We start from the raw sequence: 115,343 nt of genomic DNA, 5'->3' as shown, positions 1-115,343 counted from the left end.
GCCCTTCGGCGGGCCTGGGCGGTTGATCGGAAGTCATACGTCCGGCCACGTTCCGTTCCCCTATCGCTACAGAACTCACACATCCGCGAACTCGCGGAGTTTCACCGTGCAGCGATCCGGAAAATCCCGTGGATCTTGGTCCAAAACTGTGGACAACTCAATGGTTGTGAATATCCCAGTCACCTATACCGGCGACCTTGTAAGCTCCCTCAGAGCAGCGCGACGACTACCCAGAGTGACGCGACATCGGATGCCGGCGAGCCCTGGCCGGGCGATGAAGGGGAAGCGGCCGATCCGCCTCGGACGGGCAAAAACGCGTCCGGACATGCGACGACCCCCGCCGGGGGGGAGAGCGGGGGTCGTCCCCACGGCCGACTCGGGGGGGGAGGAGTCGGACCGGGTTAGCACGGTCGCGAACGATCCGTGACTTCCATGGTGTACCCGAGAGCCTTCTCAGGCAAACCCACGCGCCACACCTTACGCCGAATGGTGGGCGCCTATGCTCGCCCCGTGGAAAACCACTCCGTGCCCCACTCGGCGACTCACTCGACACCCCGCACAGCCGCGTTCTTCGACCTGGACAAGACAGTCATTGCTAAGTCGAGCACGTTGACCTTCAGCAAGTCGTTCTACCAAGGCGGCCTGATCAATCGCCGGGCCGTACTGCGCACCGCCTATGCCCAGTTCGTCTTCCTCGCCGGCGGCGCCGACCACGACCAGATGGAGCGCATGCGCGCCTACCTGTCGGCACTCTGCCGGGGCTGGGACGTGGCCCAGCTCCGCGAGATCATCGCGGAAACCCTCCACGAACTGATCGACCCGCTCATCTACGACGAGGCCGCCTCGCTCATCGAGGAGCACCACACCGCGGGCCGCGACGTCGTGATCGTCTCCACCTCGGGCGCCGAGGTCGTCGAGCCGATCGGCAGACTGCTCGGCGCCGACCGTGTGGTGGCCACCCGTATGGTCGTCGGCGCGGACGGCCGCTTCACGGGCGAGGTGGAGTACTACGCCTACGGCCCGACCAAGGCGCAGGCGGTCCGGGACCTCGCCGCCTCCGAGGGCTACGACCTGGCGCGCTGCTACGCGTACAGCGATTCGGCGACCGACGTACCGATGCTGGAGGCGGTCGGCCACCCGTACGCCGTCAATCCGGACCGCGCGCTGCGCCGCGAGGCCGCGAACCGGGGCTGGCCGGTCCTCTCCTTCACCCGGCCGGTCCAGCTGAAGCAGCGGCTGCCGTCCCTGGGCATGCCGTCGCGTCCGGTGCTGGCCACGGTGGCCGCCGTGGGCGCGGCAGCCGCGACCGCGGGCCTCGTCTGGTACGCGAGCCGGCGGCGCCCGGTTTTTGCCCGTATCACCCGAGTTTGAAGGGAAAAGTAAAGAACTGTGGCGAGGGGTTCCGCTTCCCCCGCGGCAGGAGTACAAAGGACGTAACGGCCCGCGAGACCGAGGACATCCGAGAGGAAGACCTTCTACGCAGCAAGGCCCCACGGACCGAAGCACGGAAACCGGGCACCCACGCGACGCCGACCCGTCGATTACGGGCCAGCCGAACCAGGTAACGGGCGAAGTCTCCGACCTGATCGGCACATACGGAGCGCGCTTGGTAACCCGATGGACGTGCCAGCGGCGGTACCGGAACGACTGGGTACCGCCGCAACCCTTTGCCCGGGCGCGCTAGAAAGCCCCCGGAAGAACCTCCGTCACGCCGCCCCGCGCTGCATCGCCTCGCACACCGCCGTGCTCTCCCGCGCGCCCAGCTCCGCCGCCCGGCCGCAGTGCGCGATCCACGCCGCCACGCCCTCGGGGGTGCCGGACACATAGCCCTCCAGCGCCGCCACGTACGCGGCCCGGTCCTGTTCCGCGTGGCCGACCTCCGCCGGGCAGACCGACTTCGGGTCCAGCCCGCTGCCGACCAGCACAATGCGCTCGGCGGCGCGCGCGACCAGGCCGTTGTACGAGCCGAAGGGCCGCAGCGCCAGCAGTTCGCCGTGCACCACGGCAGCCACCACCAGAGCCGGCGCCTCACTGCCCGCCAGCAGCAGCCGCGCCAGCCCGTCCAGCCGTCCGGCGACCTCGTCGGCGTCCGGCAGTGGCAGCTCCACCAGGGGCTCGTCGACCGGTTCGCCCGCCAGTCGCGGCCGCCCCACCGACTCCTGCGTCGCGTCACCACTCGCCGCCACCAGGTGCAGCCGGGCCAGCACCCGTAGCGGCGACTGCCGCCACACACTGAGCAGTTGCCCGGCCTCGGCGGTCAGTCGCAGCGCCGCGCCGACCGTACGCGGTTCGCCCTCGACGCCGAAGTCGGAGCGCCGCCGCACCTCCTCCAGCGCCCAGTCGGCACCGGCCAGCGCGGCGGAGGCACGCGCTCCGCGCAGTGCCGCCTCGGAGGTGATCTCGTTGCTGCGCCGCCGCATGATCCGGTGCCCGTAGACCCGGTCCACGCTCTTGCGCATGGAGTCCACGGAGTCGGCGACCCCCGGGAGGGAGGCCAGGGTCGCGAGCGGATCGGCTGTCGTACTCATGGGTACGACCCTACGCACCCCGGACGCCGCAAGACCGAACCGCTCGAAGGAGTGGTCTTCTTCACCCGAACCTCTCACCCCAGGCAACTCGGCGATTACGCTTCGTTACCATGAAGATCGCGTTCGTGGGCAAGGGCGGCAGTGGGAAGACCACGCTGTCCTCCCTGTTCATCCGCCACCTCGCCGCCGCCCGCGTCCCCGTGATCGCGGTGGACGCCGACATCAACCAGCATCTGGCCACCGCCCTCGGCATGGACGAGGCGGAGGCCGCCGCGCTGCCGGCGCTCGGCGCACGGCTCCCGCTGGTCAAGGACTATCTGCGCGGCACCAACCCGCGTATCGCTTCCGCCGAAACGATGATCAAAACGACGCCGCCCGGTGACGGCTCCCGGCTGCTGCGGGTCGTCGAGGACAACCCGGTGTACGCGGCCTGCGCCCGGCCCGTACTCCTGGAGGGCGAGCCGGTGCGCCTGATGGCGACCGGCCCCTTCGCCGAGTCCGACCTCGGGGTGGCCTGCTACCACTCCAAGGTCGGCGCGGTCGAACTGTGCCTGAACCACCTCGTGGACGGCCGCGAGGAGTACGTCGTCGTCGACATGACGGCCGGCTCCGACTCCTTCGCCTCCGGGATGTTCACCCGCTTCGACCTGACCTTCCTGGTCGCCGAGCCCACCCGTAAGGGCATCGCGGTCTACCGCCAGTACAAGGACTACGCACGGGACTACGGCATCGCCCTCAAGGTCGTCGGCAACAAGGTCCAGGGGCCGGACGACGTCGCCTTCCTGGCCGACGAGGTGGGCGAGGACCTGCTGTTGACGGTGGGCGACTCCGCGTGGGTACGGGCCATGGAGAAGGGCCGGCCGCGCCGCTTCGACCTGCTGGAGGCCGACAACCGGCAGGCCATGAAGGAACTGCACGCCGCCGCTGACGAAACGTACGAGCAGCGCGACTGGGAGCGATACACCCGCCAGATGGTGCACTTCCACCTGAAGAACGCGGAGAGCTGGGCGAACGCGAAGACGGGCGCCGACCTGGCAGCCCAGGTCGACCCCGCCTTCGTTCTCGCCGAGGCCGCAGGGACCCCGCAGCCTGCCTGACTTCCCCTCAGGCGAGGTGCGGGTGCGCGACGACGCGCGCGCCCGCCACTTCGCGCCCCGCTACTCCGCGTCCCGCCGCGCCGGCTCGGCCGGGCCGGCGGGCCCGCCCGGATCACCGGGCTTCGCGGACGGGGCGCCGGGCTTCGCCGAGGGGCCGCCGGGCTTCGCGGACGGTGCCGTCAGATAGCTCCTCCAGCCGCCCTTCGGGGCCCCGCCCACCGGCAGCCCGCGCAGCTTCTCCACCACCTGCGGGTCCTGCGCGTCCAGCCAGTCGGCCAGCTGCTTGAAGGTCACGCAGCGCACGCCCTGGCGGGGGCAGATGGTCTTGATCGCGTCCTCGACGGCGCGCATGTACGTGCCGCCGTTCCAGGACTCGAAGTGGTTTCCGACGATCAGCGGTGCCCGGTTGCCCTGCTCGGCACGGTCGAACGCGGCGACCAGGCCGTCCCGCATCTGCCGGCCCCAGGCGGCGTGCTTCGCCGGGTCGCCCCTGGTCGTACCGGACTGGTTGGCCAGGAAGTTGTAGTCCATCGAGAGCGTCTCGAAGGCCCGGCCGGGGACCGGGATCTGCTGGAGCGGGAAGTCCCAGATGCCGTCGATCTGCCGGGGCCACAGCTGCCGGCCGCCGACGGAGCTGGAGTCGTAGCGGAATCCCATCGACTTGGCGGCGGGGATGAGATTGCGCTGCCCTTCGAGACAGGGGGCGCGGCCGCCGACGAGTTCCTTGCTGTAGTCGAAGGGCAGCGGCTTCTCGGTCTTCAGCCCGGTGTGCGTCTTCCAGGTCTTGACGAACGCCTCGGCCTGCCGGATCTCGCTCCGCCACTCCTCCGGCGACCAGGTGCCCACGCCGCCGTTGGACCCGCAGAAGTGGCCGTTGAAGTGCGTGCCGATCTCGTTGCCGTCCATCCAGGCGCCGCGGATCTGCTCCACGGTGGCCCGGACGCCCTTGACGTCGTTGAAGCCGATGTCGGAGGCGCCGGGGCTGTGCTTGGGCGGGTGGTACGCGTCCTTCCGGTTGCCCGGGAGCAGGTAGACGCCGCTGAGGAAGTACGTCATCCGGGCGTTGTACTTCTTGCCGACCGCCCGGAAGTGCGAGAACAGCTTCTGGCTGTCCTCGCCGGCGCCGTCCCAGGAGAAGACCACGAACTGCGGCGGCCGCTCACCGGGTCTGAGGCGTTCGGCCTTCGGCTGCATCGGCTGGGTCCCGGTGTACGCGGTCGAGCCGTCGCCGATGAGTTTGGCCTGCTGGGCGGTGCGCTGCGGCGCGGCCTGGCCCCCCTGGGCGCCGTTCGGGCCGCTCCCGTTGCCACCGGCGCAGCCGGCGACCGCCGCCAGCGCCATCGTCGTGACCAGACCGGCCGTGACCCTTGCTGCGGCTGCCATCAGCCACCTCACTCCCTGAGCTGCGAACTGCGAAACGGGAACATCGAAAAAACTGATTAACCGTTTTGAAGCTCGCATAAGCCATGGAATGGGCCGTAAGAGACAAGCGACTCGTCGTGGCATTCACTCGAAAGACGGAACGGCGGACCCGAATGCCTGAAATAGCTTCTCTATGCCTTTACGTGTCATTACGCTTCGTTTACCGATGCTTGAGAGTCACCGGACCGTCACGAACCGTGACACCAGCCGGCCGGCTCGCGTCCCGCCGCAGTACACCGCCGCCCACGATCGCGCCCCGCGCGACCGCGCCGCCCCGGAGGAGACGGGAATGTCGCAGCTCCAGAAGCCGCCAGAGCCACCCGGTGCCCCGAGCACACCCCGTACGCAGTCCCCGCCGCCCGCCGGCCGGGCCGCGCCCTGGCACGGCGACCTGTCCGCCTCGGTCGTCGTCTTCCTGATCGCCGTACCGCTCTCGCTCGGCCTCGCCCTGGCCACCGGCGCGCCCCTCCAGGCGGGCCTGGTCGCCGCGGCCGTCGGCGGCATCGTGGCCGGGCTGCTCGGCGGCGCGCCCCTCCAGGTCAGCGGAGCGGCAACGAGCCTGCTCGTGGTCACGGCCGAGCTGGTGCAGCGGTACGGCTGGCGGGCCACCTGCGCCGTCACGGTCCTCGCCGGCCTGGCCCAACTGGCGCTCGGCGCCGTACGGGTGGCCAGGGGCGCGCTCGCGATCAGCCCCGCGATCGTGCACGCCATGCTCGCGGGCATCGGCGTCACGATCGCCGTCGGCCAACTGCACGTGGTGCTCGGCGGCAGTCCCGACAGTTCGGCGGTCGACAACGTCGCCGCGCTGCCCGGCCAATTGGCGCATCCGCACCTCGCCGCCCTGCTCATCGGCGCCGTCACGGTCGCGGTGCTCGCCGGTTGGCAGCGGCTGCCCGGGCGCGCCGGACGGGCGCTGGGCAAGGTCCCGGCCCCGCTGGCCGCCGTGGCCGCCGCCACGGCCGTCGGCGCGGCGCTGCCGGTGCCGCGCGTCACGCTGCCCGACTGGTCGCTGCAGGCCCTGCCCGCCCTTCCGGACGGTCCGGTCCTGGGCATCGCCGCCGCCGTCCTCACGGTCACCCTGGTCGCCAGCATGGAGTCGCTGCTGTCGGCGGTCGCGGTCGACCGCCTCGCCACGGACCACGCCGTACCCGCGCCCCGAACCGACCTGAACCGCGAACTGGCGGGCCAGGGCGTCGCCAACGTGCTGTCCGGACTGCTCGGCGGACTCCCGGTGGCCGGCGGCGCGATGCGCGGCTCGGCGAACGTGCGGGCGGGTGCCGTCAGCCGCCGCGCCACCGTGCTGCACGGCGTCTGGGTGGTGCTCTGCGCCGGCCTGCTGGCCACGGCCCTGGAGCTGATCCCGCTGGCCGCGCTCGCCGCGCTGGTGATGGTCGTCGGGGTACGGATGGTGAGCTTCGCACACATCAGGCATGTGCAGCGGCACCGGGAGTTCCCGGTCTACGCGGTCACCCTGGGCGGCGTGGTGCTCTTCGGCGTCCTGCAGGGCGTGACCCTGGGCATCGGGATCGCGGTCTTCCTGTCGCTGCGGCGGCTGACCCACACCCGGGTCACGGTCGGTGCCGAGGACGGCCGCCACCGGGTGCGCGTCAATGGGCAGTTGACCTTCCTCGCGGTGCCGAGGCTGACCCGGGCGCTCGCCCAAGTGCCCGCCGGCGCGGACACCGTCGTCGAACTGGGAGGCTCGTTCATGGACCATGCCGCGTACGAGGCCCTGCGGGCCTGGTCCGACAGGCATCGTGCGGGCGGCGGCTGGGTGACGCTCGGCGGCCGCGCCGGACGCCCGATCGCGGAGCCGGCCAGCGTCCACCACTGCCGCCCGTGGACCCCGTGGCGCAACCACCACTGCACCCGTCCGCCCGAGGAGTCCGCGGCCGCGCCGCGCACTAGCGGTGATCAACTGCTTGGCGGGGTCAGGGCGTTCCAGCGCCACACGGCCCCGCTGGTACGCGACGAGCTGGCGCGGCTGGCCCACGAAGGCCAGCGGCCCACCCAGCTCTTCCTGACATGTGCCGATTCCCGCCTGGTCACCAGCATGATCACCGCCAGCGGCCCGGGCGACCTGTTCACCGTGCGCAACGTCGGCAATCTGATGCCGCCGCCCGGTACGGACGCCGCCTGCGACTCGGTGGGCGCGGCCATCGAGTACGCGGTGGAGGTGCTGAAGGTCGGCTCGCTGACCGTGTGCGGGCATTCGGGGTGCGGTGCGATGCAGGCGCTGCTCGGCGCGGACCACGAGCCGGGCGCGCAGACCCCGCTCGCGCGCTGGCTGCGGCACGGCCGTCCGAGTCTGGCGCGGATGCAGCGGATCGGCCGACTGGGGCGGGGCGAGGTCGCGCTGGCCGAACGCCCGGTGGCCGACGATGTGGAGCGGCTCGCGCTGGTCAACGTCGTCCAGCAGCTGGACCACCTGATGTCGTACCCGTGTGTCGCCCACCGCGTCGCCGAGGGCGCGCTCACCCTGCACGGCATGTACTTCCATGTGGCCGAGGCCCAGGCGTACGTCCTCGACCGGGCCACGGGCACGTTCTGCGCGGTGGGGCCCCGGGCGGCGGCGGTGACGGCGTAGCCGGCCGGTGACCGGGCGTCAGCCCGCACCATCCGTCCCACCCCTTCCGGTGCCCTCTTGCCCGACCCGTAAACGGCACTTGACCTGCGCACAATAAAGGTCTAAACCAATTTTTGTCCACAGGCCTTGTCAGGCCGGGTGGTGGGCTGATGAGCTATGGCCGGGAGAGACATCGCACGCCCCTGGGAATGGGAGATGACGTGAGCAACGAAAGCCTGGCCAACCTTTTGAAGGAGGAGCGGCGATTCGCGCCGCCCGCCGAACTGGCCGCGAACGCCAACGTCACCGCCGAGGCGTACGAACAGGCCGCGGCGGACCGGCTGGGTTTCTGGGCCACCCAGGCCAAGCGCCTGACGTGGGCGAACGAGCCCACCGAGACGCTCGACTGGTCCAACCCGCCGTTCGCCAAGTGGTTCGCCGACGGCAAGCTCAACGTCGCGTACAACTGCGTGGACCGTCATGTGGAGAACGGGCTCGGCGACCGCGTCGCCATCCACTTCGAGGGCGAGCCCGGCGACACCCGCTCGATCACCTACGCCGAGCTGCAGCGGGAGGTCTCCCAGGCCGCCAACGCGCTGACCGAGCTGGGCGTCACGGCCGGCGACCGGGTCGCGATCTACCTGCCGATGATTCCCGAGGCCGTCATCGCCATGCTGGCCTGCGCCCGGCTGGGCGCGCCGCACTCGGTCGTCTTCGGCGGCTTCTCCGCCGACGCGCTGGCGACCCGCATCAACGACGCCGACGCCCGCGTGGTGATCACCGCGGACGGTGGTTACCGCCGCGGCAAGCCGTCCGCCCTCAAGCCCGCCGTCGACGAGGCGCTGACCAGGCCCGGTACGGAGAACGTACGCAGCGTCCTGGTCGTACGCCGCACCGGCCAGGAGGACGTGGCCTGGACCGAGGGCCGCGACGTGTGGTGGCACGACATCGTCGGGCGGCAGAGCGGGACCCACACCCCGGAGGCGTTCGACGCCGAGCACCCGCTGTTCATCCTCTACACCTCCGGCACCACCGGTAAGCCCAAGGGCATCCTGCACACCACCGGCGGCTACCTCACCCAGGTGGCGTACACCCACCACGCCGTCTTCGACCTCAAGCCGGAGACCGACGTCTACTGGTGCACCGCCGACGTCGGCTGGGTGACCGGCCACTCGTACATCACGTACGGGCCGCTGGCCAACGGCGCCACCGAGGTGCTCTACGAGGGCACGCCCGACTCCCCGCACCAGGGCCGCTGGTGGGAGATCGTGCAGAAGTACGGCGTCACGATCCTCTACACCGCGCCGACCGCGATCCGCGCCTGCATGAAGTGGGGCGACGACATCCCCGCGAAGTACGACCTGTCCTCGCTGCGGGTCCTCGGTTCGGTGGGCGAGCCCATCAACCCGGAGGCGTGGATGTGGTACCGCAAGCACATCGGCGCCGACCAGGCCCCGATCGTCGACACCTGGTGGCAGACGGAGACCGGCGGCATGATGCTCAGCCCGCTGCCCGGTGTCACGGAGACCAAGCCCGGTTCGGCGCAGCGCCCGCTGCCCGGCATCGCGGCCACCGTCGTCGACGACGAGGCCCACGAGGTGGCGAACGGAGGCGGCGGCTACCTGGTCCTGACCGAGCCGTGGCCGTCCATGCTGCGCACGATCTGGGGCGACGACCAGCGTTATCTGGACACGTACTGGTCGCGCTTCGAGGGCAAGTACTTCGCGGGTGACGGCGCGAAGAAGGACGAGGACGGCGACGTCTGGCTGCTCGGCCGGGTGGACGACGTGATGCTGGTGTCCGGCCACAACATCTCCACCACCGAGGTCGAGTCCGCGCTGGTCTCGCACCCGAAGGTGGCCGAGGCCGCCGTCGTCGGCGCGACCGACCCGCAGACGACCCAGTCGATCTGTGCCTTCGTCATCCTGCGTGGCACCGCGGCGGAGGACGAGGGGCTGGTGGAGGAGCTGCGGGCGCACGTCGGCAAGCAGCTCGGCCCGATCGCCAAGCCCAAGCGCGTGCTGCCGGTGGCCGAGCTGCCGAAGACCCGCTCCGGCAAGATCATGCGGCGGCTGCTGCGCGATGTCGCCGAGAACCGTGACCTGGGTGACGTCTCGACGCTGACGGACTCCGGCGTGATGGACCTGATCCAGGCGAAGCTGCCCGGCGCGGCGAGCGAGGACTGACCGGGGAAGGGGCCGTCCGCCGGCCGATCAGAAGCACCACAGGACCCACCGCGCGCTCCGGGAGAGCGCACCCGGTGGCCGGGCATCGGCGCCTCGCGCTCGTACGCATGTGCCGATGACTGACCACCGCTCCGAGGGGCACCCGTCCGCAGGCCGGCCGGGTGCCCCTCGCCTGTTCCGGGCGCCTCCGCACCCGCCGCCGGGCGGCCGATCGCACCATATGCCCGTAAGGTGAAGATCGCCGGATTGTTCCCCCCGCAGCCCGGGTACAGTAGGGATCGCGTCAAGAACGCGACAAATACCAAAGGTGCGCCGGGAAGTCTGGTCGGCAACTGCAACAGCCGTATCCAGCTGCCGAAACACCGGAGGTCCTCGCGTGAGCGCGCCCAACAACCGCCGATCCATATTCCTCGGGCGGATGTCCCTGCCCGAGCGGAACTTCATCGCGGATGCCCTGCGCGCCGAGACCGTGGGCGGCGTCCTGCTGCTCGTCGCCGCCGTCGTGGCCCTCGTCTGGTCCAACACCCTGGGGGACAGCTACGAGTCGGTACGGGGCTTCCACCTCGGCATCGGCTCCATCGGACTGGACCTGTCCGTACAGCACTGGGCCGCCGACGGCCTGCTCGCCGTCTTCTTCTTCGTCGCCGGCATCGAACTCAAGCGCGAGCTGGTCGCGGGTGACCTGCGCGAACCCAAGAAGGCCGCCCTCCCGGTGGTCGCCGCGCTGTGCGGCATGGCGATGCCCGCCCTCGTCTACTTCGTGGTGAACACCGTCGGCGGCGGCTCGACGGACGGCTGGGCGGTGCCGACCGCCACCGACATCGCGTTCGCACTGGCCGTCCTCGCCGTCATCGGCACGTCCCTGCCGTCCGCGCTGCGCGCCTTCCTGCTCACCCTGGCCGTCGTCGACGACCTCTTCGCGATCCTGATCATCGCGGTCTTCTTCACCTCGCAGCTCAACTTCCTGGCGCTCGGCTTCGCCGTCGTCGGCCTCGCCGTCTTCTACCTGCTGCTGCGCAAGGGCGTACGCGGCTGGTACATCTACGTACCGCTCGCCCTGGTCATCTGGGGCCTGATGTACAACAGCGGCGTACATGCCACGATCGCGGGCGTCGCCATGGGCCTGATGCTGCGCTGCCACCGCCGCGACGGCGAGGAGCAGTCCCCCGGCGAGCACATCGAGCACCTGGTGCGGCCGCTCTCGGCCGGCCTCGCGGTGCCGCTGTTCGCCCTCTTCTCGGCGGGAGTGTCGGTTTCCGGCAGCGCGCTGCACGACGTGTTCACCAAGCCGGAGACGCTCGGCGTCGTCCTCGGCCTGGTCGTCGGCAAGGCGGTCGGCATCTTCGGCGGCACGTGGTGCGCGGCCCGCTTCACCAAGGCGGAGCTGAACCCCGACCTGAAATGGCCGGACGTCTTCGCCGTCGCATCGCTCGCCGGCATCGGCTTCACGGTCTCGCTGCTCATCGGCGAGCTGGCCTTCACCGACGATCCGCTGCTGACCGACGAGATCAAGGCGGCCGTCCTGACGGGCTCGCTGATCGCCGCGGTGCTGTCCGGGATCCTGCTGAAGATCCGTAACGCCAAGTACCGCAAGCTCTGCGAGGACGAGGACCGCGACGAGGACCAGGACGGCATCCCGGACGTGTACGAACTGGGCAACCCGGAGTACCACCTGCGGATGGCGAAACTCCTCGAAGCGAAGGCCGCGGAACACCGCCGCCTTGCCGAAGTGGCCTCCGGCGCGAACGCCGGGGACGATGGTCCGGCATGATCTGAGAGGCTTTGCATCCGGGAGAAGACAAGAGGGAGACGTCGATGAGCACTGCCGACGACGGCGCGGACCGCAGCCTCGGGCAGCTGGTGGCCTCGGCCACCGCCGAGATGTCCGCGCTGGTGCACGACGAAATCGCACTGGCCAAGGCCGAGCTGCGGCAGGACGCCAAGCGGGCCGGCATCGGCAGCGCCGCGTTCCTCGTGGCCGGCGCGCTGGCGCTCTTCGCGCTGCCGGTCCTGAGCTTCGCCGCCGCCTACGGCATCCACAACCTCGGCCTCGGCCTCGCCTGGTCCTTCCTGATCGTCGGCGGCGCATTCCTGGTCGTCGCGCTGCTGCTGGTCCTGATGGCGGTCAGCAAGCTCAAGAAGATCAAGAAGCCGGAGAAGACCATCAGTTCGGCCAAGGAGACGGCCGCCGTACTGGGGAACGTCAAGCCGCATCCGCGCGCGGTCCCCGCGGACCACCCGGTCCTGGAGTCTGTGACACGCTCCTCCGTATGACGGCTCCCGACAGTTCCGACTCGGTCGTACGTCCCGACGGGCCCTGGACCCACCGGGACGTGGCGGCCAACGGCGCGCGTTTCCACATCACCGAGATGGGTGACGGCCCGCTGGTGCTGTTGCTGCACGGCTTCCCGCAGTTCTGGTGGACCTGGCGCCACCAGCTCCCGGCGCTCGCCGGGGCGGGATTCCGTGCGGTGGCGATGGACCTGCGGGGCGTGGGCGGCAGCGACCGCACGCCCCGCGGCTACGATCCGGCCAACCTGGCCCTGGACATCACCGGGGTCGTACGGTCCCTCGGCGAGCCGGACGCCGCGATCGTCGGGCACGACCTCGGCGGTTACCTGGCGTGGACCGCCGCGGTGATGCGCCCGAAGCTCGTACGGCGGCTGGCGGTGTCCTCGATGCCGCACCCGCGGCGCTGGCGCGCGGCCATGCTGGCCGACTTCAAGCAGAGCCGGCAGAGCTCCTACATCTGGAACTTCCAGCGGCCGTGGCTGCCCGAACGCCGCCTGATGGCGGACGACGCCGCCCTGGTGGGAAGGCTGATCCGGGACTGGTCCGGGCCCCGGCTGCCCGAGGACGAGGACGTCGAGACCTACCGGCGGGCGATGAGCATCCCCTCCACCGCGCACTGCTCGATCGAGCCGTACCGCTGGATGGTGCGGTCGATGGCCCGGCCGGACGGCATCCAGTTCAACCGGCGCATGAAGTGGCCCGTACGGGTACCGACGCTGCATCTGCACGGCTCGCTCGACCCCGTGATGCGCACCCGCAGCGCGGCCGGTTCCGGCGAGTACGTGGAGGCCCCGTACCGCTGGCGGCTCTTCGACGGGCTCGGGCACTTCCCGCACGAGGAGGACCCGGCGGCGTTCTCCACCGAGCTGATCAACTGGTTGCGGGACCCGGAACCGGACCGGTAGTCCGCGGGGGCGCGGCAGGTGGCGCGGGTGCCTGATGGCGCGACACGCCGACCGGATCCGAACGCACGTATGACGAACAGCCAATTGCCGCCCGCATAGGCCAATTGACGGGCCGCCGGGCGATTACGGGCCCCGGGGCACGGGCAGAGTCGTGGGTATGGGCTGGACGCACGACTACCGTGACGTGGCACGCAACCGCCGCAGCAACGCCGCTGCCGTGGGCACTCAGGAGAGGGGAACCTCGGACCTTGTGTCCGGTGAGTCCCCCGGCTTCGACCACCCGCTGGGCATTCCGCACATCCTGCGCCGCCGGGCGCGCTGGATGACCGCGCGCCTCAAGCATCCACGGACCTGACCCCGCCGGAGCCCCGGGCCCGGGCGCGGGCGTCCGCCTGCCCGCCCGGCCCCGTGCGGCCCGGCGTCCCCGTCACATCGCGCATCCCTGGCTGTCGACCGGCCGCTCGGACGTACGCCCCTTGGTGATGTCCTCGCGGATCTCATCGGCGGTCAGCGCGTAACCGGTGTGGGCGTCGTCCAGGGACTTGGCGAAGATCACTCCGTACACCTCGCCGCTCGGCGTGAGCAGCGGGCCGCCGGAGTTGCCCTGCCGGACCGTGGCGTACAGGGAGTAGACATCCCGGCCGACCGTGCCGCGGTGGTAGATGTCCGGGCCCTTGGCCTGGATACGGCTGCGGATACGGGCCGCGCGGACGTCATAGCCGCCGTTCTCCGGGAAGCCCGCGACGATGGCGCCCTTGCCGGTGCTCGCGTCGCCCTGCGCGAAGCGCAGCGCGGGCGCGGACAGGGACGGCACGTCGAGCACCGCGATGTCGCGCTCCCAGTCGTACAGGACGACCTTCGCGTCGTACGTACGGCCTTCGCCACCGATCTGGACGGTCGGCTCCTTGACGCCACCGACCACGTGCGCGTTGGTCATGACCCGGTGCGGCGCGAAGACGAAACCGCTGCCTTCGAGGACCTTGCCGCAGCCCGGGGCCGTACCGACGACCTTGACGATGCTCTTGCGCGCCTGCGCCGCGACCGCGCTGCGGGCCAGCTTGGGGTCGGGCGCGGGCACCGGGTGGATCGGCTCGTTCGAGAACGGCGTGAAGACCTGCGGGAAACCGTTCTGCGCGAGGACCGAGGAGAAGTCCTTGAACCAGTTGCTCGCCTGCTGCGGCATCACCTGCGAGACGCCGAGCAGCACCTTGGAATTGCGGACCTCCTTGCCCAGCGTCGGCAGCGAACTGCGCGCCAGCATGGAGCCGATGAGCCAGGCGACCAGCAGCATTGCCAGGACGTTGACCAGCGCGCCGCCGGTGGCGTCCAGGGCGCGCGCCGGTGACCAGGTGATGTAACGCCGCAGCTTGTTGCCCAGGTGGGTGGTGAGCGCCTGCCCCACCGAAGCGCACACGATCACGATGGCGACCGCCGCGATCGTGGCGAAGGTGCCCGGTGTGGCGTCGTCGGTGACCTGGTTCCAGATCACGGGCAGCAGATAGACCGCGACCAGGCCACCCCCGAGGAAGCCGATCACGGACAGGATGCCGACGACGAAGCCTTGGCGGTAGCCGACCACGGCGAACCACACGGCCGCGAGCAGCAACACGATGTCCAGCACGTTCACGCCCGCCACCGTCTCACGCGCGCCGGTCGAGCGGGACCTGCTTGGCACGGTCCCACGGCAGCTCCCACCCCGCGTAGTGCAGGATCCGGTCAATCACCCCGGCGGTGAAACCCCAGACCAGGGCGTCATCGACGAGGAAGGCCGGGCCCACGTGGCCGCTCGGATGACGGGCCGTGACGCGGTGCGCGGGGTCCTTGAGATCCGCCACGGGAACCGTGAAGACCCGGGCGGTCTCCGCCTCGTCCACCGCCCCCACCGGGCTCGGCTCGCGCCACCAGCCCAGTACGGGCGTGACGACGAAGCCGCTCACCGGGATGTACAGCCGCGGCAGCACCCCGAAGACCTGGACGCCCGACGGGTCCAGGCCGGTCTCCTCCCACGCCTCGCGCAGCGCGGCGCGCACCGGGCCGTCTCCCTCGGGGTCGCCGTCCTCGGGGTCGAGGGCACCGCCGGGGAACGAGGGCTGGCCGGCGTGCGAGCGCAGGGTGCCGGCGCGCTCCATGAGCAGCAGCTCCGGGCCGCGGTCGCCGTGCCCGAAGAGGACCAGTACGGCGGACTGCCGGCCGCCGTCGGCGGGCGGCAGGAACCGGCTGAGCTGGTGGGGCTCGATCGTGGCGGCGGCCCGGGAGACCGGCGCCAGCCACTGCGGCAGCCCGTCGGCGCTGACGGCAACCTCGTCGACGGCAACCTCATACGCCGCGGTCTTCCCGTACTGCTCCCGTGCGCTCGTCATACGCGCCCCCTCAGGCCTTGGATCGGTGGGATCGATGGTCATGCGGCCGTGGCCGGTCCTATTCGAGCTGAGTCCGAAAACGACCGGTTCGGTTCCCCTCCGGCGTGTGACGGTTTCGTCCCGGGTGGAGTGGCGGTGGATGAGCGGGCGCCGGAAGGCCGGGCGCCGACAGGCCGGACGCCGGAAAGACGGTCGCCGAACGGCCGGAGCCGGGCGCTCCGGGCACGCCGGGCGTGCACGGCGCTCAACGGCCCGCCAGCGGCGGCGCGGGCTGCCCCGGATAGTCGGCCGGGGGCCGCAGCCGCTGACCCGGCTGGCCGCCCATCTCGTACTTGAGCAGCTTCTTCGCCTTCTCCGGGTCCAGCTCCCCCTCGCCGTACGACGGGCAGTCGTGCGCGATGGGGCAGGCGCCGCAGGCGGGCTTGCGGGAGTGGCAGACCCGGCGGCCGTGGAAGACGACCCGGTGCGAGAGCATCGTCCACTCGCTCTTGGGGAAGATCTCGGCGATCTCCGCCTCGACCTTCTCCGGATCCTGCTGCTCGGTCCAGCGGAAGCGCCGGACCAGCCGGCCGAAGTGGGTGTCGACCGTGATGCCCGGTACGCCGAAGGCGTTGCCCAGCACGACGTTGGCGGTCTTGCGGCCCACGCCCGGCAGCGTCACCAGGTCCTCCAGGCGGCCGGGCACCTCACCGTCGAAACGGTCCCGTAGCGCCGTCGAGAGGCCCAGCAAGGACTTCGCCTTGGCCCGGAAGAACCCCGTGGGCCGGATCAGCTCCTCCAGCCGCTCCGGCTCGGCGGCCGCCATGTCCTCCGGGGTGGGGTACGCGGCGAACAGGGCGGGGGTGGTCTGGTTGACCCGCAGGTCGGTGGTCTGCGCGGACAGGACCGTGGCGACCAGCAGCTCGAAGGAGTTGCGGAAGTCCAGCTCGGGGTGGGCGTACGGATACACCTCGGCCAGCTCGCGGTTCATCCGGCGGGCACGGCGCACCATGGCCGTACGGGACTCGGGGTTGGCGGGCTTGGGGACGGCCTTGGCGGCGGTCTTCTTCGCCGTGGTCTGCTCGGCGGCGGTCGCGGATGCGGTCTTCTTTGCGGCCGTCTTCTTCGCGGCTGTGGTCTTCGCGGCCGTGGTCTTCTTCGCCACCGCCTTCTTCGCTGCGGCCTTCTTGGCCACCGTCTTCTTCGCCGTCGTCTTCTTCGCGGCAGAGGCTCCGGTTGCCCCCGTGGCGGCGGACTTCTTCCGGGTCGTAGCCGTACGTACCTTTTCCCCGGATTTCACCGCCTTTGCGGCCTCGGCGGGCTCCTGTTCGCCCACAGCGGAATCACGGCCCGCGCTCACTCGCTCAGCCCCCTTGTCCTGTGCTCTCACCGGCGTATTGGACACTCGGCCAGACTAAGGCCACCCACTGACATCCGGTCCGATCGCCGGTGCCCGTGGGTCCAATCGGCCCCCTGCCGTATGGCTTGCGCCACGGGTCCGGCATCCTTGTGATTGATCGCACTGTTTTGCATTCCGGCATGATGGGGACCAAGGTCCCTTTGAGCATGTCGACAAGGAGAGATCTCGTGGACGACGTTCTGCGGCGCGCACCGCTCTTCGCGGCGCTCGACGATGAGCAGGCGGCCGAGCTGCGCGCCTCGATGGGAGAGGTCACGCTCGCCCGCGGCGACGCCCTGTTCCACGAAGGGGACCCGGGCGACCGCCTGTACGTGGTCACCGAGGGCAAGGTGAAGCTGCACCGCACCTCCCCCGACGGGCGGGAGAACATGCTCGCCGTCCTCGGCCCCGGTGAGCTGATCGGCGAGCTCTCCCTCTTCGACCCGGGCCCGCGCACCGCCACCGCCACCGCCCTCACCGAGGTCAAGCTGCTCGGCCTCGGCCACGGCGACCTCCAGCCCTGGCTGAACGCCCGCCCGGAGGTTGCCACGGCGCTGCTGCGCGCCGTCGCGCGCCGGCTGCGCAAGACCAACGACCAGATGTCCGACCTGGTCTTCTCCGACGTTCCGGGCCGTGTCGCTCGTGCGCTCCTGGACCTGTCGCGCCGCTTCGGCGTGCAGTCCGAGGAGGGCATCCACGTCGTGCACGACCTCACGCAGGAGGAGCTGGCCCAGCTGGTCGGCGCATCGCGCGAGACGGTCAACAAGGCCCTCGCGGACTTCGCGGGCCGCGGCTGGCTGCGCCTGGAGGCGCGCGCGGTGATCCTGCTGGACGTGGAACGGCTGGCGAAGCGTTCCCGCTGACGCACACCGGCTGCCCACACCGGGCGGCGCTGCACACCGGGCAGCACCGAAAGGGTCCTTCTCCTGCGGGAGCGGGACCCTTTCGCGTGAAACCGGCCGGACGGGCCCTAACCCGCCCTCGGCAGCTGGCCGGCCGGACGGGCCCTACGCCACTCTCGGCAGCTGCTGCGTGGCGCAGTGGATACCGCCCCCGCCCTCACCGACCGCGTCGATGGTGATCTGCCGGATGTCGCGGCCGGGGTGCAGTTCGCGCAGCACCCCGGCGGCCCGGTCGTCGGCCCGGCGGTCACCGAAGCGCGGGAGCACCACCACGTCGTTCGCCACGTAGTAGTTGAGGTACGAGGCGAGGAACTGCTCCCCCCGGTCTCCGATCGCGTACAGGTCGGGCTCCGCGATCTCGACGATTTCCAGCGGCCTGCCCCGGGCGTCCCGTGCCTTCGCGAGGACGCCACGGGCCTGCTCGTACACCCGCGTCCAGACGTCCGGGCCGTCCCCCTGCCAGGGGCGGTTCAGGGCGACGACGCCCGGCTCCACGAAGCGCGCGACGGTGTCGACGTGGCAGTCGGTGATGTCCTCGCCGCGCACACCCGCGATCCAGATCACCCGGGTCACGCCCAGGACACGCTTCAGCTCCCGTTCGATGTCGTCCCGCGTCCTGCCGGGGTTGCGGTTGTCGTTGACCAGCGAGCTTTCGGCGGCGAGCAGCGTGCCCTCGCCGTCGACCTCCAGGGAGCCGCCCTCGGCCGTGATCCCGGCGTCGATACGGGCCGTCTTCGCCCGCTCCAGCAGCGTCCGGGCGACCTTGGCGTCGTGCGGGTGGCGCTGCTTGCCGCCCCAGCCGTTGAAGTGCAGGTCGACGCCCTCGCGGGCGGGCCCGGGGGACGCGTCCGGCCGGGTCACGAAGACCGGCCCGGTGTCCCGTATCCACAGGTCGTCGACCGGGATCGGCAGGATCTCCACCGCCGCGCCGCACGCGCGGCGCGCCCGCATCTGCTCCTCCGGTCCGGCCAGCAGCACGACCGGCTCGTATGCGGCGACGGTACGGGCGAGCCGGGCGATGTCGCGCTGCACGGCGGGGGCCTGCCCGCCCCAAAGGGAGTCGGCCGGCGGCCAGGCGAGGTACGTCGCGGCGTGCGGTCGCCATTCGGCGGGCATCCGGGCCGGGGCGGACGCGGCGACGGGCGCGGCAGGCCCGGCGGCCCCGTGGGCCCCGGCAGACCCGTCGGCCCCGGCGAGCCCGTCGGACCGGGGCGCCCACGCGGCGTACGCGAGTCCCGTACCCGCCATAGCTCCCAGGCCGCCGAGGCCGAGCAGCCCGCGGCGTGACAGATGACGTCGAGGTCGGTTCATGACCGGCTGTTCTCCTTTCCGGGCCGCCCATCGGTGCCGGACGCCCCCCATTCCTGACTGAAATTTCAGTCAGGTTCGTGGACCGAACGTAGCACCGGCAAGAACCGATGGCGACCGGTTACCGGTGAGCGGGCACCGAGTACGGTGGGTGACTGTGTCCGAACGCCGACTGCAGATCCTGGAAGCCGCCACCCGCACCATCGCGCGGAGCGGCGTACGCGGCCTGCGGGTGGAGGAGATCGCGGCCGCGGCCGGCGTGTCCACCGGGCTGATCTACTACCACTTCGGCGGCCGGGCCGAACTGCTCCGCCGCACCCTGGACTTCATCGGCGAACGCGCCGAGCGCAGCACGGCACCCGACCCGGAGACCGTCCGCACGGGAGGCCCGCGCACACAGTTGGAGGAGATGCTGCTGCGCGAGCTCCAGGACACGCCCGAGCTGGTGGAGAACAGCACCGCCTGGGGCGAGTTCCAGTCCAGCGCCATCTTCGACGCCGGGCTGCGGGAGCAGTTGCGCGAGGCGACCCGGCAGTGGACGGACGACGTGGCCGACCTCGTACGGGAAGCGCAGGCCGCCGGCACGGCCGACCGGAATGCCTCGGTGGCCGACGCGGCCGAGCGGCTGACTGCGCTCGTGGAAGGGCTCAGCACCCGCTGGCTGAGCGGCTCGATCCCTCTGGAGCGCGCTCGCGAGCTGCTCCGGGGCGGCATCGAACGCGAGCTGGGACCGGCGGAAGAGGCCTGAGGGGCCGGCGGCAGAACCCTGAGGGTTCGCGGAAGGAACCGGACGCCGACCACGGCCGCCCGCCGCCCCCTCGGCTCAGATCAGCCCATGCTCCCCGAGGTAGTCCAGCTGCGCCCTTACGGACAGCTCGGCCGCGGGCCACAGTGTCCGGTCCACGTCCGCGTACACGCTCGCGACGACCTCCGAGGGCGTCCGGTGCCCCGCCTCGACCGCTGTCTCGACCTGGGCCAGCCGGTTGGCGCGGTGCGCGAGGTAGAACTCGATCGCGCCCTGGGCGTCGTTCAATACGGGCCCGTGGCCGGGGAGCACGGTCGTGACGCCGTCGTCGACCGCCAGGGACCGCAGCCGCCGCAGCGAGTCGAGATAGTCGCCGAGCCGGCCGTCCGGGTGTGCGACGACGGTGGTGCCGCGGCCCAGGATCGTGTCGCCGGTCAGTACGGCGGCGTCGGCCGGGAGGTGGAAGGAGAGCGAGTCGGCGGTATGGCCGGGCGTCGGTACGACCCGCAGTTCCAGCCCGCCGGTGGTGATCACGTCCCCGGCCGCCAGCCCCTCGTCGCCCAGCCGCAGCGCCGGGTCCAGGGCCCGTACGGACGACCCCGTCAGCTCGGCGAACCGTTCCGCCCCCTCGGCGTGGTCCGGGTGACCGTGCGTCAGCAGAGTCAGGCCGACCCGCTTGCCGGCCTGCTCGGCCGCGTCCACGACCGCCTTGAGGTGGCTGTCGTCCAGCGGTCCCGGGTCGATGACGACCGCGACGTCCGAGCCGGGCTCGGCGACGATCCAGGTGTTGGTGCCGTCCAGGGTCATCGGGGAGGGGTTCGGGGCGAGCACGCACCGGGCGCGTTCGGTGGCGGGCCCGGCGATGTCCCCTCCGCGGGGCTGGCCGGGAAGGGCGGCTGCGTACGTCATGCGGGGGACTCTCCCGTGGTGGTGGGCGGGGCGGGGGCGGTGCCCCGGGGCGTGGGCGCCGCGCCGGGGGTGATGTGTTTGGTGAACTCCTCGTGCCCCGGCCAGCTCAGGACGATCTCCCCGTCCTTGAGCTCCGCCTGTGCGAGGACCGGCGTCAGGTCCCGGCCGCCGGCCGCCGCGAGGGTCTCGGCGGCCGTCCCGTACGCCTCCAGGCCGCGCAGTGTCGAGATCGTCGGCGGCATCATCAGCAGCTCGCCGCGGTCGTATCCGGCGGCGGCCTCGGCGGGGCGGATCCACACCGTGCGGTCGGCCTCCGTGGAGACGTTCCGGGTACGCTGCCCCTCGGGCAGCGCGGCCACGAAGAACCAGGTGTCGTAGCGGCGGGGTTCGAACTCCGGGGTGATCCAGCGGGCCCACGCGCCCAGGAGGTCGCTGCGCAGGACCAGGCCGCGGCGGTCCAGGAAGTCCGCGAAGGACAGTTCGTGGGCGACCAGCGCCGCGCGGTCCGCCTCCCAGTCGTCGCCGGTGGTGTCCGCGACCACGGTCCCGGCCGAGGACCCGGCGAGCAGCACGCCCGCCTCCTCGAAGGTCTCCCGGACCGCCGCGCAGACCACGGCCTGTGCCGCGGCCGCCGCCTCCTCGCCCGCTCCGAAGCCGAGCCGGGCGGCCCACTCGGCGCGCGAGGGCCCGGCCCAGGCCACCGGCCGCTCGTCGCGCGGGTCGACGGACCCGCCCGGGTATGCGTACGCGCCGCCCGCGAAGGCCATGGAGGTACGTCTGCGCAGCATGTGGACGGCGGGGCCGCCCGCGTCGGTGTCCCGCAGCAGCAGGACGGTCGCGGCCCGGCGGGGCGCCGCCGGGGTCAGCTCGCCGTGCGCGAGGGCCCGGATGCGGGCCGGCCATTCCGGCGGATACCACTGGCCATTGGGGGTCGACGACATGGCCGGATGCTATGCGCTTGCGCGTGGATGTTCGAGGGGGCAAGTGCTGCCGGGGCGGCCCGGAACCCGGTGTTCATGCGCGCGGGGCGGGCCGGGTTTCCCCGGCCCGCCCCGCGAAGTCACGTATGCGGCCGCTCAGCGCCGTATGCGGCCGGGCGACGGCTGTACGCAGCCAGATGACGCCGTACGCGGCCGGATGACGGCCGTACACAGCCAGGCGACGTCAGTCCACAGCCGTCCACAGCCGTCCGCAGCCGGGCGACGTCAGTCCGCGACCTCGACCTGCATCTCGACCTCGACCGGCGCGTCGATCGGCAGTACGGCCACGCCCACCGCGGAGCGGGCGTGCACGCCCTTGTCGCCCAGGACCTCGCCCAGCAGCTCACTGGCGCCGTTGATGACGCCGGGCTGGCCGGTGAAGTCGGGGGCCGAGGCGACGAAGCCGACGACCTTCACGACCCGCACGATCTTGTCGAGGTCGCCGATGACGGACTTCACGGCGGCCAGCGCGTTCAGCGCGCAGGTCGCGGCCAGCTCCTTGGCCTGCTCCGGGCCGACCTCGGCGCCCACCTTGCCGGTGACCGGCAGCGCGCCGTCCACCATCGGCAGCTGGCCGGAGGTGTGGACGTACGCGCCCGAGCGCACCGCGGGCTGGTACGACGCCAGCGGCGGCACGACCTGCGGCAGCTTCAGGCCCAGCTCGGCGAGCTTCTCCTCCACCGCGCTCATGCCTGCTTCTCCCGCTTCAGGTAGGCCACCAGCTGCTCGGGGTTGTTCGGCCCCGGCACGACCTGGACCAGCTCCCAGCCGTCCTCGCCCCAGGTGTCCAGAATCTGCTTGGTCGCATGCACGAGCAGCGGCACGGTCACGTATTCCCACTTGGTCATGGGGCCGAGCGTAATGCCTGTCCCCGCGGCGTGCGGACGCGGCGGGGCGGCCCGGGGGACCCGGCGGGCACCCGGTCCCGCACACGTGGGGATCCAGCCTTCCGCAAGCGGCCCCCGCCCTTTCCGCGGTACGGCGCGGGCGCCCCGCACACCGCGTGTCGTGACTGTTTCACGCCCCCGGCGCACAACCTGACGCCGGTCCCGTGCGTAGCCCGCCACCGGACTGGTTAGGCTCCTTGGCGTGAGCAGGCTCCATGTCGTCAGCGGCAAGGGCGGTACCGGCAAGACCACGGTCGCCGCTGCCCTCGCCCTCGCCCTGGCCACCGAGGGACGCCGTACCCTCCTGGTCGAGGTCGAGGGCCGGCAGGGCATTGCCCAGGTGTTCGAGACCGAAGCGCTTCCCTACGAGGAACGCAAGATCGCGGTGGCGCCCGGGCCCGATGGCGGCAGCGTGTACGCGCTGGCCATCGACGCCGAGCGGGCGCTGCTGGACTACCTCCAGATGTTCTACAAACTCGGCGGCGCGGGCCGCGCCCTCAAGAAGCTGGGCGCGATCGACTTCGCCACGACCATCGCGCCCGGACTGCGGGACGTCCTGCTGACCGGCAAGGCGTGCGAGGCGGTGCGCCGCAAGGACAAGCGCGGGCGGTTCATCTACGACGCCGTGGTGATGGACGCCCCGCCCACCGGCCGCATCACCCGCTTCCTGAACGTCAACGACGAGGTCGCCGGCCTGGCGAAGATAGGCCCGATCCACCATCAGGCGCAGGCCGTGATGCGGGTCCTGAAGTCGCCGGAAACGGCCGTCCACCTGGTGACGCTGCTGGAGGAGATGCCCGTCCAGGAGACCGTGGACGGCGTCGCGGAGCTGCGCGCCGCCGGGCTGCCGGTGGGCGGCGTGGTGATCAACATGACCCGGCCCGAGGTGCTGGACACCGGCGAGGTCGACATCGCCGCCAACGGGGCACGCCGGGGCATCGCCGAGGCGCTGGCCGAGGCGGGCCTGCGCGGCGGCCGCCGTGGCGCGGCCGGTGTGAAGTGGGCCGACGGGCTCATCGACCCGCTCCTCGAAGAGGCCCGCGAACACGCGCAGCGCGTCGACCTGGAACGGGCCGGGCACGCCGAGCTGGCCGGACTCGACCTGCCCAGTTACGAGTTGGAGCTGCTCCCCGAGGGAGTGGACCTCGCCGGGCTGTACCGGCTCGCGCGAGACCTGCGGAAACAGGGGCCCATATGACCGCGGACGCAAGCACCCGGGACGACAGCGCCGCACCGTCCCGGCGCACCGCGCAGCCCGCCTCCGGGCACGGCGCGCTGGACTCCCCCGCCGCGCTCCTCGAAGTGGACCCGCTGCTTGACGACCCGCGCACCCGCATCGTCGTGTGCTGCGGTTCCGGCGGCGTCGGCAAGACCACGACCGCCGCGGCCCTCGGCGTACGCGCCGCCGAGCGCGGCCGCAAGGCCGTCGTCCTGACCATCGACCCCGCCCGCCGGCTGGCGCAGTCGATGGGCATCTCGGAGCTGGACAACGTTCCCCGCCGGGTCAAGGGCGTCGACGAGAGCGCGGGCGGCGAGCTGCACGCCATGATGCTGGACATGAAGCGCACCTTCGACGAGATCGTCGAGGCGCACGCGGACGCCGACCGGGCCCGCGCCATCCTGGAGAACCCCTTCTACCAGTCCCTGTCGGCCGGTTTCGCGGGCACGCAGGAGTACATGGCCATGGAGAAGCTGGGCCAGCTGCGCAGCCGCGACGCGTGGGACCTGATCATCGTCGACACCCCGCCCAGCCGCTCCGCGCTCGACTTCCTGGACGCGCCCAAGCGCCTCGGGTCGTTCCTGGACGGCAAGTTCATCCGGGTGCTGATGGCGCCCGCGAAGGCCGGCGGGCGGGCCGGCATGAAGTTCCTCAATGTCGGTATGTCGATGATGACCGGCACCCTCAGCAAGATCATGGGCGGTCAACTGCTCCGAGACGTGCAGACGTTCGCCGCCGCCATGGACACCATGTTCGGCGGCTTCCGTACGCGCGCGGATGCGACGTACCGGCTGCTCCAGGCACCCGGCACCGCGTTCCTCGTCGTGGCGGCGCCGGAGCGGGACGCGCTGCGCGAGGCCGCGTACTTCGTCGAGCGGCTGGCCGCCGAGCAGATGCCGCTGGCCGGGCTCGTCCTGAACCGGGTGCACGGCAGCGGCGCCGCCCAGCTCAGCTCGGAACGGGCACTGGCCGCCGCGGAGGCCCTCCTGGACCGCGACCGGGCCGCCTCCGAGGACGATGAGACCTCGGATGACGCACCGAACGATGCGTCGGCCGACGGCCCGGGTGACGGCCCGCGCGACGGGCACACACCGGGTGCGGGGAAGCCGTCCGACGGCCGGTCTGAAAATCTTGGCGGGAACGGCATTGTGGATCTAGCGGACGGGAAGGCTGATTCTCGTACCGCCGACGGCCACTCCCCCGCCGCGGCGGACCCACGAACAACTGACGACACCCCGTCGGCGGCGCGGCTCGCCGCCGGGCTGCTGCGGTTGCACGCCGAGCGGATGCAGGTACTGGCACGCGAGCGGCGTACGCGCGACCGCTTCACCGCGCTGCATCCCGAGGTCCCGGTGGCGCAGATCGCCGCGCTGCCCGGCGACGTGCACGACCTGGCGGGCCTGCGGGCCATCGGCGACCGCCTCGCCGTACAGGAACCGGCGCGCGAGGACGACCGACAGCGGCAGCACACCGAAGACTGACGCGCGCTGGCGAGGGCTGGCGGCCGCTGAGGTGAGCTGACGAGGACTGAACCGGGCCGCACGCCGTACCGGTCAGCACCGGGCCGCCACAGGGGCCGAAAGGCCCGTACAGGGACCAAGAGGCCACAGAGCCAAGGGACCAACGCCGACACGGCCTCGGAGCCCTGGGACACGGCAAAACCCGGAACCGGTGCCGGAGAGCCAGGCATGGGGGAAGCCAGCCACGGGGGAGAGTCAGGCATGGAGGAGCCAAGCACCGGCCACTCCGCACCGAGCACACCCGTACGACCAGAGCTCACACGGCCACGGCTCACATGGCCACAAGCTCAGACGGCCCCAGCTCGGACGCCCGCGGCACGACTGCATCCGTCCTCGGCATGCTCACGCACGGCCGCAGCCCGCGCCGGAAGCACCCACGGCCCACACCGGGCCGCAAGCCGACCGCACCGGACCACATCCGTCCGCATGCCGATCACATCCGCATGCCAGCCACACCGGTCCGCGTCGGATTGACCCGCGGACCGCCCGGCCTACGGCAGACGGCTACAACCGCCTAGCCAACCGCGGCGTAGTCCTCGTACGTACCGTCGTAGCGGTTGCCGTACGCGTTGTCGTAGGTGTTCTCGTACGTCTCGTCGTCCTCACAGTCCACGGGCAGGATGCCGGTGCTGCGCTCGTATTCCGTACGCGCCGTCTCCAACAGCCGGCGCCACGAGGTGACGGTCGGGCGGCGGCGCAGCAGCGCCCTCCGCTCGCGCTCGGTCATGCCGCCCCAGACTCCGAACTCCACGCGGTTGTCCAGGGCGTCGGCCAGGCACTCCGTCCGCACCGGGCATCCGGTGCAGACCGCCTTGGCACGGTTCTGGGCCGCGCCCTGAACGAACAGCTCGTCCGGATCGGTGGTGCGGCAGGCTGCCTGTGTACTCCAGTCGGTTACCCAGCTCATGCTGGCGCCGTCCTCTCCCGAATCGAGGCTCCCCCACGGCGGCAAGCGGCATATTCACCGTTGCCAGTTGAGGACGTTACGGAAGGCGAGCAGGGCGCAACACCCCCTTCGGGCCCAATCTTGAATGGCCCGAACGGACTATGCGTACGAGGCAGATCACCCAACGGAGTGAGCCGGTGGCATACGCCACGTTCCCGGCACCATGGGGCAGTTCGCCACTGCCACAACGGATTCACTGCAACAGAGGGGGACGTACGGGACAGGCTTCGCGCACGGAGGTGGGGTTGACGAACCGGCGTGATCCCTCGGCCGCGCCGGACGGGATCAGGTTAAACGAACAGATGCGCCCCTGTCCGGCGATTGAGAACGTAGCTACATCATGAAGTCGTAGCGGCCGGTCGCCGGTGCGAAGCCCCCCCGGAGGCATCGAAACGCAACCGACGCCCTCCCGGAGCCACAGCCCCCAACCCGCACGTTCGAATCCCCACCCGCCCTCACCCTCATCGCTCCCGCCCCCCTGCCTCCTCCTCCACCCCCTCCCCCGACTGTCCGGACGGCCCGGCCGCGCCCCGCTACGCCCCGCTCCCTCAGCACGTGACACCCGAGGGCTTAGGCTGCCCTCATGGGTAAGAAGCGCGACGGCGGGGGTCTGACCAAGACCCAGCAGGCCGCTAAATTCCTGGGTGTCAGCGTGCTGGCCGGAGCGGTGCTGGCGGGCCTGGCCCTCCCCGCCGCCGGCGCGCTGGGACTCGCGGCCAAGGGATCGGTCGAGGGATTCGACGAAATCCCCGCCAATCTCAAGACTCCACCGCTGAGCCAGCGGACCACCATCCTCGACGCGAGCGGCGGCGAGATCGCCAAGGTCTACTCGCGCGACCGCACCGTGGTCGGCCTGAAGGACATGTCGCCGTACGTCCAGAAGGCGATCGTCGCCATCGAGGACGCGCGTTTCTACCAGCACGGCGCGATCGACCTGAAGGGCATCCTGCGCGCGCTCAACAAGAACGCGCGGTCCGGCGGCGTATCCGAGGGTGCCTCGACGCTGACGCAGCAGTACGTGAAGAACGTCTTCGTCGAGGAGGCCGGCGACGACCCGGACAAGGTCGCGCAGGCCACCCAGCAGACCATCGGCCGCAAGGTCAAGGAGCTGAAGTACGCGATCCAGGTCGAGGAGGAGCTGGGCAAGCGCAAGATCCTGCAGAACTACCTGAACATCACCTTCTTCGGGCAGCAGGCCTACGGCGTCGAAGCCGCCTCCCAGCGGTACTTCAGCAAGCACGCCAAGGACCTGACCCTGGACGAGTCCGCGCTGCTGGCGGGCATCGTGCAGTCGCCGAGCCGGTACGACCCGGTCAACGACCCCAAGGAGGCGCAGCGCCGCCGTAACACCGTGCTGCAGCGGATGGCCGACACCAAGGCCGTCACGCAGGCCGAGGCCGACGCCGCCGCCAAGAAGCCGATCAAGCTGAAGGTCAGCCGGCCCAAGAACGGCTGCATCACGGCCGGTTCGGGCGCCGGGTTCTTCTGCGACTACGTCCGCGAGGTCCTGCTGAACGACCCGGCCTTCGGCAAGACCCGCAAGGAACGCGGCAAGCGCTGGAACCAGGGCGGCCTGACGATCCGTACGACGCTCGACCCGCAGACCCAGAGGTCGATCCAGTCGGCCGTCACCGGCCGCGTCTACGCCAACGACCCGGTCGCCACCGCGGCGACGATCGTCCAGCCCGGCACCGGAAAAATCCTGGGCATGGGCCAGTCACGCCCGTACGGCTTCGGTCAGAACCAGACCCAGATGAACCTTTCCGTCAACCAGAAGATGGGCGGCGGCGCGGGCTACCAGCCCGGCTCGACGTTCAAGCCGGTGATCGCGGCGGCGGCTCTGGAGGCGGGCAAGAGCCCGGACCAGTCGTACTCGTCGCCGTACAAGATGCCGTACCCCAGCCCGGTCCCCACCTGCACGGGGCAGTGGACGGGCCGGGACGTCGTCGGGAACGAGAACACCTCCGAGGTCGGCCCGTACGACATGAAGGAGGCGACCGCGAAGTCGGTCAACACCTACTTCGTGCAGATGATCAGCGACATCGGCATCTGCCCGGTCGTCAAGATGGCCGAGAAGATGGGCATCCAGCGGTCCAACGGCAACCCGGTGGAGCAGAAGCCGTCCATCGCCCTGGGCTCCCCCGAGGTGTCCCCGCTGACCATGGCCGGCGCGTACGCCACCTTCGCCAACGGGGGCGTCGCCTGCTCGCCGGTCGCCATCGAGTCGATCACGGAGGCCTCCGGCAAGGCACTGACAGTGCCGAAGACCAGCTGCCGGCGCGCGATGTCGGAGAAGACCGCCAAGACCATCAACGCCCTGCTCAAGGGCGTGGTCGAGGACGGCACGGGCAAGCAGGCCGGACTCCAGGGCCGGGACAGCGCGGGCAAGACCGGCACCACCGACAACCGGTACGCGGCCTGGTTCACCGGCTACACCCCGAACATGGCCGGCGCGGTGTGGGTGGGTGACCCGGCTCACAAGCGCCGGATGTTCGACATCACCATCGGCGGCACCTTCCACGACAAGGTGTACGGCGCGGACACCCCCGGCCCGATCTGGCGCGAGGCGATGTCGGGCGCACTGTCCGGCAAGCCCGCCCCGACCCTGCCCACCGTCCCGCTCGGCGACTCCGGCAAGGACAAGGGCGACGGCAAGAACGGCGGTGGCGGCGGCCACGGCCGACCCGGCGGAGGCGGCCACGGCGGCGGGCACGGCGACGACAAGCCGGGCGGCGGCTGGGACATCCCCGGCTTCCCCGGGCTCTTCGGGGGCGCGGGCGACTGACGCGGCGGGCGACTGATTCGGCGCGGGCAGGCAGAGGGGCGGGGACTGCGAGCGGGAACTCCGAGCGGGAGATACGAGCGGGGACTGCGAGCAGGAACTGTGAAGGGGCGCTCCCACCAGACGGTGGGGCGCCCCTTCCGTACGGGAGGCGGGGGAAACGCCCGGCTGGGACCTCCGCCCCGCGCCTTCCCTCCCCTCGCCCCTCCCTCAGTCCCTCAGTCCTTCAGTCCTTCAGTCCCTCAACCCGCGAGCAGCTTCTTGACCACCGCGGCCACCCGGCCGCCCTCGGCCCGGCCCGCGATCTTCGGGTTCACGATCTTCATGACGGCGCCCATGGCCCGCGGCCCCTCGGCGCCGCCGGCCTTCGCCTCGGCCACGGCCTCGGCAACGATGTTCTCCAGCTCCTCGTCCGAGAGCGGCTTCGGCAGGTACTCGGCGAGCACCTCACCCTCCGCGCGCTCCCGCTCCGCCGACTCGGCGCGGCCGCCCTTGTCGAACGCCTCGGCGGCCTCCCGGCGCTTCTTCGCCTCCCGCGCGATGATCTTTTCGACCTCGGCGTCCGACAGCACGCGCGCCTCGGTTCCCGCGACCTCCTCCTTCTGGACGGCGGTCAGGGTGAGACGGAGGGTGGAAGAGCGCAGTTCGTCACGGGCCCTGATGGCCGTGGTGAGGTCGTCCTGCAGCTTCGACTTGAGCGTGGTCATGACGTCGAGTATGCCCGTACGCGGCGCCGGACGCTTCACCATTACCCACCGGCAAGCGGCCCGAGCACCTCCCCGGCCCTCCTCGGCCTTCCGTGGCCTCCTCCCCCCTCCGCAGCCGGCCACCGACGCACCGATGGGCGGCACCCCCGCTCCCTCTGCAACGATGGGAACCATGCGCGCCCGTTACGGAGTCCCCCTGTCCATCGCCGCGGCCGGTGCGGCGGGCCTGGCCTACGCCGCCGGATTCGAAGCCCGTTCCTTCAGACTGCGCCGGGTCACCGTGCCCGTACTGCCGCCCGGCATGCGGCCGTTGCGTGTCCTCCAGGTCTCCGACATCCACATGGTCAGCGGCCAGCGCAAGAAGCAGCGCTGGCTCCAGTCGCTGGCCGGGCTGCGCCCCGACTTCGTCATCAACACCGGTGACAACCTCTCCGACACCGAAGGCATCCCGGAGGTGCTGGACGCGCTCGGCCCGCTCATGGAGTTCCCGGGCGCGTACGTCTTCGGCTCGAACGATTACTACGGTCCAAAGCTGCGCAATCCCGCCCGCTACCTGATCGAGAAGGCCCAGAAGCGGCACGGTCTGAACGGCAACGCCCCTGCGGTCGGCGTCGTCCACAACCCGTGGGAAGACCTGCGCGACGCCTTCGACACGGCGGGCTGGGTCAACCTCACCAACACCCGCGGCCGCCTGAAGCTGGACGGCTCGGCCGGCGGCTTCGAGATCGCGCTGACCGGCCTGGACGACCCGCACATCAAGCGGGACCGCTACTCCATGGTCTCCGGCGGCCCGGAGCCCGACGCCGACCTCTCCCTGGCCGTCGTACACGCCCCCTACCTGCGTGCCCTGGACGCCTTCACCGCCGACGGCTACCCGCTGGTCCTGGCCGGCCACACCCACGGTGGCCAGCTCTGCATCCCCTTCTACGGAGCCCTGGTCACCAACTGCGACATCGACACGCAGCGGGTCAAGGGCCTGTCCACCCACACCACGGGCGGCCACACCTCCTTCCTCCACGTCTCCGCGGGCTGCGGCACCAACCGCTACACCCCGGTCCGCTTCGCCTGCCCCCCGGAGGCGACGCTGCTCACACTGACCCCCCGGAACTGATCCCCCGGCCCCGCCCTCTGCAGGGCGGCGCTCCTCCCCTCAATTCGCACACACGCTCTGCATCACCCCCCACTCCCGTCTAGCGTGGGGGGATGATCGACCCCACCAGCGCTCGCGTCCCCAGTTCCCGCCCACCCCAGGCCACGTCCCACGCCTCCACCCGGTACGCCCGGGGAGCGGCGGCCGCCTCGGCCCAGACCCCGGCCTCCGCGGTCGTGCCACCGGTCCGACGCCCGCTGGCCGCCGCCTTCCGCCTGCTGATCGCGCTGGCCGCCCTGACCGGCCTGGTCCTGGACATCGCGATCACTCCGGACCTGGGCCGGCTCTTCAGCTACTTCACGGTCCAGACGAACATCGCCGTGGCCGTCTTCTTCGCCTGGTCCGCCTACCGCGCCTGGGCCGCCCGCCCCCCGATCTCCACGCGGATCAGCGGTGGCGTCCTCCTGTACATAGCCATCACCGGTCTCGTCTTCCACCTGGTCCTCACCAACGACTCCAACAGCTTCTCGATGACCGGCACCCCGGAGCACGACGCCGTCCGCACCGTCTCCACCCAGCTCCTGCACACCGTCACCCCCATCGGCGCCGCCCTCGACTGGCTCCTGCTCACCGCCCCCCGCGGCTTCCGCTGGCGCTACGCCGGACTGTGGCTGGCCTACCCCTTCCTCTACCTCCCCTTCGCCCTCATCCGCGGCGCCCTCCTCTCGCCCGGCACCGAGGGCCGCTACCCGTACCCCTTCCTCGACGTCGACCTCCACGGCTACGCCGGCATCGCCCTGAACACCCTCATCTTCGGCTCCGCCTTCTACGCCCTCGCCCTGATCCTCGTCGCGATCGACCAGGTCAGGCCCCAACCGCGTCGCCCGGAGAACCGGATTTCACCTATGGGGATCGGTCCGCTAAAGTAGAGCTCGTTGCTTCGGGGTGTGGCGCAGCTTGGCAGCGCGCTTCGTTCGGGACGAAGAGGTCGTGGGTTCAAATCCCGCCACCCCGACTGAAGGAACACCAGGTCAGGGGCCTGATCCGCTAGAGCGGGTCGGGCCCCTGACTCGTTTCGCTTTCATTTGGGAGCCACGCAGGGGGCCAGTCCTGGAGCTCGCCTGTCGGGTCCCCCTCAGCGACACCCGAGGGGAACGCGTGCCGAGGAATTCCAGAGCACGCAATGCAGTGAGCCAGGACACGTTTCCGGCGGGGCCAGGGGAGCAGTAGGTGCCTCCTGCTGCCACTTGAGTCACCGCGCTTCGTCGCTTCGTTCGCCCCGCAGACCAACGTGTGTGCCGACGAGCGGTACAGGGATGAGCGCGGCAGAGCGCGGCTGAGCAGCCTGCCGCCTGAGCACGGGGCCGGGGCAGAGACTTGCCGGATTGCGCAGCTGTGCCGCCTGCTGATCCGATGGGATCGGCGAGGCGGCGATCACAACGCGGCTTATCGCGTCGGTCGTTGCGCAGTGGATGAGGGGGCGGGCGACACCCCCGTACTGCATATCCCGCCCGCCCCCTCAATCTCTCATCGCAGCTCGGCTCATTCGTGAGCCGCTGCGGGGCCAGGATTACTGCCGCCTTCGTCTATGGCGGTTTGCTTCCACTTCGGCGGCGAAGCGGAGCCACTGTTCGGCGCAGCTTCGTGCGGCTCGTGCCACTGTGTCCACGCGGTGCCTCGGGACGGCCGCGGCCATGTGCTGCCATCTGCGCTCGTCGCCCGTGGCCTGCATTCTCAGAAGTTGCAACAGTGCCCGGCCGGCATCTGTGCGCATGGCGGGGTCTTTCAGCAGCCTGTCCAGTGCGGTCTCGATGGCAGTCGAGGTGATGTGTGGGAGCAGGCTCAAGGGAGCTGTTGGCGGGGTGTCTCGGGCGGTGGAGTTGTCCGGGCCGGGGGCCGGGGTGAGGGAATGCGCGCGGCCGTTCTGCACCATGCTTTTCTTCATTTTCCCGATCCGTTCGGTTGAACGGCTGCGCGACTGCAACGCCACCCATCTGGGAGGTGCCATGGGTGGCGGTGCTCCGCTCCGGCCGCTGCGACTGGGTGCCGGTCGACCGCCGCGGTGACGGCCCTCCCGGCTTGGCTCGGCGGAAGAGGATGGGTCTTCCGCCGAGCCTTGCTACCTCGCCCCCGTGGGCACCTGGCAGCGTGATGTGCCACCGCTGTCCCCCGTGCGCATCCCGCCGCCCCGCCCCCTGGCGCGTACGGCATGGGTCTGCGCCCGATCGGGTGACCGCATCACGTTGCGTTGCCCTGGTCTCATGATGGTCCGTTTCCGGGTGATCGCCAGAAAGAGGAAACGACGTTTCCCCTTGGGGGAGGTGGGGGCGGCTTGGGGTGGTAAGGGTGAGTTGGTCTGCGGGTGAGCGTGGGTGGGGGCGGGCCTGCGGGGGGTGGTCGGCCGCACAGCTTTTGGGGCATGGCGGGTAGTCACTGCGTATGGCGGGTCAGGAGTGCTCCCAGCTCCGTGCGTTGGTGGAGTACGGACCGGCCGTCGCGCGTCGTGGTGAGCAGCCCGGCGCCGCGGAGGGCCGCCGCGGGGGCGGAGGCGGTGGCGTTGCTTACATTGAGTCGGCGGGCCAGGCCGGTAGTGGTGTGGGGTGTGGCGAGGAGGACGAGGATTTCGGTGCGGGTGCGGCCGAGGACGGCGGCCAGCGCTTGGGATGGGTCGAGCGGGGCGGACGGGCCGGACGCGTCGGGGCGCGGGAGGGGGAGGCCGGGGCCGGCCGGGTAGGTGATGGTCAGAGCGTGGCGGGTGAACTCGGCGCGGTGGAGGTCCTGTACGAGTGGCCACACGGGGCGCAGGAGCGTTTCGAAGGCCGTGTTATGGGCCCTTCGCAGGAGGTTCCAGGCGTCGGTGTCGTCGCGGTACAGGTCGCGGATCCAGGGCGGTGGCGGGCACGTACTGCCCTCGTACACGCGCCGCATTTCGGAGCGGAGCACGTCCTGCCGGGTGGCCCGTACGGTGTCCAGCCCCTCCTCCAGCGAGTCGCTGAACACGTCGAGGAAGCGGGGCGCCCGGCGTGCGGTTGCCGGCGCCCACCGGGGTGCATCCGGTCGGGGCGGCCACGCTGTATCTGGTCGATGAGAAGCGGGCGGATCCGTGGGAGGCGATCGCCGTACGTGAAGTGCTGGTCACGGTGTTCTATCCGGCGCGGGCTGTCCAAGGCGCGCCGCTCCCGCCGCAGGTACGCCCGGAGTTGCCGCGTACGGGCGTGGACTGAGCGGCCACCAAGACCCATGCGTACGTGGACGCGCCCGCGCAGTGCGTGCGGCGGCCGGTGCTGCTCCACAGTCCTGGCGGCGCTGATCCGCGCGCGCTCAATACCTCCGTGGCCGAGGACTTGGCGAGCCACGGGTGGGTGGTGGTGACCGTCAATCACCCGGGGGACGCGCTCGCCGTCGAGTTCCCGGTGGCGCGGGAGGGCCGGGAGCTGGTGCGCACGACCGTGTTCCGGGGGGACCCCCGGGCGGTCTCGGAGCAGTTCCGGACGATGATCGCGACGCGGGTCGCCGACCTGCGGTTCGTGCTGGACCGGTTGGCGGAGCTGGCGGCCGGGCATGGTTCTGACGCGGCGGGGCGGCCCGTACCGGAGGGGCTGGCGTATGCGCTGGACCTGCGACGGGTGGGTGTGTACGGGCACTCGGCGGGTGGCACCGCGGCCGCCCAGGCGCTGTACGAGGACCCCCGTATCGGCGCGGCGGTCGACTGGGAGGGCTTCCTCGACCAGGCGCCGGACGCGGCCGGGCGCCCCGGTGACCTGCTTCCGGTCGCCCGGGACGGGGTGGATCGGCCGCTGCTCCTGGTGGGCACGGACGGCTTCACCGGCCGGGCGCGGCTGGAACGTTCCTGGGCGGCCATGCTCGCCCACCCGGGGAGACACACGCGCCCCCACCATCTGCCGGAGCGTTGGTTGACGGACGTCAGGAAGTCGCGGCGTACGGCGCCGCGGTCTTAGGGCCGTACGCCGTGGGACGCTATGGTCGGAGCGCAGGCCAGAGGGACGAGGGGGCGGCCGCCGATGATGCCGGACGAGGCAGTGATCGGCTGTGCCGGGGAGCTGGTTCTCGGGACCCGTGGCGCCGCCGGGCCCGGTGAGGTCCTGGTGAGTGTCAGGGGTGGGACCGAGACGTTCCTCGCCTGGTCCGACGATCCCCTGCCGCGGGGGACGGCCGTGCTCGTGGTCGAGTCCCGGGGCAGTCGCCAGGTCGACGTGATCAGATGGGCCGATCCATTGGACGCGTTGGCCGGTGACACCGGCGACGCCGGTTGAGGAGACGACGAAGGATGTTCGGTTACCGCGTTCCCGCCCCCGACGAGGCGATGCTGATCTCGGGTGGCAGGCGTGGGCTCGGGGGTGCGCCGTTCCGCGTCGTGACCGGCCACGGCAAGTTCGTCCTGCCGGTCTTCCGCAAGACCCGCTTCCTGACCCTGGCGATGTGCGAGTCGGAGGTCGTCGAGACCTGTGTGACCCGGCAGGGCATCGCCCTGACGGTACGGGCCGTGATCGCCTTCAAGGTCGGCAACGACACCGAGAGCATCGTCAACGCGGGCCAGCGGTTCCTCTCCGACCAGGACCAGATGTCGGTGCTGACCGGCCGGATCTTCGCCGGTCACCTGCGGTCCATCATCGGGTCGATGACGGTCGAGGAGATCGTCACCGAGCGGCAGAAGCTGGCCACCGAGGTGCTGGACACCTCGAAGTCCGAGATGGCGAAGATCGGGCTGCATGTGGACTCGTTGCAGATCCAGTCGATCGACGACGGCGACACCGGCTACATCGACGCCATGTCCGCCCCGCACAAGGCGGCCATCCAGCGGCAGGCGCAGATCGCGCAGGCGCAGGCCACGCAGGCCGCGGCTGAGGCGGAGCAGGAGGCGGCGCGCAAGCAGGCCGAGTACGCGCGGCAGACCGCCGTCGTCCAGGCCGAGTACTCGGCCCAGGTGGACCGTGCGCAGGCCCAAGCCGCGCAGGCCGGGCCGCTGGCCGAGGCCCACGCGCAGCAGGAGGTGCTGGACGCGCAGACCGAACTGGCGGAACGGGCCGCGCAGCTGCGCCAGCAGCAGCTGGTGGCCGAGGTCGTCAAGCCCGCGGAGGCGGACGCGGAGCGCATCCGGGTGCTCGCCGTGGCCGAGGCCGAGCGGATGAAGATCCAGGCGGAGGCCGCCGCGTCGTACGACCGGGTGGCGCTGGACCGGATGCTGATCGACCAGCTCCCGCAGATCGTGAAGGAGGCCGCGGCCGGCCTCTCCGGCGCCAACGTCAACGTGCTCAACGGCGCGGACGGGCTGGGTGAGATCGCGGCCGGGCTGGTCGGGCAGGGGCTGACGATCCTGGATTCCGTACGGCGCAATCTGGGGGCGCCGGAGGAGGGCTCGGCTGACGGGCGGGTGCCGGAGCAGGGCAGCGGGCGGGTGGAGATCGAGTAAGCGCGTCGGCAAGTGGGGGGCGGGGTCGTACCGGCGGGCGGGCACGCGCCGTACCCACCCGCCCACCGGTACGGATCAGTGGCGCCGGCCGGCCTGGGCGCGGGTCCCGGCGACGGCCAGGGAAGCGGCGGAGATGCCGACGGCGGTCATGGTCGCGGTGACGGCGCTCTGCCGGGTCAGGCTGTCCGCCGTCAGCAGGACGGTGGCGGCGATCACCGAGGCGACGATGTTGCCGGGTAACAGGTAGAGCAAGAACGTCAGTTGGGCGCGGGCCGGACTGCGTGGCGGTGCGGGCTCGGGGGCGTCGGGGCGGCCTTGGTGGAGGGTGGTCCAGCGCTGGGTCTCCTCGTGCTGTTCGCGGGAGCGTTGCAGGCGGGCGACGAGCAGGAGGGCCGCGGCCGTGAGCGCCCCGGCGGCGATGACGGCGCCGAGCGCGGGCCAGGGGGCCGGGGTCAGCAGCAGGACGGCGACCAGCGCGGGCGTGGACCAGAAAGTGACGCAGGACGCGGCGGCGATGCGGTGCGAGTACGGGCGGTCGGGGCCGGCGCGCAGGGCGGCGGCCGCGGGGAGGTACCAGACGCAGCCGGCGGCGAAGAGCGCGGTGGCGCCGAGGGCGAGGGTGGCGTGGGACACGGGGATTCCTCCCTCGGGGGAGAGGGGTGGGTGGCGGTGCGGCGGACGGGTTCTCTGGGACGGGCCGGGCCCTGGAGCGGTGCCCACGGCTGCGGGGGCGTCGGCGTGCCCCCGCAGCCGCGGGCCGGGGACGTCAGGTGCGGCTCGATTCCAGCGCGGCGACCTCCGGGTGGTGCAGGTCGAAGGCCGGGGATTCGCTGCGGATACGCGGCAGCGAGGTGAAGTTGTGGCGGGGCGGCGGGCAGGAGGTGGCCCATTCCAGTGAGCGGCTGTAGCCCCAGGGGTCGTCGACGGTGACCTTCTTGCCGTATTTGGCGGTCTTCCAGACGTTGTAGAAGAAGGGCAGGAAGGACAGGCCCAGCAGGAAGGAGCCGATGGACGAGAGGGTGTTGAGGGTGGTGAATCCGTCGGCGGCGAGGTAGTCCGCGTACCGCCTGGGCATTCCTTCGGCCCCGAGCCAGTGCTGTACGAGGAAGGTGAGGTTGAAGCCGACGGTGAGGGTCCAGAAGGTGATTTTGCCGAGCCGCTCGTCGAGCATCTTGCCGGTGAACTTGGGCCACCAGAAGTGGAATCCGGCGAACATCGCGTACACGACCGTACCGAAAAGCGTGTAGTGGAAGTGCGCGACGACGAAATAGGTGTCCGAGACGTGGAAGTCCATGGGCGGGGAGGCCAGGATGACGCCGGTCAGGCCGCCGAAGACGAAGGTGACGAGGAAGCCGGTGGCCCAGAGCATCGGGGCCTCGAAGGACAGCGACCCCTTCCACATGGTGCCGATCCAGTTGAAGAACTTCACTCCGGTCGGCACCGCGATCAGGAAGGTCATGAAGGCGAAGAAGGGCAGCAGCACGCCGCCGGTCACATACATGTGGTGGGCCCATACGGTGACGGACAGGCCCGCGATGGAGATCGTGGCGGCGATCAGCCCGATGTAGCCGAACATCGGTTTCCGGGAGAAGACCGGAATGACCTCGGAGACGATGCCGAAGAACGGCAGGGCGAGGACGTAGACCTCGGGGTGCCCGAAGAACCAGAAGAGGTGCTGCCAGAGCAGTGCGCCGCCGTTGGCCGCGTCGAAGATGTGCGAACCGAATTTACGGTCCATTTCGAGGGCGAACAGGGCGGCGGCCAGTACGGGGAAGACCATCAGGATCAGCAGCGCGGTCAGCAGCACGTTCCACGTGAAGATCGGCATCCGAAACATCGTCATGCCGGGGGCGCGCATACAGATGATGGTGGTGATGAAGTTGACCGCGCCCAGGATCGACCCGAAGCCGGAGAGCGCCACGCCCATGATCCACATGTCGGCGCCGACGCCGGGCGAGTGCACCGCGTCCGAGAGCGGCGCGTACGCGAACCAGCCGAAGTCGGCGGCGCCCTGCGGGGTGAGGAAGCCGGCCGCCGCGATCAGCGAACCGAACAGGAACAGCCAGTAGGCGAGCATGTTCAGTCGCGGGAAGGCCACATCCGGCGCGCCGATCTGCAGCGGCATCAGCCAGTTCGCGAAGCCGGTGAACAGCGGCATCGCGAACAGCAGCAGCATCACCGAGCCGTGCATCGTGAACGCCTGGTTGAACTGCTCGTTCGACATGATCTGCGTGCCGGGGCGGGCCAGTTCGGCCCGCATCAGCAGCGCCATCAGGCCGCCCACCAGGAAGAACACAAACGCCGTGACCAGGTAGAGCGTCCCGATCTTCTTGTGGTCGGTGGTGGTCAGCCACTCCAGCGGGATCCGGCGGCGGACCGGGCGGGGGCCGAGTACGGCGGGCGGCGGGGCGGCGGCGGCAGGCGGTGGGCCGGTGACGGTGCCGGACCCGGCCCCGGAGGCAGACGCGGACCCGGTTCCACTCCCGGACCCGGTCCCGCTCCCGTCGGCCGCGCCCCGGTGCCCGCCCGTATCCCGGTGGGTGTCCGTCCCGGTGGCGGACCCGGCCGGGGTGCCGGGGTTTGCCTCCGATCCGGGGTCTGACTGCGTACGTGTATCCGATCCGTCCACCGGGCTGTGTCCTTCACCTCTGGCGCATGACTCCGACTCTGGCCGGGAAGAGCCTCAGCACGGGGGAGAGACCGGCTCTTCCCGGCCTCACCAGGGTCGTTCGCGGCGCGTCCGCCGCCATAGGGCCGGGCGGGCCGGGACGGCCGCCGACGGTCCCTCTCCTGATCGGCCTACCGGCCCGGCGCCGGGCCGGGCGCGGCGGGCTCACGGCGCAGCGCATGCCAACCGGCCTCGTATCGCACGCTTTCCGGCCCGTTGGCGCACCGCCTACCGCCCGCCCCGCTGCTGCTCCTGCTGCCCCCGTATCCGCCCGGCGATCACCGCGGCCTGCACCCGGCGGCCCACACCCAGCTTGGACAGGATCGTGGAGATACGGTTCTTCACCGTCTTCTCCGCGAGGAACAGCCGGTCCGCGATCTCCCGGTTGGTCAGGCCCTCGCCGATCAGCTCCAGGATCTCGCGCTCCCGGGGTGCCAGCCGGTCCAGTTCGGACTGCGGGGACGCCTCGGGCTGCTGCGGGGCGCGCAGCCGCGCCATCACGCGGGAGGCCGTGCGCGGGTCCAGCATCGACTTGCCCGCCGCCACCGTCCGTACGGCGTTCACCAGGTCGGACCCGTTGATCTGCTTGAGGACATAACCGGCGGCGCCCGCCATGATGGCGTCGAAGAGGGCTTCGTCGTCGTCGAAGGACGTCAGCATCAGACAGGCCAGTTCGGGCATCCGGGCGCGCAGTTCGCGGCACACCACGATGCCCTCGTGGTCGCCGCCCGACGGCTCGCCCCGCTCCCCCAGCCGGACGTCCAGCACCGCCACCTGCGGGCGTACGGCCGGCACCCGGGCCAGCGCCTCCGGGCCGCTGGACGCCTCCCCCACGACCTCGATGCCGTCCTCAGCGTCGAGAAGGTCGCGGACGCCCCGGCGGACCACCTCGTGGTCGTCGAGGATGAAGACGCGCAGCGGCTGCGCGTCCGGTGCGGTGGGTCCGGTGGTTTCCATGGGGCCGGTGGATCGGGTGGACCGGGTGGCTCCCGCGAATCCGGTGGTTCCTGTGGGTCCGGTGGTTCCCATAGGTCCCGTGGCTCCCGTGGTTCCCGTGGGTCCGGTGTGCTGGTTCATGCGGCTCTCGATCTGTCGGCCGGGCGTGCGGGGATACCGGTCCGGGACCGGGGGACGTGCGGTCCGGCGGGGCGGGCCGGTCGGCGGCCGCCCGGACCGGTGGCCCGCCGCCGCCGTAATACCCCCTGAGTCCGCGCGCGTCGGCGCACCGCCCAGCTGGAGATGGGCGAGGTACGCGATACGCGCGCAAAGGGGTGCGAGGGCACCACACACCTGGTCACCGGTGTGCGGCGAGGGCCGAAAGTCCCGGGGGAATAGGGCCGTTTGGGCACCTTTGCCTGGTGCCATACTGACGCGCCCCATCCCCTTCAGGAGGTCCGCTCATGCCACGCCTCGCGTCGTACGCCGTCACGGTCAGAGCGCTCCGAGCCGTTCCGGCCCTCCCGGTCTCCCCCCTCGTCCCGTCCTGCCCGTCCTGCCCGTCCTGCCCGGCCGCCGCGGCCCGTACGTCCCCGCGGGCCAGCGTCGCCATGGGTGCCGGTGCCGCCGCCACGATCCCGGCCGTACGTTCATGAGTGGCGTCAACGACGATTACCACGCCCTGCTCGCCCGGCACGAGGCCATGCGGCTGCGCCGCCGTATCCTTTCGCCGCGTTCGGAGCGCGAGGAGACCGCCGCCCAGGAGCGCCCGGCCTACGGCGGCCCGTCCGACGGGCCCCGAGCGATCGGCCGGCCCGCGATCCACTCCGGGAACGTGTCCGGGTCCGCGGGACCGTACCCGGCCGCTTCGGGCACCGACGCATACGACGGTGCCGCCGACCAGCGGGTGATCACCGAGTACCTGGAACTCGTCACGCCCTTCGGCGAGCTGATCACCCGTCTCTACGAGGCGATGTTCCGGCGGTGGCCCTACCTGCGGTCGCTGTTCCCGGAGTCGATGGAGTTCCAGCGCGCTCATCTGGCGCGCGCCTTCTGGTACTTGATCGAGAACCTGCACCGGCCGGACGACATCGCGGAGGTCTTCGGCCGGCTCGGCCGCGACCACCGCAAGCTCGGGGTGCGCCCGGTGCACTTCGAGGCGTTCGAGGCGGCGCTGTGCGAGGCGCTGCGCCGTACGGCGGGGCCGCGCTGGGCCGAGGCGGTGGAGCAGGCGTGGGTGCGGATGCTGCGGTTCGCCGTCGCCGCCATGGTCAGCGGCGCCGAGGCCGCCCTCGCCGAACCGCCGTACTGGCAGGCCACGGTGACCGCGCACGAGCGCCGCCGCCCGGACCTCGCGGTGCTGCGGGTGCGGCCGCACGAGCCGTATCCGTACCGGGCGGGGCAGTACGCGGCGCTGGAGTCGCCGCGGCTGCCGCAGGCGTGGCGGCAGTACTCGATCGCCTGCGCGCCCCGGACCGACGGCGAGTTGGAGTTCCACGTACGGCAGACCTGCACGGGCGGCGTCAGTGAGGCCCTGGTGGCGCACACGCGGGCCGGTGACGTCCTGCGCGTCGGTCCGCCGCGCGGGTCGATGACGCTGGACGACGAGCTTGCGAGCGACCTGGTGCTGGTGGCGGCCGACACCGGCTGGGCGACGGTGAAGGCGCTGCTGGAGGAGTTGTCGGCGCGCCGCGGCCACCGCAGCGTACGGCTGTTCCTCGGCGCGCACAGCTTCGCCGACCTGTACGACGCGGGCGCGCCGTCGGAGCTGGAGCGCGGGCGGCCCTGGCTGCGGGTGACGCCCGTGATCGGCCGGCGTCCGGAGACCGGCGGCGCCTTCGAGGCGGACGCGTACGGCCACGACGCGCTCGCCGAGGCGGTGGCCGACGCCGTGACGCGGCACGGCGACTGGTCGGGGCATCTCGCGTACGTCAGCGGGCCGACCGCGGTGGTCGGCACGACCGTGGCGCGGCTGACCGCCGCCGGGCTGCCGCCGCACAGCATCCGCCACGACCCGCTCTCCGACATCCTGCGCCCGCCGTCCCGCCCCGGGGAGGCGGCCGACGATCCGGCGGCGGGCGGGCCCGCCGTGGTGTCCCGGTCCCGGGGTGCCGCGGCCGGCCGGACGACGACCGCGAGCACCGCGTTCGAAGGAGCCGACTCATGAGTGTGCCGACGACCGCCTCCACCGTACGTACGGGGACCGAGGCCGAGCCCGGTCTCGCGACCGGCCCTGCCGTCATCTCCGGCCAGGCCGCCACGGCCGGCCCGGCGCTCGCGCGGCACATCGTCGTCATCGGCGCGGGCATCGCCGGGCTCGCCGCCGCGCACCGGCTCACCGGCGCCGGACTGCGTGTGACGCTGCTGGAGTCCACCGGCCGGGTCGGCGGCAAGCTGCGCTCGGGCGAGATCGCCGGGACGCCGGTCGACCTGGGCGCCGAGGCGCTGCGGGTGCCCCGGCCGGAAGCCGTCGACCTGGCGCGCGAGGTCGGTCTCGGCAACCGGCTGCGTGTCCCGGCCACGACGGACGCCGCGCTGTGGACGCGGGGCGCGCTGCGGCCGATCCCGAGCTGCCGCGGGCGGGACGTCCTCGGCAGGGCCCGTACGGCCGATACGTACGAGGTGTCGCTGCGGGCCGCCGTACCGCAGCTCTTCGAGGCGGCGCGGCACGATGGCGCGCTGCTCACCGGCGTACGGAAGGTGCGGCGGCGGTCGGCCGAGCAGCAGCGGCGGATCGCCGAGGAGCGGCAGGCGCTGGAGCGGCGGCTCGCGGAGGAACGGCGGATCGCCGAGCAGCGGCGCCTCGCCGACCGGCCGGGGGCCGCGGGCCGGACGCGGTCCGGGCCGTTCGTCCCGCGCCCCCGCTCGGGGTTCACCCGGCCGGAACCGGGCGCGGGCCGGGCGGAGCGGGAGTTCACGGGCGGGCTGTCCGGTGCGGCCGGGAGCATCTCGCCCGAAAGCTCCGGAGGGGCCCGCACGATCCCGGACCTGTCCCGCGGCGGCCCCGACTACCTGGGCCTGGACGGGGGCGCGGGAACCCTGGCGGGCGCCGTGGCCGAGGCCGTACGCGCCGCCGGCGGCGAGATTCTGCGCAACACCCCCGCCCTGGCGCTGACCCGGGGCCCGTATGGCTGGGAGGTGCGCACGGCCGCCCGCACCCTGCTCTGCGACGGCCTGGTCCTCGCGACCCCGGCCTGGACGGCGGCCACCCTGCTCGCCGCCGAGTCGCCGCTCGCGGCGGCCGAGCTGTCCGAGGTCGCCTATGCGTCGATGGCGCTCGTCACGATGGCGTTCCGGCGCTCGCACCTGGAGGGGCTGACGGCGTTCGACGGGCGGTGCGGCTTCCTCGTGCCGCCGGGGGACGGGCACACCATCAAGGCGTCCACGTTCCTGACCCGTAAGTGGGACTGGCTGTCGGAGCGGGCCAGGGATCTGTTCGTGCTGCGGACGTCCATCGGCCGGTACGGCCAGGAGGAGACCCTCTACCTGGACGACGCCGATCTGGTGAGCGCCGCGCTGCGCGACCTGGGCGAGGCCACCGGGCTGACCGCGCGGCCGGTGGCGACGGACGTGACCCGGTGGATCGGCGGGCTGCCGCACTACGCGGTCGGCCACCCGGCGCGCGTGACCCGGGTCCGCAACGGGCTGTCCGCGCTGCCGGGGCTGCGGCTGTGCGGTGCGGCCTACGACGGCGTGGGGGTCGCCGACTGCGTGGCGAGCGGGCAGCGGGCGGCCGACGAGATCATCGCGGCGGCCGTGGCCTGACACCGCCGGCCCGGGGGCGCCGGGGCGGGTACGCGCACATCGCAGCGCGTGGGTACGCGCCCCGGCGCCCGCACCACATCTCACGCGCGCGCACGGCCGGGCGCGCCCTCGGCCGACGCCCCTGCCGCCCCAAGTGTCCCGCCTGATACGGCGTCAAGCGGTGGCGTTCCGTGCCAAGATGGCCACATGGGGTCGCCACGAGGCGCTCCTGGTGTGCCGGGAAGTCTGGTCGGCGGTCGGTTCGACGTGCGAGCAGGGCCGGGTGCCCGGGGCAGGTGGCCATGGCAGGCATCGATGAGACGCTGCGGGACCTGGCGGGGCTCAAAGGCGTCCTCGGCGCCTCGATCGTCGACTACTTCAGCCGTCTGACACTCGGCGCGGTCGGCGATCCGGCCGGCCCCGACCTCGAAGCGGCGGCCCGCGGGGACACCGACGTGGTGCGCGCCAAGCTGTTCACGCTGGAACTGATCGGCTACCGCCCCGAGCGCATCGAAGACATCATCGTCACGCTGGACGACGAGTTCCACCTCATCCGCCCGTTCACCCGCCGCAGTTGCCAGGGCATCTTCGTCTACCTCGTCCTGGACCGGGCCAGAGGCGACCTGGAGGCCGCGCGGGAGAGCCTGCGCAAGGTCGAGTCGGAGCTGGACGTCTGAGACACCCACCACTCTGCCGGAACGGTCCGCCGCATCCACCGGGCGCGTTGAGCCGCCGGAACGCGGCGGACGGGGAAGAGTGGGTACGCGCAGGACCGGCGGAGCCGCGAGGCGGCGGCCACGACACGGTGAGGGCACGCCGCTCGGCAGCACGCTGCCGGGACGGCGAACCGGAGGAGGCGGACGATGCACGTGGGACTGCTGCGTACCGTGGGCGCGACGACGGCGGTGTACGGCCTGGCGGTCACCGCCTGGCCCGGCCTGCTGGCCAAACCCTCCGGCCTGGCAGCGGCGGACGGCCGGACGGCCCCGGCCACCCGTACCGCACTGCGCCCGCTGGCCTGGCGCGACGCGGCCTGCGGCCTGGCACTGGCCCTGGCGCCTGCGGGACCGGCACTGCGGACCGCCGCCTGCCTGCGCATCGCGGCGGACTTCGGCGACGCGGCGCTGCTCGGTGCGACACTTCCGGGCCGGGCCCGGCGGCGGGCGGCGGTGGCCGTATCCGTGGGGTGGGGCGCGCTGTCGGTCGCGGGGGTGCTGTGGCCGGCGCCCGATGCGCGTGCGCCGCGTACGCGCTCCTGACCCGCACGCCCCTCCCCTCCCCCCACGAAGCCCGGAGCGACCCGCGTGAGCACTGTCTCGATCGCCCTGTTCACCTCCGACCTGCGGGTCCACGACAACCCCGTCCTGCACGCCGCCGCGAAGGGCACGGGCGGCGTCGTACCGCTGTTCGTCCTCGACGACGGCGTACGGGCCGCCGGCTTCGACGTGCCCAACCGCCGCGCCTTCCTGGCCGATTCCCTGGCGGACCTGGACGGCGCGCTGCGCGCACGCGAGGGCCGGCTCGTCGTCCGTACGGGAGACGTCGTCGAGCAGACCGCCAAGGCCGCCGCCGAGGCGGACGCGCGCGACGTGCATGTGGCGGGCGGGGTCAGCGGCTACGCACACCGCAGGGAGGAGCGCCTGCGCCGGACGCTGGAGGCCGACGGGCGGCGGCTGCACGTCCACGACGCGGTGGTCACCGCCCTCGCGCCGGGTGAGGTCACCCCGGCCGGCAAGGACCACTTCGCGGTCTTCACGCCGTACTTCCGGCGCTGGCAGGCCGAACGCCTCCGCGACGTACTACGGGCGCCCCGGCGGGTACGGGTGCCCGAGGCGGTCGGCTCCCTTCCCGTACCGCGGCGGCGTGACGTGTCCGGGGGGTCGCCGGGGCTGGCGGCGGGCGGCGAGGCGGAGGGCCGCCGCCACATGTCGGCCTGGCTGGGCAGCCCCCTCCGCCGCTACGCGCAGCGGCAGGACGACCTCGCGGGGGACGCGACATCCCGCCTCTCCCCGCATCTGCACTTCGGCACACTGTCCGCCACCGAACTGGTCCACCGTGCCCGCAGTGCGGGCGGTGACGGTGACGGCGCCGAGGCCTTCGTACGGCAGCTGGCCTGGCGGGACTTCCACCACCAGGTCCTCGCCGCCCGCCCGTCCGCCGCGCACACGGACTACCGGACGCGGCACGACCTGTGGCGCCGCGACGAGCAGGAGGCCGAGGCGTGGCGCACCGGCCGTACCGGCTACCCGATCGTGGACGCGGCGATGCGGCAGCTCGCGCACGAGGGCTGGATGCACAACCGCGCGCGGCTGCTGACCGCCGCCTTCCTGACCAAGACGCTGTACCTGGACTGGCGGCTGGGCGCGGCGCACTTCCTGTCGCTCCTGGTGGACGGCGACCTCGCCAACAACCAGCTGAACTGGCAGTGGGCCGCGGGCACCGGCACCGACACGCGGCCCAACCGCGTCCTCAATCCCCTGGCCCAGGCGAAGCGTTTTGACGCCGACGGCGCGTACGTACGGCGCTGGGTGCCCGAACTGGCGGACGTACCGGGCTTGGAAAAGGGCGCGATCCACCAGCCATGGAAACTGACGCCGGCCGCGGCCAGGGCGAAGCTGGGCTACCCGGAACCGGTGGTCGACCTGGCCGACGGCTTGGCGCGCTTCAAGCGGGCGCGGGGGCTGGACTAGGGCGCTGTCGCCGGAAAACTTTTCCGGGGAAGTGCCCCGAACCGGCCTGCCCCCGAGCCCTTCTCCTACGACCGTCTTCCAACGGGAACAGTCGAGGGAGAAAGACCATGAATCGGAGGCTGCTGCCGGGAGTGGTGCGGGTGGCACTGCTGGGTGGGGTGATGGCACTGGCAGACCTGGTACTGCCCGCGGGCACGCTGCGGGACCTGCTGGTGCTGTGCGCCGACGCCGTCATCGGCGCCATCGCGCTCCGTCCACGCCCCCCGCACCACCGTGCGCGGTTCCTGCCCGCCCGTGCGCCCCGCTCGTGGCGGGCCGCCGTGCAGTCCCGCGTGCGACGCTCGTGCTCCGGCCACGGGCCGGAGCGCACGGGGGTGAAGCAGTGACGGCATCAACCAGCATCAGGCAGCCGGCGACCGGCAAGGACAGCACCGACTTGGTCAGGCGCTTCCAGGCGGCCACGGACCGGCGGGCACGCCGCGCCATCTTCGAAGAGCTGCACCAGGCATACGACGAACGCCTGTACGGCTTCTGCCTCAAGCGGCTGTTACCCGACCGGGACGCCGCGCAGGAAGCGCTCCAGGAGACCTTTCTGACGGCCTGGGTCCAGTTGGAGCAGCTGCAGCATCCGGAGGCCCTGGAGTCCTGGCTCTATCAGATCGCCTGGCGGCGCTGCGCACAGCAGCGGCGGAAGAAGGCCCGGACCACCGCGGCCATCGGTGCCCCCCTGGAGAACTGGGAGGAGACGATCGGCCGGAAGACGGCCCACCGGCTGCGGCAGATCGCGGCGGACGACACCGACTTCACGGCCCGGCGCAGCCGCGCCCTGGCCCTGATCAGGAACATCGCAGCGGCGCAGGGCCCGGTCCGGCAGCGGTTCCACGAGCTGTACGCCGGTCAGGAGCTGACCGGCGACCTCTTGGCGCAGGGGCTCGGACTCGCCAGCGGGAACACCAAGGACCACATGGAGGCGCTGCAGAAGGCCTTCAAGTCCCATGTGCTGGCCAAGGATCCCCGTAACCGGGCCGCGTGCGGCGGGCTCGACAGACTCCTGAACGACGCCGTGACGTCCCGGAAGGCCGCTGCCCTGGCCGCCGAGGCGCAGGGCGACCACGCGGCGGCCGAACGGAACCGGCGGGAGGTAGCAGCCCTGGAACGGTTCCTCGCCGCCCCGGGCAGTACCGAAGCCCTGCCGCACTCCGTGTGCGGTTCCGTCACCCGCCACACCGGCAAGTGCCGTACGTGCAAGGGCAACGGCACGCGCAGTGTCGCCCGCTGGTTCCCCGTCGCCGCGCCCTTCGCGTTCGCCGACCTCCTGGCGGACCTGGCTCGGGAGCGGTTCGACCGGTCCGACCTGGTCGCCGCCGGTTCGCCGGCCGATGGCGGGTTCACGACGGAGGTCAAGAGCCCGTCGGCCGCGCGGAGCGGCCGGCGGTCACGCCAGGCGCGCCGCAGCGGCCGGAAGACAGCGCGCAACGGTGCCTACGGTGGTTGCGCCGGCGGCCGGAACAGGCCGGGCGGCGCACCGGGCATCGGGCGCCGCATCACGGTGAACACCCTCGTGGCGTTCGCGCTGGGCCTGGGCGTCGCGTACGGAAACGGCGGCGGCCTTCCGATGGCACAGCTTCCCTGGAGCTCCACGGCCCCGCCCGGGGAGCCGCGCGGCACCTCGCCGGCGTCCGCAGGCGGCTCGGCCCGCCATCCGGGCCCAGGGCATACGAAGGCCGCGCCGGCGCCGAGCGGGTCGGCCGCCACGGCCCCGGCCCCCGGGGCCGCTCCGGAGGCGGGGAAGGCGGCGGGTCCGGCTGCCGGTCCATCGGGAGACCCCCGTCCTCCGGTTTCCGCGAAGGCCCCCATCGGAACCGCACCGTCCACGACCGAGGAGCTGCCCCAGGAACAGCCGCCGGACGAGAAGGTGACGGAGGACGAAGAGGTGGCGGAGGACGAGAAGGTGGCGGGAAACGAAAGCGTGACGCAGCCGTTCGAACAGGTGCCGGTCGGAGACGGCGCGCGCGTCGGGCCGTCCGAGCCGCAGACACCGACGGACGGACCGATATCGGATGGGCCGGCATCGAACGGACCGGCATCGGACGGGCAGCCCGGAACCGGCCCCTTTGTCGAACGGCCCGGTCACTACCAGGATTTCCGCACCCGGTCGACGACTCCCGTCGACGAGCCCGGTTAGTTCGCATGCCGGGCGCCGTGACGGCACGGTGATCCGTCAGAAGCGTTCCGGGGGGGGCCGCCCCGCCCGGCGGGCCCCCGCCAGTGGTTCCCCGATGTCGCTCATGGCCGGGTATGACCGGCGGTTCCGGTCAATCGGCCGAGCCGTGTTCTCGGGCGCCGTTCCCGTGGCTAGCCTGTGCGCCGACCTGCTCCACTCGTACGCACGAAGGAGAGCGATCATGGTCGACATCCCCACCACACCCGGCATGGCCTGGGACGAGGTCTCGTCCCTGCACGGGCAGATCGTCGGCAATCCCTCCGTGGCCCCGAACGCCGACGGCCGGCTGCAGGTGTTCGCCCGCGGCAAGAACGAGCAGGCCCTGTGGACCATCTGGCAGAAGCGCGACGGCGGCTGGAGCGACTGGGAGAACCTGGGCGGCTCGCTGGGCAGCGAGCCCAACGCCATCCGCGGCCTGGACGGCCGTATCTCGGTCTTCTACAAGGGCGCGGACGGCCACCTGCACCACGTACGGCAGGGCGTCATCGACGGCGGCTTCAGCCCGGAAGAGGTCATCGTCCGCAACGTCGGCGGCGACCCGGTCCCGGCCGTGAACGCCGACGGCCGCCTGGACGTGTTCTTCCGCGGCACGGACACCCAGCTGTGGCACGTGTACCAGCAGAACGTCGACTACGAGAACTGGGTGGCGCCGTCCAGCCTGGCCGGCGGCGTCCAGGGCAACCCGGCGGTCGCGCGGGCCGGCGACGGCAAGCTGGAGGTCTTCCACCACAGCACCAACGGCAACCTCTACGACAACCAGCAGAAGGTCCCCGACTCCAGCGACTCGTGGAGCGGCCACTTCGAGCTCGTACGCAACATCGGCGGCGGCATCGAGGCCGGACTCGACTCCAACCAGCGCATCCAGGTGTTCTTCCGCGGTACGGACACCCAGCTGTGGCACATCCAGCAAAAGGCCGGGTACGACTCCTGGACCTCCGCGTCCAGCCTGGCCGGCGGCGTCCAGGGCGCCCCCGCGCTGGCGCGGGCGGCCGACGGGCGGCTGGTGGTCTTCCACCACAGCACCAACGGCCACATGTACGCGGCCGAGGAATCGAAGATCAACGGAGTGGACTGGAGCGGCCACTTCGAGCTCGTACGCAACGTGGGCGGCGACCCCGTGGTCGGCACCAACCGGGACGGACGGCTGGAGCTGTTCTTCCGCGGCACCGACGAGGCGCTGTGGCACCGGCCGCAGAAGTTCGTGTGAACCGCCGGGCTCCGGTGAGCCCTACGGGCACGACGCCCGAGACCGTGGCGCCTACGGGCGCGACGCCTTGAGCGAGTACATGAGCGGGACGCGGGGACGGTCGGCCGGCAACCGGTAGCAGCCGTCGTCCCCGCGTTCCAGCGAGCCGAAGCGCTGGAACAGCGTCATGTCGTGCTCGTGCAGGAAGTCGATGCGCAGCCCGGCCGCCGCCAGGGCGGACACCACGTCGCCGAGGGTGTGCTGCCACTCGACACGGCGGTTGTTGACCGTGGGGGCCGCGAAATCCGTGTACGTACCCGGGCTCTCGTCCACCCAGGCGTCCCGGCTGAAGTAGTCGTACGTGACGCGCGAGGCGCTCGCGTCGTCCAGGACGTCGGTCAGCGGGTGGAACTCGGCGAGGTAGAGGAACCCGCCGGGGGCGACGAGCGACGCCACCGTCCCGGCCCAGCGGCGGATGTCCGGGAGCCAGCAGAGCGAGCCGATGCCGGTGTAGACGATGTCGTACGCGGGGAAGGCCGCGATCGTGTCCGCGGGGGCGGCCCCGGGGGCGTTGGCCAGGGTGTTCGCGGCGGCGACGGCCTCGGCCGCGTCATACACGTCGGCCGCCACGAAGGAGGCACGGTCCGGGCCGATGCCGAGTTCCGCCGCCAGGGCGCGGGCGGCCTCGATGGCGGGCTCGGAGAAGTCCAGGCCGACGACGCGGGCGGCACCGCGGTGGGCCCAGGACAGCGTGTCCTGGCCGATGTGGCACTGCAGGTGCAGGAGTGACTTGCCGGAGACGTCACCGACCTCCGCCACCTCGAAATCACGGATGACGTCGCGGCTGCGGCGGAAACCTTCCTGGTCGTAATAGTCACTCGCGAGGTGGATGGGAACCCGCTCGTCCCACATGGCCCGGTTGGCCGCACGCCAGTCGTCAGGTCCCGTGTGTGTCATCATCCGGCGAAGTTATCCACAGGCTGAGGGCCGTGTCAGCGGATTTTTTCCGGGCCTGCGCAGAATGGGGCCATGACTGACGAGACCACCAACGCCAACACAGACGGTTCCGGGGCGGACGCCCCTGGGGAGGCCGGTTCTCCCGGGGCCGCGCCGGACTGGGAGAAGCGCTTCCGGGCACCGCGGGTCGGCCTGCCCGAGTGGGCCGAGGACGCCCCGGACCGCTCGCTGTTCGTCTCCAACGCCACCGGCACCTTCGAGCTGTACGCCTGGGACCGGGCGAGCGGCGAGCAGCGGCAGGCCACGGACCGGCCGAACGGCACGACGGACGGCACGCTGACGCCGGACGGCGAGTGGATCTGGTGGTTCGCCGACACCGACGGGGACGAGTTCGGCGTCTGGCGGCGGCAGCCGTTCGGGGGCGGCGCGGACGAGCCGGCCGCACCGGGGCTGGAGGCCTCGTACCCGGCGGGCCTGGCGCTCGGCCGGGACGGCACGGCGGTGATCGGCCGCTCCACGGACGAGGACGGCACCACCCTCCACGTCGTACGGCCCGGGCAGCAGCCCGTGGAGATCTACCGGCACCGCGAGTCGGCGGGCGTGGGCGCCCTGTCGCACGACGGTTCGCTGATCGCCGTCGAGCACACCGAGCACGGTGACGCGATGCACTCCGCGATCCGGGTGGTGCGGCCGGACGGCTCGACCGTCGCCGAGCTGGACGACACCAAGGGCGGCACCGAGGAGCTGGGCCTGGCGGTGATGGGCTTCGCGCCGGTGGACGGCGACTCCCGGCTGCTCGTCGGGCACCAGCGGCGCGGCCGCTGGGAGCCGATGATCTGGGACCCGCTGTCGGGCGAGGAGAGCGCCCTGGACATCGACCTGCCGGGCGACGTCGCCGCCGACTGGTATCCGGACGGCGCGGCCCTGCTGGTGGAGCACGAGTTCCGGGCGCGCGCCGAGCTGTGGCGCTACGAGCCGCTGACCCGGCAGCTGACCCGCGTCGAGACGCCCGCCGGGACGGTCGCCGGGGCGACGGCGCGGCCGGACGGCGCGGTGGAGTACCTCTGGTCGTCGGCCGCGCAGCCGCCGGAGGTGCGCTCGACGAACGGGCAGGTCGTCCTCGACCCGCCCGGGATGAAGGCGCCGGGCTCGGTGCCGGTGACCGACGCGTGGGTGGAGGGCCCCGGCGGCACCGTCCACGCACTGGTGCAGCAGCCGGCCGGCGCTGGCCCGTTCCCGACGGTCTTCGAGATCCACGGCGGCCCGACGTGGCACGACAGCGATGCTTTCGCGTCCGCGCCCGCGGCCTGGGTGGACCACGGCTTCGCCGTGGTGCGGGTGAACTACCGCGGCTCGACGGGTTACGGCCGGGAGTGGACGGACGCCCTCAAGCACCGCGTCGGGCTGATCGAGCTGGAGGACATCGCGGCGGTGCGCGAGTGGGCCGTCTCCTCCGGGCTGGCCGACCCCGAGCGGCTGGTGCTGTCCGGCGGCTCGTGGGGCGGCTACCTCACCCTGCTCGGCCTCGGCACCCAGCCGGAGGCGTGGGCACTGGGCCTGGCGGCGGTCCCGGTGGCGGACTACGTCACCGCGTACCACGACGAGATGGAAGCCCTGAAGGCGATGGACCGCACGCTGCTGGGCGGCACGCCGGAGGAGGTGCCGGAGCGCTTCGAGGCGTCGTCGCCCCTGACGTACGTGGACGCAGTGCGCGCGCCGGTCTACATCTCCGCCGGCGTCAACGACCCCCGCTGCCCCATCCGCCAGGTGGAGAACTACGTCGACCGCCTGAAGGAGCGCGGCCACCCCCACGAGGTCTACCGCTACGACGCGGGCCACGGCTCCCTGGTGGTCGAGGAACGCATCAAGCAGGTCCGCCTGGAACTGGACTTCACCCGCCGCCACCTGGGGCTGGGCGGCAACGGTGAGCTGAAGGGACAACAGACCGGCTGAGCAGGCAAGTAGGCGGGCCCCGCACCATCACGCGGGGCCGCCCCGGCCTCCGGCCTGCTCCGCCTCACCGGACGCAGGGCTCGCGTTCTTGCCGTGACGCTTCTCGTCGGGGCGCGGGTTTGGGCGCTCGGCGTCCGCCGGACGGGACGGCTCGGGCACTCGGCGTCCGCCGGGTGGGGCGGCTCGGTCTCCGGCCGGGGCATCGGGGGAGCCGTCTCGCCGTCGGTGTGCCGGTGCGCCCCCCATGGCCTCGATGGGAGCGAGGGCCGCCCCGGGCCCCTGCCCGCCCCGCATCCCACCCCGTACCCATCCCCCGTCCCCGTTTCCCGCCCCCCTCTCCCATCCCGGACAATGGAGGTTCGTACGTGGAACGGAGCGGGGGAAAACTCCCGCTCGTCTTGTGGCAGGAGAGCACTCGCGGTGTCCCAGAAGCATGAAGCCCCCTCGGCCGGCGGCGACCGTCTCGACCTGCAGGCCGACTGCGGCAGCTGCTTCGGTCTGTGCTGCGTCGCGCTGCCCTTCGCCGCCTCCGCCGACTTCGCGGTCGACAAGCCCGCCGGCAAGCCGTGTACCAACCTCCAGCAGGACTTCAGCTGCGGCATCCACGCCCGCCTCCGCGACAAGGGCTTCTCCGGCTGCACGGTCTTCGACTGCTTCGGCGCGGGCCAGAAGGTCTCGCAGGTCACCTTCGGCGGTCGGGACTGGCGCAGCGAGCCGGGCACCGCGCGGCAGATGTTCGACGTGTTCCCCGTCGTGCGCCAGCTCCACGAGCTGCTCTGGTACCTGACCGAGGCGCTGGCCCTGCCACCCGCCCGGCCCATCCACAAGGAGCTGCGCCGCGCGCTCAAGGAGACAGACCGGCTCACCCGCGGCAGCGCCGACGCGCTCGCCGAGGTGGACGTCGCGGCCGTACGGCAGGACGTCAACGCCCTGCTGCTGCGTACCAGCGAACTGGTGCGGGCCGCCGTTCCCGGCCGTAAGAAGAACCACCGGGGAGCCGATCTGATGGGCGCCCGGCTCAGGGGAGCCGATCTGCGGGGCGCCAATCTGCGCGGCGCCTATCTCATCGCCGCCGACCTCAAGGGCGCCGATCTGCGGACCGCCGACCTGATCGGCGTGGACTTCCGTGACGCGGACCTGAGCGGCGCCGACCTCACCGGCAGCATCTTCCTCACCCAGGCCCAGCTCAACGCGGCCAAGGGCGACGCGGCGACCAAGCTGCCCGAGGACCTCAGCCGACCGGGGCACTGGAAGCAGCGGGCCTGAAGCGGTAGGGGCCGAACAGCGGGCTTGAAGCAGCGGAGGCGTATCCCGGCGGGACGGTCAGGGACGCGGCGCGTCGGCCGCCTTCGCCGTCTCGTCCGCCTCCGGCACCAGCCCCAGCGCCACGTCCCTGGCCGCCTCCGCCTCCCGGCGGAAGAGCCGGAACCACATGAAGATCACGAACCCGGCGAAGACGAACCACTCGCCGGTGTACCCGAGGTTCTGGAACGCCTTCAGGTCCAGCCCGCTGCCCTCCGCCGCCACCGGCGGTACGGCCACCAGCGGCGCCTCGGCCTTGGTCACGGTGATCCAGGCGTCGTACACGTCGTACGGCACGATGTTGACCAGCGACGCCGCGCTGATCATGCCGAGCTGCCCGGACGGCAGTCCGCCGCCCGCGTGCACCCCGTCGGTGCCCTGGTTCTCGGACGCCTGCAGGGCCCCGGTGACCGTCACCGCACCGCTCGGCGGCGCGGGCACCTTCGCCTTGGTCTCCGGCGCGTTCGCGTCTCCGGGCAGCCAGCCCCGTACGACCGGCAGCGCCTTGCCGCCGTCCGTACGCAGCAGCGCCAGCACGTAGAAGCCGCTCCGGTCGTCGAGCCGGCGGTCCGGTACGAGCAGCTGGTGCCCGGTGTCGTAGCGGCCGGTGGCGGTGGCCTGGCGGCCGGAGGTGACCTTGTCCACCGGCAGCAGCTCGTCCAGCGGCCGGGCGGCCGCGGTCTTCGCCTCGGCGGACCGGTCCTCCTGCTGGTGGTGCGTATCGACGCGGTCCTCGAAGCGGCTCAGCTGCCAGCTGCCCATGAAGATGCAGAAAGGGATCGCCAGTACGGCGAAGACGTTGATTCCCCACCACCGCGGGGTCAGCAGGAACCGGTACACAAGGCCAACGGTACGGGGAGCACCGCCCGGCCCGGACGGCGGGGCCGGACCGCCCCTGCCCGCCACGGCCCCGGCCGACCGGCCCGGGCCGCCTGCCCCTACTGCGCGGGCAGCGCCTCGGTGCGGTAGACCGTCCCGGCGCAGACGTCCGGGATCTTGGCGTCCGACGCCGCGGGCTCGCCGGCCTCCGGAGTGTGGTTGAGCACGATGTTGCCCGGCGGGTTGGAGCCGCCGCTGCCCGGGGACCCGTCGTTGCCACCTGCCTGGCCGCCGCCGGTGGTGGTGCTCGCGACGCCCTCACCGGAGGACGACGAGGCGCCCGGCGACTTCTCACCCGGTGCCTTGGAGGGCGCCGGGGACGGTGACGGGGGCGGCGCGGTACAGCCCGTGGTGCCGCCGCCCTCCGCGGGCACCCACGCGAACTTGACCTCGTACGCCTGGCCCGGCTTCAGCACCAGCTGGTCCGGGGTGGTGATCGGGTCGGGCAGGCCGGGGGCCGCGTCGCCCGCGGTGTGGTCGACGACACTGACCCGCGAACTGTCCGTACTGCCCTGGGCGAGTACGCCGACCTCGCCGCCGCCCTCGACCGAGCAGGTGGTGTCGGAGGTGTTCATCACGCGGAACGAGCCGTAGACGCGGCCCGCCGAGTCGGCGTGCCCGACCGAGCTGACACCGTTGCCGAGCTGCGCGCGCGAACAGGCGGGCGAGGTGACGTCCATCGTCCCGGACGGGTAGGGCGTGCCGGTGCTGGTGCCCGACGGCTTGCCGTTCTTGTCCGGGCTCTTGCCCGGCTCGGCGGGCTTGCCCTCTTCGGTCTTCTTCCCGCCGTGGCCGGCCGGCGGCTTGCCACTGTGCTCCGTGCCCTCGCCGTGCGTGCCCTCGGTGCTGCCCGGCGTGCGCTGCGTACTGGCGGCGTTGGCGGGGCGGTCCTCGGGGCCGTCGGCGAAGTCGGCGACATGCACCATCGCGGGGATGGACGTGCCACCGAGCAGGATGGCCGCGGCGGCGCCGACCACGGCATGGCGGCGTCGCCGGCGGCGGGCCGGGACCGCGCGGCGCAGCTGTTCGAGCGAGTCGGGGGCGGGCTCCAGGTCGCCGACGGCGGAGCGCAGCAGCCGCCGGAGGTCGTCCTCACCGACACTGCCGCCGAGACCGCCGAGACCGGCGGGACCGGCCGGGTCGTCCCCGCCGCGGTCGGCGTCGTGCCCGGCCTGGCCGGTCCGGTCGGTCTGACCGGTCCGCTCGGTCTGGCCGGTCCGCTCGGTCCCCTGCCGTTCCTGCGGCTCGTCCTTCGGGGTCTGAGGGTTCTGCGGGTCCTGAGGGCCCTGGGAGCTGTGTGAGTCCTGGGTGTCCTGCGGGCTCTCTGCGCCCTGCGGGCTCCGTGTGGTGTGCGGGTCCTGTGCGCCCTGCGGGGCTTTCACGTCCTGCTGGTGCTGCGGATGCCGCGGCTCCCCCGGGGTACGGGAGTTCCGCGGGCCTTGCGGGTCCTGCGGGTCGTACGGGCCGAACTGCTTGCCACTCATGCGGGAGCCTCCATGGCGACGCGCAGCGCCGCGATACCCCGTGAGCCGTACGCCTTCACCGAACCGAGCGATATCCCCAAGGTCTCGGCGACCTGGGCCTCGGTCATGTCCGCGAAGTAGCGCAGGACGAGGACCTCGCGCTGGCGACGCTGCAACCCCCGCATCGCCTTGATCAATTGGTCGCGCTCCAGGAGGTCGTACGCGCCTTCCTCGGCGCTCGCCATGTCGGGCATCGGCTTGGAGAGCAGCTTCAGCCCGAGGATGCGGCGGCGCAGCGCCGAACGGGAGAGATTGACGACTGTCTGGCGCAGATAGGCGAGGGTCTTCTCGGGATCGCGCACCCGGCCCCGGGCGGAGTGCACCCGGATGAAGGCTTCCTGGACGACGTCCTCGCACGAGGCGGTGTCGTCCAGCAGCAGCGCGGCCAGGCCCAGCAGTGATCGGTAGTGCGCGCGGTAGGTCTCGGTGAGATGGTCGACAGTCGTGCCCGCAGCCATCGCGTCGTCAGTGTCCCCACGCTGAGAGGAGATCTGCGCGGGCTGCGCGGCGGGCCACGGGGCGATCACCGGCATACCCCCGGGCATGCGGGGCCGCAACGGCCGCACTGCTGTGCCGCCGGAGCCCCCTGGGGCGATCGCGATGCCGAATACCTCTGCCACGCCTGTTGGACACGTTTCCCCCCATCAGGGTTGTACGCGCACGACACCGTCTTTGACGGCGGGTCAAATGCCCTCATGCGTACCAGCTCTTCCCCAATACCCCATTTGTCCCACAGGTCCATGGACACCCTTGAGGGGCGGCCACAAAGACGCTCCCCGCCCAACTACCGGTTGCAGTAAGGGGGGAGCGAATAGTCGAACACGGCGTCGGGCCAGTTCAAGTGGTTTGGACCAACGAGTCGCTCACAGGACCTTCACACAACTCACAAGGTATCTCCTGAGCGGATCAGTGACAGCACCAATCGGGGCAGTAACCGTCCCGAAGCGGTGCCCCTCGGCCACGAACGACGCTTCCCGGCCATCGAGCGTCGCACATCGGCCCCATATACCGCACGCCGGGCCCCGCGTACCGGCCGCCATGCACCAGGCACCGGCCCCAGTCCTCGGCCCAGCCCTCAGAGCCCCGGCCTACGCCGTCATCTCCCCCGCGACCACCTCGGCGATCTGCACGGTGTTCAGCGCCGCGCCCTTGCGCAGGTTGTCCCCGCACACGAAGAGCTCCAGCGCCCGGGGGTCGTCCAGCGACCGCCGTACCCGCCCGACCCAGGTGGGGTCCGTACCGACCACGTCCGCGGGCGTGGGGAACTCGCCGGCCTCCGGATCGTCGCAGACCACGACGCCGGGCGCGGACGCCAGGATCTCGTGCGCCCCGGTGACCGTGACCTCGTTCTCGAAGCGCGCGTGCACGGTCAGCGAGTGCGTGGTGATCACGGGGACGCGTACGCAGGTCGCGGAGACCCGCAGATCGGGCAGCCCGAGGATCTTCCGCGACTCGTCACGGACCTTGAGCTCCTCCGAGGACCAGCCGTCCTCCTCCAGGGACCCGGCCCACGGCACGACGTTCAGCGCGACCGGCGCCGGGAACGGCCCGAGCGTGTCGCCCATGGCCCGCCGTACGTCGCCGGGCGTGGTGCCCAGTTCCGTACCGGAGACGGCGGCGAGCTGGGAGCGCAGGGTGTCGACGCCGTCCTCGCCCGCGCCGGAGACGGCCTGGTACGAGGAGACGATCAGCTCGCTCAGCCCGTACTCGGCGTGCAGGGCGCCCAGCGCGACGATCATCGACAGGGTGGTGCAGTTCGGGTTGGCGACGATGCCGCGCGGGCGTACCCGTGCCGCGTGCGCGTTGACCTCGGGGACCACCAGCGGCACGTCCGGGTCCATCCGGAACGCCGCGGAGTTGTCCACGACCACCGCGCCCTTGGCGGCGGCGATCGGCGCCCACTGCGCGGAGACCTCGTCCGGTACGTCGAACAGTGCGATGTCGATGCCGTCGAAGACCTCTTCGCCCAGCGCGAGGACCTCGACCTCCTCGCCCCGTACGGTCAGCTTGCGGCCGGCCGAACGGTGGGGGTCCCCCCTGCTCGAACGCAGTCGAGAGCTCGGGGGAGAGGCAACGAGCCGGATCTCGCCCCAGATGTCGGCCCGCTCGGAGAGGAGACCGAGCAGGACCGTGCCGACGGCGCCGGTGGCGCCGACGACCGCCAGATGCGGCTTACGGGCCGCGCGGTCAGCCGCGCGGCCCGTAGCCGTACCCGAGAAGGGTGTGGTCATCGACCGGTGCCGCCGTAGACCACGGCCTCGTCGCTCTCGCTGTCGAGGCCGAAGGCGCTGTGCACGGCCTGCACGGCTTCCTTGACGTCGTCGGCGCGGGTGACGACCGAGATGCGGATCTCGGAGGTCGAGATCAGCTCGATGTTCACGCCCGCGTTGGACAGCGCCTCGAAGAAGGTCGCCGTGACGCCGGGGTTGGTCTTCATACCGGCGCCGACCAGCGAGATCTTGGCGATCTGGTCGTCGTAGCGCAGCGAGTCGAAGCCCACCGACGCCTTGGTCTTCTCCAGCGCCGCGACGGCCTTGCGGCCCTCGTCCTTCGGCAGCGTGAAGGAGATGTCGGTCAGCCCCGTCGAGGCGGCCGACACGTTCTGCACGACCATGTCGATGTTGACCTCGGAGTCCGCGATGGCGCGGAAGATCGTCGCGGCCTCGCCCGGCTTGTCCGGGACGCCGACGACCGTGACCTTCGCCTCGGAGGTGTCGTGCGCGACGCCCGAGATGATCGCCTGCTCCATGGGCTGGTCCCCTTGCGGTTCGTTGCTGACCCAGGTGCCGCGCAGTCCGGAGAAGGACGAGCGGACGTGGATCGGGATGTTGTAACGGCGGGCGTACTCGACGCAGCGGTGCAGCAGCACCTTGGAACCGGAGCTGGCCAGCTCCAGCATGTCCTCGAACGAGATCCAGTCGATCTTCCGGGCCTTCTTCACGACCCGGGGGTCGGCGGTGAAGACGCCGTCCACGTCGGTGTAGATCTCGCAGACGTCCGCGTCCAGCGCCGCGGCCAGCGCCACGGCGGTGGTGTCCGAGCCGCCCCGCCCCAGCGTGGTGATGTCCTTCTTGTCCTGCGAGACGCCCTGGAAACCGGCGACGATGGCGATGTTGCCCTCGTCCACGGACGTCTTGATGCGGCCCGGCGTGACATCGATGATCCGTGCCTTGTTGTGGACGGAGTCGGTGATGACACCGGCCTGGCTCCCGGTGAAGGACTGCGCCTCGTGACCGAGGTTTTTGATCGCCATCGCCAGCAAGGCCATGGAGATCCGCTCTCCGGCGGTCAGCAGCATGTCGAACTCGCGCCCCGACGGGATCGGGGACACTTCCTGCGCGAGATCGATCAGCTCGTCCGTCGTGTCGCCCATCGCGGAGACCACCACAACCACCTGGTTGCCGTTCTTCTTGGCCTCGACGATTCGCTTGGCAACGCGCTTGATGCCCTCGGCATCCGCAACGGATGAGCCGCCGTACTTCTGCACGACAAGGCCCACGTGCGCTCCTCGCAACTGTCTCTTCGGGAGTTTCCTCCCGGACCCCCGGAACTGGGGGTACTGCGGTCGGCTCAGTCTAACGAGCAGGCGGAATCCGCCTCGCCAATACCACATGGTGAGACACAGTGCTCACGTCACGAACGTCCGTGGACCGGCGCGGGCGCGTCGTTGCGCCCCGCTCGGCCAGCACATGCCCGCTTCTCACAAGGACACACGGAAAGGTAACCCAGGTCACACCGGGCATCAGGGCACACCGGGCCCGGGTCACACCGAGCCCAGGTCACATCGACCCCCGGATCACACCGGACTCGGTGCCCGCCCCGGCTGCCGTGGGGGACGCGTACCCGGCCGACGGCCCGGATCACGTCCGTACGACCCCGAGTCCCGGACCCGCCCTCACACCTCGCGCAGCCCCAGCGGCCCGGCGATCTCCGCCGCCATGACCTTGCCGGCCTCCTCGGCGAGCCGCTCCTCGTCGCCGTCCGCCGCGTCGCTGTCCGTGTCCAGGCCGTCCAGCTCGTCCAGCGGCTGGTCCAGCCGTACGTGGGCGACCAGCGACTGCAGCGCGCGCAGCGCCGCGCTCGCCGTCGGTCCCCAGTTCGACAGGTATGAGAACTGCCACCACCACAGCGCCTCGCTGACCCGGCCCGAGCGGTAGTGCGCCAGGCCGTGCCGCAGGTCCGTGATGATGTCCGCGAGGTCGTCGGAGATCCGGCAGGCGACGGGCGCGCTGCGCGGTACGTACGGGTCGAAGACCTCGGAGTACACGTCAATCGGGTCCAGCAGCAGCGCGAAACGCTCCCGCAACTCGTCGACGTCCGGCTCCGGGCCGACATCGGGCTCGTACCGCTCGTCCGGCACGATGTCCTCGTGCGCCCCCAGACGGCCGCCGGTCAGCAGCAGCTGGGAGACCTCCAGCAGCAGGAACGGCACGGCACTGTCCGGCTCGTCGCCCTTCGCCACCTCGGTGACCGCGACGATGAAGCTCTCGATCGAGTCGGAGATCTGTACGGCGAAATCGTCCGGGTTCCGCGTGGCGTCGTGCAGCGTGGCATCAGACATCGAGAAGTCTCCTCCCTTCGAAGGCCCGCCCGAGCGTGACCTCGTCGGCATACTCCAGATCGCCCCCGACGGGCAGTCCGCTGGCCAGCCGCGTCACCCGAAGGCCCATCGGCTTGACCATGCGCGCGAGGTACGTGGCCGTGGCCTCGCCCTCCAGATTCGGGTCGGTGGCCAGGATCAGCTCGGTGATCGTGCCGTCCGCGAGCCTGGCCAGGAGTTCCCGTATCCGCAGATCGTCGGGGCCCACGCCCTCGATCGGGCTGATCGCCCCGCCGAGCACGTGGTAGCGGCCGCGGAACTCCCGCGTCCGCTCGATCGCCACGACGTCCTTGGGTTCCTCCACGACGCAGATGACCGCCGGATCGCGGCGCGGGTCCAGGCAGACCCGGCACTGCTCGTCCTGCGCGACATTGCCGCACACGCTGCAGAACCGGACCTTCGCCTTGACCTCCATCAGCGCGTTCGCGAGCCGGCGGACGTCGGTCGGCTCGGCCTGAAGAATGTGGAAGGCGATCCGCTGCGCGCTCTTGGGACCGACGCCGGGCAGTCTGCCCAGCTCGTCGATCAGATCCTGGACCACGCCTTCATACACGGAACGTCTTCTCTCTCTTCTGCCGTGCTGCGTACGCTAGTTGGCTCCTCCCCGGAAAGGGAGCCCCATCCTGCGACGACTTCGGCCCCGTGGTTGCGGAACGGTGGTTCCACAACCGGCGCCGAAAGCCGGACCGGTGCCGGTTTCCGCCGGGTCGGTGGCGGATTGCCGCCGGGCCGGTGCCGGTGGCCCGCCGGGCCTGCGGCGGTGTCCCACCGGCCAGGCGGCTCATGACTGCTCAGAAAGGCAGGCCGGGGATGCCCCCGCCGCCCAGCCCCTGGGCGAGCGGGCCGAGCTTCTGCTGCTGCAGCTGCTGCGCGCTGGCATTGGCGTCCCGTACCGCGGCCATGACCAGGTCCGCGAGCGTCTCGGCGTTCTCCTCGGCGGTCCCCGCCTCGGGGTCCACCGCCTTCGGGTCGATGACCAGGCCCTGGAGCTCGCCGGAGCCGTTCACGGTCGCCTTGACCAGGCCGCCTCCCGCCGAGCCCTCGACGGGCGTTTCGGCCAGCTCCTGCTGGGCCGCCGCGAGATCCTGCTGCATCTTCTGGGCCTGCTGGAGCAGCTGCTGCATGTTGGGCTGACCACCGGGGATCACTACGTGACTCCTGCCGTACGACAACGATTGGTGCGGTAGCCCGAGCCTACGTGCTCGAACGGCGCCACGCCCTACGCCGTACGGAGGAGCACGGCTGTACGCCCGGACCACGGTCGTCCGGTACCCGCCCGTACGCGATCAGCACGACCGGTCAGTACTCGTTGGTGAACTCCTCGACCACCGTCGCGCCCAGCTCGCGGACGATCAGGTCGTGCCCGCTCAGCGCGGAGTCGACGAGGTCGGGGTCGTCCTCGGCCGGCATGTCGTCCTCGATCGACACCGGCGCGGGCTCCGGCTCCCGGTACGCGGAGTCCGCGGCGGCACCGCCCGAAGCGCCCGAAGCACCGCCTCCGGCACCGTAGGACCCGCCGGCGCCGCCAGAGCCACCACTGCCACCGCCACCGGAGGGCCCGGCCTGCCAGGTCTGTCCGGCCTGCCCGGATCCGGCCCCGTAACCACCGCCGCCTGCCGCGGCACCCGTCGGCGCCACCGCCTGCCGCGCCATCTGCGCACCCTGGCCGCCGCCCGACACGCCACCACCGGCGTCATACCCGGCACCGCCGCCCGGCGCGCCACCGGACGGGCCGCCCGGCCCGCCCTGGCCACCGCCCTGCGCCGGAGCACCGGAGGGGCCACCGCCGAAGCCGCCGCCACCGCCGAAGCCGCCACCGCTGTTGCCGCCGAAGCCGCCGCCCTGCGGAGCGCCCCCGCCGGGACCGCCACCGGGAGGATTGGCGCCCCCGGACGGGTCGACGATCGCCTCGACCTTCCACTGCACGTTGAACTTCTCGGCCAGCGCCTGCCGCAGCACGTCCTCGCTGCCGCCGTTGGCGAAGCTGTCCCGGGCACCGGCGTTCGGGAAGCCGATCTGCAGCGTCGTGCCGTCGAAGCCCGCGACCTGCGCGTTCTGGCTGAGCAGGATCCAGGTGAAGCGCCGGCGGCCCTTCACCGCCTCCAGAATCTCCGGCCACAGCTGCCGCACCTGCGCGGCCCCCTGCGCCATGCCCCCGCCGCCCGGCGCGGGCTGCTGAGTCTGCTGACCGTGCTGTACGGGTACGGACTGCCCCGAAGCCGACGGCATACCGCCACCGGACCCCGCGGCCCCTGCCGGCCCTCCGGAACCTGCTGCTCCCCCGGAACCTGCGGGCCCTCCGGAACCTGCTGGGCTGCCAGGCCCTCCGGCTCCTCCCGGACCGCCCTGCCCCGGCGCCGCAGCCGTGGGCCACCCACCGGGCTGCCGCCCGGCCGCGCCACCGGCCGTCTGCTGCCCCTGCTGACCGGGCCAGGCCCCAGGCTGCCGCTGCCCCGCTCCCGGGCCGCCACTCTGACCGGGCCAAGCTCCAGGCTGCGCCACCTGCTCAGCTCCCGAACCGGCCCCCGCACCAGCACCGGCGTCCGTTCCCGCACCCCCCGCGCCCGTACCCGCACCCGAGCCCGCGTTCGCAGCCCCCGGCCAGGCCCCAGGCGCAACAGCCGCAGCCTCCGTCCCACCGGCCCCCGCCTGCACACCACCAGCAGACCCACCACCGACAGGCCCGCCACCAACAGACCCATCACCAGAAGCCACACCAGCCGAACCCGCCCCGGCCCCCGCAGGCACACCACCCCCAGCTCCAGCCCCAGCCGCAGCTCCAGCCCCCGCTTCCGCTCCAGCGCCGTTCATCCCCCGCACCGCGGCGCGCGCGGCGGCGGGGCCGGCCGGGCCGGCGGGCGGGCCCGAAGGCGGCGTGACCGCATGGGCGCCCGGTCCCGGCACGTACTCGACCTCAGGGCCACCGACCCCCGTCGTCACCGGCCCGCCGAGGTGCAGCCCGGCCGTGCTCGCCCCGCGCTCCAGGCGGTCGAGGCGCGCCTGCACCGAACGCTCGTCGTCGTACGCGGCAGGCAGCAGCACCCGTGCGCAGATCAGCTCCAGCTGGAGCCGCGGCGACGTCGCTCCGCGCATCTCCGTCAACCCGACGTTGACCAGATCCGCGGCCCGCGCCAGCTCCGCGCCCCCGAATACGGACGCCTGGGCCTGCATCCGCTCCACCACGTCCGCAGGCGAATCGATCAGGCCCTTCTCCGCCGCGTCCGGCACCGCAGCCAGGATCACCAGGTCCCGCAGCCGCTCCAGCAGGTCGGCCACGAACCGCCGTGGGTCGTTGCCGCCCTCGATGACCTGGTCCACGACCTCGAAGGCCGCCGCCCCGTCGCCCGCGGCGAACGCCTCCACGATCGAGTCCAGCAGCGACCCGTCGGTGTACCCGAGCAGAGCCGTGGCCATGGCATACGTCACACCGGCGTCGCCCGCTCCGGCGAGCAGCTGGTCCATCACCGACATCGAGTCACGTACCGACCCGGCCCCGGCCCGTACGACCAGCGGCAGCACGCCCTCCTCGACGGGGATGGCCTCCTCCCCGCACACCTCGCCCAGGTAGTCACGCAGGGTCCCCGGCGGCACCAGCCGGAACGGGTAGTGATGCGTACGCGACCGGATCGTCCCGATGACCTTCTCGGGTTCGGTCGTCGCGAAAATGAATTTCAGATGCTCCGGCGGCTCCTCGACCACCTTGAGCAGCGCGTTGAAGCCCGCCGACGTGACCATGTGGGCCTCGTCGATGATGTAGATCTTGTACCGGCTGCTGGCCGGCCCGAAGAAGGCCTTCTCGCGCAGCTCACGCGCGTCGTCGACACCACCGTGGGAGGCCGCGTCGATCTCGATCACATCGATGCTGCCGCGCCCGTTCCGGGCGAGATCCTGACACGACTGGCACTCCCCGCACGGATCGGGAGTGGGACCCTTCTCACAGTTCAGGCAGCGCGCCAGGATGCGCGCACTGGTCGTCTTGCCGCAGCCGCGCGGCCCACTGAACAGATACGCGTGGTTGACCCTGTTGTTCCGCAGGGCCTGCTGGAGCGGATCGGTCACGTGCTCTTGCCCGATGACCTGAGCGAAGGTCTCGGGACGGTAGCGGCGGTACAGCGCAAGGGACGACACGCATACGACGATATCGGCCCGCACTGACAACCGGGCCGCCCCCGATCCCGGAAACGCAAACGCCCCCCACGCACCCGCCAGAGCTCACTTACCCTTGCTGCCTTCCGGCCCTGGGGGAGTTCGGTGAGATAGCGCCACGTGAGGGGCTGTGCCCAACCCTAGCGGATCCCCGCCCCCACGCACGACCCCACCCCACTCCAAGATCACTCCACCCTCCCTCGCGACTCCTCCCCGCCCCCCTTCCGACCCCCTCCGCCGGATCATGTTCGCGAGCACCCCTCAACGTCTTGTATTGTTTGCGGCGGAGGATTCGCCTAGTGGCCTAGGGCGCACGCTTGGAAAGCGTGTTGGGGGCAACCCCTCACGAGTTCGAATCTCGTATCCTCCGCCAGTGCCTCACCGGGCACTACGTCGAAGGCCCCTACCGTCCGCGGTGGGGGCCTTCGACGCGTGTGGTCTCAGTTTTGGTCTCAGTTGCGCAGGACGGACAGCCGTGGACTTCCGTGGGCAGGCTCCGGCTGCTCCATGCCCACGATCAGGGCCACCGGGGCCATGGTCGTCGACCGCATCGAGACCAAGATTCCTCTGGGATCCGCATGAGGCTTCGCGGCAACCGGCGGGCCTCACCAACCCAAGTCGGCTCCTGAACCAGCCGACGGAGAGACCGACCACAGCCTCACTGCCAGAGGGACAAAATAGGATGCCCAGCGGAAGCTCCACGGCCCTGAGATCGCTATCCGGACACGAGCAAGGACACCCCCAACTGATGGCAGTGACCCAGCAGGAGATCGAGAACCGGTTGTGGGACGCCGCCGATGAGCTGCGCGTGGCGATGCCCGAAGCGCAGTACTCCTCGGTCGTCTTCCCTCTGATGTTCTGGAAGTACCTGTCGGATACCTGGGAGCACACCCACCAGATCTTCCTCAAGGAGAACGAGGACCTGGACCTCTCAGCCGAGGAAGCCGACGAGGTTGAGTACAGCAACTACCAGACGTTCAAGATCCCCGTCATCTTCCCTGGCACCGTCGCCGAGATCCGCGCCTCTTGGTCAGCCATCCTCTCCACCGTCGCCCAGCACGGCCTCGGCCAGCGGGTTCGCGCTTCCCTCCAGGCCATCGAGTCGGCAAACCCTGACAAGTTCTCCCGACTGTTCGGGTCCATGACCTGGACCTCCGAAGCGGTGCTGCCGGGGGAGGTGCTGGCGTCAGTCATGCGGACGATGGACCGCGTCCCCAAGATGCACGAGGGCAATATGTCCCACGATGTGCTCGGCGGGGCGTACGAGTACCTGCTGAAGCGGTTCTCCGACGGGTCTGGCATCCGCGCCGGCCAGTTCTTCACTCCTCGCGAGGTCGTCGAACTGATCATCGAGCTACTGGACCCCAAGAACCATGAGTCGGTGTACGACCCGACCTGTGGGTCGGGCGGCATGCTCATCGCCTCCGCGAACCTCCTGAAGGCTCGCGGAGGCCGCGGATACACACTCAGCCTGAACGGGCAGGAAGCGGTAACGGATACCGCGGGTGTGGCCCGCATGAACCTCTTCATGCACAATCTGACCGAGTTCAAGGTCGAAGTCGGCGACACTCTGAGAGACCCGCGCTTCAAGAAGCCGGACGGGTCCGTCAAGCAGTTCGACATGATCGTCGCCAATCCCCCCTACAGCCTGAAGTGGAAGCCTTGGACCAATGACCCGCGCGCCATCGGCGGGGTCGCCCCACAGTCGTCGGCGGACTGGGCATTCGTGCAACACATGATCGCCAGCATGGACCCGCAGAAAGGCCGCGCCGGCGTCGTCCTGCCCCACGGCGTCCTCTTCCGAGGCGGCCAGGAAGCAGCCATCCGCAAGCGCGTTCTCGACGACGACCTGCTCGAAGCGGTCATTGGCCTACCTGCGAACCTCTTCTACTCGACCTCCATCCCCACAGCGATCCTGGTGTTCCGTGCACCTGGAACCAAGGCCAAGGAGCGACAGGACGGCGTGCTGTTTATCGATGCCTCCAAGCGGTTCACCAAGGCCAAGAACCGCAATATCCTCACCGACATCGACATCGCCGACACGGTGGCCGCCTACCACTCGGGCTTCGACGCCGACGGCAACCCGGTGAATCCCGACGGAGAGGGTGGTCTATCGGCGCGGTTCGTCCCCATCACGGAGATCGTGACGAACGGGTACGACCTCAACATCGGCCGCTACATCAAGCACGCCGCCGCCGAACAGGAAGACCTCGGCACCCTCATCGACGCCTACAACGTCGCCCGTGCAGAGCGACAGAAGACCGAGCAACACATGCTCGCCGTCCTCTCCGCCGCAGGGATCGAGGGCTTCGATGAGTGACGCGGTGCGAAGCGCGCAGGTCACCAACGTGACCAAAGGCTGGGTTCAAACACCCCTGAACATCACGTCTCTACCCGTGCAGGAGCGGGTCGCCGAAATCATCGGTGCAGTCGACGGCCAGACCACCGAACCTGGCACCGGTGCGGAGGCGGAGACGGCAAGCCTCCAAGCCGGCTTGCGCGCTGATTCCCTCGCTGCCAGCCAGTGTGATGAGTGGGAGGAAGTACGCCTCAGCGAGGTTTCGTTCCCGCTCGCTGGTCCCGCATTCAAGGCATCTACTTTCGCGTCGACACCTGTTGGGCCTCGACTCTTGCGAGGCATCAATCTCGGGCGGTCTGGAACGCGCTGGAACGATAGTGACACGGCCTTCTGGCCTGAGGCCGACAGCGGAGCATTTCTGAAGTACCTGTTGGAGCCGGGCGACGTCTGTATCGCCATGGATCGGCCGTTCACTCGTGATCGCGTTCTCCGGTGCGGGCTGATCCAAAGCGCCGACTTGCCAGTGCTGCTTGTTCAGCGGGTGACAAGGCTGAGAGCGAACCTCAAACGGATCATGCCCGAGTTCCTGCTCTTTGTGGTGCAGTCGCCGAACATGGCAGATCGCCTTGCTGGTCGGCAGACGCCCGGGGGCTACGCCCCACATATCTCGGGGCGGGACATCAGTGAGTTTACGTTCGCCCTGCCTCCGTTGTCGGTCCAGGAGCGGATCGTCGAGGTCATCGGCGCGGTAGACGCCCAGATCATCGCACTCGACGCCGAGGCCGAAGCGCTGGTAGGCGTATACCTGGCAGCAACATCGCTCCTCTGGCTCACCTCACAAGGCGGTGAGGCCGAGTCCAGGTCCCTCGGCGATGTGATGCACCTCGACATCCTTCGGACGCCAATGGAAGCGGGAATTACCTACCATCTCGCCGGAGTGCTCAATGCTGGCAAGGGACTCGTAGACAAAGAGGCGTTCGACGGGGCAGATACTGAGTACACCGCGATGAACGTCCTCCGGGAGAACCAGGTAGTGATGCGGAAGCTGACCGCTTGGGAGGGACCAATCACGGTAGTTCCAACGGAGTTCGACGGCTTCGTGGCGTCCAATGAGTTCCCGACCTTCACACTCACCGGTGATATCGCCCCGGAGTGGATGAAGCACGTCTGTCGAACACCTCGCCTGTGGGTTGAGATGCAGAGCAGGGTTGTCGGAACCGTGCAGCGCCGTAAGCGTCTCAATCCCGACCAGCTCCTGTCGGTGGCGCTTCCCGTCCCGTCCCGACCTGAGCAGGAGCAGGCAGCGAAGGCCCTGGACGCGTTCGAGGAGCAGATCGCGGTGATCCGTACCGAGTCCACCCGGCTCCACCGAGTCCGGGCGGGGCTGTTGTCCGGTCTGCTGGATCGAACCATCGACATCGAGTCCGCCGAGCTGGAGGTCTGATCCGTGGCAAAAGGCATACGGGAGCGCGAGTTCCAGAACTCGATGATCCAGTGGTCCCTCCCTATGGGGTGGGGATACAAAGCGGGCAGGTCGCTGCCGCGTGAGACGACGCAAACGGTGCTCGCCAGCCAGTTGCGGGACGCCATCGTCCGGCTCAACCCTGAGGTGATCGACGGGTTCGACATGAACGCCGTGGTCGAGGAGATCATCGCCATGGTCAACGCCGTAGACGGCGGGCTGGTGCGAGCCAACGAGCAGGTGCTGGAACTGCTGCGCGGGCACAAGGAGTTCCGGGGTGCCGACGGTGTGTGGCATGCCTTGAAGGTCATCGATTTCGAGCGCCCGACCAGCAACACCCTGATCGTGTCGGACGAGGTGACCATAACCATCCCCGGCAAGACTCCCCGCCGGTTCGATCTCGTGTACTGGGCCAATGGCCTCCCCCTCGTTGTCGTAGAGGTGAAGTCACCGACCGCCAAGTCCGGGTGGGTCGACGCCGCACGCGAGATCAACGACGTGTACTCCACCGAGTACCCATGGTTTTTCACCCCCAATGTCTTCGCTGTCGCTTCCGATGGGCTGAAGCTGAGGTTCGGTGCCGCTGGTGCGCCCCTGAACCTGTGGCAGCCGTTCCGTTCCACTGACGACGACGAGAACCTGTCCGGGCAGGCCGACGTGCAGCGCTCCGTCGAGCTGCTGCTCAACCCGGTCACGGTCCTGGACATGCTCGCCAACTTCGCCCTCTTCGACACCTCTGGAGGCGGGGCGGACAAGAAGTACCTGCCCCGCTACCCGCAGATGGAGGCCGCCCATCTGATCCACAGGCGGGTCCTGGCCAACGGCAAGAAAGGGCTGGTCTGGCACCACCAAGGCAGCGGGAAGACGCTGCTGATGGTGTTCGCTGCTTCGCTGCTGCTGGCTGACACCCGCACCGAGTCGCCCACGATCATCCTGCTCTCGGACCGAGCCCAACTCGTGCGCCAAACCTCCGGGGTATTCACCTCCGCGATGGGCGACGCCTACTTTCACCAGCCCTCCACCAGCAGAGAGTTGCGTTCTCTGCTGGCTGACGACGTGCGCGGCGTCATCTCCACGACTGTCCACAAGTTCGCCGACGCCGGCAAGAACCTGTCGACCCGCCGCAACATCATCGTGCTGGTCGATGAGGCACACCGCACCCAGTCATCCGAGGAAGAGTCCCTGGCGGGGCAGATGCGCGCAGCGTTGCCGCACGCGAAGTTCTTCGGTATGACCGGCACACCCATCAGGAACCTCGCCACCAACACCTTCGCCCTCTTCGGTGAGGAGACCGACCCGAACAGGGTGCTGCACCGGTATTCGGTGTCCCGGTCTCTCCAGGACGAGGCAACCGTTCCAGTCATGCTGGACCCACACCCGGTCACCTTCGAGATGAATGACCGGGCCCTACAGGCCGAGTTCGACCAGTTCGGCGACGAATTCGACCTCGACGACCCCGATCGTGAAACCTTGTCCCGCAAGTTCGGGCGCCTCACCTCGGTGTTTGCCAACCCCGAACGCATCGACACGGTCTGCCAGGACATCGTGGACCACTACCTGGCCGGCACCTATCGCAACGGGCTCAAAGCGCAGGTCGTCGCCTACAACCGTGAGCTGGCCGTGGCATACACGGACAAGATCAACGAGCTGCTTGCCGGTTTTGAGGCGTCGCAGGTGCTCGCCGAGGTCGGCAAGCATGATCGGATCACCGCAGAGGTGAATATCCACGTCTCGGACGCCAAGACCGAGGAAGCGGCCATGCGGCCCTACCGGCTCTCCGAGGTCGACGAGGAAGACCAGAAGCGGCGATTCCTCACGCCCGATGACCCGCTGTGCTTCCTGGTCGTGACAGCCAAGCTGATGACTGGGTTCGATGCCCCCAACGAGGGCGTCCTCTACCTGGACAAGCCGATGAAGGCTCACAACCTGTTCCAAACGATCACTCGGCCGAACCGCACTTGGGTGTCCCCGGCCGGATTCGTGAAGACCACCGGCGTGGTCGTGGACTACATCAGCCTGGCCGAAGAGGTCCAGCGTGCCGTCGTCGACCCCACCTCGGAGGGGTCCGCCAGCAAGGGCGGCGGGTTCGTTACCGACCTGACCGACCTGGTCGCCGAGTTCCGCACCACCTTCGCCTGCATCGAAGACCTTCTCGCAGATGTGGACAGCCTCGATCTCACGGCCCACGGGTACGAATCCGTACGTGTCATCAACGGCTTCCTGGACGCCAACCCTGAGGCCGCCGAGGTCTTCAGCAAGAACTACCGGCTTCTGGCCCGCCTGTACCCGCTCATCAACACGGACAAGCGGGTCGCCAAGTACCAGGAGGGGTTCGGGCTCTTCGGGTCTGTGTACACGACCCTGTTCAAGAAGTCTTCCGATGAGGAAAGGAAGGAGCGACTGGGCGAGTTGGGGCCGATGGTCCTGGAGATAATCAACGCCCACGTTCACTCCTTCTCGGTGGCCGCCTCCCAGGAAGAAGCCCTTGTCCTGGATGCCCAGGGCATCACAATCCTCAGGGAGCTGCTGGCCCTCGTCCGTCCCAAGCCCGACAAGAACGATAGCGAGGACAAGAGGCCGCCGTCTGCGGCGGAGATCCTGGCTCACATCAAGGCCGCCCTCGAGAAAGGCGTCGAACCGGGGTCCGCGAAGTACACCGCCCTGGCAGAGCGGATCAGGCAGCTGCGGGACCGGATCATCCAGAACGCCCAGGATGCCCTGGAGTTTCTGGCCGAAGCACTCCGGGTCGCCCGTGCCATCGTGAACGCCGAGAAGCACCCCGACGAAGCCGTCGTACTGGACGACGACCATGTGGGTGTCCTGTCGCGGATAATCCACGAACACGCACCGCCCGGCCTCACCGTCACGGAGCAGAACCTGGCCGAGGAGATCGACCAGGTAGTCAAGCGCACCCTCGCCCAGTCATGGGACAACGCTGAGGCCCGCAACCGCGGCGTCCGCCGTGCCACCGCCGCAGTCTTCCGCCGTTACATGTTGAAGCCGGTGGGAGAGCCGTACGGCTCCACCGTCGCCTACGTCGAAGCCCACTATCTGGTCGACTGATGTGCGCGCTGAGGCCCGGCAACCTGGGACGGTTGCCGGGCTCCGTCGCGTTAATCGGCCCTTGAGTTGACCCCTGGACCGCACTTGATGGCAGGTCAGTAGCAGCCGATGTCTCCGTACCTTTCCGGGTTCCTCGCCCGGTCCACAGCCCGTGCACAAGCCTCACCGAACGCAGCGGCGACAGCGTCCTGGTCCGTGCCGCGGACCTGGGCCTCGACCTCTTGGCCGGGGCGCCGCGTGGTGTGCCACCGGACCGGCAAGTCCGTGTAGAGATCGGTCTCGAACTCCCAGACCAGCACGGACCATTGCTCAGGGCGGCCTATGTTGAGGCGTTCGCCGTCGGGCAGGAATACGGCGTGGGCGTGGTGGACGAGCCGGCGGTCGGGCATCCGGTCACGGATAGCCCGGGTGCCCCCCGGTCCCTCGTGCTCCCACTGTGGCCGGTCCCAGTTCTCCACATGCGCAGGCTTGCCGGGATGATCGGCGCCCCATTGGGAGGCCACAGCCTGGGCGTGCTCGTGGTGCCGGAACGCGACGATTCGGCCCGACAGGTGGGCTACGTGGACCGGCCCGTCGTGTGATTCAGGACACTGGGGCGATTCAGAGGTTCCGGCCTTCAGCTCTGAGGCGTCCGGCTTGCCCCACAGCAGGCCGCCCACCTTCGCCGCCGTCTGCTGGAGCACCTGGCCGGTGAGGTGCTGATAGCGGCGACGCATCCGAGCGGACTTGCCGGGTTCCCAGCCCATGATGCGGTCGACGACCGCTTCGGGGACGCCGAGGATGAGAAGAACAGTCGCGGCGGTGTGACGGGCGTCGTGGAGGCGGCCGTCGCGGACCTTCGCTGCCTTGAGCAGGTCCTTCCACCGGTGGAAGTCGGTGTTGGGGTTGAGCGGCTCGCCGGTCGGTGAAGTGAACACGTACCCCTTCTCCACCCATAGGTCCCGGGCGAGGAGTCGCTCGCGCTCCTGCTCCTCCTTGTGCCGCTTCAGGAGCTTCAGCAGCTCCTCGGGCATGCCGATCGGCCGCTTGCCAGCGCGCGTCTTGGTGTCCTTCGTCTCGCGCCGCACGTTGATTTTCTGCGGGCAGTAGCCGGGCTTACGGCCGCACTTGTCGCCGCAACCGTGCTGGTAGCGCGGTCGCAAGCGACCCCGGCGTACGAGGATGACGCCCACCTCGAAGTCGACGTCCTCCCACTTCAATCCGAGGACCTCGCCTTGGCGCAAGCCGAGTGCGAGGGCGATGACCCAGCGTGCGGTGTTGCGCACCTTGGCGGACTCGGCGAGGAGGCGCTGGACCTCGTCCAGCGAGTACGGCTCGACCTCCTCCTCTTCAAGCTTGGGGGCCTTGGCGACCGAGGCCGGATTGACGGTGAGGTGGCGGCGGCGTACCGCCTCGTTGAGCGCGGTCTTGACCGTTCGGTGCGCCTGGTGGGCGGTGCCGGCGGAGCTGCCGTTCGCCTGCATCTTCCGGTAGAGACGCTCCAGGTGCTCGGGCTCCAGCTTCTCCAGCCGATGGGCGCCCAGGCCGGGGATGAGGTGGTGATAAACCGCGACGCGGTAGCCGTCGATGGTGTTCTCGCCGACGTTGGGTGCGGCAAAGCCAGGTCTCGACCGTCCAGGTCTGGCCGGCCTTGCGGACACCGGTGGAGTCGCGCTGCTTCTCCAGCTCGCGAACCACCTTGGTGACCTCGGCGCGGGTCTTGCGCCCGACGTGGCGGCGGTCGGGGGTGCCGTCGTCCTTGACGCCGACAGTGACGCGGCCGTGCCAGCGGCCGTCCTTGCCGAGGTAGATAGAGGATGCCCCATTGGGCTGACGGTTCTTTGCCATGCCCGCCCCCTTCAGGCCGCAGCCGTGAAGTCGACGGCGCTCGCACGCCTGGCAAGGAACTCGTTCACCGCCTCGGCGGGTACGCGGCGAAGGCTTCCGATCTTGACCGAAGGTATCTCCCCGGAGGAGACGTACTCGTACATCTTGGTCCGGCCGATGCCGATCCGTCGGGCGGCTTCGGCGACGGTGAGTCCGACAAGGGTGGAGTCGCCCGTGGAATCGCCGCGCTGGGCCATGAGTGCGCGGAGGGCGTCCTCGGGGACGCCGAGGACGTGGGCGATCTGGGAAACGGGCAGGGGGAACTGCGACAAGGGGCACTCCTCCCCGGCGCTCGGTCGCGGGGGCGGCAACCCCCGTTGACAGGCCGGTGGTGATGTCAGGGATGGGCGGTGTCGGGTTCTGGCCCCGTCGGGGGCGTTCCTCGGCGTTCGCAGCACCGAGGACGGTCATAACGGGGTTTCAGTTCAGCGGAGGGGGCAGCTTGCCCTGCTTTCTGAGCCCGGAGAAGGCGGGATGGGTGCGCTTGGCCCAGGCTTCGTCCTCAGCGACCTCGTGAGTCCTGAGCAGCTCCTCGATCTCGTCTTGCTGCTCTGGGTGGTCGTCCGTGTAGGCATAGAGCGCCAGTCGGGCTTCGCGCACTTCCTCGTACAGCTGGTCCAGCGCGTCCTTTTGGGCGAGGTACTCCTTCGACTTCTCCGTAAAGAGGCGGATGAGCTGCCGGGCAGCCACGCTGATCTTGAGCGGGGGCCCGGTGAGGTCGGACATGGAGATGCCGAACACCGTGCAGAAGCCGAGCGCCTCGTCGAGGTTCACCCGGCGTCGCGGCTTACCGCTCTCGATGCGCCAGATGGCGGATTGATTGATCGGGTGCCCGGCTTCGGCCATCTTCTCGGCGAGGGTGACGGTGCTCCAGCCGAGGGCTTCGCGCTCCAGTTTGATGCGCGCAGCAACGTTGTCCTCCGGCTCCGGACGACCGGGGCCGACGCGCATCGCGCCTTCCTCGCTGCTCACTCACACCTCCCCGCGGGTGACGGCTGGGGCCACTGCGGCCAGGATTAAGAGTGAACCGCATTGCAGAGAGAAATGCAACCCGTTGCATTATCGAATTTCTTGGGTATGGTGATCGTCCACCTCCGGACGGAGGCGGACGGCAAGACGCACAAAGCCCCCGGTGCTGCGAACACCAGGGGCCAAAGCGAAGTCCTCCACATAACCGCCCATCCCTGAACGATTCAACCGACTGACCGAGGTTGCCGCCTCATATGGCCAGCCGGGTGAGGAGCTCCATGGCCCAGAGTAGGGCCCCGCGACAGAAGAATCCATCCGGTCACGGCCCCGACGAGGCCAACGCGTACGCCGCTCCCGGCGGTGAGCCTCCGCACGCCGTCGACGCCGAACGCGCCGCCTTGGGTGCGTGCATGTTCCACCGCGACGCGGTGGTCGAGGTGCGCGGTGTGCTGGATGGCGCCGACTTCTACCGGCCCGCGCACGAGACGGTGTGGCGCGCTCTCCTCGCGCTGTACGCCGACGATGCGCCCACGGACCCGATCGCGCTGACCGAGTTTCTCGCCGGAACCGGGGAACTCAGCCGAATCGGTGGCGCCGCCTACCTTCACCAGCTCGTCGGCGCCGCGACCACGACTGGCAGCGCCACCTATTACGCCGACATCGTCCGGCGCAAGGCAGACCTGCGGCGCCTGCGCGAGAACGCGCTGCTTCAGTACCAGCGCACCGAGGAGCCAGGGGCCGATCCGGACGAGATACGCAGCGCCGCCGAGTCCGACCTGCGTACCGAGCGCGAACGCGCCCTCGCTTCCGACACCGGGCGGCTCTCCCGTTACCTGACCAACGGCTGGGACTTCGTCACCAAGGCCGCCGACACCCAGTCGATCTGGGGCACCCGGGATCAGACCGCCTGGGCGTCCGGCGAGAGCCTGATGATCGTCGGCCCACCTGGGGTCGGCAAGACGACTCTCGCCCACCAGGTCGTCCTCGCCCGCATCGGCCTCAAGGACTCGATCCTCGACATGCCGGTCGTCCCTGGCAAGCGGGTGCTGTACTTGGCTATCGACCGGCCCACCCAGATCGCGCGGGCCCTCGCACGCGGGGTCAGCGACGAGCACGAGGCCGCGCTGCGCGACCGGCTCGCCGTCTGGCAGGGCCCGCTGCCCGCAACGCTCGACAAGGAGCCCGACCTCCTCGCCGACCTCGCCTCCGCCCACCAGGCCGACACCCTGGTGATCGACAGCCTCAAGGACGCCGTCAGCACCATGGTCGACGACGCCCTCGCGGTCGCGTACAACAACGCCCGCGGACGCGCCCTCCAAAATGGCGTCGAGGTCCTGGAGCTCCACCACCAGCGCAAGTCCGGTGCGGAGAGCCCCAAGGCCCAGCGCCCTGCCCTGGACCAGGTCTACGGCTCCACCTGGCTGACCTCGGGCGCCGGCAGCGTGCTGTTCATCAACGGCAAGCCCGGCGACCTGGCCGTCACCGTCCACCACCTCAAGCTGGCGACCGGAGAGATCGGCCCGCTCCAGGTCATCCACGACCACGAGCGCGGCACCAGCACCGTCGACCCCACGCTCGACCCGATCACGCTCCTGCGTGCCACGAGCAGCGGGCTGACCGTGCGCGAACTGGCCGAGGTGCTCTCCGGCGAGCCTGAGCCGGGCCGTGGCGATGTCGAAAAGGCACGGCGCCACCTGGAACGGCTCGTCAGGGCCGGACTTGCCACCAAGGCCGAAGGCGCCGCAGGCGGCAACGGTGGCGGCCAGCAGACCCGCTACCACGCCTCCACACGCCACATCGGCGTCGTCTCCTGACCGCCTGGACCAAGGCCGGGACCGTACACGCCCCCGTACACGCGCCCCCTGCGTGTACACGGCCCTAATTAGGGCGCGCAGCGTCCACGGCCATGGCGAAACCCCTGGTCAAACGGTCACGCGACCGTACACGCCGTACACGCGCCCAGGCGTTCACGCGCGAGGCCCCCCTTAAAGGGGGGCTCGCGTGTACGCCCCCGCCGTGAACGCCTCTCCACGCCTCCCCACGAACCACCGCACCACCCTGGAGAACCCCGACTTGCATTCCCGTGCCTCCACACCCCTGACCGCCATACGCGGCAGCCGGGCCACTTGCGCTGCCATCACCCCGCTCCCCCTAGCTGAGACCAGCAGCAGCTGGCGTTCCACCGTGCTTCCGGATCTCAGGCTCGTGCCGACCGCGAGCAAGCACGACATGGCGAAGGTTGGGAAGTGATGACCAAGCACGCTACCGAGCGGTATGCGCTCATCGCAGCGGGCGCCGTCATCGTCGCCCTCACCATCGGCGGGTTCTGGCTCTCGTACGCGCACCTCGCCGAGGTCGCCGGAGCACATGGGCTCGGCGGCTCTCCCACTCGCCGCTGGGCCTGGCCCGCGACCCTGGACGCGTTCATCGTCGCGGGCGAGCTGCTGATGCTTCGCGCGGGCCTGCGTCGGGCCACCGACGGCTGGGCCATCGCGCTGACCTCCATCGGGTCAGTCGGCTCCATCGCGCTCAATGTTGCCGGGGTCAGCGGAGCGAGCGGCGCCAGCAGCGTTCCCCTGCTCGACTACGTGGTCGCTGCGGTGCCACCGACCGCCGCCCTACTGGCCTTCGGTGTCCTGATGCGCCAGATCCATCGGCTCGTCGACCGTCCTGCCGACCGGCCTGAACCAGCTTCCGGCCAGGCGTCGGAACTACCGGTCACCCTGCCACAGGCAGTCGCTTCCGCCCGCCACTCCGGTCCGCCTACCGCCCCTTCCGTACAGCCGCCGGAACCACCTCCCCAGGTTTCGGAGAGCAAGCCGCGCGGTGGTCGTCCGGCGGGCGCCTCTATCGAGGAGCTCGTGGACATCGGCCGGATCGCCGCCGCTGAGCACGGCAAGCTCACCCGGGACCTACTCCGAAAAGCGGTCAAGGACAAGGGACTGACGATCGGCAGCGGGCGGCAGACCAAGGTGATGGAGATCCTCCGGCCGGAACTCGAAGCCGCTGGGATCACCGTTGCCGCCAGCGGCTGACCGCCTGTCCCGCCGGGTGCGCGGAACCCATCCCGGTCACCCGGCCAGCCGGTCATCACCCCACTCGTCTCCCACCTACCCCCACCTGTGGACGAGGCGGCGACCACCCACGCTTCAACGGACCTCCCCGCCCGTCTGTCTTCCGTCCCGCGCTTTCTGGAGTACCGCTCATGACACACGACCCGCACCACCCCGAGGACACTCCCGACGAGCCGCTACCGCTGACGAAGTCCCCTAAGCTGATGGACCGATTGCGCCGCGCGTTCGGACGGGCTGCCCCGGGCGGAGCCAGTAGTACCCCGAGTCCGACTCAAGGCCGGAATCGGGGAATCTCCGCCCCGGGGGTGGCGGAGACGGCCCAGCGCCAGGGGACGCCGGGCCAAAAGGTCGGGTCCGCGGGTGGCCCCGAACCGGACACGCTCCACGCTGTCCAGCGCGAGATCCTGCGCCCCGTGCAAGCTGACGTCCTCGCCGCCGAAGAGCCCACCGCGCAGAGCGTGCAGAGCGTACAGCCCACGATCCGCCGTTTCACCGGCACGAAGCGCACCGTCCGCGTCGGCCCGCTGCGGTTCACCGGTGACGAGCACGCCCAGCTCCAAGAGACCGCCGACGAGCACGGCTACAAAGGCGAATCCGGCTTCGCCGCCGACATCGTCCTCGCCTTCCTCACCGGCCGGTTCACCGCCAACCTGCCCCTGTCCGAGGACCGCCGCCGCACCCACATCTTCCGAGCCCAGGTCCTGCGCCAGCTCAACCGTATCGGTGTCAACGTCAACCAGATCGCCCGCGCCCTCAACAGCGACATCACCCCACCCGAGATACGCCAGCGCCTCGACGATCTCCATCACCTGCTGGCCATGATTGCCGATGCCCTGCGCCAGCCCGCCGACCCGGAAGAAGAAGTCTCCGCATGATCGCCGCCATCAAGCGACCGGGCTCCAAGACCCGCGGTCTGCTCGCCTACCTCTACGGGCCCGGCCGCGCAGACGAACACCTCGACCCGCACATCGTCGCCGGCTTCGCCATGCTCGGCATGCCCGACCCCGGCCGCGACGAGAACGCCACCCTCACCGAACTCGCCGACTACCTCGACGAGCCCGTACGGCTACGTAACAGCGAGTTCGGCAAGAAGGTCACCGACCACGTCTGGCACTGCGCCGTCCGCGCCGCACCCGAAGACCGCTACCTCTCCGATGCCGAATGGGACGAGATCGCCCAGCGCATCGTGGCCGCCGCCGGCATCGCCCCCGACGGCGACGACCTGGCCTGCCGCTGGATCGCCGTCCGCCACGCCGACGACCACATCCACATCCTGGCCACCACCGTCCGCGAAGACGGCCGCCGCCCCAAACTCCACAACAGTGGCATCCACATCGGCGACGAATGCCGCCAGATCGAGAAGGACTACGGTCTGCGGCGCCTCAAGAAAGGCGACGGCACCGCCGCTCGTCGCCCCACCCAGGCCGAGATGCACAAGGCCGAGCGCCTCGGCTGGGAGCAGACCAGTCCCGAGTGGCTCCAGAGCCGCATCCGTGCCGCCATTCCCCACGTGACCAACGACGAGGAGTTCATCGCCTACCTCGAAGCCGACGACATCGAGGTCCAGGTACGGCGCGGCCCGTCAGGAGATCTCCTGGGGTATGCCGTCGGCCGCCCCGGCGACCACAACGAGGCCGGCGAGCAGATCTTCCACCCCGGCGGAAAGATCGCCTCCGACCTCTCCCTGCCCCAGATCAAGGCCCGCCTCGAATCCAGTCGGCCCGAAGATCACCCCACCGCCCGCCGCAACCGCCCGAGCACCCCATGGCACCAAGCCACCGATGCCCTCGACGCTCTCCACACCGATCTCGCCGACGACGCACGCGCCCAGGCGCACATCGCCGCCCTCGACGAACTGATCGAATCCACCGCCCAGAAAGCCCCCACCGCCCTGCACTCCGAACTCCACGCCGCGGCCACAGCGTTCTCGCGCGCCCAGCGCTCCCAGGGCCGGGCAGAGGACCGAGCCGCCCGCGCCCTGCGCACCGCGGCCCGCGACATCGCCCACACCGCCACCGGCCCTGACGGCAGCGCCCTCGCCGCCCTGGTCGCAGGGCTCGTCTGGGCCGCGGCCCTCGCGGGACGCTGGCACGAGGCCAAGCGCCATGCCCACCAGGCCGACGCTGCCCGTCAGGCCCTCCAGCACCTTCAGACCGCCGCCGACCGCGCCTTGGCCCCGACGCTCACAGACCTCGCGCAGCGCCAGCCGAAGGAGGAGACCCGCCATACCCTGGCCAGCGACGTACGCGCCGCCATCCCCGAGAACGCCGAGCGGATCCTCACCGACACCGGCTGGCCGGCCCTCGCCACCGTCCTCGCCGACGCCGAAGCCCGCGGCCACACACCCCACCAGCTCCTCAAGGAAGCAGCCGCCCAACGCGAACTGGCCACCGCCTGCCAACCCGCCCGCGTCCTGATCACCCGCATCCAGCACACCAGCCGTAACCCCCTTCCCCACCGCCGCGCCGCAGCAGCACCACCATGGCGTCAGCCACCGCCTCCGGGCAGGTCCAGGCCCCGCAGCCCGCAGCGGCCATGGGCCCCAACGGCCAGCGCCATCGACCGCGTCGGTAGGCCCCGCCACCCTTGCGGGGCCGGTCGTCGGCCCTACGAACGGCCCCTAGAAGAGCTCTGGCCCAGAGCTGGGCCGGTGCATGCCCCAGCGCTTCGGAGGCTTGCGAGATGCCGATGCCGGTGAGGATGCACCGCTTGCGCCGTGGCTGGATTGCGCCACCGCCGAGGCCGTTGTCAGTGCTGTGTGCCATCGTCACTAACCGTGAGCCGTGCGGCTCGCGACGGGTTATGAGAAGAGAGCAAAGGGGGAGGCATGGCCAGCGACGGCTTCGACGTAGATACCGACCAACTCAAGTCTGCCGCTCCGACATTCCACCGGGAGTCCGCTGCCCTGCAACGGGCGACGGCCAAGCTCCGGCACACGCTCGACGGGTTGGGGGAGCCATGGGGCGGTGACGAACAGGGCAAGAAGTTCGAGCACGCCTACGCCCCACACCGAACGGAGATCGAGAAGGCGGCCGCGGCCCTGGTCAAGGGCTTGTCCAGCATCACCAAGGCGATGAACGACATGGCAGCCAATCACGACGAGGCGGACCGGTCGGCCAAGTCCGGCTTAGAAGGTGGTAAGTGATGGGCGCCGCCGACAAGGCCAAAGAAATTGTCCAAGATCTCACTGGCATGTGGTGGCCCGAGGGCGACGAAGACGAACTCCGCGAAGCCGCCCGCGCCTGGCGTGCGTACGCGGACGACGTCGAGGACTGCACAGCGGCCTGCCACAAGAAGGCCCAAGACGTCATCGACACCAACAAAGGCAAGTCGATCGAGGCGTTCGGGGAGTTCTGGCGCAAGTACCACGGCGGCGGCAAGGGCTACCTCGACGATGTGGCCGCTGCCGCCCGCGACATGGCCAAAGCCCTGGACAAATACGCCGACCAGGTCGCCGAGGCGAAGAAGAAGATCGAGCACGAGCTGGAGATCGCCAGCGCGGTCCTGGTCGCCGGTACGGCCCTGGCCCTCTTCACCGGCGGCATCAGCGAAGTCGCGGCCGTCGGCGCCACCGAGGCGATCGTCGCCGCGGCGAGTACGGCAGGCGTCGCCGTCTCCGCCGCCGTCACCGAGATCGCCGGGACTGTCCTGGCCACCGCTGCCATCGGCGGGATCGAGGCCATCACCGTGGACGTGGTCGTCGCTCAGGGCGGCCGGAACCTACTCGGTGACCAACACGGAATCAACCTGAAGGAAGCGAGCTCCGCGGGTACGAGCGGAATGCTCTTCGGCGGAGCATTCGGTGCCGGCGCAAGTACCGCATCTCGCGTGGGTAGAGCGTGGGGCGCCAGAGGCGCTCAGGGCATCCACGAGGTCGAGCTGGCCGGGCTCACCAACCTGCGTGTGCCCAAGACGTCGGCAGAGATGAGCCGACACTACACGGCACGAATCGACCCTGATTCAACGATCCCCGCACCACCAAAAACGCCTGGCGATGCCCATCTCGCCGCCGGGGACCCTGTCTACTACCGCAAGGGAAGCACAGGCATCGGATACGACAAGGCAACGCTTACGAACCTCGATCTCGTGAAGCCAAAGTCCGGCTACCACGACGTGGTGATTCACGGCAATGATCGCGGGTTCTTCGAGCCGGGGCGAGTCAACGCACACGACAAGAGCTTCTCGGGAGGCGACACACACCCTGCGCAGATCGCTGAGGCTATCCGGAACAATCCCAGTTATGACGGGGGGCCAGTGAGACTCATCTCGTGCCACAGCGGCACGAACGGTGCAGGCGTGGACTCCGTGTCGGCAGCCCAGCAGGTGGCGAACGAACTCGGCGTTCCTGTAATGGCGCCAACCAACAAGGTCGGTGTGATGCCGGCCCTCGGCACCCAGCAACCCACCATCTACTCCAATGGATACTGGCGTACCTTCCTTCCTGTAGCTAACTAGGCCGGAACGAGGAGCAAGTCGCAATGAGGATTCTCGGACATTTCGAGGAATTTTGGCCGGAGCACGCAGGGATCCCGGACGGGACGATCAAGGACTTCACCCGCGAGGTCGGCGAGCCGGACGAGGCCCGCATTCTCGCCTACCTAGAGAACGGCAAAGATTTGTTCTTGGCGATGGGAGCTGTCGGGGATGTCCTTGGTTCTGACCAGCGAATCCTCAGCGGTGAGTCCATCGCTACCGACGGCGAGTGGGTCTGGAGGGCAGATCTTAGTTTCTACCTCCGGAAATACCACATCCAGCTATCGAAAGACTTCCTGGCTCGCATTCGCGAGCACGGGTATCGCCTTCCGGACGTGCCCGAGGGACAATTGATCAATCTGGCTAGCGAACTACCTGAAGTCATGTGACGGCGCGATTCCATAAGTATCCACGAAGGGGCTCTTCACCTGCCGTGAAAGGCCCCTTCGTCACGTCAGTAAACCTCTTGATAAGCCTTACGGTTTAGCCGGCACTCGGGACTGCGCTCGCTGATCGGACTCAGCCGTTCCGGGGCTGCCTACGGTTGTGCAGCCCTCTTTTGACCTTGGGCCCGTCCCGCGTCTGGATTGGCGTTGCGCGGGTGGGTGGGGTCGAGGAACCACGTGCGGGCCGAGAGGAGCCACCAGGTGCCGCAGAAGGCCGCGACGACGCCGACGGCGATCGGTGCATAGTTGAAGGTCTTGAGGGTGATCGGGGCGCTCTGGGGCAGCATGAACAGCACCGTGATCACCACGACCCATCCGACCGCGATTGTGCCGACGGTGGTGGACCAGGAGCCCAGGTGCCAGGGGCCGCGCTCGAAGCGGTTGCCCTGGCGCAGCCGCAGGTAGGTCGGGATCACGTAGGCGATGTAGAGGCCGATGGTTGCGATGGAGGTGACGGCCGCGTACGCGGTGCTGTTCCACAGGTAGGGCAGGCCCAGGGCGAAGGCGCCGCCGGTGGCGAGCCAGACGGCGTTGGTGGGGGTGCGGGTGCCGGGGTTGAGCTGGTGCCAGGTGGTGGAAAAGGGCAGGGCGCCGTCGCGGGAGAAGGCGTAGATCATGCGGGAGTTCGCGGTCACCGACGCCATGCCGCAGAACAGCTGGGCCACGATGATGACGAGCAGGAGCCACTTACCCGCCGCCGCGCCCAGCGCGTCCATGAGGATCTGGGCCGGGGGCACCCCGGTGGCCGAGGCGAGGGCACCGTCGTAGGACTGGATGGCGTAGGTGAAGCCGAACAGGAGGACGAACCCGGCTGCGAGGGAGACGAGGATCGAGCGGACGATCCCGTTGGGGCCGGCGGTGGAGGCGTCGATGGTCTCCTCGGTCATATGGGCGGAGGCGTCATAGCCGGTGAAGGTGTACTGCGCCATCAGCAGCCCGAGCAGCACCACGTACACGCTGGACGAGAAGCCGGTGTGGTTGACGAACTCACCGAAGACGAAGCCGGTCGGCTGATGATGGCCGGATACCAGGACCAGGGCGCCGCAGATGACGATCACGCCGAGGATGTGCCACCAGATGGACACCTCGTTGAGGAAGGCGACGATGCGCACGCCGAAGGTGTTCAGCACCCCGTGCAGGATGAGGATGAGTGCGAACAGCGTGATGGTGTGTCCGGGGGTGGCGGCGTAGCCGTACTGAAGGTCCAGTAAGGCGTTGAGGAAGGTGGCGGCGCCGAAGTCGACGCCCGCGGTCACGGCTATCTGGCCGAGGGTGTTGAACCAGCCGGTGAACCACGCCCACGCCGCCGCCGACCGCTTCGGGGCCATGCGGTGGGCCCAGAAGTACAGGCCCGCGCTGGTCGGGTAGGCCGAGCAGACCTCCGCCATGGCCAGCCCGACGAAGAGCGTCATGAGGCCGACGAACAGCCACCCCCACATGATCATCGCTGGGCCGCCGGTGATCAGGCCGTAGCCGTAGAGGGTCATGCAGCCGGACAGGACCGAGATGATCGTGAAGCTGACGCCGAAGTTCGCGCGGCCGGACATCGAGCGGGACAGCGTCTGCTGGTATCCGAGCTGCTTGAGGCGTTCCTCGTCGGAGACGCGGGAGACATCCAAAGGCACAGGGATTCCGTCCTTCTTACGGGAAAAGGGTGGGTCGAAAGGTCAGGGGCGCCGGCGCCGGGGTGGGCTGTAGGCCCAGGCACGGTGGCGCAGGAACAGGTCGTGGGCCGGGCCGCAATAGGACCAGGGGACCTCGGTGGCGTAGGGGCCGATCGCGTCGAAGACCTCCAGGGCCTCGCTGTGGCGGTTGGCGAACGCCAAAGCGTGCGCGAGGTAGTTGGCGTCGTCGGCGAAGCAGGCGTGCGGGTGCACCGCGCGATAGCGCCACCACCGCTCCAGCACCGGGTCGATCTGCGGGCAGTCGACCCACGGGTGGACGGTCAGCCCGTACGTGCGCGGGTTCAGCTCCTGCCGCAAGCGGTGCGCCTCCGCCAGAACGACCAAGGGAAGGACGGCGATCGGCAGCCCCTGGGGAGCGGTGGATGCCTGCTCATCAGCCCACCACGCCGCCTCGCCTTGCTGGCCGTGATTGCGGGAGAACAGGAAGGTGACGACCTCGTGGTGCGCCTCGCGGTTCCACGGGTCGCGCTGCTTGATCTCCTTCCATACCCAGCCGAGCGTCGTCCGGTCCGGGGCGTGGGTACGCAGCAGCGCGAGCATGACCACCAGGGGAGATACGTCCTGCGGCCACACCTCCAGCGCGGTACGACAGGTGGCCCACGCCTCCTCCATCAGCGTCCGGCCGCCACCACCACGGCCGCCGGCGATCATCGCGCGCAGCGCCTGCACGTTCGCCAGCAGAGCGAGGGCGTGCGGTGAGCGCGGCTCGGCCTTCGCCCAGGTGTCAGCGAACCTCAGCCGCGCCCCGGCCTCGGCGAGGACCTGAAGACGAAAGATCCGGCGGTCCCAGTCCTCACCGGTGGCGACCAGCAGATCCCGCGGGCCCTCCCACCGGCCCATCGCAGCGTCATCCAGGACGCGCCGCAGCACCTGGTCATCCCGCGCCGGATGCCTGTCGAGAGCAAGTCCGGACCTCACCTCCTGCCGCCCCAGCGAGCAGCCGCGCCGGCTACCTGCCGGCTCGCCACGACAGCCGTCACAGCGCCACGGGCGGCCTCAGCCGCGGTCCGTACGCAGATCACGCCGGATCGGCCCCGCCTGGCCTGCACGGCTGGGGCTCATCACACTGGCCGGAGCCGGCATGAGCTGTGGTAAGGCGGTGCTACGGTCGCCCGCGTGACGCTCTCGGCACCCTCGGCGCGCGCCGTTGACTTGCGAGTTGAACCGGTGGACATCGTTCTCGCTCACGTAGAGCAATCCCTTCAGGTCGAGCTGGACCGGGACACGGTGGTACGTAAACGCCGCTCGGTCGGAGCGCGGACGGACCGACGGACATGGATCCGTATCGAGAGGCGCGGGCTCGACAAGATCGGTGTGCAGGGTTGGAACGGCACCGAGTGCGCCGCGCGACTACAGGGCATCGCCCAGCCCACCTGGCGAGGCTGTGTGGTCTGGCAGTCCCCGGACGAAGGTGCGATGTGGCGGGCCGACGAGGCCGAGCTCCTGCCGGGACCGCCCATCGGCACCGCGGTCCTCAGCCGAGACCCGGAGCTGCGGGATGCGTGGTGGCAGGCGTTCAACGCCTCACTGGATGCGCTCGCGGCCCAGGACACCCACCGCGTCGCCACACCCGACACCGTCACCATCACGCAGGAGCTCGTCACCGAAGCCATCCGCAGCCTCTCCCCCGCCGACGGCCTCGACACGACCGTCAAGCGATGGGTGCCAGCCCACGCGGACCTGAACTGGGCCAACATGACCGCACCGACGTTCTCCCTCTTCGACTGGGAGGACTGGGGCAATGCACCACGCGGCCTGGATGCCGCCTCTCTATGGGCAAGCTCCCTCGCCGTCCCCGCCCTGGCCGATCGCGTACGCCGCGAACGGCGCCACGCCTTCGAAAGCCGGGACGGCAAGCTGATGACGCTGTTCGTATGCTCGAAGATGCTCGGACCGGACGCTCACCCACAGGATCCTCGCTTGGAGCCCGCGCGCCGGACGGCAGAGCAAGTCATCCGGCAGCTTCAAGCGGGCGGATCGCGGTCCGGGTCCGAATGAGGCACTGCACTCGGGAACAGCCCACATATCGACCTAGGTGACCAAGGCGCCCATCAATTGTCAGTGCCGGTGACTACGGCACCTGCGAGTCACTCGGCCTGAACAACACTGGGAGCGGTCTCGACCTTCGCAGGATCCGGGAAGAGAAGGGTGGGCTCGGTGAGGATGTCCCGATCGGCCTCGCTCTTGTAGATCTCGTCAACGCTGCCGAACCTGGCTTCGGCGTAGTCGAGTCCGAGTAGGGTCGCGGCCTGTCGGACGGACGCCTCATCGGGGCCCTCGATCTCGATGAACGTGGGGAGATCGGGCCAGGTGTCGAAGTCAAAGGCGACCTCGCCCAAGCGCCACTCCTCGCGGTAGTTCTCCTGGTAGCGAACCTCGCGGAGACCGAGCCGGCGGAGGATGTCCGCCATGGCGTGCAGGTCGGCGATCTCGGTCTCGATCTCGGTGGTGCCGTCGATCGTGGTGGAGTCGGTTACCTGCTTAAGGGTGAGCGTGGAGCGGGTGCCCTCGTCGCGCAGGCGGAGCCAGGCGCCGCCGTCGAGAGCGTCGTTCTCGAAGATCTTGCGGGTGAGGAGAGTGCGGGGGAATGCCTGGACGGCCCCCAGCCTGGTGAGCTTGTCCTGGAGGCCAGCGACATCGATTGCCAGGAACTTCGCCTCGTACTCGTGCTTCATCAGTCCTACTTTCCTTAGAGGTGGAAGGTGGGTGTGCGGGCTGCCAGCAGCAACCCCATGCGGTGGGTGTGGTCCTGGAGCTGTCCGACGTGCGCCCGCTCGATGAACTCGGTCGTCCGCAGCGTAAGCAGGACGTCCCAGTCACCGCTGAAGTAACGGCGGAGCTTTTCGGGGGACGTGTAGTGCTCGACCAGGTAGTGGCGCTGCTCGACAGGCATCATGAACTCTGCTCCGAACAGGCCGCCAGGGCGCACCAAGCACTGCATACGGCTGACGAACTCGGCGAGCGGAAGCTGGTGGTTGGCACTGTAGTGCCACGAGCAGCTCGTCCATATGGCGTCGCAGTGCACGTCCAGGGGTTCGCCAGTGAGAAAGTCTTTCTCTACGATCCGCACGCGGTCGTACAGTTCCTCCAGCTTGAGCCGATCGTTCAGGCCCAACGCCTGCGCCCGCTCGTTCCCCGGGAGCCGGACCTCGCCGCCGTGCAAAGCGATCGGGTCGCGCTCTACGGCGATGACCCGGTAGCCGGCGGCGGCCAGCGGCAAAATGAACTTGCCATCGCTGGCGCCGACCACGGTGACGGTGGCGTCAGGCGCACTGTGCTCCCTCAGCGTGGCAAGGAATTGGGGGAAGAAGGTGAGGGTGTGCTCCCACAAGCTCTGCGTCTGCACGGGCGTGCACTCCTTGGACGTTGGTGGTGAGGATCGCCTGGAGAACCTCGTCGGGACAGCGGTCGGTGGTGTCCACGCGGTGCATGGGGAACAAGGAGTAGGCATCGACGATGTGGCCCGAGGCAGCCTCGGCCAGGGCGTCCCAACGTGAGGCATGCTTGTCCCGCTCGGCAAGGCGGCGCCGACGTTCGCCTTCCGCACACACCAGGTGGTAGGTGACCGGCTGTGGCAGATCGGCAGGCAGCGTGACGCCAAGGCCCGCGCCGAGAGCACGGTGATTGGCCAGGCAGCGAGCGAAGTAGCTCTCCACGACGATCGGGGTACCTGCGGACAGGTGCCGACGTATTTCGGCTGCCGCGGTGAACAGTGCGGAAAGGTAGAAGCACATTCGAGCCTCGACGCTTTCCCCTCTGTCCACCTCCCGCCGCAGCGGCTGGTAGAAGGTCGGCACGGTCGGGACCAAGACGGCTTTCCGGGCGTCGGCCAGCATGGGAGCGATGGTCGACTTGCCGGTGCCCCGCAGGCCCTCGATGCTTTCGAACATCGGCCGCTCAGACACGGGCGTACACCACGTCCGGCACGGCGAGGGTGAGCTCGTCAGTGGGGGAAGGGCGGTGAACGATGTGATCGCCGTGTTTGTCGTACCAGAAGGCATGCGAGTCTTTGCCGACGGCTTTGCAGGACATGGTCAGTGCGCCACGTGGGTCGGCTTCGATCCGTTCGATCTCTACCGGGCCATCCGAATGAAGGCAGCGCTCGGGGACGCTGTGTTCGGACAGGTCCTCGTCAACGACTACCTCGATGGCCAGCTGGGCGTTTTGGAGCTGCTCGCGCAGGCGTGTATACGCGGTGGGGTCGGTGACCAGGAGTTCGGGGCGGTCGGCGGCGTGGCCGACGGGCCGTAGGCAGTGCAGCTTGAGCTGGCGTGCGCCGAGGTCCTGGAGAATGCGGGCCAGGGACAGCACCTCATTGATGTTGCGGGAGGTGACCGTCATGGTCGCCCCGGTGGCGACACCGAGCCCCCGTGCCAGATCGAGGGAGGCCAGCGCGCTCTGATAGCTGCCCGCCTTGCGGATGTGATCGTTGGTCGAACCGATGCCCTCAAGCGAGACCCGCAGCAGGTCCACGTACGGGGCGATCTCGGTCAGGCGGCGCTCGATCCTGTAACCGTTGGTGCAAATCTCCACCCGGAGCCCCAGCTCCTGCTTGGCGTACCGGACGACGCGGGCGAGGCCCTTGTAAACGAAGGGCTCGCCGCCGAGAAGCGTTACGGCATCAGTGTCGTACTCCTCTCGCATGAGGGTGAGCAGGTTGATGGCCTGCTCGGAGGTGAAAGCATCAGCCTGCTGGAGTCTCGTTCCGTGAAAGCAGTGCAGGCACTCGAAGTTGCAGCGATACAGCAGCTGCAAGTACAGCATCCGGATCCTGCGGATCCCGGTGACTTCTCCGATCACGTATGGACCCCCTCGGCCAGTCGTCTCGTCAGAGCTCTGATCGTGGCCGAGGGGACTGGGACCGCATCACCGCGTATACGGACGCTCCCGGAAACGTCCTGGGACGTTTTCAGCGTGCCGCGAAGGCGTCCAGAAGCGCGATCACTCGCGCTGTATCCGAGAGATCGGGAAGCACCACGGACGCGTTGGCCGCAGCCAGCTCTTCAGCACTGTGGATACCGGAGGCGACAGCGATGATCTCGGCACCGGCCGCCACGGCCGCCTCCACGTCGCGCGGAGTATCTCCCACCAGTACTACGGGCACATCCTTGCGCACGCCTCGCAGGAGCCGGGCCCGTTCGCACGCGACGGCTACGAGGTCGGGCCTACGTTCAGCATCGGCACCGTAGGCTCCAACCGGAAGGTCCAACAGCGAATCGAGACCGAAGGCAGAAAGCTTCACTCGGGCATTGGTCGCGATGTTGCCCGTCAGAACCGACGACACCCAGTCGTGACGCTCCGCCGCAGCCGTTAGCGCTTTGCGCACTCCCGGCAACACACTCCCCCGACGGCGAAGATCGTCTTCACGCTCCTCGCCTGCACGGGTGAGTGCATCCTCAACAACGGGCCAGTCAGGCTCCGCCACTCCGTGTTGCCGGAACATCCCACGCATGATCAGGCGGTCCGTCCTGCCCTCCGTCCGAGCCGGCCCCACCGGCGGGCTACCCACGAGGGCCGAGAACGCGGCGGCATAGATCTCCTTGCTGACGCCGGCATTTTCGATCAGCGTGTGGTCGATATCCCATAGGACAGTGAGCTGCATGGCGTCAGCCTAAGGATCCCTGCCCTTCCCCGGCCCACGGAGGCGTCCCAAAACGTCCTTGCCGGACCCCTGCCAGCACCGCTTCCATAGCGCCTGTGAACGATCGGCTGCACACCGTACTCGCCCAGCGCGGCGTCTCACCTGAGTCGCTCGCCGAGATTTGCGAGGTGGACCCCAAGACCGTCGGGCGCTGGCTCGGTGGACGCGTACCCCACCCACGTCATCGATTCCGCGTCGCCGGGCACCTGAGAGTGGAGGAGTCCTTCCTCTGGCCTGCCCCGCGGCCACGAAGAAGCAAGCCCGCCGCGGCGGTAGGCAGTGAGCTGGTCGGCACCTATCAGAACCGGGCCAGCGTTCCCCGGGACACGTGGCTCACCCTCCTCCGGGAGGCCAGGAAACAAATCGGCGTGTTGGTCTTCTCCGGCACCTTCTTCGCCCAGTCCAATCCGCACGTCACCAAGATGCTCGCCGAACGCGCTGCCGACGGCGTCCGTGTCCGACTGTGTTTCGGTGACCCGGGGGGCCAGTCCGTCGTCATTCGGGGGCGCGAGGAAGGCATCGGCGACACCCTTGCTGCCAAGATCCGCGCCTCCCTCACCTACTACCGTCCGCTGCTGTCCGCGGACGGTTGCGAGGTACGGCTGCACGACACCACGCTCTACACCTCACTCTTTCGCTACGACGACCACCTGCTGGTCAACCCACACGTCTGGGGGCAGCCAGCCAGCGCCAATCCCCTCCTGCATCTCAAAAGAGTCGACGACACGGGTTGGTTCGACAACTACGCTCAAAGCTTCGAAGCCGTCTGGGCCGCCGCGCGGCCATGGGCTCCCAACCAGGAGGGGAACGCCGCACATGGGCAGGACTGAGTACTACAACGACCCGACCGCCCCGAAGGCGAACACCCTTATCCCAGCCAGCAACTTGCTCGTGGTGGACGACAACGGAGCGATTCTCCTCCAGCGCCGCCGCGACACCGGGCAGTGGGCCCTGCCCGGTGGCGCCCAGGACATCGGCGAGACCGCCGCCCAGTGCGCAGTACGCGAATGCCTGGAAGAGACCGGCATCATCGCGGAAGTAACCGGCTTCCTCGGCGTCTACACCAACCCGAACCACATCGTCGCCTATACCGACGGCGAGATCCGGCAGCAGTACGAGAACACCTACATCGGCCGACCGGTGGGCGGCGCTCCCACGATTAACGACGAGGCCGACGGCGTCCGCTTCGTCCAACCTGCTGACCTGGACCAGTACGACATCCACGCCAGCATGCGCCAACAGATCGGCGACTACCTCGCCGGCACGTATCCCTATCTCGGCTGAGCCGCCGACGCCGCTTCCACCCGCTCCACCACCGCGAAGATCTCGGGTGACGCCCGACGAATGAACCGCCCCACCAGGCTGTCAGCCCCGTAGCGGCCCACGATCTCCGCGACACGCTCCTCGACTGTGGTCTGTTCGCCGTCGGGTGTCGTTGTCATGTCGCAATACACGAGCGCGTCTACGAGACACGGCTCTCCCAGCAACGGGAACTCCCGCTCCAGCACATCTCGCAACCCACGCTCCTCGGCTTCCAGCAGCGCAAACGAATGGTTCGCCACCAACCGCACCAGCCGCTCGTCCGCACCGTGCTCATCCCGGAGGAAGCGCGCCCCGTCGAGCGGATGAAAACCCGTCGCTGCCAGGCGAGGCGCGTATCCCACGTCATGCAAGATCGCGGCGGAAACCAGCAAGTCGGCGTCACCTCCCAGAACCTGCCTGAGCCACGCCGCACGAGCAGCAACACCCTGCGAATGCGCCCACCGCCGGGGAAGCACGTCGCTGAGCTCCGTCTCCGCCACCCGCCTCGCCCAAGCCACTATCGATTCGTCCATGGCCTGCTCCATGCCCGGCAGGAGACCGAACCAGTCCCACGCCGAGGCCCGGCACGAGTGCACTTGGCTGCTGCTTACGGTTTCCATCGTGCCCTCGTACGCGAAGTCACATTCGTATCCTCTGCAGCCGCCCGTCAGGGCACCTGAGCGGCTGCAGTAACTGACACGTCTACCCCCGTCGCAGAGCCACCTGCCTGGCTCTGCGACGGGGGCTGGATCAGGCCACTTCGTCGGACCACGCGGATGACGGAGTCGGCGGCTCCATCATCCGCACCCCTCATCGCACTGTCCGCCTATCCCATGGCCTCTCCCTCTTCCTCTTCCTCTTCGCCCCCGCTCCCCGGCTCAGCATCGACTACCTCGCGCCGGTACTGCGGGTGATCGAGGTCCATCTGCCGTGCCGCGTGCAGCGGCACCGGGTAACGGGCACGGTCGGACCAGAAGAGAGTCTGGTGACACAGGCGGGCGGTCATGGCTGCCAGCGCCTCACGTGCCTCGTCGGACGGGCCTCCGATGGGGAGGATTTCTGTTGCCGTCATGGCGTAGAAGTTCTGTGGCATCTCGCCTTTGCGGCGCTTCGAGCGGTCTTCCGATTGCACGGACTGCTCCGCTTCCCACCGGGTGCGCTTGGAGCCCAGCCGGCCGGCGCCGTTGCCGTCGTAGCCGCGAGGGACGTTGCACAGCAGCCATACCGGCGTGCCGAAGTCTGTGTCGACTTCGAAGAGCAGCGTCGAGGTGTCTTTGTCGACCGGTTCGGCGCCTTCCTTCTTGCCCATGTGGGTCACGCTGACGGGCTGGGGTACCTCGTCGTCCTCTGTGTTGAGGCGGATGACGGCCAGCGGGGCGTCCGCGCCGAGTCGTGCCCCAGGAAGTCGGTATCGGCTCCGGTTTCGGTCGTCGTCGTTTGCTGCCTGCCCTCGCTGTTCCCCGAGACGCAGATTCTGCAGGCCGTCCCACATCCGTCGTGCGGACTGTGCGTCCACTGTGACCGTGTACGGCACTCCGTCCAGTTCGTCGGCAAGGTCGCCGAGAGCGCGTTCCACCATGTCGGCGGCACCGTCCCACTTCTGTCGGTAACTCGTCATGTCGGCGGAGGGCTCGGGGTACGGCTGAGTATGGAAGGCGTTCTGAGCCGAGCAGTAAGGCCGCCACACGGGGGCCGTGGAGCTCCAGCCCAGCAGCGACCATGCCCCCTCCGGGGTCTGCGGCGGGACCAGTGCGGTGGCCGTAATGACGACCTTGGGCTCGCCCCTCTCGCCGTAACGGCGATTCTGCTGCCGCACATGCACCCCGACATGTGCCGTCTGATCCACTGGGAAGTCAGACTTGCCCTGGAGGGCGTTGGAGATCCGCTCGTCGGTGATTCCGAGCGAGCGGTACAGGTCGAGCAGCGCCATCTGTGCCGGGTGGTCCTCGCCTCCCGGCTCGACGACTCCCTCCTTCCCGCGCCCCACCAGGTACTGCGACGGGACGTCGAGGCGGGCCAGGACAGCCTTTGTCTGCGGTTTGGCGTCCAGGTCGGTCAGGTCACGGGCTTCGACGTCGGGGAAGTCGTCGCTGTTGGGGAATTCGGTCTCGCACCAGGCGCCGATCAGGACGCCGTCGCGTGATCTGAGCGAGGCGGCAACCGTCCCCACGGCCTCCGCTCGGTCCCGCCCATGACCTGGCCGCAGGAAGCCCGGCGCGTAGTGGAAGACGGCCGAGATGCGGTCCTGGTAGAGATCGAGCTCGTCGCCTTCTTTGGTGTCCAGGCCGACAGGGTCGAGCCCGAATGCGCGGCAGAACGTCTGCAGCATCCGCTGCCGGGTCTCGTCTCGGTACCACAGGCAGACGACGCGGAGCTTCTTGAAACCGGCCTCGTCCACGGAGGTGCAAAGCGACTGCGCCGACGGGAAGAGGCTTCCACACGGGCGCAGCGGTTCCTTGCTGCCGGTCCGTTCCCGCTCCTCCTTGCGGCGCTTCAATTCCTGGGCCGAAACCTTCTCAGGGTCGGTAGGGCGACGGGGCAAGGTCATCGCGGACTGGCGCATAGACAGGTGCTGTGCCTCGCCCCCGAAGACAGCTTCCGCATGGGCGCGCAAAAGCCGCAGGTGGTGCATGCCGACGCCGGTTCCGATGGGGTGCTGGTAGTTCTTCGCGGGGATGGGCCAGACCTGGCCAGGATGTTCGCGGGGGAACTGCAGCTTTTCCTTGAAGGCCCTGGCCCGCTCGTGGACTTTTTGCTCGCGCTCGGAGCGGTCGGCGATGGTCTGCAGAATCGAGTAGTCCATCTTGAGCCGGCCAAGCGCTTGCAGTGCCTGCCGAGGGACCGTCTTCGCACCGCCGCGCCCGTTGAGCTTGACTTCCAGGACCGGGTGGCCCTTGCCGTGCTGGACGGCCAGAGCTGTGGAGCTGAAGATCAGCGAGGAGGAGATGCGGGAGACGCGCGCGTCCAGGAGCAGTACAGGATGGTGCACGTTCGGCAACGTCTTCAGGCGCACCGATGTGCGGCACACGGCGTAGCGACCGCCCCCCTCGTTCTCCCAGGGATCGTCCAGAGCGACCAGACCGCCCGTGATGTCGGGGCGCAGGGTGATCTCACGTCCGTTGGAAAGCTGGAAGGGAACGCCTGCGAGGCGATCCGCCAGTCCCCAGCCCACGCTCTTGTACACCCAGTTCGGGGCATCCGGCTGCTCTCCCTTCGCCCCTGCCAGGTGCTCTCGCAGAGCGAATACCTGCTCAGGAGTCTGCGCGATACGCATAGCGAGCTCAGGCGGCCGTCGTAGGTCGATCGTCTCGATCTGCTCGCCGAGAGCGAGGCCGTGGGTCAGGGTGAAGGCTTTGGATAGGAGGCCACTGTCGATCGGCTGCCGGGATACCAGGAATGGTGATGCGCCCGTGGGTTCGAAGTGCACGTATCCACCAGTGATGACCTGGAGAACGGTCGTGGCGATGGTGTACGGCGCCTGGGCCTCCTCCTTGCCGAAGCGTTTCTTGCACTGGCCGTTGAAGGTGCTCCACAGCTTGCGGGTCTCCGCGTCCAGCCGGCGCACGTGGACCGTCGTTTCCCCCACCAGGCCGGGAGTGCATCGGTAGGCGAGAGTGTGCAGGTACTTGCCCGGCTCAAGGATCTGGTTGTTCACTCGTCTCTTCTTCTTTCAGTGGGTGAGGGTCGGGTCGATGCCGGCGTAGGAGAGGAAGGCGTTCAGAGCTTCCCCGTACAGATCGTTCATCTGCCGCTTCACCGCGGGCGGCCATTGTTCGTGGATGCGGCGCAGGACGGTTTCCAGGTCGGAGCTCCAGGTGTCTTCGTGGAAGGCGTAGTCGACCAGGTGCAGGACAGCCTCGGTGCCGCCCCGGCGGGCCCGCCCGGCCAGCTGGATCAGGTCAACGACAACGCCCGCGACCACCTCTTCCTGCAAGGACTTGGGCATCGAGGTGAACTGGGGGGCTGCGCGAAGGATCAGTTCGAGCCGCTGCCACGCGGCGGAGCGTGCCTCCTCCAGCGCGTCCTCGGGATCGGCCGCGCCGCCCTCCGGGAGTGCGTGGAGTCCGGCGGCGTTGACGCTGGCGTACATCTCTGCGGGTTCGGCGAACAGCGCCAGAGGACGGACACAGAGGTAGACCGAGCGCACCGCGGAGCGGATTCCAACGACGATGTTCAGGCCGCGAGCGATGAGAGACAGGGGGACGACCAGTACGTTGCCGTGTTGGGGGAAGTCCTCAAATTGCTCGGCCGTGAGCCTGGTGGCGATGTTCTCCCTGGGTAGGTCCGGGTCAGGGCTGTGCCGGTCGCCGTCCCGTACGGCGACGCAGAGCCCTTCGCGGTAGGTGCCAGCCTGGGCGATGCCGCGGGCGAGCCAGGCGCACTGTTGGTAGGAGTTGGCCACGACCAGGACGTGCGCGCGGTCCTTGTCCTTGGCTCGCTGTCGCTCCAGCTCCCGGTGAATGTACTGGTCGAACAGCTGCGTGCCGAGCTCGATCAAGGCTCCCTTCTTGCGGCTGGGGTGCTGGCCCGAGATTTTGATCGGCTCGCCGTACAGGGGGTGGCCCTCGCCGTACTCGATGCGGTGGCGTCGGGCGCGGATCGATCGTGCCTGGGCGTCGGTCATCCACCATCGCACAGGTGCATGGACGTGCTCACGCACCGCCTGGGGGAAGTAGGCCGTGGCGGACAGCCCCATGACAGGGCGCTCGACTCCGGCCAGGCAGAGTGAGACGAGGCCGCCCAGCTCGGCAGTGAAGGTGTGCGGGTCACCGGCGATGCTCTGCGCGACGAGTTCAGCGCTGCGTTCCCTGTCATCGAGGCCGGTCACCCGGTAACCCGTGAGGGAGCGCCCCAGCAGGCCAAGCGGAAGGACGGCCGAGACGGCACTCGGGCTGAGCGTTTCCGCGATTCGTTGCGCAGAGCGGAGCCCGGAGGGGCGGTGGTGCTGAGCGCAGGTCCGCAGTTCGGAGAGCGCTTCGTCCAGCTCTGTCATGGTCGCCCGGGTGACGAGAAGGTTGACCGCCTGGGCACGCCGGTGCGGGTCCTTCACCCGTGACTCCAGCAGCTGATGTAGATCGAGCTTCACCGCGTCCAGCAACCGTTGGCCGCGCGGGGCCACCAATGCCTCCAAGGCCCGGCGCACCTCGTCCCAGCCCACCTCCGTCGGATCGGTCTCCGCGACACGTGGCTGTAGGTAACGGGCGGGCATGAGACCCTGGAGACGCTGGGCTAGGTCAGCTGGAAGGTCGGCTTCTGCTGAAGTGTCCAGGTCCGGCCAGAGCAGGCGGATCAGCTGCCGATCGCGGCCGCGGGCCAGGTGCCAGCGCAGCCCGGTCCGGTCCGGAACACGATTCACGGCGCGCTCGTCGTCCAAGACGTCCAGGCGCAGCGCGTTGCTGCACACGGCGAGCAGCAGGAACTCCGCCATCAGCCGTACCTGGCCGACCGACGACAGTAGGTCTGCCTCGTCCGAGATCGGCAGTCTCTTCGCGTCCGTGTCCATCTCCTGCGGTACCGCCGTCCAGTGCCGTCGCGAGTGCAGGACGACCTCGCCGGCGCATCGGTCCACCGCTCTCGACTGGAACTGGTCGACCTCGTCGACAAGGACGGCGTGGCAGGTGCGCAACGCGAACTCGGCAACGCTCACCCCGTGGACGGGCCGTCCGTCGAGGTTCACGCCGATGCGCAGGTTGCCCTGAAGGAAGGCGAAGTGGTTCGTCACGACCACGTGCGCCGAGCAGGCTTCGTAGACAGGGGCGAATTTGCCACAGGTGGGAATCCAGGGGCAGGCAGATGCGCCCACGCCTTGTCGGTACAGGGACAGACAGGGCTCCCGGCCAGGCGGGTAGTCGGCGCTGGACTCCAGCAGCGGTCGCTGGGCGCAGCCGTAGGAGAGCGGATCCACGTCTCGTTCGCCGCTCTCACCCCACTCCCCAGGTGCCTGCGGATCCTCGTCGATGAGCCGGGCCAGCTTGTGCGCGCGCTCGTGCATGCCGGAGGACGACATCAGGTGCGCGCAGCCGGTCTCATGCTCGATGACGCCGAGGTCCTGCAGGACGTGCAAGTCGGACCGGATCTTGCGGGTGGTGGCCAGGCACGCCTTGATGTCGGGCAGCACGATGGTCACCCGGTGGCCCTGCTGGGCGAACCAGGCAGCCAGGACGCGCACCAGGACGCTTTTGCCTGTCCCGGTAGGGGCGTGAAAGATCTCCAGGCCGCCCGCCGTCATCCGCAGCGCTTCCTGCGGGCTGACGGAGTCGGACGTCTGCAGGACGGAGAACAGGCCCTTGAGCGTGGCGTGGAGGTAGCGCTTCTCCTCCGGCTCGCCGCTCTCGATCTGCGCGGCCAGTTCGAGCAGGTTCTCCGTGGGAATGCGGGGGTTGTCCAACGGGGACGCGGAGTCGACGTGCGGCAGGCGGTCGTGGCCAAACGCTTCGGTGAAGCCCGGATAGGTGGGGATCGTCAGCCGGCCGTGCACCTGTCCGACCTGGGGTACGTAGATTTCTCCCGTCTTCCAGGTTCCGGGGCCGGCGAACTCGGGGGGCTTCGGCCGCGCACTGGGCCGCCGGTACCGGGCGATCTGGCGGTCGACGTAGGCCAGCAGGTCACCGCCGACCCGAGGAACAGCCGCCTCGGCGGTGAGCGGATCACCGCCCACAGGCTCGAAGGTGAGCAGTTGCTGTGGTTCACCAGGGTTCTCTTCGCCGAAAGCCGCGAGAAGTGCGCGGGCGGCCGGGGTGAAGTTCCGTACGTCGCCGAGCCTGCCGGGGGCGTTGCGAAACACGTCGACGATGCGGCGGCGTTCCTCGCTCGTCAGTTCCGGCCATCGGTCCCACGCCCGGAACTGCCCGGTCAGCAGGAAGGCCGCTTTGCGGAAGGGGGCGGCGGGCGCATCGCCGCCCACGGACGTGTCGGGAAAGTAATGGGCGGCCAGTGCGAGCGCGGCGCACAGGGCTGTCCTCTCTGCGGAAGGCGACCGGGTCACGACCAGGCCACCCCCGAACGCTCACAAACCATCTCACCGAACTCGGACGCGGTAGTCACTTTCAATCCATACTTCTCCCCCACCCCCGACAGAAGGGGCACCTGGGTGGCCCGGTGGTCCGGAACCACCAGCCACTCCGCTCCGCCGCTGTCGCCTTCCTGCGCGTGGATCAGCTGCGCGAGCGCGGTGCCCGAGGTGTAGTCCTTCACATCCACGCGGAGTTCCTCCTCCTTCCGGGCTCGCTTGCGCCCGACATGCACACGAAGGTCGTAGGCATCCAGGGCGGGCCACATCTCCACCTTGAGGCCACACTCGACCAACCGGTCCCGCAGGGCCAGCTCCGCCAGCCCAGGGACGCAGGTGTACCGCCACACACCCCGGACCAGGGCCTTGTGTCCCTCGACGGGTCTCGCCTCCGGGACGATCTCCAGGTCGGGCCAGAGGACGGCTTCCCGGCCAAGCGGGGGTGGCGGAGGTGGTTCCGGCAATAGTTCGGGCGGCACAATCCCCTCGACAGGGCGGAAGCGGTAGGAAGCGCCCATCTCCTGATGCGGCCTGTGCCAGCAGGCGACCACACCGATCTGCCGACCCGCCTCATGGCGCAACGCAACGCGCATCGGCCACCGGCACACCGGACACGCGAACCACCAGCCCCGGTACGTCGAGGCGTAGGGGATGTCCCCGTACAGATCCACGATCAGCGGAGGCAGTCGCAGTTCATTCAGTTCGCTCACCGGGCCCGCCGGGTAGCGGATCAGGTCGGTACGTCCGCTCTCGTAGACCTTCTGGTTACCCGCCTTGCACAACTGAGCGAAGGCCGTCTCCTGCGCAACCTCGTCATCCAAGTCACGCGCACTGATCAGACCGGCGCCCCGGCCCCTCTTTTGCAGGACACGAAGCACCAGACGCTGCTCCGCGTCGATGTCGAATGCGTCTTCCGTGACGTGCCCGTCGGAATCGACCGCGCGCAGTTCGTCGACGTCCCACCCGGGAACGCCCTCGGGCAAGAGCCGGGAGGGATCACCGCGCACCTGACGCCGGAAGTCAGCGAAGGACAGCTCGCTTCCCGGACCACGCGCAGCCAACAGCGCACCATGGCACTCCATCAGCGTCCCGAGACGGGAGGAGGGCTTCACACCGGGGGCCGTCACCGCGTCGGCGGCACGCAGCACCGAGCGCGCCACGAGGGACTTCACCCAGATCTCATCGACCGGCCGAACATCATCGTTCGTCGCGTTCTCCATGAGTCCAGAGGGTAGAAGCCACCACTGACAATCCGCCTGGCGACTTAAGGCAAAGACGTATTACGAGTCACCGTCAGCGATTAGCGTGAAGCCTGTGAGATCGACCCGGGGGTATCGCTGACGGTACTCGTCCAGGTACTCGACTGCGTGCCGCAGACCCACCGGGGTCAGCTTCCACCGATAACCGACGACGTGGCTCCCGTCGGCCGCGAGCACCGGCACCTCGTCGATGAATCCGCGACTCGGCCGCCCTGCCGACTTACTCTTGTAACCGACACCCAGGTAGAACGGCGCCCGGCCGGACAGTGTGTCTCCCTCCAGACCGTCCGGGCCCGCCCTGGCCACCCGGGCCAAGACGCCCCACAGCCACTCGGACAGCAGCGGCATATCGGGCTGCTGCTCCGCGGACTCCCCCAGCCCCACGCGAGCGGCTGCCCTACCCCGCCTCGTCATCTCCACCCGCACCCTGGTCACCTCGCCTGCTACCGGGTGGCGCACTACATCAGTGCTGGTCACCAACAGCCCGCGGCGTTCCAGAGCATGCACGGTCGCACCGGCTCCGGGATCGTGAACGCCCGTGTAACGCAATCGCTCCTGCAACCGCGTATAGCCCACGACGCGTGCTGGTGCACGCAGAGCGAGAGGCAGCTTGCGCCACTCCGCAGGCCGCGGCACCGGCAGATGGTGGACCCTGCGCATCCACATCTCCGTCTCCGTCATGCGCTCATCACGCAGGACTTCGCCGAGGTAGACCCGCTGCCGCTCGTTCAACGACCGCCAGGCAGCGTCAGCCGACCCGCTCGGTGCCCTCGGGGCCCGTCGCCTCGGCCGCACCGGCGCCGGCTCGTCGGGGCGGGTACGCATCCAGGCGTCCACCACCATGCGCACCGGCACGCCATAGATCTTGGCCAGAGCGGCGGGAAGTCGTCCCACCACGTCGTGGTCCCGCCAGTTCCGGCCACGTACGGGACGTCCCTGTTCCAGAGCGGAGAGCCGCGGCGCAGACAGACAGAGGTCACGCCCGACGGATGTCCTGCGCAATAGCTCGACTGCCCGGTCGAGCGGCAGGCCGGCAGCGAAACGCAGGTCGACGAGCCCTTCCTCACCCCGGCGGACCCCGGTGAGCTCCTCCACATCGCAGCGCAGCGCCTCGGCCATCTTCTGCAGCCGCTGCGGAGTCGGCGTGTGCCTGCCCTCCTCATAGAAGAACACCATGCGCGTCGACACACCGATTCGCCGGGCAAGTTCAGCCTTCGACAATCCTGCCTGCTCACGCAGCGCCGCGAGGCGTCCGGGTGTGATCATGCGCTTGGGCAGTGGCATGTCTCCATAAAACTGCAATGAAGACTTCATGGCAAAGGCATCTAGCGTCGCTGGTAACCCTTCTCTGTGTCGCCCACACGTACAGGCCATGCGCTGGGCCCCTGGATGCCGTCACCGCAGTGGACAAGAAGCATCGGTCGGCCGGATAGACCCACGACGGGGTGGGGACGTAGGACATGTCGGCAGCCGAGATAGGGAGGGCCGAGTATGGGAACGGTGCTGTTGGTGCTGGCCGGGGTGGCTGTCATCACGGCCTTGTACGCGTCGGGCAACGCGAGACACGGGCCGAGCGGGCGCGGCTCGCGGAGCAGGACCGCGTACAGGCCCGCCGATCATTGGACACGGTGTGGGTGATGGTCGACCGAAAGCTTGTGGTGTACATAGCCGAGCTGTCCCGACGGGAGGCTGCACCGCGTCCAGCGCGTCAACAGCGCCGATGGTCTGGACGCCGATGCAAGATCGCGACCCAGTGCAAGCGGTATGCGAGACATCGCTCGATCGGCAGCCGGGGCTTTCAAACGTTCAACGCCACCGTCCGCTCCGACACGGAGCCGACGCCTCACCAAGCCAGCCTTCGTCTTCGCCTGCAGGCACCAACTAGCGCTCGTCGACATCGATCACCTGGGCTTCTGGAACAGCGGCATGCCGCTACCCAAGCTTCTGGACCTGGACATCGGCCGCTCCTAGAACAACCGGACATCTGAGGGAACCGGGACTCCCCACCGTGCCCGCGCGAGTCTCTGACCATCGGAAAGGGCCAGTTTCTCTGGTCTCAGTTTTGGTCTCATTCGCCCCCGTCCAGCGCCGTTCGCCGCCCACCTTGCTCCCCGGCCCGCCCCAGGCCAGGACACCCCTGTCCCCCACCGAACCCGCAGACGAAGACTTGGAAAGCGTGTTGGGGGCAACCCCTCACGAGTTCGAATCTCGTATCCTCCGCCAGTGCCTCACCGGGCACTACGTCGAAGGCCCCTACCGTCCGCGGTGGGGGCCTTCGTCGCGTTCCGGAGCGGCTTCCAGCGGCTTCCGGTTCGGTCGACCGCCGGGGCGCCTCCCGGGCGGCCGTGTCCTGGGCGTGGGGTCGGTCACACGCGAGTGCCGCGCCCGGCTGGAAGGCCGTCCGGAAGCCCGCCCGGAAGCGGTTGCGCTTCCGGACGGGCCCGGTCTGCCGGCGGGACGGCCGTCAGAACTGCTGCTGCTTCGCCCCCGGCGGGAGGAAGCAGGACGTGCTGACGGAGAGGCGCAGGGTGTTCGGGGGCTTCACCGTGTCGGCGATGATCAGGAACTTTTCGGTGGGCTGCTTGCCGTAGAGGGTCACCTTCTGGGCCTCCGCCTCCTCCGTGTAGTCGGAGACGTTGACGCCGTGGTCCTTCAGGGCCGCGCGCAGCTTCCGTACGGCCGCGATGTGCTGTGCGCGGGGCAGGTGGGCGTACACGGTGTACGTGAGGCTGAAGCGGCCGTCTTCGGCCACCTCGTCGTTCTTGCCGACGCAGGACTCGAAGTCGGTGAACGGTCCGGGGCTGTCGGCGATCGTCACCTCGGCGTAGTGCGCCATGGTCGAGGTGTAGCTCTTGGCCCAGTTGAGGGCGTCTTCCCGGCTCTTGCGCGGCAGGGGGGCGTTGATGTTGTCGGACGGCTGGTCGGCGCGGTCGGACGGCTGGGACACGCAGGCTCCGGTGAACAGGAGGGACAGGAGGGACAGGGCGAGCAGGGGGCGGGAGAACGGTCTGCGGCTGCGGCGTACGGGCGCGTCGGAGGACAGACCGCCGCCCGTCCGGGGCGCGTCGGAGGACGGGCCGCGGCTCACGGGTGGGGTCCCAGCGGGACGTTCGGGCGGTTCGGGTCGCCGACCGGTTCCTTGGGGGCGGGGGTCGGCGAGGAGCCGGCGATGATCTTCCCCTGGTTGGCGAGGCTCTGGCTGGGGCCGTCCTTCGTCTCGTCCCAGTAGCCGCTGTGCCCCTCGGTGTCGACCTTGAACCGGTGCCCGCCGAACATGTCCGTGATGGCGGGGTCCGAGCCGAGGGTCGCGCCGGCGGCCCACTTGATGCCGTCGTCCTCCGCCCGGCCGACATAGACGTGGTCGGGGTCGATGTTGAGCTCGTCCGCGTTCCGTACGGTCATGCCGGGGCTGCCGACCACGGCGATGTCGTCGGCGCCCAGGCCCCCGTCGTGCGCGGCGGCGGCGCCGACCACGGTGGAGCCGTAGCTGTGGCCGAGCACGGTGAGGTGCGCCGGTTCGCCCTGGTGGGAGGCGCGCAGTCCGTGGGTGAAGTTCCGCAGGTCCGGTGCGGCGTCCTCGGCCCGGCCGGTGCCGGCGACGGAGAGGTTCGCGGCCTGGGAGACGGGTATCTCCGGGGTGTCGTAGCCGAGCCAGTAGACCGTCGACGTGCTCGCCGTCGGGTCTTCGCGCATGGCGGCGCGCTGGAGCTTGTCGATGCGGTCGAGCTGTCCGCCGGTGGACTCCATGGTGGTGTCGGTGCCGGGCACCTGGACGGCGACGTTGTCCGCCGTGTCGGGATTCCCCTGGGCGATCACGGCCTTGCCGTCGCCCTTGGGGTCGAAGTCGAGCAGGAAGAGCTCCTTGCGGCCGGTCTCGCCGTCCCGCTTGTCCATTTCGCGCTGCAGCGTCTGGAGGTTGTTGAGGCGCTTGTTGTAATCGTCGGTGGAGTACTTGTCGTGGTACTCGTAGTTCTCCATCCCGCTCAGCTCCTGCTCCAGGGCGAGCCGGTTGGCGTCGTCACGGACGTTGGAGGGCAGGCCGTCGGTCTTGCCGATCACCTCCGGGTGGAGAGCGGCCAGGGAGGCGCGCTGGTCCGGCGTGAGGTCGTTCCACCACTTGGCGGCTTCCTTGGGGTCCTCCGGCGCGACGGGGGCGGCCAGCAGGTCCATCTTCTTGCCCAGTTGGGCGACGTCGTCCCGGGCCTCGCCCGCGGAGTCGTCGATGTTGCCCTGGAGGATGTCGCCGTCGAGGACACCGAGGCCCTTGGCGGCCTCTTCGTCGGCCTCCTTGGCGTCGTCGAGGGCGATGTCGATGTCCCGCTGGTACGTGTCCATCAGCATGGAGAGGGAGGCCCGGTCGGCCTGGGCCTGGGTGTCGTCACCGGCTGTGGCCTCCTTCTGGCTCGCCGACGGCGACAGCTTGCCGTCGTCCCCCACGACGAAGCCCTCGGCCTCGGCGCCCTTCACGCTGTCGCGCAGGCTCTTCTGGGCCGCTTGGAACTTGGCGTGCGCGACGGTGATGACTTCGGCGATGGCCATCGCCTCCGTACGGACGATCCCGAAACGTTTCTCCAGGTCTTCGAGGAAGAAGAGCGCCGCGTTGGCGTCGTCACCCTCCCACTGGGCGTGCAGCGGCCCGGTCACCTTGGAGCGGTGCTGGTCGTTGAGCGTGTCCATGGTGGTGGACAGCTTTCGCCACGCCGCGGCCGATTCCTCGAAGTCGGAGAGATCCTGCTTCAAGAGGCGTGCGTATATGGAACTCACTTGCGCTTTCCCCCGTCGGGACGGTTTCCCGTGTCGGTGTCATGAGAAATCCGGGCGGTCATGAAGGGTCCGGGTGGGTGGGTGGTGGGTGGGAAGGGGCCGGTGGGTGTGACAGTGACTGTGGAGGTAACTGTGAACAGGCCCGGTCGCGGTGGCCCCGAGCAGCCCACCCGTCCCTGCTCACCCGAAGGGCGAGCCGTCGACCGGGGCCGACATGGGCTTGGCCTTCGCCATGTCCTCCGGCGTCCACTTCGCGCCGGGATCCGGGCCGGTGTACGCGGGGCCGTCGGTCCCGGGCCGGTTGGCGCCCGGCATGGGATGCGTGCCCTCGGAACCGACCGCACCCGGTCCGCCGATGGCGCCACCCGGACCCGGCAGCCGGCTCGCGCCCGGCATCGGGTGAGTACCTTCCGAACCCACCGCACCCGGCCCCCCGATGGCACCACCGTCGCGATCGAGGAAACGGTTCGCTCCCGGCATCGGGGAACTGCCCTCGGAACCGACGGCACCGGGTCCGCCGATGGCACCACCCGGGCCCGGCAGACGGTTCCCGCCCGGCGTGGGATGGGTGCCCTCCGAGCCCACCGCGCCCGGCCCGCCGATGGCGCCCGGACCACTCGCGGGCGCGCTCATCGACTGCAGCCCCGACTGGGTCTGCGCCTGGTCGCCGGTCTTCTCGAAGTCCCGGTAGGTGTCCTGATCGTTCCACTCGTGACCGGATGCGGTCGCACGGAGATTGTTCGCGCCCGATTTCGCACGGGCGTGCATCCCGTCCAAGGAGGGCTTCCAGCTGTCGGCGATCTGCTGGAGAGCCGTACCGACCGCCCATCCCTTGAGCGCCTGGGCGGCGTCCTTGGACGTGGAGATCGCCTTGTTGTTCGGGTCCTTCATGTCGTCCGCTATCGCGTCCTCGGCCTGCGCGGACGAACGCAGCTCCGCCGGGTCAACCGCCGTCTTACCGGACACTCGTGTGACACCCTCCCCCGTAGTTGTCATGCCGCTGGCAGATTACCCAACGCCAACCGGGCGCCTGACCAGGGCCACAGGCCGGGACGTCAGGCCGGCTGGCACGCGACGACGGCCGGGCGGCAAGTCGCGGGGGGCCAAACCATGAAGATGCCCTCGCCGGTGCCCGTGCCGGTGCCGTGTCATACGTCCCGTGACAGGCGTACTTCACGCCTTAGCCAGGGTCGCTCCCGTGCGGTACAGCTCCACAAGCAGTGGGCGCAGGGACTGGCCTGCCGGGGTGAGGCGGTAGCGGGTTCGTACGGGAAAGCCCGGGAGGCGTTCGTGGGTCAGGAGGCCGCGTTGTTCGAGGGTGCGCAAGCGGTCGGTGAGTACCTTGGGGCTGATTTCGGGGAGGCGCGTGCTCAGGGTGCGGAAGGAATGCGGGCCGTGCATCAGCTCGCGCCGGACGAGGGTTGTCCAGCGGCCGGAGATGGCGGCGAGGGCGATTTCGACCGGGCAGTCGGGGTCGGGGCGGGTGGTGCGTCCGCGGACGTCGGGTACGAGTCGCCGTCCCAGCCGGTGGGCGTGCCGGGCCGGGCCGCCGCGGCAGGGCCGGGTAGGTGAGTTTCTGTTTGGTGAGCTACTTCGGAGGCGGCTTTGCTGCCGTCATGAGCGTCGAACCGAACATCGAACGGGGCCATGCGCCCACTGTTTCCCTGACCACCGTCCCGGAGCAACACCCGGCGGTATTCGCCGCCGCCTTCAACACCGGGGAAGTCGCCGAAATGGTGCGGGTCTATGAGCCGGGCGGCGTCTTCGTCCCGCGTCCCGGCCGGCCGGTTACCGGGGAGGCCCTGGCCGAGGCGACGGCAGACCACCTCGGATCGGGGCTGCCGATCACCGTACGGCCCCGGCATACGTACGTCGCCGACGACATCGCGCTGCTGATCGTCGACTGGGTCATCGACGGTCCCGGGCCGGACGACGGTCACGTGCACATCGAGGGCACGGCCACGGGCGTTGCGCGTCGGGGAGCGGACGGGCTGTGGCGTTATGTCATCGACAATCCGTTCGGGACGGAACGCGTACCTGTCTGACGGTGAGTGGCGGGGAGGGAGTGGCACCCGGGCCGGTCTGGTGGCTTTCCCCTGGCTGGGTAACCGGGCTTCCATGGGTGAGATTCTGGTCGGTACGTGTTCGTGGACGGATCGGGCGCTGGTTTCCAGTGGGTGGTATCCGCCGGGGCGGCGGGACGCGGAGGGGCGGTTGCGGCATTACGCGGGGCGGTTTCCGGTGGTGGAGGTCGATGCCACGTACTACTCGCTGCCGAGTGAGCGCAACAGCCGGTTGTGGGCGGAGCGGACGCCGGACGGGTTCCGGTTTGATGTGAAGGCGTTTTCGTTGCTCACCGGGCATCCGACGCGGCCTGCCGCATTGCCCGTCGATCTGCGGTCGGCCGCCGCGCGGCGCAGGGAGTACGCGAACGGGGACGACGGCGGGCTGCTGGACGAGGTGTGGCGGCGGTTCAGTGGGGCGGTCGGGCCGCTGCGGGCAGCCGGGCGGCTCGGCACGTTGCTGTTCCAGTTTCCGCCGTGGTTCGCGCCGGGCGCGCGGGCGGAGGCGTTTCTCAGGCGGTGCCGGGAGCGTACGGAAGGCTGGCCGGTGGCGGTGGAATTCCGCCATCCCGAGTGGTGGCGGGACAGGGAACGGCAGGCGTCGACGGCGGCGATGCTGGAGGAGCTGGGGGTGGCCACGGTGGCCGTGGACATGGTGCAGACGTTGCCTGTGTCGATACCTCCGGTCACTCCCGTCACGGACGACCGGTTGGCTGTGGTGCGCTTTCACGGCCGTAACTCCGCCTGGGGTACGGGGAGTAAGGAGGAGCGGTTCCGGTACGCCTATACGGAGGCGGAGTTGGCGGAATGGGTGCCGCGCCTACGAGCGATGGCGGAGCGGACCGGTCGGGTGCACGTGCTGTTCAACAACTGCTGCGCGGACGCGGCTGTACGCGCAGCCGAGTCGATGAGGGAGTTGCTCGGCCTGCCGCAGGGGGCGGAATAAGGGGTGGGAGCGCACACGAATGCCCCGGGGGCGCGCGGTGGTTGGGGATGACACGCGCGGAATGTGGGGAATGTAGTGGGGAGGGCTCACTGACGGGTGCTTACTGACGGGGGCTTGCTGCGAAGGGCTTGCATCGTTTTCGGGCGAGAAGGTCCTCCGGGCCTATCGCGCGACTCGTTGCCTCACTTCCCACCACGAAAGCCACCACCGGTGGCCACCACCGAAAGGCACCTCATGCTGCACGGCGTCGACATCTCCGCCCACAACACCTCGTACGACGCGAAGGGCCTGGACTTCGTGTTCATCAAGGCGACCGAGGGGCGTTCCTACGCCAGTCCGCATCGGGCGGATCAGGCGGCCAAGGCCCGGGAAGCGGGGTGTGTGGTCGGCTTCTACCACTTCCTGTGGCCCGGGAACATCGAGGCGCAGGCCAGGTACTTCGTCGAGAAGTGCGGCGCGAAGGACGGCGATCTGCTCGCCGCCGACTGGGAGACGACGAGTTCCGGTACGCATGCGAGCGGGGCGCAGAAGGACCAGTTCCTGCGGGAGGTGAAGAAGCTCGCTCCGCGCCATCGCGTGCTGCTGTACACCAACGTGTCCTTCTGGAAGGGGCACGACACCACGTCGTACGCGGCGGACGGGCTGTGGATCGCCGATTACGTGAGCCCCGGCAAGCCGCGGATCAAGGGCAAGTGGCTCATCCACCAGCACACCGACCGGCCGCTGGACAAGAACGTCGCGCAGTTCGAGAACCGCGACGCGCTCAAGAAGTGGGCCGCCGGCGGGTAGAAATAAGCACGTACCGATGCTCGTATCAACTCGTCGACTCGTGCGTGACCATCAGGGGGAGCACTCATGAAGGCTGCGGTCTATCTCGCGCATCCGCGTCCGGGCAGTTTCAATCACGCGCTGGCCGATGCCGTCGCCGCGGAGCTGGGTGGCCGGGGGTGCCAGGTCGTCACGCACGATCTGTATGCCGAGGGGTTCGATCCGCTGTTGTCCGCGGACGGTACGGAGACGGTACGGGCGGCCGAGGAGCCGGATGACGCGTGGACGGCGCGCCACCGGGCCGAGGTGGCGACGCTCGATGCCATGGTGTTCGTCCATCCGAACTGGTGGGGCATGCCGCCGGCCGTGCTGGCGGGGTGGGTGCAGCGGGTGCTGGCGCCCGGTGTCGCCTACAAGCTCGGGTCCGCGGACGGGGAGCCCGTCGGCCTGCTGAGGGCCGGGCGGGCGCTGGTGCTGAACACGTCCGACACTCCCGCCGAGCGTGAGGAGCGCGAGTTCGGTGACCCGCTGCAGCGGATCTGGGCGGCGTGCGTCCTGCCGTACGTGGGTGTCACGGACGTCCGGCGGCATGTCTTCCGTACCGTCTCCGACTCGACCGAGGCCGACCGGTCGGCGTGGCTGCGTGAGGCACGGGCTCAGGCAGCCGCGCTTCTGGTCCAGGTGTGCTGTCCCCGGATGTCGGATGACAGGTGACGCGCCCACGACGGGTGCTTGACCGCGGTGGTCAGTTGGCGGTGGCCACCGGGCTGACCTTGATGTTCTCGTCGTACGAGCCGGCCAGCTTCAGCGCATCCGCGGGCCACTTCAGGGACACGCTGTGGGTCTCGTTCGGCGGCGTCACGATGATGTTGGTCGGGGAGGCGAGGCTGTCACCACTGAAGTCGACCTTGTAGGAGATGTTGAAGGTGGCGGTGTCGCCGGGCTTCAGGTCGGTGATGCGGGGCTGCCCACCGCTGCGGTGGACAGGCGCGGAGGTGCCGTCGGCGTCCTTCAGGTCGACGCCCGCGTAGCCCGCTGCCGAGCAGGTCCTCGCACCCTTGTTCGTCATCCGAACGGTGACGTCGCCCACCTTCTGGTCGGGCGTGCTGTCCACGGCCTCCATTTTCAGCTCGCTCGTGCGGCAGGACTTGCCCTTACCCGCGCCTTTGCCCCCGCCCTTCACCGCGCTCTTCCCCGCGCCCTTCGCCGCACCGTTCCCGGCCCCGGCCTCAGCCCCGGAGCCGGCGCGGGACGAGGCGCCGTTGCCGGAGTCCGGCTTCGCGTCGCCTGCCTCGTTGCCGTTGCCCTGCGTTCCGGTGGAGGGGTCCGCGCCGCCGGCCTCGGCGGGCGCGGCGGCGTCCGGCTGGCTCGCGGGCTTGGACGCGGCGGCGTCCGAACCGGAGCAGGCGGTCAGGGTGAGGCCGGCGGCCGCGGTCAGGGCCGCGGCGGCGATGCGCAGGGTGCGGCGACGGGTGGTGCGGGCCGTGGTGTTGGAGCTCATTTCGGGTCCCCCCGGGGAAGTCGGTGTCGGTCTTTCCTCCGTACGACATTCACTTTGGCCGGGGCCACTACCGCCGGGCTGCCGCGCCGCTAACACCCGGCTAACGCGGGTACGGGGGCGCGCCGTGGGCCCGGGAGGAAACCGCGGACGCAGGTGCCGCCTCCCGCTCGTACACCAGCCTCCCCGCCGCGTAAGTGGCCCGGACCGTCCGGTCGTCGCCCAGGATGCTCAGGGCGAAGAGAAGGTCCTCGATGTTCTCGGCGCGGGCGGTGCGGGCGGCCAGGAGGGGTGTGGCGCGGGGGTCGAGGATGGCGAAGTCGGCTTCCTGACCGGGGGTCAGGGAGCCGATCGTGTCGGCCAGGCCGAGGGCTTCGGCGCCGCCCCGGATCGCGAGGTAGAACGTCTTGACGGCGTCGAGGGCGTGTCCGCGCAGCTTGGCGACCTGGTGGGCGTCGCGCATGGTCTGGAGCAGGGCGAAGCTGGTGCCGGCGCCGATGTCAGTGCCCAGGGCTACGGTGAGTGGGTGGTCGCCTTCCTTGGCCTCGCGGAGGGGGAAGAGGCCGCTGCCGAGGAAGAGGTTCGAGGACGGGCAGTGGGCGACGGCCGTGCCGGTGCGGGCGCAGCGGTCGCGTTCGGAGGGGGTGAGGTGGATGCCGTGGGCGAGGACGGTGCGGGGGCCGAGCAGGCCGTAATGGTCGTAGACGTCCAGATAGCCGTCGCGGTCGGGGAAGAGGGAGCGGACCCAGGGGATCTCGTCGCGGTGTTCCGAGACGTGGGTGTGCAGGAGGGTCGTGGGGTGGTCCGCGCGTAGGGCGCGGGCGGCTTCGAGCTGGGCGGGGGTGCTGGTGGGGGCGAAGCGCGGGGTGACGGCGTAGAGGTTGCGGCCCTTGCCGTGCCAGCGCCGGATCAGGTCGAGGGATTCGTCGTAGCCGCGCTGTGCGGTGTCGAGCAGGGTGTCGGGGGCGTTGCGGTCCATCAGGACCTTGCCCACGGCGATGCGCAGGTCGCGCCGCGTCGCCTCTTCGAACAGGGCGTCGGCCGAGCCGGGGTGTACGGAGGCGAAGGCCAGCGCCGTGGTGGTGCCGTTGCGCAGCAGTTCGTCGCAGAAGGAGGCGGCGACGCGCCGGGCGTACGCGTCGTCGGCGAAGCGCTCCTCGGATACGTAGGTGTGCTCCAGCCAGTCGGGCAGTTGGGCACCGAAGCCGGCGATGGCGTCCTTCTGGACGTAGTGCGTATGGGCGTCGACGAAGCCCGCGGTGATGAGGTGGCCCGGGTAGTGGACGGGTTCGGTGCCGGCCGGCAGCCGGTCGCGGGTGTCGGCGTACGGGCCCGCGGCGATGATGCGGCCGCCCTCGCAGATCAGCAGTCCGTCGGGGTCGTGGACGAGGGCTTCGGTGTTGCCGGTGCGGAAGGGGTCGGCGCGGAAGTGGACGAGGGGGCCGCGTACGGCCGAGACCGAGGCGGGGGTGGAAGGGGCTGGAGTGGAAGGGGTGGGGGCGGGGGTTGGGGTGGGGGTGGGCGTGCTGGTGGTCATGTGCGGGCGGGTACCCGTTCCGGGCGGGGATGCATCTGGCGTACGTCAGCGGGGCGGCCGTCCCGTACAGCCGAACGGGTCGGGTATCGGCCGTGGGCGACAGAGACGGGGGCGGGGACGGCAAGACTGTCACCGGGCCGGCTGCCGGGGACGGCGCCGGCCGGGTGACGACCGGTCGCCACAACCGTCGACTGTCGAGGAACAGGGGCCGAATGGGCGGGAGTACGGGCAGGAGTGCGGACGGGAGCGCAGGTAGGGATGTGGGTAGGGGTGCAGGCAGGGCTGTAGGCAGGGGGGCTGGCCGGCGGGCGGGGTGGTACGCGGTACGGGCGGTGGTGGCGGTGCTGGTCCTGGCGGGGCTCACGGTGGGCGGTGCCGCCGTCGCGACGCCTCCGGGCGAGCGCCCCGGGCTGCCGGACGCCGCGTACTCCGCGCTCTCGGCACATAGGGCACTACCGGCGCACCCGGCCCTGACGTCACCCGCTGCCCCGGCCGCACGCACGCTCCGGGCGCCGGGCTTCGCCCACCTTCCCCGTAACGTCGAAGCGACCAGGGCGGCCGTCATCCGGCTGGTCAACCGTGAGCGGCGGAAGGCCGGCTGCCGTCCCGTACGGGCGCACCGTACGGTCACCGAGGCCGCGCAGCGGCACAGCGACCACATGGCCCGCGAGGGCTCACTCTCGCACCGGGAGCGCGGCGGCTCGGGGCCCGGCAGCCGGCTCTCGGCCGTCGGTTACGACTGGCGCCGCGCGGGCGAGGACATCGCGCGCGGCCAGCGTGGGGCCACGGAGGTCGTCCGGGCGTGGATGCGCAGCCCGGAGCACCGGGTGGTGCTGGCCGACTGCGCGTTCCGGCACGCGGGGGTGGGCATCAACAACGGCACCGACGACCGCGGCCCTTGGTGGACGCTGCTGCTGGCCCGGCCCGCCTGAGCGGCACGACCAGCCGACCGGACTGCGATACGTACGGCTCCGGGTACGGGTGACGAGGTACGGGTGACGAGGTACGGGGGGCGAGGCACGGGCTCCGGGGAACGCGATGCGCAATGCGCGACACGGAGATTCCCCGCACCCCAGAGCCCCGCCAGCCCCCCACCTCACCCCGCCGACGAAACAGCACCCCCGCCCGCCGCACGCGAAGCGGCCCCCGCCCGTACCCCCGCAGCCCGCTCCGCCAGTTCGCCGAAGAGCAGCCCGAAGGCGGTCCACATGGCGAGCTGGATGCCGAGGGCGGAGAGCCGGAACTTCCACAGCAGCAGGGCGGGGAAGTCCGCCGGGAGTTCGTTGACGGCCGGCAGGAACGCGTAGGCGAGACCGACGGCCACGGCGAAGGCGGTCAGGGCGGCGACCGTCGCGTACCAGTTGCCCAGGCGGGGCGCGAGCCGCTTGCCGAGGATGACCGCGGCGACGGTCAGTAGCACGCTGAGGGCGATCATCAGGAAGTACAGCGTGGTGCGTTTGCCGATGGAGTCGGGGTCGCCGACGGACGGCGGGTTGGCCGGGTACTTCAGGAACGGTACGAGGTAGACGGCGGCGAACACGGCGCCGGCGAGCAGCAGGGCGGTGGCGCGCGGGCCGAAGCGGCCGGCGCGCCCGAGCACGAAGCAGTAGGCCAGGGCGGCGATCCCGCCCAGCGCGACGCCGTACACCAGGACGCCGGTGGCCAGGCCGGCGGTGGACTGCACCGTGCGGCTGACGACCTCGGCCTCGTGTTCGTGGGCGTGCGCGTCCTCGAACGCGATGGCGGCGTCGACCTGCGGTTCGCCCAGGAGGTAGGCGACGAGCAGGGCGAGCAGGCCGGCGGCGAGGCCGGCCAGCATGCCGCGCACCAGGAGGGATCTGACGGTGGCGGAGTTCATGTGCGGATTCCCCCGGTCAGTGGCAGGGGAAGCCGAGCAGGTGGCGTCCGTCGTGGACCCACTCGTGCACGTCGGTGCCGGAGAGGAGGGAGGTGGCGCCCTGTTCGGCACCGACGAAGTAGAGCAGGACGAGCATGAGGATGCCGCCGAAGACCGCCCACGGCAGGACCGTCCTGATCGGCAGCGTGACGGGTGCGGCGGACGGGATGGCCGGGGCTGATGCGGCGGGGCCGGTGGTCGGCGGTACGGCGGACTGGGCCATGGCGGAACCTCCTGGGGGAACTCGCGTCCCGGTCGGTGGGAGTCGTAACGACAGGACGGGTCTGGCTCACCCGTCGGTCCCGTACTCCGTACGGGCCCGGTCCGGGCTCACAGTGGCGCGACCGCGCCGGGATTCCACCGGCTTCCGTCATGTCATCGTCAATATCATCGGGAACGTACCGCGTGGCGGCGGCGGGGAAAAGGCCCCGCGGGCGGGCGAGCGGATGCACGGCGGCGGTCGCGCGCCCCTCTGTTGCCCTTGTGCGCCATCAGGTTTTCCGCGACGGAAGAGGTGCCCATGACAACTCGGGTGATGTTGCTCTCACCCTCCTTCGACGACGCCCTGCGCACGGTGCGCTTCCCGGCCGACGAACCGCTGACGCCGGACGGGCTGCGCCGGGCCCGCGCCGTACGCGCCGCGGCCGCCGCCCTGCCCGCCGACCGAGCCCTGACCTCCCCTTCCGCGCGCTGCAGGGAGACGGCCGAGGCGCTCGGCCTGCGGGCGGTCCCGGACGCGGGCGCGGCGGGCTGCGCGATGGGCCGCTGGCGGGGCCTGGCCCTGGAGGACGTGCTGGCCGCCGAGCCCGCGGCAGTCGGGGCCTGGCTGTCCGACGCGGACAGCGCGCCGCACGGCGGCGAGACGCTGGCGCAGCTGCTGGGCCGGGTGGCGGACTGGCTGGCGGGCCTCGCGGCTGAGGGCGGCCGGGTCGTGGCCGTAGTGGAGCCGGACGTCGTACGTGCGTCCGTGGTGTGTGCGCTGGGGGCCCCGCCCTCGTCCTTCTGGCGGGTGGACGTACCGCCGCTGGCCGTGACGGTGCTGAGCGGGCGGGACAGGCGGTGGAACGTCCGGATGGCGGCGGAACTCGGGCAGGGGGCGGCGCCCCAGGCGCCCCAGGCGCCCTAAGGGAGCGCGCGCACCGCCGTATCCTGGACGGAAACGGTTATTGCACACGACTCGCAATAACGAATCCGGCGGGAACGAATCCGGCGGGAACCGGGTACCAGGAATCAGGAACGAAGGAGCGGTGCGGTGTCATCTCCAGGCTCTCCAGTGGTGCTGGGGATCGAGTCCTCCTGCGACGAGACCGGGGCAGGCCTCGTCCGGGACGGGCGGCTGCTCGGGCACGCGGTGGCGTCCAGCATGGACGAGCACGCGCGCTACGGCGGCGTCGTACCGGAGATCGCGGCCCGCGCGCACGTGCACTCCCTCACGCCCGTCGTCCGCCGCGCCCTCGACGAGGCGAACCTGACCAAGGCCGACATCGGCGCGGTGGCCGTGACCACCGGCCCCGGCCTGTCGGGCGCCCTCCAGGTCGGCCTGGCCGGTGCCAAGGGCCTGGCGTACGGGCTGGGCGTGCCGCTGTACGGCGTGCACCACCTCGCCGGGCACGTCGCCGCCGACACCCTGGAGCACGGCCCGCTGCCCGACCCCTGCATGGTGCTGATCGTGTCCGGCGGGCACACGTCCCTCCTCCTCGTACGGGACCTGGCACGCGACCCGATCGTGCACCTCGGCGACACCCTCGACGACGCGGCCGGGGAGTGCTTCGACAAGGTCGCGCGGGTCTTCGGCCTGCCGTACCCGGGCGGTCCCGCGATCGACCGGGCCGCGCGCGAGGGCGACCCGAAGGCCGTCGCGTTCCCGCGTCCGCTGACCGGGCCGCGCGACGACCCGTACGGCTTCTCCTTCTCCGGCCTCAAGACGGCCGCCGCGCGCTGGGCCGAACGGCACACCGGCGGCGAACTGCCCGTGGCGGACGGCGCGGCCTCCCTCCAGGAGGCGGTGGCCGACGTGCTGACCCGCAAGGCCGTCGCGGCCTGCAAGGAGCACGGCGTGGGCACGCTGGTGGTGGTGGGCGGCGTGGCCGCCAACTCGCGCGTACGGTCCCTCGCCGAGGAGCGCTGCCAGAAGGCAGGCATCACACTGCGGGTACCGCCCCTACGGCTGTGCACGGACAACGGCGCGATGATCGCCGCCGTCGGTGACCTGCTCGTACGGGCGGGCGCCGAGCCGGCTCCGCTGGACCTCTCGATCGACCCGTCGGCGCCGCTGGAGTACGCGGCCCTGCACCCGGTCGCCAGGGCGGCCGCCAGGGCGGCGAAGGCCGCCGCGTAACGGCCGCCGCACCCTC

The 115,343-nt window shown here is 70.1% G+C and carries 98 protein-coding genes, 2 tRNA genes, 1 other RNA gene, 2 pseudogenes and 1 riboswitch (1 of these 104 only partly in view); of the genes and pseudogenes, 52 read left to right on the top strand and 51 right to left on the bottom strand.

What is annotated here, in order from left to right:
* Window positions 1–49, bottom strand: the 5' portion of a protein-coding gene (gene ssd / locus ACZ53K_RS16050) for a septum site-determining protein Ssd (protein ID WP_468836297.1). 1,115 nt of this gene lie to the left of the window's left edge; the window shows 49 of its 1,164 coding nt (coding positions 1–49); its start codon is at window positions 47–49; its stop codon lies beyond the left edge, outside the window.
* Window positions 50–486: 437 nt separating this feature from the next.
* Between ssd and ACZ53K_RS16045 the strand changes: the two genes are divergently transcribed.
* Window positions 487–1,371, top strand: a complete 885-nt coding sequence (locus ACZ53K_RS16045) for an HAD family hydrolase (RefSeq protein WP_468836294.1) — start codon at window positions 487–489, stop codon at window positions 1,369–1,371.
* 335 nt (window positions 1,372–1,706) lie between these two features.
* Here the strand turns inward: ACZ53K_RS16045 and ACZ53K_RS16040 are convergent, their stop codons facing one another.
* Window positions 1,707–2,528 carry a Fic family protein gene (locus ACZ53K_RS16040; RefSeq protein WP_468836291.1) on the bottom strand — a complete coding sequence of 274 codons (822 nt, stop codon included), beginning with the start codon at window positions 2,526–2,528 and terminating at the stop codon, window positions 1,707–1,709.
* 110 nt (window positions 2,529–2,638) lie between these two features.
* Here ACZ53K_RS16040 and ACZ53K_RS16035 point away from each other — a divergent pair, with 110 nt between their 5' ends.
* The gene (locus ACZ53K_RS16035; protein ID WP_468836289.1) at window positions 2,639–3,625 is read left to right on the top strand and encodes an ATP-binding protein; all 987 of its coding nucleotides are present in this window, start codon (window positions 2,639–2,641) and stop codon (window positions 3,623–3,625) included.
* A gap of 60 nt (window positions 3,626–3,685) precedes the next feature.
* Here the strand turns inward: ACZ53K_RS16035 and ACZ53K_RS16030 are convergent, their stop codons facing one another.
* Window positions 3,686–5,008 carry a polysaccharide deacetylase family protein gene (locus tag ACZ53K_RS16030; RefSeq protein WP_468836286.1) on the bottom strand — a complete coding sequence of 441 codons (1,323 nt, stop codon included), beginning with the start codon at window positions 5,006–5,008 and terminating at the stop codon, window positions 3,686–3,688.
* A gap of 328 nt (window positions 5,009–5,336) precedes the next feature.
* On the opposite strand from ACZ53K_RS16030, the gene ACZ53K_RS16025 reads away from it, so the two are divergent.
* The 6 genes from ACZ53K_RS16025 to ACZ53K_RS16000 all read left to right on the top strand — a co-directional run bounded on the left by ACZ53K_RS16025 (window position 5,337) and on the right by ACZ53K_RS16000 (window position 13,351).
* Window positions 5,337–7,634, top strand: a complete 2,298-nt coding sequence (locus ACZ53K_RS16025) for a SulP family inorganic anion transporter (RefSeq protein WP_468836535.1) — start codon at window positions 5,337–5,339, stop codon at window positions 7,632–7,634.
* Window positions 7,635–7,834: 200 nt separating this feature from the next.
* On the top strand, window positions 7,835–9,799 hold the full coding sequence (gene acs / locus ACZ53K_RS16020; RefSeq protein ID WP_468836283.1) for an acetate--CoA ligase: 1,965 nt from the start codon (window positions 7,835–7,837) through the stop codon (window positions 9,797–9,799).
* A 418-nt stretch (window positions 9,800–10,217) separates the two neighbouring features.
* A complete protein-coding gene (gene nhaA / locus ACZ53K_RS16015) occupies window positions 10,218–11,570 on the top strand; it encodes a Na+/H+ antiporter NhaA (protein ID WP_468836533.1) in 1,353 nt (450 codons plus the stop codon).
* A 44-nt stretch (window positions 11,571–11,614) separates the two neighbouring features.
* Window positions 11,615–12,073 carry a phage holin family protein gene (locus tag ACZ53K_RS16010; RefSeq protein WP_468836280.1) on the top strand — a complete coding sequence of 153 codons (459 nt, stop codon included), beginning with the start codon at window positions 11,615–11,617 and terminating at the stop codon, window positions 12,071–12,073.
* Complete coding sequence (locus ACZ53K_RS16005) at window positions 12,070–12,996, top strand: alpha/beta fold hydrolase (RefSeq protein WP_468836278.1); 927 nt, start codon at window positions 12,070–12,072, stop codon at window positions 12,994–12,996. Before ACZ53K_RS16010 ends, ACZ53K_RS16005 begins: the two co-directional genes overlap by 4 nt.
* A gap of 157 nt (window positions 12,997–13,153) precedes the next feature.
* Complete coding sequence (locus ACZ53K_RS16000; RefSeq protein WP_468836276.1) at window positions 13,154–13,351, top strand: hypothetical protein; 198 nt, start codon at window positions 13,154–13,156, stop codon at window positions 13,349–13,351.
* A 72-nt stretch (window positions 13,352–13,423) separates the two neighbouring features.
* On the opposite strand, the gene ACZ53K_RS15995 is transcribed toward ACZ53K_RS16000, so the two are convergent.
* The 3 genes from ACZ53K_RS15995 to nth form a co-directional block, all read right to left on the bottom strand.
* The gene (locus ACZ53K_RS15995; RefSeq protein WP_468836274.1) at window positions 13,424–14,623 is read right to left on the bottom strand and encodes a MarP family serine protease; all 1,200 of its coding nucleotides are present in this window, start codon (window positions 14,621–14,623) and stop codon (window positions 13,424–13,426) included.
* Between the two features lie 13 nt (window positions 14,624–14,636).
* Window positions 14,637–15,356, bottom strand: a complete 720-nt coding sequence (locus ACZ53K_RS15990; RefSeq protein ID WP_468836272.1) for an NUDIX hydrolase — start codon at window positions 15,354–15,356, stop codon at window positions 14,637–14,639.
* A 244-nt stretch (window positions 15,357–15,600) separates the two neighbouring features.
* Window positions 15,601–16,671: an endonuclease III gene (gene nth, locus ACZ53K_RS15985; RefSeq protein WP_468836270.1), complete on the bottom strand. Its 1,071-nt coding sequence runs from the start codon at window positions 16,669–16,671 to the stop codon at window positions 15,601–15,603.
* A 251-nt stretch (window positions 16,672–16,922) separates the two neighbouring features.
* On the opposite strand from nth, the gene ACZ53K_RS15980 reads away from it, so the two are divergent.
* Window positions 16,923–17,597: a Crp/Fnr family transcriptional regulator gene (locus ACZ53K_RS15980; protein WP_003981529.1), complete on the top strand. Its 675-nt coding sequence runs from the start codon at window positions 16,923–16,925 to the stop codon at window positions 17,595–17,597.
* A 144-nt stretch (window positions 17,598–17,741) separates the two neighbouring features.
* Here ACZ53K_RS15980 and ACZ53K_RS15975 read toward each other — a convergent pair whose 3' ends face one another.
* A complete protein-coding gene (locus ACZ53K_RS15975; RefSeq protein ID WP_468836268.1) occupies window positions 17,742–18,947 on the bottom strand; it encodes an agmatine deiminase family protein in 1,206 nt (401 codons plus the stop codon).
* A gap of 154 nt (window positions 18,948–19,101) precedes the next feature.
* Between ACZ53K_RS15975 and ACZ53K_RS15970 the strand changes: the two genes are divergently transcribed.
* Window positions 19,102–19,692 (top strand): TetR/AcrR family transcriptional regulator, encoded by a 591-nt coding sequence (locus ACZ53K_RS15970; RefSeq protein WP_468836264.1) that lies wholly within the window; start codon window positions 19,102–19,104, stop codon window positions 19,690–19,692.
* A gap of 75 nt (window positions 19,693–19,767) precedes the next feature.
* On the opposite strand, the gene ACZ53K_RS15965 is transcribed toward ACZ53K_RS15970, so the two are convergent.
* The 4 genes from ACZ53K_RS15965 to ACZ53K_RS15950 all read right to left on the bottom strand — a co-directional run bounded on the left by ACZ53K_RS15965 (window position 19,768) and on the right by ACZ53K_RS15950 (window position 22,426).
* Window positions 19,768–20,598: an MBL fold metallo-hydrolase gene (locus ACZ53K_RS15965; protein WP_468836261.1), complete on the bottom strand. Its 831-nt coding sequence runs from the start codon at window positions 20,596–20,598 to the stop codon at window positions 19,768–19,770.
* Window positions 20,595–21,539, bottom strand: coding sequence for an NUDIX hydrolase (locus ACZ53K_RS15960; RefSeq protein ID WP_468836258.1), 945 nt, complete (start codon window positions 21,537–21,539; stop codon window positions 20,595–20,597). Before ACZ53K_RS15960 ends, ACZ53K_RS15965 begins: the two co-directional genes overlap by 4 nt.
* A gap of 264 nt (window positions 21,540–21,803) precedes the next feature.
* The gene (locus ACZ53K_RS15955) at window positions 21,804–22,268 is read right to left on the bottom strand and encodes a RidA family protein (RefSeq protein ID WP_468836256.1); all 465 of its coding nucleotides are present in this window, start codon (window positions 22,266–22,268) and stop codon (window positions 21,804–21,806) included.
* A complete protein-coding gene (locus tag ACZ53K_RS15950; RefSeq protein WP_003981536.1) occupies window positions 22,265–22,426 on the bottom strand; it encodes a DUF4177 domain-containing protein in 162 nt (53 codons plus the stop codon). The genes ACZ53K_RS15955 and ACZ53K_RS15950 overlap by 4 nt, the downstream gene beginning before the upstream one ends.
* A gap of 241 nt (window positions 22,427–22,667) precedes the next feature.
* Between ACZ53K_RS15950 and bagA the strand changes: the two genes are divergently transcribed.
* Both bagA and bagB read left to right on the top strand, forming a co-directional pair.
* Window positions 22,668–23,663 (top strand): ATPase BagA, encoded by a 996-nt coding sequence (gene bagA, locus ACZ53K_RS15945; protein ID WP_468836253.1) that lies wholly within the window; start codon window positions 22,668–22,670, stop codon window positions 23,661–23,663.
* Entirely contained in the window at window positions 23,660–25,165 is a 1,506-nt protein-coding gene (bagB, locus tag ACZ53K_RS15940) for an ATPase BagB (RefSeq protein ID WP_468836250.1), read from the top strand. The genes bagA and bagB overlap by 4 nt, the downstream gene beginning before the upstream one ends.
* A 553-nt stretch (window positions 25,166–25,718) precedes the next feature.
* Here bagB and ACZ53K_RS15935 read toward each other — a convergent pair.
* A complete protein-coding gene (locus ACZ53K_RS15935) occupies window positions 25,719–26,111 on the bottom strand; it encodes a WhiB family transcriptional regulator (protein ID WP_468836247.1) in 393 nt (130 codons plus the stop codon).
* A gap of 622 nt (window positions 26,112–26,733) precedes the next feature.
* Here ACZ53K_RS15935 and ACZ53K_RS15930 point away from each other — a divergent pair.
* The gene (locus ACZ53K_RS15930; protein WP_468836245.1) at window positions 26,734–28,935 is read left to right on the top strand and encodes a transglycosylase domain-containing protein; all 2,202 of its coding nucleotides are present in this window, start codon (window positions 26,734–26,736) and stop codon (window positions 28,933–28,935) included.
* A gap of 239 nt (window positions 28,936–29,174) precedes the next feature.
* Here the strand turns inward: ACZ53K_RS15930 and ACZ53K_RS15925 are convergent, their stop codons facing one another.
* Window positions 29,175–29,639 (bottom strand): GatB/YqeY domain-containing protein, encoded by a 465-nt coding sequence (locus ACZ53K_RS15925; protein ID WP_468836243.1) that lies wholly within the window; start codon window positions 29,637–29,639, stop codon window positions 29,175–29,177.
* Window positions 29,640–29,811: 172 nt separating this feature from the next.
* On the opposite strand from ACZ53K_RS15925, the gene ACZ53K_RS15920 reads away from it, so the two are divergent.
* From ACZ53K_RS15920 to ACZ53K_RS15910, 3 genes are all read left to right on the top strand, one after another.
* Complete coding sequence (locus ACZ53K_RS15920; RefSeq protein ID WP_468836241.1) at window positions 29,812–30,750, top strand: metallophosphoesterase; 939 nt, start codon at window positions 29,812–29,814, stop codon at window positions 30,748–30,750.
* 92 nt (window positions 30,751–30,842) lie between these two features.
* Entirely contained in the window at window positions 30,843–31,658 is an 816-nt protein-coding gene (locus ACZ53K_RS15915) for a Pr6Pr family membrane protein (RefSeq protein WP_468836238.1), read from the top strand.
* A gap of 12 nt (window positions 31,659–31,670) precedes the next feature.
* Window positions 31,671–31,744 (top strand) — tRNA-Pro (locus ACZ53K_RS15910).
* Window positions 31,745–33,159: 1,415 nt separating this feature from the next.
* On the opposite strand, the gene ACZ53K_RS15905 is transcribed toward ACZ53K_RS15910, so the two are convergent.
* Window positions 33,160–33,729 (bottom strand): hypothetical protein, encoded by a 570-nt coding sequence (locus tag ACZ53K_RS15905; protein ID WP_468836235.1) that lies wholly within the window; start codon window positions 33,727–33,729, stop codon window positions 33,160–33,162.
* 23 nt (window positions 33,730–33,752) lie between these two features.
* Here ACZ53K_RS15905 and ACZ53K_RS15900 point away from each other — a divergent pair, with 23 nt between their 5' ends.
* The 4 genes from ACZ53K_RS15900 (at window position 33,753) to ACZ53K_RS15885 (ending at window position 36,160) form a co-directional block, all read left to right on the top strand.
* Window positions 33,753–33,953 (top strand): hypothetical protein, encoded by a 201-nt coding sequence (locus tag ACZ53K_RS15900; RefSeq protein WP_468836233.1) that lies wholly within the window; start codon window positions 33,753–33,755, stop codon window positions 33,951–33,953.
* A 24-nt stretch (window positions 33,954–33,977) separates the two neighbouring features.
* Window positions 33,978–34,688, top strand: a complete 711-nt coding sequence (locus tag ACZ53K_RS15895; protein WP_468836230.1) for an alpha/beta hydrolase — start codon at window positions 33,978–33,980, stop codon at window positions 34,686–34,688.
* 63 nt (window positions 34,689–34,751) lie between these two features.
* Window positions 34,752–35,003, top strand: a complete 252-nt coding sequence (locus tag ACZ53K_RS15890) for a hypothetical protein (protein WP_468836227.1) — start codon at window positions 34,752–34,754, stop codon at window positions 35,001–35,003.
* Between the two features lie 14 nt (window positions 35,004–35,017).
* A complete protein-coding gene (locus ACZ53K_RS15885) occupies window positions 35,018–36,160 on the top strand; it encodes an SPFH domain-containing protein (RefSeq protein WP_468836225.1) in 1,143 nt (380 codons plus the stop codon).
* 75 nt (window positions 36,161–36,235) lie between these two features.
* Here ACZ53K_RS15885 and ACZ53K_RS15880 read toward each other — a convergent pair whose 3' ends face one another.
* The 3 genes from ACZ53K_RS15880 to ACZ53K_RS15870 form a co-directional block, all read right to left on the bottom strand.
* The gene (locus tag ACZ53K_RS15880) at window positions 36,236–36,793 is read right to left on the bottom strand and encodes a hypothetical protein (RefSeq protein ID WP_468836222.1); all 558 of its coding nucleotides are present in this window, start codon (window positions 36,791–36,793) and stop codon (window positions 36,236–36,238) included.
* A gap of 133 nt (window positions 36,794–36,926) precedes the next feature.
* Window positions 36,927–38,789 carry an aa3-type cytochrome oxidase subunit I gene (gene ctaD, locus ACZ53K_RS15875; protein ID WP_468836219.1) on the bottom strand — a complete coding sequence of 621 codons (1,863 nt, stop codon included), beginning with the start codon at window positions 38,787–38,789 and terminating at the stop codon, window positions 36,927–36,929.
* Between the two features lie 267 nt (window positions 38,790–39,056).
* Entirely contained in the window at window positions 39,057–39,785 is a 729-nt protein-coding gene (locus ACZ53K_RS15870; RefSeq protein ID WP_468836216.1) for a response regulator, read from the bottom strand.
* A 443-nt stretch (window positions 39,786–40,228) separates the two neighbouring features.
* Between ACZ53K_RS15870 and ACZ53K_RS15865 the strand changes: the two genes are divergently transcribed.
* The 9 genes from ACZ53K_RS15865 (at window position 40,229) to ACZ53K_RS15825 (ending at window position 49,629) form a co-directional block, all read left to right on the top strand.
* A complete protein-coding gene (locus ACZ53K_RS15865) occupies window positions 40,229–40,420 on the top strand; it encodes a hypothetical protein (protein WP_468836214.1) in 192 nt (63 codons plus the stop codon).
* Window positions 40,417–41,931 carry a globin domain-containing protein gene (locus ACZ53K_RS15860; protein ID WP_468836211.1) on the top strand — a complete coding sequence of 505 codons (1,515 nt, stop codon included), beginning with the start codon at window positions 40,417–40,419 and terminating at the stop codon, window positions 41,929–41,931. Before ACZ53K_RS15865 ends, ACZ53K_RS15860 begins: the two co-directional genes overlap by 4 nt.
* The gene (locus ACZ53K_RS15855; RefSeq protein ID WP_468836209.1) at window positions 41,928–43,529 is read left to right on the top strand and encodes a protoporphyrinogen/coproporphyrinogen oxidase; all 1,602 of its coding nucleotides are present in this window, start codon (window positions 41,928–41,930) and stop codon (window positions 43,527–43,529) included. Before ACZ53K_RS15860 ends, ACZ53K_RS15855 begins: the two co-directional genes overlap by 4 nt.
* 281 nt (window positions 43,530–43,810) lie before the next feature.
* A complete protein-coding gene (locus ACZ53K_RS15850) occupies window positions 43,811–44,185 on the top strand; it encodes a hypothetical protein (protein WP_468836206.1) in 375 nt (124 codons plus the stop codon).
* Between the two features lie 186 nt (window positions 44,186–44,371).
* Window positions 44,372–44,767, top strand: a complete 396-nt coding sequence (locus tag ACZ53K_RS15845; RefSeq protein ID WP_468836204.1) for a hypothetical protein — start codon at window positions 44,372–44,374, stop codon at window positions 44,765–44,767.
* Between the two features lie 45 nt (window positions 44,768–44,812).
* Window positions 44,813–46,198, top strand: coding sequence for a cryptochrome/photolyase family protein (locus ACZ53K_RS15840; protein WP_468836201.1), 1,386 nt, complete (start codon window positions 44,813–44,815; stop codon window positions 46,196–46,198).
* Window positions 46,199–46,305: 107 nt separating this feature from the next.
* On the top strand, window positions 46,306–46,584 hold the full coding sequence (locus tag ACZ53K_RS15835) for a hypothetical protein (protein ID WP_468836200.1): 279 nt from the start codon (window positions 46,306–46,308) through the stop codon (window positions 46,582–46,584).
* Window positions 46,581–48,383 (top strand): sigma factor, encoded by a 1,803-nt coding sequence (locus ACZ53K_RS15830; protein WP_468836197.1) that lies wholly within the window; start codon window positions 46,581–46,583, stop codon window positions 48,381–48,383. Before ACZ53K_RS15835 ends, ACZ53K_RS15830 begins: the two co-directional genes overlap by 4 nt.
* Before the next feature lie 220 nt (window positions 48,384–48,603).
* Window positions 48,604–49,629: a PLL family lectin gene (locus ACZ53K_RS15825; RefSeq protein ID WP_468836195.1), complete on the top strand. Its 1,026-nt coding sequence runs from the start codon at window positions 48,604–48,606 to the stop codon at window positions 49,627–49,629.
* Between the two features lie 51 nt (window positions 49,630–49,680).
* On the opposite strand, the gene ACZ53K_RS15820 is transcribed toward ACZ53K_RS15825, so the two are convergent.
* Window positions 49,681–50,568 carry a class I SAM-dependent methyltransferase gene (locus ACZ53K_RS15820; RefSeq protein ID WP_468836193.1) on the bottom strand — a complete coding sequence of 296 codons (888 nt, stop codon included), beginning with the start codon at window positions 50,566–50,568 and terminating at the stop codon, window positions 49,681–49,683.
* A gap of 69 nt (window positions 50,569–50,637) precedes the next feature.
* On the opposite strand from ACZ53K_RS15820, the gene ACZ53K_RS15815 reads away from it, so the two are divergent.
* Together ACZ53K_RS15815 and ACZ53K_RS15810 are read left to right on the top strand one after the other, a co-directional pair.
* Entirely contained in the window at window positions 50,638–52,518 is a 1,881-nt protein-coding gene (locus ACZ53K_RS15815) for a S9 family peptidase (RefSeq protein WP_468836191.1), read from the top strand.
* Between the two features lie 420 nt (window positions 52,519–52,938).
* On the top strand, window positions 52,939–53,784 hold the full coding sequence (locus tag ACZ53K_RS15810) for a pentapeptide repeat-containing protein (RefSeq protein ID WP_468836188.1): 846 nt from the start codon (window positions 52,939–52,941) through the stop codon (window positions 53,782–53,784).
* 57 nt (window positions 53,785–53,841) lie between these two features.
* Here the strand turns inward: ACZ53K_RS15810 and ACZ53K_RS15805 are convergent, their stop codons facing one another.
* From ACZ53K_RS15805 to ffs, 10 genes are all read right to left on the bottom strand, one after another.
* The gene (locus ACZ53K_RS15805) at window positions 53,842–54,660 is read right to left on the bottom strand and encodes an SURF1 family protein (protein ID WP_468836186.1); all 819 of its coding nucleotides are present in this window, start codon (window positions 54,658–54,660) and stop codon (window positions 53,842–53,844) included.
* Between the two features lie 98 nt (window positions 54,661–54,758).
* Window positions 54,759–56,183 (bottom strand): DUF4232 domain-containing protein, encoded by a 1,425-nt coding sequence (locus ACZ53K_RS15800; protein ID WP_468836184.1) that lies wholly within the window; start codon window positions 56,181–56,183, stop codon window positions 54,759–54,761.
* Window positions 56,180–56,755 carry a SigE family RNA polymerase sigma factor gene (locus tag ACZ53K_RS15795; protein ID WP_338015960.1) on the bottom strand — a complete coding sequence of 192 codons (576 nt, stop codon included), beginning with the start codon at window positions 56,753–56,755 and terminating at the stop codon, window positions 56,180–56,182. The genes ACZ53K_RS15800 and ACZ53K_RS15795 overlap by 4 nt, the downstream gene beginning before the upstream one ends.
* Window positions 56,756–57,310: 555 nt before the next feature.
* Window positions 57,311–58,453, bottom strand: a complete 1,143-nt coding sequence (locus tag ACZ53K_RS15790; protein ID WP_468836181.1) for an aspartate-semialdehyde dehydrogenase — start codon at window positions 58,451–58,453, stop codon at window positions 57,311–57,313.
* Complete coding sequence (locus tag ACZ53K_RS15785) at window positions 58,450–59,721, bottom strand: aspartate kinase (RefSeq protein WP_468836178.1); 1,272 nt, start codon at window positions 59,719–59,721, stop codon at window positions 58,450–58,452. Before ACZ53K_RS15785 ends, ACZ53K_RS15790 begins: the two co-directional genes overlap by 4 nt.
* A 396-nt stretch (window positions 59,722–60,117) precedes the next feature.
* Window positions 60,118–60,783, bottom strand: coding sequence for a DUF5063 domain-containing protein (locus tag ACZ53K_RS15780; protein ID WP_468836176.1), 666 nt, complete (start codon window positions 60,781–60,783; stop codon window positions 60,118–60,120).
* Complete coding sequence (gene recR, locus ACZ53K_RS15775) at window positions 60,776–61,375, bottom strand: recombination mediator RecR (RefSeq protein WP_003984655.1); 600 nt, start codon at window positions 61,373–61,375, stop codon at window positions 60,776–60,778. The genes ACZ53K_RS15780 and recR overlap by 8 nt, the downstream gene beginning before the upstream one ends.
* A 238-nt stretch (window positions 61,376–61,613) precedes the next feature.
* Window positions 61,614–61,970: a YbaB/EbfC family nucleoid-associated protein gene (locus ACZ53K_RS15770; RefSeq protein WP_468836174.1), complete on the bottom strand. Its 357-nt coding sequence runs from the start codon at window positions 61,968–61,970 to the stop codon at window positions 61,614–61,616.
* 151 nt (window positions 61,971–62,121) lie between these two features.
* Window positions 62,122–64,950 (bottom strand): DNA polymerase III subunit gamma and tau, encoded by a 2,829-nt coding sequence (locus tag ACZ53K_RS15765; RefSeq protein WP_468836172.1) that lies wholly within the window; start codon window positions 64,948–64,950, stop codon window positions 62,122–62,124.
* A gap of 52 nt (window positions 64,951–65,002) precedes the next feature.
* Window positions 65,003–65,101: signal recognition particle sRNA small type (gene ffs / locus ACZ53K_RS15760), an RNA gene on the bottom strand.
* A 152-nt stretch (window positions 65,102–65,253) separates the two neighbouring features.
* Between ffs and ACZ53K_RS15755 the strand changes: the two genes are divergently transcribed.
* The 4 genes from ACZ53K_RS15755 to ACZ53K_RS15740 all read left to right on the top strand — a co-directional run bounded on the left by ACZ53K_RS15755 (window position 65,254) and on the right by ACZ53K_RS15740 (window position 71,792).
* A tRNA-Ser gene (locus ACZ53K_RS15755) sits at window positions 65,254–65,341 on the top strand.
* A 375-nt stretch (window positions 65,342–65,716) separates the two neighbouring features.
* Window positions 65,717–67,288, top strand: coding sequence for a type I restriction-modification system subunit M (locus tag ACZ53K_RS15750; protein ID WP_468836169.1), 1,572 nt, complete (start codon window positions 65,717–65,719; stop codon window positions 67,286–67,288).
* Window positions 67,281–68,711: a restriction endonuclease subunit S gene (locus ACZ53K_RS15745; protein WP_468836167.1), complete on the top strand. Its 1,431-nt coding sequence runs from the start codon at window positions 67,281–67,283 to the stop codon at window positions 68,709–68,711. Before ACZ53K_RS15750 ends, ACZ53K_RS15745 begins: the two co-directional genes overlap by 8 nt.
* 3 nt (window positions 68,712–68,714) lie before the next feature.
* Window positions 68,715–71,792 (top strand): type I restriction endonuclease subunit R, encoded by a 3,078-nt coding sequence (locus ACZ53K_RS15740; protein WP_468836165.1) that lies wholly within the window; start codon window positions 68,715–68,717, stop codon window positions 71,790–71,792.
* 632 nt (window positions 71,793–72,424) lie between these two features.
* Here the strand turns inward: ACZ53K_RS15740 and ACZ53K_RS15735 are convergent.
* The 3 genes and pseudogenes from ACZ53K_RS15735 to ACZ53K_RS15725 form a co-directional block, all read right to left on the bottom strand.
* Window positions 72,425–73,619, bottom strand: a pseudogene (locus tag ACZ53K_RS15735) (tyrosine-type recombinase/integrase); the annotation flags it as partial.
* Between the two features lie 11 nt (window positions 73,620–73,630).
* Window positions 73,631–73,930, bottom strand: coding sequence for a helix-turn-helix domain-containing protein (locus ACZ53K_RS15730; RefSeq protein ID WP_468836162.1), 300 nt, complete (start codon window positions 73,928–73,930; stop codon window positions 73,631–73,633).
* A 148-nt stretch (window positions 73,931–74,078) separates the two neighbouring features.
* Window positions 74,079–74,630 carry a helix-turn-helix domain-containing protein gene (locus tag ACZ53K_RS15725; protein ID WP_468836160.1) on the bottom strand — a complete coding sequence of 184 codons (552 nt, stop codon included), beginning with the start codon at window positions 74,628–74,630 and terminating at the stop codon, window positions 74,079–74,081.
* Between the two features lie 275 nt (window positions 74,631–74,905).
* On the opposite strand from ACZ53K_RS15725, the gene ACZ53K_RS15720 reads away from it, so the two are divergent.
* From ACZ53K_RS15720 to ACZ53K_RS15690, 7 genes and pseudogenes are all read left to right on the top strand, one after another.
* The gene (locus ACZ53K_RS15720; protein ID WP_468836157.1) at window positions 74,906–76,441 is read left to right on the top strand and encodes a DnaB-like helicase N-terminal domain-containing protein; all 1,536 of its coding nucleotides are present in this window, start codon (window positions 74,906–74,908) and stop codon (window positions 76,439–76,441) included.
* A 435-nt stretch (window positions 76,442–76,876) separates the two neighbouring features.
* Window positions 76,877–77,662 carry a DUF2637 domain-containing protein gene (locus ACZ53K_RS15715; RefSeq protein ID WP_468836155.1) on the top strand — a complete coding sequence of 262 codons (786 nt, stop codon included), beginning with the start codon at window positions 76,877–76,879 and terminating at the stop codon, window positions 77,660–77,662.
* Between the two features lie 344 nt (window positions 77,663–78,006).
* A complete protein-coding gene (locus ACZ53K_RS15710) occupies window positions 78,007–78,576 on the top strand; it encodes a MobC family plasmid mobilization relaxosome protein (RefSeq protein WP_468836152.1) in 570 nt (189 codons plus the stop codon).
* Window positions 78,573–80,275 (top strand): annotated as a pseudogene (locus ACZ53K_RS15705) (relaxase/mobilization nuclease domain-containing protein). The gene ACZ53K_RS15710 and the pseudogene ACZ53K_RS15705 overlap by 4 nt, the downstream one beginning before the upstream one ends.
* Window positions 80,276–80,528: 253 nt before the next feature.
* On the top strand, window positions 80,529–80,846 hold the full coding sequence (locus ACZ53K_RS15700; protein ID WP_031009976.1) for a WXG100 family type VII secretion target: 318 nt from the start codon (window positions 80,529–80,531) through the stop codon (window positions 80,844–80,846).
* Window positions 80,846–82,156 carry a WXG100-like domain-containing protein gene (locus tag ACZ53K_RS15695; RefSeq protein ID WP_468836149.1) on the top strand — a complete coding sequence of 437 codons (1,311 nt, stop codon included), beginning with the start codon at window positions 80,846–80,848 and terminating at the stop codon, window positions 82,154–82,156. The genes ACZ53K_RS15700 and ACZ53K_RS15695 overlap by 1 nt, the downstream gene beginning before the upstream one ends.
* Window positions 82,157–82,179: 23 nt before the next feature.
* Window positions 82,180–82,563 (top strand): hypothetical protein, encoded by a 384-nt coding sequence (locus tag ACZ53K_RS15690; protein ID WP_468836147.1) that lies wholly within the window; start codon window positions 82,180–82,182, stop codon window positions 82,561–82,563.
* 149 nt (window positions 82,564–82,712) lie between these two features.
* On the opposite strand, the gene ACZ53K_RS15685 is transcribed toward ACZ53K_RS15690, so the two are convergent.
* Entirely contained in the window at window positions 82,713–84,239 is a 1,527-nt protein-coding gene (locus ACZ53K_RS15685) for an amino acid permease (protein WP_468836530.1), read from the bottom strand.
* Window positions 84,240–84,287: 48 nt separating this feature from the next.
* Window positions 84,288–85,223, bottom strand: coding sequence for a hypothetical protein (locus ACZ53K_RS15680; protein WP_468836144.1), 936 nt, complete (start codon window positions 85,221–85,223; stop codon window positions 84,288–84,290).
* A 198-nt stretch (window positions 85,224–85,421) separates the two neighbouring features.
* Between ACZ53K_RS15680 and ACZ53K_RS15675 the strand changes: the two genes are divergently transcribed.
* Window positions 85,422–86,303, top strand: coding sequence for a hypothetical protein (locus ACZ53K_RS15675; RefSeq protein WP_468836142.1), 882 nt, complete (start codon window positions 85,422–85,424; stop codon window positions 86,301–86,303).
* 89 nt (window positions 86,304–86,392) lie between these two features.
* Here the strand turns inward: ACZ53K_RS15675 and ACZ53K_RS15670 are convergent, their stop codons facing one another.
* The 5 genes from ACZ53K_RS15670 to ACZ53K_RS15650 form a co-directional block, all read right to left on the bottom strand.
* Window positions 86,393–86,980 carry a class IV adenylate cyclase gene (locus ACZ53K_RS15670; protein ID WP_468836139.1) on the bottom strand — a complete coding sequence of 196 codons (588 nt, stop codon included), beginning with the start codon at window positions 86,978–86,980 and terminating at the stop codon, window positions 86,393–86,395.
* A 14-nt stretch (window positions 86,981–86,994) separates the two neighbouring features.
* Entirely contained in the window at window positions 86,995–87,651 is a 657-nt protein-coding gene (locus ACZ53K_RS15665) for a class I SAM-dependent methyltransferase (RefSeq protein WP_468836137.1), read from the bottom strand.
* Complete coding sequence (locus tag ACZ53K_RS15660; protein WP_468836135.1) at window positions 87,569–88,195, bottom strand: P-loop nucleotide/nucleoside kinase family protein; 627 nt, start codon at window positions 88,193–88,195, stop codon at window positions 87,569–87,571. Before ACZ53K_RS15660 ends, ACZ53K_RS15665 begins: the two co-directional genes overlap by 83 nt.
* A 7-nt stretch (window positions 88,196–88,202) precedes the next feature.
* Window positions 88,203–89,105, bottom strand: a complete 903-nt coding sequence (locus tag ACZ53K_RS15655) for a radical SAM protein (protein ID WP_468836133.1) — start codon at window positions 89,103–89,105, stop codon at window positions 88,203–88,205.
* 109 nt (window positions 89,106–89,214) lie between these two features.
* Window positions 89,215–89,907 (bottom strand): HAD family hydrolase, encoded by a 693-nt coding sequence (locus ACZ53K_RS15650; protein ID WP_468836130.1) that lies wholly within the window; start codon window positions 89,905–89,907, stop codon window positions 89,215–89,217.
* Between the two features lie 95 nt (window positions 89,908–90,002).
* On the opposite strand from ACZ53K_RS15650, the gene ACZ53K_RS15645 reads away from it, so the two are divergent.
* Both ACZ53K_RS15645 and ACZ53K_RS15640 read left to right on the top strand, forming a co-directional pair.
* The gene (locus ACZ53K_RS15645; protein ID WP_468836128.1) at window positions 90,003–90,776 is read left to right on the top strand and encodes an XRE family transcriptional regulator; all 774 of its coding nucleotides are present in this window, start codon (window positions 90,003–90,005) and stop codon (window positions 90,774–90,776) included.
* Complete coding sequence (locus ACZ53K_RS15640; protein WP_468836126.1) at window positions 90,763–91,230, top strand: NUDIX hydrolase; 468 nt, start codon at window positions 90,763–90,765, stop codon at window positions 91,228–91,230. The genes ACZ53K_RS15645 and ACZ53K_RS15640 overlap by 14 nt, the downstream gene beginning before the upstream one ends.
* Here ACZ53K_RS15640 and ACZ53K_RS15635 read toward each other — a convergent pair.
* The 9 genes from ACZ53K_RS15635 to ACZ53K_RS15595 form a co-directional block, all read right to left on the bottom strand.
* Window positions 91,218–91,781 (bottom strand): HD domain-containing protein, encoded by a 564-nt coding sequence (locus ACZ53K_RS15635; RefSeq protein ID WP_468836527.1) that lies wholly within the window; start codon window positions 91,779–91,781, stop codon window positions 91,218–91,220. The two genes, ACZ53K_RS15640 and ACZ53K_RS15635, sit on opposite strands and share 13 nt — an antisense overlap.
* 293 nt (window positions 91,782–92,074) lie before the next feature.
* Complete coding sequence (locus ACZ53K_RS15630) at window positions 92,075–94,903, bottom strand: RNaseH domain-containing protein (RefSeq protein WP_468836123.1); 2,829 nt, start codon at window positions 94,901–94,903, stop codon at window positions 92,075–92,077.
* Between the two features lie 15 nt (window positions 94,904–94,918).
* Window positions 94,919–98,233: a hypothetical protein gene (locus ACZ53K_RS15625; RefSeq protein WP_468836120.1), complete on the bottom strand. Its 3,315-nt coding sequence runs from the start codon at window positions 98,231–98,233 to the stop codon at window positions 94,919–94,921.
* On the bottom strand, window positions 98,230–99,477 hold the full coding sequence (locus ACZ53K_RS15620; protein ID WP_468836117.1) for a restriction endonuclease-related protein: 1,248 nt from the start codon (window positions 99,475–99,477) through the stop codon (window positions 98,230–98,232). The genes ACZ53K_RS15625 and ACZ53K_RS15620 overlap by 4 nt, the downstream gene beginning before the upstream one ends.
* A 60-nt stretch (window positions 99,478–99,537) precedes the next feature.
* On the bottom strand, window positions 99,538–100,800 hold the full coding sequence (locus ACZ53K_RS15615; protein WP_468836115.1) for a helix-turn-helix domain-containing protein: 1,263 nt from the start codon (window positions 100,798–100,800) through the stop codon (window positions 99,538–99,540).
* Window positions 100,801–101,980: 1,180 nt separating this feature from the next.
* Entirely contained in the window at window positions 101,981–102,604 is a 624-nt protein-coding gene (locus tag ACZ53K_RS15610; protein WP_468836112.1) for a hypothetical protein, read from the bottom strand.
* On the bottom strand, window positions 102,601–104,256 hold the full coding sequence (locus tag ACZ53K_RS15605) for an alpha/beta hydrolase (protein WP_468836110.1): 1,656 nt from the start codon (window positions 104,254–104,256) through the stop codon (window positions 102,601–102,603). The genes ACZ53K_RS15610 and ACZ53K_RS15605 overlap by 4 nt, the downstream gene beginning before the upstream one ends.
* Window positions 104,257–104,460: 204 nt before the next feature.
* A complete protein-coding gene (locus ACZ53K_RS15600; RefSeq protein ID WP_468836107.1) occupies window positions 104,461–105,246 on the bottom strand; it encodes a hypothetical protein in 786 nt (261 codons plus the stop codon).
* Between the two features lie 207 nt (window positions 105,247–105,453).
* On the bottom strand, window positions 105,454–105,681 hold the full coding sequence (locus ACZ53K_RS15595; protein WP_468836104.1) for a winged helix-turn-helix transcriptional regulator: 228 nt from the start codon (window positions 105,679–105,681) through the stop codon (window positions 105,454–105,456).
* Between the two features lie 215 nt (window positions 105,682–105,896).
* On the opposite strand from ACZ53K_RS15595, the gene ACZ53K_RS15590 reads away from it, so the two are divergent.
* From ACZ53K_RS15590 to ACZ53K_RS15575, 4 genes are all read left to right on the top strand, one after another.
* Window positions 105,897–106,325 carry a YybH family protein gene (locus ACZ53K_RS15590; RefSeq protein ID WP_468836102.1) on the top strand — a complete coding sequence of 143 codons (429 nt, stop codon included), beginning with the start codon at window positions 105,897–105,899 and terminating at the stop codon, window positions 106,323–106,325.
* A 73-nt stretch (window positions 106,326–106,398) separates the two neighbouring features.
* A complete protein-coding gene (locus ACZ53K_RS15585) occupies window positions 106,399–107,289 on the top strand; it encodes a DUF72 domain-containing protein (protein ID WP_468836099.1) in 891 nt (296 codons plus the stop codon).
* Between the two features lie 234 nt (window positions 107,290–107,523).
* Window positions 107,524–108,078 (top strand): glycoside hydrolase family 25 protein, encoded by a 555-nt coding sequence (locus ACZ53K_RS15580; protein WP_468836524.1) that lies wholly within the window; start codon window positions 107,524–107,526, stop codon window positions 108,076–108,078.
* A 66-nt stretch (window positions 108,079–108,144) separates the two neighbouring features.
* Window positions 108,145–108,771 (top strand): NAD(P)H-dependent oxidoreductase, encoded by a 627-nt coding sequence (locus ACZ53K_RS15575; RefSeq protein ID WP_468836096.1) that lies wholly within the window; start codon window positions 108,145–108,147, stop codon window positions 108,769–108,771.
* A 31-nt stretch (window positions 108,772–108,802) separates the two neighbouring features.
* Here the strand turns inward: ACZ53K_RS15575 and ACZ53K_RS15570 are convergent, their stop codons facing one another.
* Window positions 108,803–109,558 (bottom strand): DUF4232 domain-containing protein, encoded by a 756-nt coding sequence (locus ACZ53K_RS15570; protein WP_468836094.1) that lies wholly within the window; start codon window positions 109,556–109,558, stop codon window positions 108,803–108,805.
* Window positions 109,559–109,658: 100 nt separating this feature from the next.
* Window positions 109,659–111,092: a guanine deaminase gene (gene guaD / locus ACZ53K_RS15565; RefSeq protein ID WP_468836091.1), complete on the bottom strand. Its 1,434-nt coding sequence runs from the start codon at window positions 111,090–111,092 to the stop codon at window positions 109,659–109,661.
* Between the two features lie 332 nt (window positions 111,093–111,424).
* Here guaD and ACZ53K_RS15560 point away from each other — a divergent pair, with 332 nt between their 5' ends.
* Window positions 111,425–112,024: a CAP domain-containing protein gene (locus ACZ53K_RS15560; protein ID WP_468836089.1), complete on the top strand. Its 600-nt coding sequence runs from the start codon at window positions 111,425–111,427 to the stop codon at window positions 112,022–112,024.
* Between the two features lie 164 nt (window positions 112,025–112,188).
* Here the strand turns inward: ACZ53K_RS15560 and ACZ53K_RS15555 are convergent, their stop codons facing one another.
* Together ACZ53K_RS15555 and ACZ53K_RS15550 are read right to left on the bottom strand one after the other, a co-directional pair.
* Window positions 112,189–112,950, bottom strand: coding sequence for a CbtA family protein (locus tag ACZ53K_RS15555; protein WP_468836087.1), 762 nt, complete (start codon window positions 112,948–112,950; stop codon window positions 112,189–112,191).
* Between the two features lie 16 nt (window positions 112,951–112,966).
* Window positions 112,967–113,212 carry a CbtB domain-containing protein gene (locus tag ACZ53K_RS15550; protein WP_468836085.1) on the bottom strand — a complete coding sequence of 82 codons (246 nt, stop codon included), beginning with the start codon at window positions 113,210–113,212 and terminating at the stop codon, window positions 112,967–112,969.
* 37 nt (window positions 113,213–113,249) lie between these two features.
* Window positions 113,250–113,399, bottom strand: a riboswitch (cobalamin riboswitch).
* Between the two features lie 125 nt (window positions 113,400–113,524).
* Here ACZ53K_RS15550 and ACZ53K_RS15545 point away from each other — a divergent pair.
* Window positions 113,525–114,115 carry a histidine phosphatase family protein gene (locus ACZ53K_RS15545; protein WP_468836083.1) on the top strand — a complete coding sequence of 197 codons (591 nt, stop codon included), beginning with the start codon at window positions 113,525–113,527 and terminating at the stop codon, window positions 114,113–114,115.
* Window positions 114,116–114,262: 147 nt separating this feature from the next.
* Entirely contained in the window at window positions 114,263–115,327 is a 1,065-nt protein-coding gene (gene tsaD, locus ACZ53K_RS15540) for a tRNA (adenosine(37)-N6)-threonylcarbamoyltransferase complex transferase subunit TsaD (RefSeq protein ID WP_468836522.1), read from the top strand.
* Window positions 115,328–115,343: the final 16 nt, after the last annotated feature.

This window comes from Streptomyces sp. NPDC033221 (assembly GCF_055577005.1).
The sequence above is the reverse complement of the archived record's forward strand: the minus strand, read 5'-3'. Positions and strand labels throughout refer to the sequence as shown.

Coding starts and splice junctions, on each gene's coding strand:
- ACZ53K_RS16045 (WP_468836294.1), top strand. CDS start 487: ATGGTGGGCGCCTATGCTCGCCCCGTGGAAAACCACTCCGTGCCCCAC.
- ACZ53K_RS16040 (WP_468836291.1), bottom strand. CDS start 2,528: ATGAGTACGACAGCCGATCCGCTCGCGACCCTGGCCTCCCTCCCGGGG.
- ACZ53K_RS16035 (WP_468836289.1), top strand. CDS start 2,639: ATGAAGATCGCGTTCGTGGGCAAGGGCGGCAGTGGGAAGACCACGCTG.
- ACZ53K_RS16030 (WP_468836286.1), bottom strand. CDS start 5,008: ATGGCAGCCGCAGCAAGGGTCACGGCCGGTCTGGTCACGACGATGGCG.
- ACZ53K_RS16025 (WP_468836535.1), top strand. CDS start 5,337: ATGTCGCAGCTCCAGAAGCCGCCAGAGCCACCCGGTGCCCCGAGCACA.
- nhaA (WP_468836533.1), top strand. CDS start 10,218: ATGTCCCTGCCCGAGCGGAACTTCATCGCGGATGCCCTGCGCGCCGAG.
- ACZ53K_RS16010 (WP_468836280.1), top strand. CDS start 11,615: ATGAGCACTGCCGACGACGGCGCGGACCGCAGCCTCGGGCAGCTGGTG.
- ACZ53K_RS16005 (WP_468836278.1), top strand. CDS start 12,070: ATGACGGCTCCCGACAGTTCCGACTCGGTCGTACGTCCCGACGGGCCC.
- ACZ53K_RS16000 (WP_468836276.1), top strand. CDS start 13,154: ATGGGCTGGACGCACGACTACCGTGACGTGGCACGCAACCGCCGCAGC.
- ACZ53K_RS15990 (WP_468836272.1), bottom strand. CDS start 15,356: ATGACGAGCGCACGGGAGCAGTACGGGAAGACCGCGGCGTATGAGGTT.
- ACZ53K_RS15975 (WP_468836268.1), bottom strand. CDS start 18,947: ATGAACCGACCTCGACGTCATCTGTCACGCCGCGGGCTGCTCGGCCTC.
- ACZ53K_RS15965 (WP_468836261.1), bottom strand. CDS start 20,598: ATGACGTACGCAGCCGCCCTTCCCGGCCAGCCCCGCGGAGGGGACATC.
- ACZ53K_RS15960 (WP_468836258.1), bottom strand. CDS start 21,539: ATGTCGTCGACCCCCAATGGCCAGTGGTATCCGCCGGAATGGCCGGCC.
- ACZ53K_RS15955 (WP_468836256.1), bottom strand. CDS start 22,268: ATGAGCGCGGTGGAGGAGAAGCTCGCCGAGCTGGGCCTGAAGCTGCCG.
- ACZ53K_RS15950 (WP_003981536.1), bottom strand. CDS start 22,426: ATGACCAAGTGGGAATACGTGACCGTGCCGCTGCTCGTGCATGCGACC.
- bagB (WP_468836250.1), top strand. CDS start 23,660: ATGACCGCGGACGCAAGCACCCGGGACGACAGCGCCGCACCGTCCCGG.
- ACZ53K_RS15935 (WP_468836247.1), bottom strand. CDS start 26,111: ATGAGCTGGGTAACCGACTGGAGTACACAGGCAGCCTGCCGCACCACC.
- ACZ53K_RS15930 (WP_468836245.1), top strand. CDS start 26,734: ATGGGTAAGAAGCGCGACGGCGGGGGTCTGACCAAGACCCAGCAGGCC.
- ACZ53K_RS15925 (WP_468836243.1), bottom strand. CDS start 29,639: ATGACCACGCTCAAGTCGAAGCTGCAGGACGACCTCACCACGGCCATC.
- ACZ53K_RS15920 (WP_468836241.1), top strand. CDS start 29,812: ATGCGCGCCCGTTACGGAGTCCCCCTGTCCATCGCCGCGGCCGGTGCG.
- ACZ53K_RS15915 (WP_468836238.1), top strand. CDS start 30,843: ATGATCGACCCCACCAGCGCTCGCGTCCCCAGTTCCCGCCCACCCCAG.
- ACZ53K_RS15890 (WP_468836227.1), top strand. CDS start 34,752: ATGATGCCGGACGAGGCAGTGATCGGCTGTGCCGGGGAGCTGGTTCTC.
- ACZ53K_RS15885 (WP_468836225.1), top strand. CDS start 35,018: ATGTTCGGTTACCGCGTTCCCGCCCCCGACGAGGCGATGCTGATCTCG.
- ACZ53K_RS15870 (WP_468836216.1), bottom strand. CDS start 39,785: ATGGAAACCACCGGACCCACCGCACCGGACGCGCAGCCGCTGCGCGTC.
- ACZ53K_RS15865 (WP_468836214.1), top strand. CDS start 40,229: ATGCCACGCCTCGCGTCGTACGCCGTCACGGTCAGAGCGCTCCGAGCC.
- ACZ53K_RS15860 (WP_468836211.1), top strand. CDS start 40,417: ATGAGTGGCGTCAACGACGATTACCACGCCCTGCTCGCCCGGCACGAG.
- ACZ53K_RS15855 (WP_468836209.1), top strand. CDS start 41,928: ATGAGTGTGCCGACGACCGCCTCCACCGTACGTACGGGGACCGAGGCC.
- ACZ53K_RS15850 (WP_468836206.1), top strand. CDS start 43,811: ATGGCAGGCATCGATGAGACGCTGCGGGACCTGGCGGGGCTCAAAGGC.
- ACZ53K_RS15845 (WP_468836204.1), top strand. CDS start 44,372: ATGCACGTGGGACTGCTGCGTACCGTGGGCGCGACGACGGCGGTGTAC.
- ACZ53K_RS15835 (WP_468836200.1), top strand. CDS start 46,306: ATGAATCGGAGGCTGCTGCCGGGAGTGGTGCGGGTGGCACTGCTGGGT.
- ACZ53K_RS15825 (WP_468836195.1), top strand. CDS start 48,604: ATGGTCGACATCCCCACCACACCCGGCATGGCCTGGGACGAGGTCTCG.
- ACZ53K_RS15820 (WP_468836193.1), bottom strand. CDS start 50,568: ATGATGACACACACGGGACCTGACGACTGGCGTGCGGCCAACCGGGCC.
- ACZ53K_RS15815 (WP_468836191.1), top strand. CDS start 50,638: ATGACTGACGAGACCACCAACGCCAACACAGACGGTTCCGGGGCGGAC.
- ACZ53K_RS15800 (WP_468836184.1), bottom strand. CDS start 56,183: ATGAGTGGCAAGCAGTTCGGCCCGTACGACCCGCAGGACCCGCAAGGC.
- ACZ53K_RS15795 (WP_338015960.1), bottom strand. CDS start 56,755: ATGCCGGTGATCGCCCCGTGGCCCGCCGCGCAGCCCGCGCAGATCTCC.
- ACZ53K_RS15790 (WP_468836181.1), bottom strand. CDS start 58,453: ATGACCACACCCTTCTCGGGTACGGCTACGGGCCGCGCGGCTGACCGC.
- ACZ53K_RS15780 (WP_468836176.1), bottom strand. CDS start 60,783: ATGTCTGATGCCACGCTGCACGACGCCACGCGGAACCCGGACGATTTC.
- ACZ53K_RS15750 (WP_468836169.1), top strand. CDS start 65,717: ATGGCAGTGACCCAGCAGGAGATCGAGAACCGGTTGTGGGACGCCGCC.
- ACZ53K_RS15745 (WP_468836167.1), top strand. CDS start 67,281: ATGAGTGACGCGGTGCGAAGCGCGCAGGTCACCAACGTGACCAAAGGC.
- ACZ53K_RS15720 (WP_468836157.1), top strand. CDS start 74,906: ATGGCCCAGAGTAGGGCCCCGCGACAGAAGAATCCATCCGGTCACGGC.
- ACZ53K_RS15715 (WP_468836155.1), top strand. CDS start 76,877: ATGACCAAGCACGCTACCGAGCGGTATGCGCTCATCGCAGCGGGCGCC.
- ACZ53K_RS15700 (WP_031009976.1), top strand. CDS start 80,529: ATGGCCAGCGACGGCTTCGACGTAGATACCGACCAACTCAAGTCTGCC.
- ACZ53K_RS15695 (WP_468836149.1), top strand. CDS start 80,846: ATGGGCGCCGCCGACAAGGCCAAAGAAATTGTCCAAGATCTCACTGGC.
- ACZ53K_RS15690 (WP_468836147.1), top strand. CDS start 82,180: ATGAGGATTCTCGGACATTTCGAGGAATTTTGGCCGGAGCACGCAGGG.
- ACZ53K_RS15670 (WP_468836139.1), bottom strand. CDS start 86,980: ATGAAGCACGAGTACGAGGCGAAGTTCCTGGCAATCGATGTCGCTGGC.
- ACZ53K_RS15660 (WP_468836135.1), bottom strand. CDS start 88,195: ATGTTCGAAAGCATCGAGGGCCTGCGGGGCACCGGCAAGTCGACCATC.
- ACZ53K_RS15650 (WP_468836130.1), bottom strand. CDS start 89,907: ATGCAGCTCACTGTCCTATGGGATATCGACCACACGCTGATCGAAAAT.
- ACZ53K_RS15640 (WP_468836126.1), top strand. CDS start 90,763: ATGGGCAGGACTGAGTACTACAACGACCCGACCGCCCCGAAGGCGAAC.
- ACZ53K_RS15635 (WP_468836527.1), bottom strand. CDS start 91,781: ATGGACGAATCGATAGTGGCTTGGGCGAGGCGGGTGGCGGAGACGGAG.
- ACZ53K_RS15620 (WP_468836117.1), bottom strand. CDS start 99,477: ATGGAGAACGCGACGAACGATGATGTTCGGCCGGTCGATGAGATCTGG.
- ACZ53K_RS15615 (WP_468836115.1), bottom strand. CDS start 100,800: ATGCCACTGCCCAAGCGCATGATCACACCCGGACGCCTCGCGGCGCTG.
- ACZ53K_RS15595 (WP_468836104.1), bottom strand. CDS start 105,681: ATGCACGGCCCGCATTCCTTCCGCACCCTGAGCACGCGCCTCCCCGAA.
- ACZ53K_RS15590 (WP_468836102.1), top strand. CDS start 105,897: ATGAGCGTCGAACCGAACATCGAACGGGGCCATGCGCCCACTGTTTCC.
- ACZ53K_RS15585 (WP_468836099.1), top strand. CDS start 106,399: ATGGGTGAGATTCTGGTCGGTACGTGTTCGTGGACGGATCGGGCGCTG.
- ACZ53K_RS15580 (WP_468836524.1), top strand. CDS start 107,524: ATGCTGCACGGCGTCGACATCTCCGCCCACAACACCTCGTACGACGCG.
- ACZ53K_RS15575 (WP_468836096.1), top strand. CDS start 108,145: ATGAAGGCTGCGGTCTATCTCGCGCATCCGCGTCCGGGCAGTTTCAAT.
- ACZ53K_RS15570 (WP_468836094.1), bottom strand. CDS start 109,558: ATGAGCTCCAACACCACGGCCCGCACCACCCGTCGCCGCACCCTGCGC.
- guaD (WP_468836091.1), bottom strand. CDS start 111,092: ATGACCACCAGCACGCCCACCCCCACCCCAACCCCCGCCCCCACCCCT.
- ACZ53K_RS15555 (WP_468836087.1), bottom strand. CDS start 112,950: ATGAACTCCGCCACCGTCAGATCCCTCCTGGTGCGCGGCATGCTGGCC.
- ACZ53K_RS15550 (WP_468836085.1), bottom strand. CDS start 113,212: ATGGCCCAGTCCGCCGTACCGCCGACCACCGGCCCCGCCGCATCAGCC.
- ACZ53K_RS15545 (WP_468836083.1), top strand. CDS start 113,525: ATGTTGCTCTCACCCTCCTTCGACGACGCCCTGCGCACGGTGCGCTTC.